Source organism: Rouxiella badensis (assembly GCF_026967515.2).
Lineage (GTDB): Bacteria > Pseudomonadota > Gammaproteobacteria > Enterobacterales > Enterobacteriaceae > Rouxiella > Rouxiella badensis.
Window position 1 is genome coordinate 1,148,491 of sequence record NZ_CP114062.1, and the last position, 108,932, is coordinate 1,257,422.

Genomic DNA, 108,932 nt, shown 5'->3' on the forward strand with positions numbered 1-108,932 from the left:
CCTCATAGCCGGCGACACCGGCAAGCTCAAGATAGGGGCTTTGCTTAACGGCGTGGGCAATCGCTACCGCCTCGACCATGCTGCGACAGCCAGTGCGGCCGCCCGGCACCGAGACCTCCACCAATACCGACAGGCAGGTGCCCACCTCGCTCAACGCCGCATCAAGCAACGCGACGCCCGCTAAAGAGTCGACATAGCAGAGAAACTCGGTGGCGGGATTTTCGCGTTGGTACTCGGCTATCCAGCGAATACCGGCAGGGTCGACCAGCTCGTTGGCTAAAAACACGTTTTTAATGCCAAAGGTGCGAAGGGCGCGGACCTGTGCGGGGGTCGCTGCGCAAATCCCCCAGGCTCCGGCGTCCACGGCGGACTGTAGAATCAGCGGAGACATCGAGGTTTTACCGTGTGCGGCATGACGGACGCCGTGCAGACGGCAGTATTGCGCCATGCTGGCCAGATTATGCTGCATCGCGCTTTGCTTCATGACCATCAGCGGTGAAAACACCTGCGAGGAGGAGAGCACGTCGGTACCGAGTGGCAGGGGAGTGGTTCCCTGACCCGCCACCGATTTGTACAACGGCGGCAATGAAAGGTGGTTCATATTAATGTTCCAGCACGCGCGACAGGAACTGCTGGGTGCGCGGATTCTGTGGGTTAACGAAAATTTGCTCCGGTGAGCCCTGTTCGGCAATCACCCCCTTGTCCATAAACACCACGCGGTCAGCGGTTTTACGCGCGAATCCCATCTCGTGCGTGACCACGACCATGGTCATGCCTTCGCGGGCGAGGCCGCGCATCACTTCGGTCACCTCACCGACCAGTTCCGGGTCGAGGGCCGACGTCGCCTCATCGAAGAACATAATTTTCGGTTCGACCGCCAGCGCACGTGCAATCGCCACGCGCTGCTGCTGGCCGCCGGAAAGCTGTGAGGGATAATGCCCGGCGCGGTCTGCGAGCCCTACGCGTTCCAGCGCCTCCATGCCACGCCTGTTGGCTTCGGAAACCGACATTTTTCTTGCCTTGATAAGCGCCAGGGTGACGTTACCGAGCGCGGTTTTATGCGGAAACAGGTTGAACTGTTGAAACACCATGCCGACGTGGCCGCGTATCTCTTTGGCGCGCTTTGCATCGTGCAGCGGGACTTCATTAACCCACACCTCGCCACCGTCGGCGATTTCTAGCCCGCTCATGATGCGTAGCACGGTACTTTTTCCTGAACCCGAGGCCCCAATCAGCACCAGAACTTCACCCGGTTTAACGTCGAGGCTGATCGCTTTCAAAACCTGCGTACTGCCGAAGGATTTGGTGATGCCATTGAGGGTTATGACAGCGTTATTGGTCATGACAGCTGACTCCTGGTGTGATTATGGTGTTGAACCCAGCGTGAAAGCGGGTAGCAAATAGCGAAATAAAGGGCGGCCACCAGACAGTAAATCACCACCGGCTGACCGATACGGTCGACGATCGCCTGACCTTGATGCATCAGTTCTGACATGCCAATCATGCTGACTATCGAGGTGTCTTTGATTAATGACAGATATTGTCCGACCAGCGGCGGCAGCACTATCCTGCGCGTCTGCGGCAAAATGACAGAGAAAAATGCCTGCCGTTTGTCCAGCCCGAGGATCTGCGAGACTTCCCACTGACCTTGAGGGACGGCTTCGATACCGGCGCGAAATACTTCGGAAATGTATGCGCCCTGATAAATGCTCAGTCCGAGGATCCCAGCGGCAAACAAATTGATTTCATAGCCGAAATAGGCCACGCCAAAATAGATAAACATTAAGGTAATCAGCACTGGCGTGCCGCGAAACAGCTCGGTATAGACTCGGGCAATCTGTGCGCCCACAGGAATATTGCTGGTGCGTAATACCGCTGCAAGCAGGCCGAGCAGCGTACTGCCGGCTATCGAGGCAATCGACAGTAGCAGGGTGACGACCAGCCCTTTTAACAACAGCGGCAGGCTGGAAAGAATTAAATCGCTCATAGCAGACCTCCGCGTTGCAGATTATTTGCGGGTAAAGACTTTCCACGTATTACGTTCAGACGCCGCTTTACTCGGGACCCAACGGGCTTTTTTACCGAGCTCACCAGCGGTGGATTAAACATCCGACGTCCCAATAGGTTGCCTATCCAGGAAAAGACGTTGCTGAACAGCAGATAAATGACCAGCGTGATGCTGAAGGTTTGGATATAAAGCAGAGTACGAGAGTTAATCACTGTCGCTACCCCGGTTAACTCCGGCAGGGCAATGGCCGAGAGCAGTGAGGTGCCGAGTAAAAGCTGAATAAGATTATTAATAATCGCCGGGTAGACCGCGCGAGCGGCCTGCGGCATGACGATATTGATAAATACCTGTAGACGGCTGATACCCAAGATTGACGCAGCCTCCAGTTGTCCCTTAGGAATGGACTGCATCCCGGCGCGAAAGACTTCGGCCAGATAGGCACCGACGTTAATGCCGAGCGCAATCACCCCTGCCGTGTAGGCATTAAGCACGATACCCAGCGACGGCAGGCCAAAAAACACGATAAAGATTTGCAGCAGAACCGGCGTATTTCTGATGACTTCGATATAGCAGCCGCTAATAAGACGAAGCACAGACCAGCGTGACTCTTTCGCCAACGCCGCCAGCAGGCCCAATGCCATCGCCAACGCAAAGGCCAGCAGGGTAACTTGCAGTGTGACCCAGGCCGCCTCGACGAAGGTGCCGAAATAGCGGGAGAGGGTTATCCATGGGTAGCTCATTCTCTATCTCCGTCTGGGGGCAATTAGTACTGTGGGTTCAACGGATAGTGCGGCAGGGTGCCAAACCATTTTTGGTACAGCTGAGCATTTTTCTTCGAGGCGTTAATTTCAAACAGGAACTCGTTCAGGTAGTTAAGCCATACCTGATCGCCGGCCTTCACGCCGAAGGCGTTATATTCCAGCGGTACCAGTGCTTCGTCGGTCACCATCAGCGTCGGGTCGAGCTTGGCCTGATAAGCCAGGAAGTTGTTATCCTCGATCATCGCATCGGCCTGACCCTGTTTCACCGCCAGAATGGCCGCCTGCGAAGAGTCATATTCCTGAATATTGACCTTGATATTCATCGCGCGAACTTCGTCGCCGTTGGTGGAGCCTTTCACCGTTGCAATGGTTTTGCCACCCATATCCTGCACGGATTTTATGCCGCTGCTTTTCTTGACCAACAGGGCTTCGCTGGCGACGACGTAAGGCTGAGTAAAGCCTATTTCCTTCGCGCGTTCGAGGTTGCGGGTAAAGTTACAGAACACCACATCAACTTTGTCGGTTTGCAGGTTTGGAATTCGGTTGGCGCTGGTGGTGTTGACCATCTCAAGCTTGACGCCCATGTCATTGGCGAGCTCCTTCGCCAGGTCGACGTCGTAACCATCCGGGTTGCCTGCTTTGTCATAGAAACCAAACGGCGCAAAGCTCAGGCAATCGCCAACCCGAAGCGTACCGCGTTGCAAAACGGTTTGCAGGGTGGAGGTTGGGGCAGCGCCTGCTTTTGAATCTTTGGATTCGGTCGGTGTGCAGCCCATTAAGGCGAATAAACTCACGGCGCTAAAAAGACAGGCGGCTTGCTTCTTATATTTTATGTGATTCATCTTGTTACCCTCGGTGTAATAAAAATCGACATGCTGTGATGTGAGTTTAAATATCAATAACGCTGATGTTATCCGCGATTAATTGCGCTGGCGTTTAGCTGGGTTATTATTTTCGGTCGGCCCGGAAACACTTCATATCAACCTCGACTTTACAGTCGACCACTAAATCCTGAACGCTACAGATGCGGGCGGGAGGATGCCCGTCAAACACTTCACTAAAAACTTTGTTAAAAGAACTGAAGTATCTGGCGTCGGTTAACACTGCGGTCACGTGGACTACGTCCTTCACCTCATACCCGGCTTCGCGCATAATTTGCAGGCAGTTATCGAACGCCAGCCGTGTCTGCTCGACGATGCCGCCCTCAACGACTTCGCCTTCTTTCATCGGGGTCTGGCCAGAGATATAAAGCCAGCCGTCGGCTTCAACCGCTCGGGCAAAGGGCAGTCGCTGCCCCCCTGTGCCTACGCCACCTTCGGTGCCATAGCGTTTAATTGACATGCATTTCTCCAAAAATTGCGATAAGCGCGCAATTTAATAATAAAAAAATTGGGTTATCAGGGTTGGGTTGCTGTCTGATATATCAGACTTTAGTCTGTGATACCGGATGTTTTTAGATTTGCATAAAGAATATAGATTTGCAATATAGCGCCACGGCTTTATAAGTTAATTAATGCGAAAAATAGATAACCCGTTGTTGTGGGGATTTTTTTAAATAACTATTTTGTGATCGCTATCGATATTTCACCCTTTGGGCTATTTTATTTTTCGCCCTAAATAAGGGCCTCCGTTTGGTGCGGTCATATTATTTGTGATTAATGGGATTCGCTTCACGGCTAGATTAAATACTGTGTATGATGTGCTTCAGCGTGATAAAGCCAGGGTAGATGAATAAGGGAGTAAATATGCCGGTAGAAAACGCACCCCGCGCAAGGGGCGTGGACCGCGTAATTGATATCTTTCGTCAATTACATCAGGCGCGTCAGCCCATGACGATGCGTGAACTGATAGACGCCACGGGCGCGCCGCGGTCGAGCATTTATGAGTTGGTCAGCATCTTGACTGAGGCCGGATGGCTTGAGTCCAACGCAGAAGGGAACATTTTTTTCGGTCGTGAAATGCACTATTACGGTGCGGACTACATGGCCCACAACGATCTCATCCGCCGCTCCCATCAGTTAATGGTGGAGCTGGTGGCTAAACACGGCGAAACCGTGCAGCTGTGTATGCTCGAGGGCAATAAGTACCAGGTGGTGCTTTCAGAAAGCAACGCACAGCCGTTCAAGATAAGCTCCGACATCGGCGTGAAGGTGCCCATTCCCTGGACTGCATCGGGCAGACTGCTGCTGGGTGACTGGTCTGCCGAGGATATTTTGGCGCTGATCCCGGACGAAGACTTCGTGCTTGCCAACGGGCGAACCATCGACAAACAGGAGTTTCTTGACGACATTCACCGGGCAGGCGCACAGGGTTACTACCTGACAGAAGGCCTGTCCGACAGCTTCACCTGCTGCATGGCGGCTCCTATCCGCACGCGCACCGGCCACGCGGTGGCGGCATTTTGTTTCATGGTGAGTCGCGATACGCCAATGGAGAGAAGGCAGATGCTGTTACAGGAGCTGATCGTCTCAGCACAGCGGCTTTCCGAGCTTTCGTAAGAGGGCTGAGGGGTCAAAAATCAAGGGCAAGAGCATGTTACAGAACCAGCAGGGCGCATTTTTGCGCCCTGCTGGCGTTGAGCATCAGTAGCTCAGCGTGAGGATCTCCTTAGCGCGCGCCAGGTCGATGTCCTGACGTTCCCCCATAGGCAACATATTGAAACGCTCGAGGTTATCGAGAATTTCGTCGATCGCGGTTTTTGGCTGACCATAGGCGCTAAGCTGCGTTTTCAGGCCCATCAACTCGAAGAACTCACGCGTTTTAGCGATGGCGGCGTCGATGCGGGCATCGTCGTCACCCGTCTGAATATTCCATACGCGTTCTGCATACTGCAACAGCTTCTGTTTTTTGCTCTCGCGCTGCACCTGCAACAACCCCGGCAAGAGAATTGCCAGCGTTTGCGCATGGTCGATACCGTAAAGTGCGGTCAGCTGGTGGCCGATACGGTGTGTCGCCCAGTCCTGAGGCACGCCGACGGCAATCAGCCCGTTCAATGCCAGCGTGGCGGACCAGGTGATCGCCGAGCGAACGTCATAATTCTGCGGATCTGTCAGCGCCTTCGGCCCTTCCTCAATCAGCGTTAGCAGCAGACCTTCGGCGAAGCGGTCCTGTACTTTGCCGTAAACCGGATACGTCAGATACTGTTCGATGACATGAATGAACGCATCCACGACGCCGTTGGCAACCTGTGTGACCGGCAGGGTGTAGGTCTTGGTCGGATCCAGTACGGCAAATTTTGGGAACAGCAGCGGGTCGCTGTAGCCGGATTTTTGGCCCAGTGCGGTATTAGTGACTACCGCCACGTGGTTAGTTTCCGAGCCCGTCGCCGGAAGCGTCATCACACAGCCGAGCGGAAGAGCCTCGCTCAAAGGCTGGCGCTGTGACCACAGCGGCCAGATATCGCCTTCATATAACGCCGCAGCAGCAATAAACTTGGTGCCATCCACCACTGAACCGCCACCGACGGCCAGCAAAAAGTCGACCTTATTTTCCCTCACAATGTCGACGGCCTTCATCAAGGTGTCGAGATGGGGGTTAACTTCGATACCGCCAAACTCAAACGTGACACGGTCACCTATTGCGGCCTTAACCTCATCCAGCGTGCCATACTTTTTGGCGCTTCCGCCGCCGTAGGTAATTAATACACGGGCATCTTCAGGGATGTGTTGACCTATATCCGCGATGCGATCTGCGCCGAAAAGCACGCGGGTCGGGTTATAAAAATCGAAGTTAAACATCGTTAGCTCCTGGGAGAAGAAATTAGAGTCGTGGTGGTAAGGATTACCATGATAACGCAGGGAAATGTATCTACGGTCGCTGATTAAGACTGAGTGCCGCACAAAGTGCTTATCTGTCGGGAAGATTGTGACGATTATGCCGGAGGGAAAATCTCTCCCTCACGGGGTGCGAGGGAGAGGTTGATTCAAATATTACTTAACCTGCATGCCAGGCTGTGCGCCACTGTCAGGGCTCAGCAGGAAGATGTCTTTCCCACCCGGACCCGCTGCCATGACCATGCCTTCTGAAATACCGAAGCGCATTTTACGCGGTGCCAGGTTGGCGACCATGATGGTCAAACGGCCTTCCAGCAGTTTTGGATCAGGATACGCTGAGCGAATGCCGGAGAAAATCTGACGCTTTTCGCCGCCCAAATCCAGCTGCAAACGCAGCAGTTTGTCAGAACCTTCCACGAAGTCTGCGCTTTCAATCAGGGCGATACGCATATCCACCTTGGCGAAGTCGTCGAAGGTAATGGTGTCCTGAATCGGTGCGTCGGCCAGTGGACCGGTTACCGGGGCTTTGGCTGCGGCGATGTCCTCTTTAGAGGCATCAACCATCGCGGTGACTTTGTCCATTTCGATACGGTTGAACAGGGCCTTGAAGGTTTTCACCTTATGACCCAGCAGCGGTTGATCGATGCTGTCCCAGCTCAGTTCGCTATTAAGGAATGCCTCGGTGCGTTCGGCCAGTGAAGGGAGAACCGGCTTGAGGTAAGTCATTAATACGCGGAACAGGTTGATTCCCATTGAGCAGATAGCCTGCAGGTCAGCGTCACGGCCTTCCTGTTTTGCCACAATCCACGGTGCCTGCTCGTCGACGTAGCGGTTAGCAATATCGGCCAGCGCCATGATTTCACGGATTGCACGGCTAGATTCGCGGCTCTGATAAGCCTCGGCGATGCTGGCTGCGGCATCGGTAAAGGTCTTGTATAGCGCTTCATCGGCCAGCTTGTCGGAAAGAACGCCTTCAAAACGCTTGCTGAGGAAACCGGCGTTACGTGAGGCAAGGTTAACGACCTTGTTCACGATGTCGGCGTTAACGCGCTGTACAAAGTCTTCGAGGTTCAGGTCGATATCGTCAATGCGTGATGACAGCTTCGCGGCGTAATAGTAACGCAGGCAGTCGGCATCAAGATGTTGCAGGTAGGTGCTGGCCTTGATGAAGGTACCGCGAGATTTGGACATCTTCGCGCCGTTCACCGTCACATAACCGTGGACGAATAGGTTGGTCGGCTTGCGGAAGTTGCTGCCTTCCAGCATGGCTGGCCAGAACAGGCTGTGGAAGTAGACAATGTCTTTACCGATGAAGTGGTACAGCTCGGTGGTGGAGTCTTTCTTCCAGAATTCGTCGAAGTCCAGGTCTGGGCGACGATCGCACAAGTTCTTGAAAGACCCCATGTAGCCAATTGGCGCGTCCAGCCAAACGTAGAAGTATTTGCCTGGGGCATCAGGGATTTCGAAGCCGAAGTAAGGCGCATCACGGCTGATGTCCCACTGTTGCAGGCCTGACTCGAACCATTCCTGCATTTTGTTGGCAACCTGCTCCTGCAACGCACCAGAACGGGTCCACGCCTGAAGCATGGCGCTGAACTCTGGTAGGTCGAAGAAGTAGTGTTCTGAATCGCGCATGACCGGCGTCGCGCCAGAAACCGCAGATTTAGGGTCGATAAGCTCGGTCGGGCTATAGGTTGCGCCACAGACTTCGCAGTTGTCGCCGTACTGGTCCGCTGATTTGCATTTCGGACAGGTGCCCTTCACGAAACGGTCCGGCAGGAACATGCCTTTCTCTGGATCGTAAAGTTGAGAAATAGTGCGGTTCTTGATAAAGCCATTTTCTTTCAGACGGCTGTAAATTAGCGTCGACAACTCACGGTTTTCTTCACTGTGCGTGGAGTGATAGTTGTCGTAGCTGATACCAAAACCGGCGAAATCTTTCTGATGCTCCTGGCTCATCTCCTCAATCATTTGCTCCGGCGCGATGCCCATCTGCTGTGCTTTAAGCATGATTGGGGTGCCGTGCGCATCATCGGCGCAGATGAAGTGAGTTTGGTTGCCGCGCATTCGCTGGTAACGGACCCAGATATCTGCCTGGATGTGCTCGAGCATGTGTCCGAGGTGAATAGAACCGTTAGCATAAGGAAGTGCACAGGTTACCAAAATTTTTTTCGCGACTTGAGCCATAGTAAGAGCTTGCTTTCTTTTTTAAGATTGTGGGGGGATCGATGTTAACTCACAGAGCCTACCCACGTAAACAAACAGGGATTCTGTTATGCTATTTTTATAACAGTGAGATAGCGGAAAGTTTACGGTAACTGCCGCCACTGAATTCCATAATAAATCTGTATTTCAAGGAGCCGGGATGAAATCACAATCCCCTGAGAACGTTACTCCCGCTGAACTTCACGCCGCTGTTAACGTGGTGTTGGCGACTTTTACCCATCCTACATTACAAAAAAGTCTGACGGCGCTTAAAGCGTTACATCAGTGCGTGGTAATGGACAACGTTCTGCACATCGAACTCATCATGCCTTTTGCCTGGAAATCAGGCTTCGAGCAGTTGAAGTTGCTAACCACCTCCGAGCTGCTGCGGGTAACCGGTGCACGCTCCGTTGACTGGCGTCTGTCGCATGACGTCGCCACGCTGCGCCGCGCCAACGATCGCCCAGGGATCAAGGGCGTGCGTAATATTCTGGCGGTCAGCTCCGGCAAGGGCGGCGTCGGCAAGTCGACAACGGCGGTAAACCTCGCGCTGGCGCTGGCGGCTGAAGGCGCGAAGGTCGGTCTTCTTGACGCCGACATCTATGGTCCGTCGATCCCCAACATGCTCGGCACCGAGGAGGAGCGTCCGACCTCGCCAGACGGCCAGCACATGGCACCTATTATGGCGCACGGCATGGCGACCAACTCCATTGGTTATCTGGTGACCGACGAAAATGCTATGGTCTGGCGCGGCCCGATGGCCAGCAAGGCGCTGCTGCAAATGCTGCAGGATACGCTGTGGCCGGACCTTGATTACCTGATTATTGATATGCCGCCGGGCACCGGTGACATTCAGCTGACGCTGGCGCAAAGTGTGCCGGTGACCGGCGCGCTGGTGGTGACGACGCCACAGGACATCGCGCTGCTTGATGCCATGAAGGGCATCGTGATGTTTGAGAAAGTCAAGGTCCCGGTGTTGGGCATCATCGAGAACATGAGCATGCACATTTGTAGTCAGTGTGGTCACCATGAGGCGATTTTTGGCACCGGTGGCGCGCAGACGCTGGCTGAAAAATACCGCTGTGAACTGCTGGCGCAAATGCCGCTGCATATTTCGCTGCGCGAAGACCTGGATCGCGGTGAGCCGACCGTGGTTTCCAACCCTGACAGCGAGTTTACGGTCCTGTATCGTCAGCTCGCCTCCAGGGTTGCCTCACAGCTTTATTGGAAGGGCGATGCCATTCCGACCGAAATTGCCTTCCGCGCCGTCTAATAATCACACATTTGCTGATTAATTTAATCAAGCCAGCCGGTTAGTGGCTTTAAGGCTGGCTTCATCAACAGGTTGTACCTATAATTGGCGCGATCAAAGCGCCATCAGGCTGCTTGCCCTTCAAACCTCCAAATCAGGTCGTTAATTTTATGTCTGACAAGTTCCATCAGTGTGTCATCGTGGGTATCGCTGGCGCATCTGCCTCTGGAAAAAGCCTTATTGCCAGCACTTTGTATCGTGAATTACGCGATCAGGTCGGTGACGAACATATCGGTGTTATACCGGAAGATTGCTATTATCGGGATCAGAGTCATCTGACCATGGAAGAGCGTGTTAAAACCAACTATGACCATCCCAACGCGATGGACCATAATCTGCTCCTCCAGCATTTGCAGGCGATGAAGTCAGGGAAGGCCATTGAATTGCCAGGCTATAGTTTCATCGAGCACACACGTCTGAACGAGACCGTGACGCTGGCACCAAAAAAAGTCATTATCCTTGAAGGGATCCTGCTGCTGACCGACGTCCGTCTGCGTCAGGAGATGAATTTCTCGATTTTCGTCGATACACCACTGGATATCTGCCTGATGCGCCGCATGAAACGCGACGTTAACGAGCGCGGCCGTTCTATGGACTCGGTAATGGCTCAATATCAGAAAACGGTTCGCCCAATGTTCCTGCAGTTCATTGAGCCTTCCAAACAATATGCCGACATCATCGTGCCTCGCGGCGGTAAAAACCGTATCGCAATCGACATTTTGAAAGCAAAAATTAGTCAGTTCTTCGAATAACAATCAGCAATAGGGGCGGAGTTTTTTCGCCCGACTACTACATCAAGAAGTGCCAAAGGAGTTGTAATGAGACTGTGCGATCGCGATATAGAGGCCTGGCTGGACAACGGTAAACTGAGTATTGAACCGCGTCCACCCGTTGAACGTATCAATGGCGCCACCGTTGACGTGCGCCTGGGCAATGGTTTTCGCGTATTCCTTGGGCACAACGCAGGGTTTATCGATTTAAGCGGTCCCAAGCATGAAGTGGGCGCAGCCCTCGACCGGGTCATGAGTGACGAGATTGTTCTGCCGGAAGGCGAAGCATTCTTTTTACACCCCGGTGAACTGGCGCTGGCGGTGACGCTCGAATCCGTGACGCTGCCGGATGACCTGGTCGGCTGGCTCGACGGACGTTCTTCTTTGGCGCGCCTCGGTCTGATGGTTCACGTGACCGCACACCGTATCGATCCGGGCTGGCAGGGCCGTATCGTGCTTGAATTCTATAATTCAGGTAAACTGCCTTTGGCGTTGCGCCCAGGGATGCTTATCGGCGCATTAAGCTTTGAACCGTTATCCGGTGCGGCAGCGCGCCCCTATAACAGTCGTCAGGACGCAAAATATCGGGACCAGCAGAGCGCGGTTGCCAGCCGTATTGATAAAGACTGACAAGTCCTGGCAGGATGCAAGGGCAGGCAACTTATAAGAGGATGGCATGAGAAGATTAGTGACAACGTTGGTTATTTTACTGGTGGTTATTATCGCCGGTATGACCTCGCTGGTTTTTTTGATTAACCCTAATGACTTCCGCAATTACATGGTTAATCGCGTTGAACAAAGAAGCGGTTATAAACTGGCAATCGATGGCGACCTTCGCTGGCATGTCTGGCCGCAGCTGAGTATTTTGGCGGGCCAAACGTCTCTTACTGCTCCGGGTGCCAAAGAGCCGGTCGTGAGCGCAGAAAACATGCGTCTCGACGTGCGCCTTTTGCCGCTGCTCTCACATCAGCTTTCTGTTAAACAGGTGATGCTCAAAAGTGCGGTGATTCGCCTGACGCCTGACAGTGAAGCCAACGAGCCGGACGCGCCCATCGCGCCGGCGCATTCTGCAAGCCAGGGCGTTGAAAGCGATGACGATGGCTGGAAATTTGACATCGGCCGTCTCAACGTTGCCGACAGCCTGCTCATCTGGCAGCGTGCCAAGAGCGACCAGATCAACGTGCGCGACATTAATCTGCAGATGGAACAGAACGATCGTCGTCAGGCGACCGTACAGCTGTCGAGCCGCATCAACCGCGATCAGCGTGACCTGACGCTGAGCCTCAATGCGACGCTGGATATGCAAAACTATCCGCGCCAGTATTCGGCCAATATTACTAGCCTGACCTATAAGCTCAGTGGCGCGGACATTCCTGCGCAGGGCGTCTCGGGGCAGGGCAGCCTGCAGGCAAAATATCAACAGTCTAATAACACCATGACGCTCAACCAGCTCGCGCTGTCGGCGAATGATAATCAGCTGACCGGCAGCGGCGTGGCGGTGCTCAATGATGTGCCGGACTATCAGCTGAATTTGCAGTCGAACAACGTGAATCTGGACGCTATCTCCGGGTGGCAGCCTAACGGCACCGGCAGCGCCCAGCAGAAAGCGCAGTCCGTGACGTCGGCACCGGTTATTGCCAGAGATATAGATGCGCAGCAGGACTCGCTGAACGTGCTGACCGGCTTTAATGCTCAGGTAGCGCTCAAGGCCGTTGACGTGACCTACCGCGGGCTAAAAATTCAGAATCTCGATTTGCAGGCAACCAATCAGGCCGGTAACGTCAAGATTGCGCGGCTTAGCGGCAATATGGGGCAGGGAACGTTCTCGCTTCCGGGCGCGCTAGACGCCACTGGCCCACGTCTGCTGGTCAACTTTACGCCGGACCTCAGCAACATTCCGTTAGGTGATTTGCTGCGTGCCTACAATTTGCCGCAGGCGTTAATCGGCAACTTCAGCCTGCACGGCGCATTGAGCGGAAAAGGCCTGTCGCTGACTGACTTCAACAGCAACTGGCAGGGCGATGCGCAAATGTCGATGGACAATGCGCGTCTGAATGGCTTGAATATTCAGCAGTTGGTGCAGCAGGCGGTGAGCCGCAGCAATAACCGCGTTCAGGGTATGCAACGCTACGAGGTCTACAGCGATATTCAGCAATTGCAGGCCCACGGCGCATTGCGCAATGGCGTACTGACGCTGAGCAATCTGTCGGCGGATTCCGCGATGATGAGCGTGAAAGGCGACGGACAGGTTAACTTCCCAGACGAACAGGCCGACATGAATCTGCGGGTGAAAATCACCGGCGGCTGGCAGGGTGACAACGATTTGATTGCCACGCTGCAAAAAACCGAGATTCCGCTGCGCGTATTTGGTCCGTGGAAACAGCTTAACTATCAGCTGCGGGTGGATCAGATCCTCCGTCAACAGCTGCAGCAGGATGCGAAAAATGCAATTCAGAACTGGATTGATAAAAACAAAGACGACAAGAACAGCGACAAAGTGAAGTCATTCATTAACAAGATGTGATTTCCCTGCCGCACGGGCCTGAATCATCAGGCCCGTCGCGTTTAATCCCCTTCGTGCTCACACTTCATAATCATCGGCAATCGGCTTTAACGGCGTTATCTTTACCTTGAGAATGCGGTGGCTGTTCACCTCGATCGGTTCAAACAGGTAGTTATCGATATACAGCTGTGCGCCCTGGTGAGGGATGACCTGCGCGTGCTCCATCAGCAGACCGGCAAGGGTATGATATTCGCGCTTCTCTTCTACCGGCAGCGGCAAATAGGTCACCAGATCGTCAAGCGGCATATAACCGTTGGCTATCCAGCTGCCGTCCTCAAGTTGAACGATATCGTGGCGCGCGTCGAGCGTGGCCGACGATTCCGGCAGACTCCCTGCAATGGTCTCCATTACGTCGGTCAGCGTCACTATCCCTTCCACCGAACCAAACTCATCAACCACGAAGGCAAAGTGCGTCTTGGCCTGCCTGAACTGCTCCAGCGCCGCCAATAGGGAAAGCTGCTCCGGGAAAATCAGCGGCTGCTTGATGATGGCCTTGAGGTCGAGTTCGTTATGCAGCAACTGCTGCTTGAGCAGGTCAACGACGTGGATAACGCCGAGCGGTGCATCGGTGGAACTGTCTTCGGTAACCAGGATACGGGTATGAGAATTATTGACTAACTGACGGGTTTGCACCTCGGGTGGGTCGTTAAGTTCGAGATTATCGACGTCGTGCCTCGAGGTCATGACGCTACTGACCGATCGCTCGGCAAGCCCAAGCACACGCTCGATCATTTTGCGTTCCTGCTGGTTAAAGATAGCGTCGTCTTCGTTAGCAATATCGGCGACCATATCAGAGGAATGCGAGTCGAGATCCGCCTCCTCATGCTTGCCGCGCAGCACCTTCAGTACTGTCTCGGCCGTGCGTTCGCGCAGCGAGCGACGAGAAGACAGGAAGCGGCGGCGGTTAAACTGCGCCAGCTGGTTCAGCACCTCTATCATGACCGAGAAGCCAATCGCCGCGTAAAGATAGCCTTTGGGGATATTGTAGCCAAAGCCGTCTGCCACCAGGCTAAAACCTATCATCAGCAGGAAGCTTAGGCAGAGGATAACGATGGTCGGGTGCTCATTGACGAAGCGCGTCAGCGGACGGCTGGCGAGCAGCATCAGGCCGATGGCGATACAGACCGCAACCATCATCACGGCAAGGTGGTCGACCATGCCGACCGCTGTAATGACCGAGTCCAGAGAAAATACCGCGTCGAGCACCACTATCTGTGCCACGACAGGCCAGAATTGGGCACGACTTCCCTGTTGAGTGTTCTCCTCATCCTTACCCTCGAGCCGTTCATTGAGTTCGGTGGTCGCTTTAAACAGCAGGAAAAGGCCGCCGGCCAGCATAATCAGGTCACGGGCGCTGAAGGATTTGCTGAATATTGTTAACAGGGGATGAGTGAGGGACGAGAGCCAGGAGATTGAGGCAAGAAGCAGGAGTCGCATGACCAACGCAAGCAGAAGACCGGTAACGCGTGCGCGGTCTCGCTGGCCTCGGGGCAGTTTATCGGCAAGTATCGCGATAAAAACCAGATTATCGATTCCTAGCACAATCTCGAGAATCACCAGGGTAGCCAGCCCGGCCCAAATCGACGGATCGGCAATCCATTCCATATCGCTTATTTACCTTCACTGTCGCGGCGAAGTCCGCAAAATGAATAATGGTCGTTGGCAACGTAAATTTCAAATTTAAATCAGACAGCTAAAGGGGAATACTTAGCGTTGCGGCGGGAGACCAAAAACGGAGTGGCGGTGGCTTTTCCAGCGATCTGGTGGTTTGGTCGGCAATGACAGACTTAGACCAGGAGGACAAGACGTTTTTTTGTCGGTTTTTATTAAAAAAAATCATTTCTTGGGTAACAATCTTATTTTTTTATGGTTGACTTAAGGTCATACTTAACTTGCTGTTATGTTGTTGTTTGTAGTTAGCGTTGTAACGACATTTGCATAGGCTACAAAGAATTTCATAGTGATAAGACAACATCTTATACAGGCAAGGGACTGTCGATGAACCTGCCAAATGCAAGGCGAGAGTCTATACTTTGCTTAAGTGATTTTTAGGGTTGTAACAATTGCTTAAGTATCTTCAGTTAGTAAAGCGGTGAACAAACCATGGCAAACCGCTGGCTGATTTTAATCTTATGGTGTTGAGGAGTATCTCTTACAATGTTAAAAGCTGTTATCCCTGTTGCCGGTCTAGGCACGCGCATGTTGCCAGCGACAAAGGCCATTCCAAAAGAAATGCTGCCAATCGTCGACATGCCTTTGATTCAATACATCGTTAACGAATGTGCTGCCGCCGGCATCAAAGAAATCATTCTGGTGACTCACTCGTCTAAAAACGCGATTGAAAACCATTTCGATACCTCTTTTGAACTTGAAAGCATGCTGGAATCACGCGTTAAGCGTCAGCTGCTGGAAGAGATCCAGTCTATCTGCCCGAAAGGCGTTACCATCATGAACGTGCGTCAGGGCCAGTCCAAGGGGCTGGGTCACGCCGTTCTGTGTGCACGCCCTCTGATCGGCGACGCACCATTTGCTGTACTTCTGCCGGACGTGCTGATGGACGAAGTGTCCTGCGATCTGCGCAAAGACAACCTGGCAGCGATGTTGAAGCGCTTCGATGAAACGGGCTACAGCCAGGTTATGGTTGAAGAAGTGCCGGAAGAAGACGTTTCTAAATATGGTGTAGTTGACTGCAACGGCGTTGAAGGCGAAGCGGGCAAAAGCATCCCGATGAAAGCTATCGTTGAGAAGCCTGAGCGTAAAGACGCGCCATCAAATCTGGCGGTAGTAGGGCGCTATGTCTTCAATAAAGACATTTGGCCTCTGTTGGAAATCACCCCTTACGGCGCGGGTAACGAAATTCAGCTGACAGACGCAATCGCGCTGCTGATGAAGAAAGAAACCGTTGAAGCCTTCACCATGACCGGTCGTTCACACGACTGTGGTGACAAGCTGGGATACATGAAAGCCTTTGTTGAGCACGGTATCCGTCACAAGAGCACCGGTGCAGCGTTCGAACAGTGGTTGAAAGAGTTCGTAAGCAAATAATCTTTTGAAGATAATGCTTAACAATGAGAAAGCACCGTGCAAAAGCGGTGCTTTTTTGTTGTCTGATTTTGCCTGGCTATGAGCTACGAGGATGTGGTCGCTGCAAGGGGTAGCATTATGCAACGCCTGATAGGCCGATCATTACCTTTCTAAAACTGGCATAAAACCAAGTAACCTCTCCATAATCGCTCGACGATGCTATATAATACCCGCGCTAAACAAATGACTTTACGCTATAAAGAAAGGTATTTTTTAATCGATCTCTACCACTTCTAGCCTGAAAAAGTCGATACGATTTATCGTGATATTGGCTAACGCGTTGCGAACGGCGAGTTCTCGGGAGATTCTTAGAGAGATATTTTGCAAGTGTAGGTAGATTAGCCGGTGTTTATGACTGGCTATCCCGACAAACTCAAGGTAGTTATAACAACTGCTCGACTTTCAAGCAGGATTAACATTAGCTCGAAAGCACTCTTTTTGCAGCGTACTCTGGTTACCGAAAGGCCAGGGGCGGTAGCGTGGTCAACTGAAAAAAATTAATCCTGATACGGGGATAAAGGAATAGCGTTTTTGGCTATGACGCACTCGGTCGGTCAGGGAAAATTTCAATCAAAGCAGAGAGTTATATGAAGTATAGTCTAGGTTACCTTCTCGATTTGGCAACGGTCATTACCGAGAAAGAATTAAAAGTCAGATATAAAAGCAGTTTTTTTGGGTATTTGTGGTCGATTGCTAACCCGTTACTCTTTGCGATGATCTATTACTTTATTTTTAAATTGATCATGCGTGTTCAGATCCCGAACTACACCGTATTTATTATTTCTGGTTTATTTCCGTGGCAGTGGTTTGCGAGCTCGACATCGAACTCTTTGTTTTCCTTTATTGCGAATGCGCAAATTATTAAAAAGACAGTTTTCCCGCGTTCCATTATTCCTTTCAGTAATGTCTTAATGGAATGTCTGCACTTCCTCTGTACCATTCCGGTTATTATTGTCTTCCTGTTGATTTATGGAATGACGCCTTCATGGGACTGGATCTGGGGCGTGCCGCTGATTGGTATTGCACAGATGGCCTTTACACTCGGCATTGCATTAACGCTGTCGACGCTGAATCTTTTCTTCCGCGATCTTGAAAGATTTATCACACTTGGCATTATGTTGTTGTTCTACTGCACTCCGATTCTTTACGCAGGCGATATGATCCCTGAGAAGTATCATTTCTTAATTGAATATAATCCTCTCGCGAATATGATTCTCAGCTGGAGAAGTCTTTTCATGGAAGGCGTGATTAATTACCACGAAGTTTTCATGCTTTATGGCTATGCGGTCATTTCACTCCTCATCGGTTCCTATGTATTTAACAAATTAAAATACAGATTTGCAGAGATACTATAATGAGTGCAGTTATTGAATTCGTAAACGTGACTAAGCGCTATCCGCTTTATCATCACATTGGTTCTGGTATTAAGGAACTGATCTTTAACCCGAAGCGCGCATTGAGCCTGCTAACTGGCAGAAGCTATCTCGCGATTGAAGACATCAATTTCAGCGTAATGAAAGGCGAGTCCGTTGCGCTGATTGGCCGTAATGGTGCGGGTAAAAGTACTTCTCTGGGCCTTGTTGCCGGTGTCATGAAGCCCTCATCGGGTCAGGTTAAAGTGACGGGCCGCGTAGCGTCAATGCTGGAATTAGGCGGTGGCTTCCATCCTGAATTAACCGGTCGTGAAAATATCAGGCTAAATGCTATTTTGCTTGGTCTGCGCAGGAAAGAGCTTAAGGAAAGAATGGACAAAATTGTTGAATTCTCCGAACTCGGGGAGTTTATCGATGAGCCAATTCGCGTTTATTCAAGCGGCATGCTGGCAAAGCTAGGCTTTTCTGTCATTAGTCAGGTAGACCCCGATATCTTAATCATCGATGAAGTCTTGGCTGTAGGTGACATTGCTTTTCAACGCAAGTGCATCAATACCATCGAAGATTTTAAAAGAAAAGGCGTTACCATCCTGTTTGTAAGTCACAATCTGTCCGACGTTGAAAAGGTTTGTGACAAAGTGATATGGATTGAGAATCACCGATTGAAGCAAATTGGCGAGGCGCATGAAGTTATCGCCAGCTATAAAGAAGCTATGGCTTAATTAAGCAATTACCACTAATTCGATATTATCGGACTGTTGAATGAAACAAATCACAATTTATACTTGTCACCACAAGCCAAGTGCTTTTTTGTCCAGCGACATCATTAAGCCAATCCACGTGGGTAAAGCTAACAGCTTTAATGAAATCTGCTGTGCCGGTGATGATACTGGCGACAATATTTCTTTCAAAAATCCGTTCTACTGCGAACTGACCGCGCACTATTGGGTTTGGAAAAATGCCGAGCTATCCGACTTTGTCGGGTTCATGCATTATCGCCGTCATCTGAATTTCTCTGCAGATCAGAATAAAGTGGAAGATAACTGGGGTGTGGTGAACTACCCAGAGATCACGGCAGAATATGAAGAAATGTTTGGCCTGAATGATGCCGCAATTGCTTCCTGCCTTGAAGGTTATGATATTTTACTGCCAAAGAAATGGGACGTTAGAGCCGCAGGCAGTAAAAATAACTACGATCACTACAAAATTTCGAACTACCTGCATATCAAAGACTATCAGGCAGCTATCGACATATTATTGAAACAACATCCAGAATACTACCAAGCGGTAAAAGAATTTAACTTCGCTACAGACGGTTATTATACTAATATGTACGTCATGAACCGTGAGCTATTTGCTGAGTATTCAGCCTGGCTGTTCGGTATCATGAGCGAACTTGAAGATGCAATATCCTTTGATAATTATAATGCACAAGAAAAAAGGGTAGTTGGCCATATTTCAGAGCGCCTGTTCAATATCTTTATTATTTATAAATCTTCGGTTTCAGCCCTGAAGATGAAGGAAGTTCAGCGTACATTTATCTCTCAGGAAACCTTTAACGGTGTACTGCAGCCGTATTATGATAGTAATGCTGTGCCCGTTGTCATCTGTTTCGATGATAACTATGCCATGAGCGGCGGCGCGCTGATTAATTCTATTGCGCGTAATAGCCATGCTGATAAAAACTATGACATCGTTATTCTTGAAAATGGGGTTTCGCAACGCAACAAGGGGCGTTTAAAAGATCTCGTTAAAGACAAGCCGAATATGAGTATTCGTTTCTTTGACGTGAATGCTTTCACTGAGCTAAAAGGCGTATACACGCGCGCCCACTTCAGTGCTGCAACCTATGCGCGCCTGTTTATTCCTCAGTTGTTTAAAAACTTTCCACGCGTCTTGTTCATCGATGCCGATACCGTGGTAGAAAGTGACGTTGCCGAATTGCTTGAGCTCGATATTGGTAACAATTTAGTCGCTGCCGTTAAAGATATCGTGATGGAAGGGTTTGTTAAATTTAACGCCATTGCGCAGTCTGAAACCGGTGTTCAGACTGCGTCACAGTATCTGAAAACGCGTCTGCAGATGGAAGATCCAGATAAGTATTTCCAGGCGGGTATTATTCTCTTCAATGTTGCTCAAATGAACAACGAGAATACCTTCGCCAAGCTGATGGAAAGTATGATCGGGCAGGTTTACTGGTTCCTGGATCAGGACATCATGAATAAAGTGTTCTATGACCGCGTGCACTATCTGCCGCTGTGCTGGAACGTCTATCATGGTAACGGTAATACCGACGACTTCTTCCCGAATCTGAAACTCTCTACCTATATGAGTTTTCTTGAAGCGCGTATGCATCCGAAGATGATTCACTATGCGGGTGAGAATAAACCTTGGAATACCGCTGATGTCGACTTCTTCGATAACTTCCTGAAGAACGTCCACAATACGCCTTGGGAAAAGGACGTTTATGAGCGCTTGCTGTCTCATGGAAAAATAAGTTCCAACCCGGCGATGCCGATGCCAAAAGTATTACTTCAGACCAAAGTTAAGCGCAAACTGATGCCGTATTTCAATCGATTTGCGCCGATCGGCTCTCAGCGCAGAAGTTCTATCAGCAAGCTGTATTATAAAATTAGACGCATCGTTTTAGGTTAAGTGAGAGAGTTATAAATGACAAATAAAAATGTATTGATAGTCGGTGCTGGTTTCTCAGGCGTGGTAATTGGTCGTAAACTGGCAGAGCAAGGTCATAAAGTCCGTATTATCGATAAACGCTCTCATATTGCCGGTAACTGTTACGATGCGCGCGATGAAGAGAGCCAGGTAATGGTTCACACTTACGGACCGCACATCTTCCATACTGATAATGAAGTGGTCTGGAATTTCGTTAACGAATTCTCCACCATGATGCCTTATGTTAATCGGGTAAAAGCGACCTACGGCGGTCGGGTTTTCTCTCTGCCGATTAACCTACATACCATTAATCAGTTCTTCAATAAAACCTGTTCGCCTAATGAAGCGAAACAGCTGATTGAAGAAAAGGGTGATTCAAGTATCACCGATCCTAAGACTTTTGAAGAGCAGGCGTTGCGCTTTGTGGGTAAAGAGCTTTATGAAGCTTTCTTCAAAGGCTATACCATCAAGCAGTGGGGCATGTCGCCGACGGAATTACCCGCGTCTATCCTGAAACGTTTGCCGGTACGTTTTAATTACGATGACAACTACTTCAATCACAAATTCCAGGGTATGCCAAAAGACGGCTACACGGATATGGTTGAGAAAATTGCAAACCATCCAAATATCACGGTTGAGCTAAACACCGATTTCGATGTAGCTGAACGCGAAAACTATGACCACGTGTTCTATAGCGGTGCGCTGGATTCATTCTACGATTACAGGTTTGGTCGTCTGGGCTATCGTACGCTCGATTTCGACAAATTTACGGTTGAAGGTGATTATCAGGGTACGGCGGTAATGAACTACTGCGAGCAGAGCGTTCCATATACCCGCATCACCGAGCACAAGTATTTTTCTCCATGGGAAAGCCATGAGAAATCTGTATGTTATAAAGAATACAGCCGCAGCTGTGAGGAAAACGATATTCCTTACTATCCAATCCGTCAGGTGGGGGAAATAGCACTGCTGGATAAGTATCTCGAATTGGCGAACAAGGAAAAAGACATCACCTTCATCGGTCGTCTGGGAACTTACCGCTATCTGGATATGGACGTGACCATTGCTGAAGCATTGAAAACGGCCGATGTTTATCTGCAATCCGCCGCGGCAAACACTGATATGCCGGTATTCACGGTTGACGTAAAATGAAATTGGTAGCGCTGATAGTCACGTTTAATCGACTAGAAAAGCTAAAAAAATGTTGGGCAGCGTCAGCTGCCCTTAATTTCACCGACATCATTATTGTCAATAACGCTTCAACCGATAATACCGCCGAGTGGTTGGCGAGTATTACCGACTCGCGCCTCAAAGTTATCACGCTGCAAGATAACACCGGAGGAGCCGGTGGCTTCAAGGTCGGTATTCAATATATTGACCAACAGGTTGAGGCTGATTTTGTCGCGCTTTATGACGACGACGCCTATCCCACTGTCGATTTGCTTGAAAACTTTTCTTCTATTAGAAGCGACGAATATCAGGCCTATTGCTGCCGCGTTGAAGACTTAGACGGCAATTTGTGCAAGATGAACGTTCCTTATGCCAAATTCCCGTCGACCTTTGCCGATACCCTCAGCTATATTCGTGCACCACAACGTTTCTTGCCGAATGAACATTGTAGCCAGACCGTGGCGAGTTTCTCTTTTGTCGGCTTGATCATCGACAAGCGGGTTCTAGTTAATAACATTAATAGTATTTACCCAGAACTATTTATCTATTATGACGATCTATATTTGTCCAAAGCACTAACGGATAAAGGCATCAAAATTCGCTATTCGCCTGAAGTGGTGTTTAAGCATGATATTCCCGTTGGCGTAAAAACTATTTCACCTACCTGGAAAGTCTATTATTTAGTTCGCAATCTCTTTTTGGCTCGCTATCTTTCCCGTTCGCTCCGGGCTTATTCGACGCCGGCCATAATGATCAGAGTGTTGAAGTATCTCGTTTTAACTATTAAGCAGGAACAGAAACTGAGTTATCTTCACTTCGTTTTTAAAGGGATCACTGACGGCATATCCAATAAAAGCGGCAAAAAACACTAGTTGGTGGTATCTGATGAAAAAAGTTTGCTACTTGATCAATTCCGATTGGTATTTTGAGCTGCATTGGTCAGAGCGTGCATTGGCTGCCAAGGCCGCGGGGTATGAGGTTCATGTTATCTGCCACTATGAGGGAGATGAAATTAAATCACGCCTCGAGAAACATGGGTTTATTTGCCATAACTCACTGATTTCTGCCCAGTCTTATAATCCTGTTGGATTCATACTGACTTTCTCAAGAATATGGAAGATGCTAAATAGACTCGATCCTGACGTTCTTCACTGCGTCACAATCAAGTCATTTTTGGCCGGTGGAATCTATGCACAGGTAAAATCTAGGCCCGTTATTCTCAGTTTTGCCGGGTTAGGGCGGGTTTTCGACAATGGAAAAATGTTGATCAACGGACTGCGGTTTTTCGTATTGAGTATTTATAAATACATTGCAAAAAATCCTCAGGCGGTGCTGGTATTTGAACATGAATCCGACCAGGAGCGACTGATTTCACTGACGGGTATTGATAAAGAGCAAACTCGGGTGATTGATGGCGCAGGCATTAACACCGATGATTATCCCTACACATCGGAACCTATTCAGACTCCTCCTGTCGTCCTCTTTGCAAGTCGTATGTTGTGGAGCAAAGGGCTACGCGACCTCATTAGCGTGAGGAAGTCTCTGGCAAAGGACGATATTCATTTCACGCTGAACGTCGCAGGAATTTTATCCACTGACGATGCCGATGCTATTCCACTCTCGATGCTTGAACAATGGCATAAAGAAGGGACAATTAACTGGCTTGGCAGAAGTAACAACGTGAGTCAGCTGATTGAGGCGGCTAATATTGTTGCTCTTCCCTCTACCTATTCAGAGGGGGTGCCTAGAATACTGCTCGAGGCGGCGTCGATGGGCAGAGCGTGTCTTGCGTATGATGTTGGTGGCTGTAAAAGCATTGTTCAGGACGGAGCAAACGGGTTTCTTGTTGCTAGGAAAGACAAGGCTGGCCTTGAGAGCCAACTTAAAAGACTGCTTCAGGACGCGCCCCTTCGCCACAAAATGGGGTTAGTCGGCAGAGAGTTAGCCTTGACTAAGTTCTCGTCTGCTCAAGTTATTGTTAAGACGCTGAGGTTATACGAGGGGGTGTAATACCTCCTTATTAAACTGCTTTAGTTTATAAAAAGCCCCGACTCTGAGGAGTTCGGGGCTTTTTTACGCCTTGGTTTTACTCTTTGCTCAAAAGAGAGTTGGCAAGGATGGTTTTTAGGTGCTTCGGTTTTTCCCATTTCCTAAGCTTATTGATATGCTCCTCACCAGCAAAGTTGAAAATTAGAGCGTAAACTGTTCAATACGTATTTGGGAAAAGTCGGTTATTTCGTTCTGCTCTAAATGTAATCTCAAAGTTAAAAAATTCGCTCTTTTTGACCTGCAATTCGTCGTTGTTACCGGTAAAGTGTCAAATGCTCGGCATGGTGGCTGAGGCTAAACTGCACCGACCACTTGAATGGTTGTGATAGTTATAGCTGTGATAGGTACACCCTCAGTCATTCTCATGTACAATGCTTGGGTTCATTTGTATGGCGCGGTGACGATAAACCTACTAAGAACAGGGGTTTGAGTTCCACCGAGCTATCAACTATTTCAGACAGGAGTTGCTAATGTCCAAACAACAGATCGGCGTCGTTGGTATGGCGGTAATGGGTCGTAACCTCGCGCTTAACATTGAAAGCCGTGGTTATTCCGTTGCTATTTTTAACCGTTCTGGCGATAAGACTGATGAAGTCGTTGCCGAGAATCCGGGTAAAAATCTGGTTCCATACTACACAGTCGAAGAGTTTGTTGAGTCACTGGAAAAACCACGCCGTATTCTGCTGATGGTGAAAGCAGGTGAAGCGACCGATAAAACTATCGCATCCCTCACACCACACCTTGATAAAGGTGACATCCTCATCGATGGCGGCAACACCTTCTATAAAGATACCATTCGTCGTAACAAAGAACTTTCCGACCAAGGCTTCAACTTTATCGGTACCGGCGTTTCCGGTGGCGAAGAGGGCGCACTGAAAGGTCCTTCCATCATGCCTGGTGGTCAGAAAGAAGCTTACGAACTGGTTGCTCCAATCCTCGAGCAGATCGCCGCCCGTGCTGACGATGGCGACGCTTGCGTAGCTTACATCGGTGCTGATGGTGCAGGCCACTACGTTAAAATGGTTCACAACGGTATCGAATACGGCGACATGCAGCTGATTGCTGAAGCCTATTCTCTGCTGAAGCAGTCTCTGAATCTGAGCAACGAAGAGCTGGCTACCACCTTCGCTGAATGGAACAAAGGCGAGCTGAGCAGCTACCTGATTGACATCACCAAAGACATCTTCACCAAGAAAGACGAAGCGGGTAACTACCTGGTAGACGTGATTCTTGATGAAGCAGCAAACAAAGGTACCGGTAAGTGGACCAGCCAGAGCTCTCTGGACCTTGGCGAGCCACTGACTTTGATTACTGAGTCTGTATTTGCCCGTTACCTGTCTTCTCTGAAAGATCAGCGCGTTGCGGCTTCTAAAGTTCTGACTGGCCCAGCGGTTAAAGCATTTGCGGGCGATAAAGCAGAATTTATCGAAAAAATCCGTCGTGCACTGTACCTGGGTAAAATCGTTTCTTACGCGCAGGGCTTCTCTCAGCTGAAAGCGGCTTCCGACGAGAACAACTGGAACCTGCACTACGGTGAAATCGCCAAAATCTTCCGCGCTGGCTGCATCATCCGTGCTCAGTTCCTGCAGAAAATCACCGATGCTTACGAAGAAAACGCGTCAATTGCAAACCTGCTGTTGGCGCCATACTTCAAAAACATCGCTGACGAATATCAGCAAGCGCTGCGTGACGTGGTGTCCTATGCCGTTCAGAACGGTATCCCGACGCCTACTTTCTCTGCTGCGATCAACTACTACGACAGCTACCGCAGCGCGGTTCTGCCAGCTAACCTGATCCAGGCACAGCGTGACTACTTCGGCGCACATACTTACAAGCGTACCGATAAAGAAGGCGTGTTCCACACCGAGTGGTTGGACTAAGTTTTCAAAGAGGGCCAGGCGACTGGCCCTTTTTTATGCCCGATTTTGAGCGATTTTCAATATTGCTACTAACCGGAGCAGTCCTATCCTATTATTATTCCAAAGGAGTATATTGTCTTACGATAACTTATAGGTATTGTCCTTTTCAGGATAATTTGAGGATAGAACGTGAGTGTTAAACCCAAAGTTTCCGTCATTTTGCCCGTCTATAATGCTTCTCGTTTTTTAGAGCAATGTCTTGAGTCCATCACGTCACAAACGTTAACCGAACTAGAAATTATCTGCATTGACGACTGTTCAACCGATAACTCTCTGCAAATTCTTCAGGCGTTTCAGGCAAAAGATAATAGAATAAAAATCATTCGCCAAAGTACCAACCTTGGGGCCGCAGTGGCCAGAAATACGGCAATGGAAATCGCTACCGGCGAATATTTTTCCGTTCTGGATGCCGACGATTATTTCACTCCTGATATGTTTAAAATCTCGGTTGAACGTGCCGATGAACTCAACCTCGACGTCTTTGTATTCGGTGCCAGGGCATTTAACGAAGCGACGGGTGAAGAGTCAGATATGTCCTGGACTATTAAAGAGCATTTACTTCCTGACTCGCTCGTATTTTGTGCTAATGATGTCAAAGAAGATTTCTTCCAGATCTTTATTTGGTGGGCTTGGGACAAACTGTTCCGTCGGTCGTTTATTGAAAAACACGGTCTGAAATTTCAGCAAATTAGAACCAGCAACGATCTGCTTTTCACCTCATCAGCGGTGCTTCTGGCCGAAAGAATAGCTTATACCAAGCAACCTCTGGTTTTTCAGCGCCAAAAATTGGAAAGCTCGCTCTCGAGCACGCGCCATCTTTCTTACGATTGCTGTCTAAAAGCCACCGTTGCGCTGAAAGAATTTATGCAGCAGCAGGGCATTTATGAAAGATACGAGAGAGATTTCAAAAACTATGTGCTTAACTTCCTGATCTGGAATATCAACTCTATTGGCCAGGAGGCCTACAGAGAACTCTATGATGGGGTGAAACAGTTCTTTGCAACGCTGAACATAACCCGTGAAGAAATCTATTATCAGCCGTTTTATGACGCCTATCTGTTTATTCTCGAACACTGTGCTGAAGAGTATTTGTTCTACTTAAGGTTGAAACTTGGCGTAGATATTGAAGAGTCACACAACAAAATTGCGTCACTCGAAGAGAGGCATGCTGAGGCACAGAAGGAAATTGACGAGTTTATTGACAGGGTAGAGTATTTAACCTCTGAGGCGCACAGCGCAAACCTGACGCTCGAGGAAATTAAGGCCGCTAAGGAACTGTTGATTGGCGAGCATGAAAGTATTCGTACAAACTATGAGGCCGAGCTGTTTGAGAAAGATCAGAAGCTTTCTCAGCAAAGCGAACTGCTCAGCTCATTGGTGAAAGAACTGCAGGCCAGAGATGCCCAGATAGAGTGCCTGGTCAGCTCCAACTCATGGAAAATTACTGCGCCACTACGCTGGATTATCAATAAGTTCAAATAGTGTTAGTCAATAAAAAGCCGCCGGAGAATACCTTCGGCGGCTTTTTTGTGCTCAGAGTCCGTTACTTGGTGTGGCGGTCGCGCAGGTTATTGATAACCGTGCTGAAGTCCAGATCCTGATCCTGTAGCAGAACCAGCAGGTGATAAACCAAGTCTGAGGCTTCGTTCTTAAGTTCGAAACGGTCATTCACCGTAGCGGCCAGCGCCGTTTCAACGCCTTCTTCGCCGACTTTCTGCGCAATACGCTTGGTACCGCTGGCGTAGAGGCTGGCGGTGTAGGAGCTGTCCGGGCTCGCGGTTTTACGCGACGCCAGCAGTTGCTCCAGCTGATACAGGAAACCCCAGTCGCTGCTGGCAGGGTGGAAGCAGCTGTTGTTGCCCTTATGGCAGGTTGGGCCAATCGGATTGACGAGAATCAGCAGGGAATCGTTATCGCAGTCCGGCGTGATGCTGACCACGTTAAGGAAGTTGCCCGAGCTTTCGCCCTTGGTCCACAGGCGCTGTTTGGTGCGCGAGAAGAAGGTCACTTTGCCGCTCGACTGCGTGACGTCCAGCGCCTCCTGATTCATGTAGCCCATCATCAGCACTTCACCCGAAACGGCGTGTTGCACGATAGCGGGCATCATGTTGTCGGTTTTTTCCCAATCAAGCTGGGCGAGTTGTTCGGCGTTCAGAATAACCGGGGCTTTCACTTCTTTATCTTGTTCTGGAATACTCACAAGCGGATCTCCACGCCTTGTTCGGCAAGGTAACGTTTTAACTCACCGATATTAATTATTTGTTTGTGGAACACGGAAGCAGCGAGTGCGCCGTCGACCCTCGCCAGTTTGAAGGCGTCGAGGAAGTGTTCACGGGTTCCCGCACCGCCCGAGGCGATAAGCGGCACGTGGCAGACTTCACGAATAGCGTTAAGCTGGCGCAGGTCGTAGCCGTTACGCACGCCGTCCTGGTTCATCATGTTCAACACGATTTCACCGGCTCCGCGCTGCTGTACTTCTTTTACCCAGTCGATAGTCTGCCAGGTCGTCACCTTGGTGCGCGCTTCGTCGCCGGTAAATTGATGCACCTGATACGTGCCGGTTTCAGCGTCGTGCCAGGTGTCGATACCGACCACGATGCACTGTACGCCGAAGCGATCGGCAAGGCGAGTGATCAGTGTCGGATCGGCCAGCGCCGGGGAGTTTATAGAGATTTTATCGGCACCGAACTGTAGGATATTACTCGCGTCTTCAATACTTTTGATTCCGCCCGCGACGCAGAAAGGAATATCAATCACTTCAGCAACGCGAGAAATCCAGCTCTTGTCGACCACGCGGCCGTCGGAGGAGGCGGTGATATCATAAAATACCAGCTCGTCCGCGCCTTCTTCGGCATAGCGTTTAGCCAGCGGAACGATATCGCCGATGATTTCATGGTTACGGAACTGTACGCCTTTCACAACCTGACCATCTTTAACATCCAGGCAGGGGATTATCCGTTTTGCCAGCATGAAATTGCCTCCGTTACGTTAAACTTGCCGTCGAGCAGGGCACGGCCAACGATCACCCCTTTTACGCCAGTGCCGCGCAGGGCCGCGATATCGTCCAGACTGCCGATACCGCCCGACGCCTGAAACGCCACCTGCGGAAAACGTTGGCAGACTTCGCGATACAGCTCGACGTTGGAACCTGCGAGAGTGCCGTCGCGGGAAATGTCGGTGCAGAGTACGTGCTTCAGGCCAAACGGCAGGAACTGTTCGACAACTTGTTCCAGCGTCGAGTCTGAGTTCTCCTGCCAGCCGCTTACCGCAACGTGTTTATTGCCTGCGTCGTCGATGCGCACGTCCAACGCCAACACCAGCGCATCGGCGCCAAAACGCGTAAACCACTGCTGAACCTGCTCCGGGTTTTTCACCGCCGTCGAGCCGACCACCACGCGGGAGACACCGGCTTCCAGCAAGGCTTCAACGTCTTGCTCGGTACGAATACCGCCGCCTACCTGCACGGGAACGCTCACGCCAGCAACCAGCTGCTTAAGCAGCGGGATCTGACGCGCTGCCGGGTCTTTTGCACCGGTCAGGTCAACGAGGTGCAGCACTTCGGCACCCTGAGCCTGATAATCCTGCAAACGCGGCAGAGGGGAATTACCGTAATCACGCTGCTGTCCATAGTCGCCTTGATGCAAACGCACCACGCTGCCTTCGATTAGATCTAAAGCGGGGATAATCATGCTGTTTACATCTCCAAAAAGTTTTTCAGCAGCTGCGCGCCTGCGGCACCCGAGCGCTCGGGGTGGAACTGCACGCCAAAGAAGTTATCTTTCTGCACGGCGGCGGTAAACGGTTCGCCGTACAGCGTCTGCGCGATGGTGTTTTCACAAACCGGCATCGCGTAGCTGTGCACGAAGTAGAAGTAGGCATTTTCATCGATGCCGCGGAACAGGTGGTGTCCGGCCTGCGCCGTCACTTTATTCCAGCCCATGTGCGGCAGCGGCAGGCCGCGTTCAGGCATCTTGATAACCGGCGTCTCGACGATATCCAGCATCGGCACACCGCCGCTCTCTTCGCTGCTTGAAGCCAGCAGCTGCATGCCGAGGCAGATACCCAGCACCGGCTGAGTACAGGCCTTGATAAGCTCTATCAGGTCACGTTGCTGAATCTGTTCCATCGCCGCCTGTGCGGTACCGACGCCCGGCAGAAACAGTTTGTCGGCCTTAAGAACGATGTCGGCGTCGCGGCTGACGACCGGCTCATAGCCCAGTCGTTTTACGGCAGCCTTGACGGAAAACAGGTTGGCACAGCCAGTATCAAGGATAACCACGTCCATTAAAGCACTCCTTTAGAGCTCGGCAGGGTATTGCCGTCGACACGAATGGCCTGACGCAGCGTGCGGCCAAAGGCTTTAAACAGGCTCTCTACCCGGTGGTGGTCGTTTTTGCCCTTGGTTTTAAGGTGCAGCGTGCAGCCCATCGTGTAAGAAAGAGAGCTAAAGAAGTGCTCGACCATCTCGGTGCTCAGGTCACCCACGCGCTGATAGTTGAATTCTGCCTTGTACTCGAGGTGTGGACGGCCGGAGATGTCCAGCGCGCAGCGCGCCAGGCATTCGTCCATCGGCAGCACGAAGCCAAAACGGCCAATCCCGCGCTTGTCGCCCAACGCCTTGTGCAGCGCCTCACCGAGCGCCAGACCGGTATCTTCCACGGTGTGGTGATCGTCGATATACAGATCGCCCTTCACGTCGATGTTCATACGAAAACCGCCGTGGGTCGCAATCTGATCCAGCATGTGGTCAAAGAAGCCAACGCCAGTCTTGATTTTGCTGCCGCCTTCGCGGTCGAGCCAGACTTCAACATCGATAGCCGTTTCACGGGTCACGCGGTTGACGCGCGCGTGGCGGTCACGTCGGGTCAGTTGCTCGGTGATAGCGGCCCATCCGAGGCCGTCGCGCTCATAGCGTAGACCGGTGATGCCCATATTACGCGCCAGCTGGATATCGGTCTCACGGTCGCCGATAACGTAGCTGTTCGCCGTGTCCAGCACGCCGTTCTCGAGGTACCGCTGCACCAGACGCGTTTTCGGCTTGCGGCAGTCGCAGTTGTCGGCGGGCAGGTGAGGGCAGATAAGCACCTCGTCGAATACCACGCCCTGCGAGGTCAGCACCTGCATCATCAGGTTGTGCGGCGGGTCGAAGGTTTCCTGCGGGAAGCTCGCGGTGCCCAGCCCGTCCTGATTGGTTATCATCACCAGCTTGAAACCGGCGGACTGCAATGCAAGCAGCGCAGGGATCACGCCCGGCTCAAATGCTAGCTTATCCAGTCGGTCGACCTGAAAATCTTCCGGTGGCTCGGAAATCAGCGTACCGTCGCGATCGATAAAGAGAACTTTTTGACTCACAGGGGTCTGGCTCACATTGGCTCCTTGCTGGCGCTGCTTGTTTCACGAACGGTTGAAGTCGCGCCCGGTAATGGACGTACGGCGTCAATGACGCGCTGGCACTCTTGACGGGTGCCGATAGTAATACGCAAGCAGCCCGAAAGTCCCGGTTGCTTATTCTGGTCGCGTAGGATAATACCTTGATCCCAAAGCGTTTTAAAGACGCTGCTGGAGGCAGTAAAGCGCGCCAGAAGATAGTTGCTCTCGCTGGTAAACACCTGCTCGACGCAGTCGCACTGCTCAAGCTGCTGACGAAGCCATTCACGGGTCTCGCTCACCTCCGCCACGCGCTTGCGCATCAACGCCAGGCCCTGCTCGCTCAACGCCTGCGCGGCGATGTCGGCGACCGGCGTAGACAGCGGATAAGGCGCGATAACCTTCATTAATACGTCAATCAGTTCAGAGTTAGCCAGCGTAAAGCCACAGCGCAGGCCTGCCAAGGCAAAGGCTTTTGACAGCGTACGCAGGATAGCGAGGTGCGGATAGTCTTTCAGCCAGCCGGCCACGGTCGCCTGCGGGCAAAACTCGATATATGCCTCATCGACGGCCACGACAGCCTTGCCGCGCGTCGTTTCCAGCAGGCTGCGAATGTCTTCTGGATTAATCAGATTGCCGGTCGGGTTATTCGGGCTGCACACGTAGACCAGCTTCACGCCGTCCAGTGCCTGCTCGATAGCCGGGAGGTCCAGCTGCCAGTCCTCTTTCGCCATCACGGTACGGCCCTCAACGCCGAACGTCTCGGCGCTGACGCTGTACATGCCGTAGGTTGGCGGGCAATAAAGGATGGCGTCTTTACCTGGCTCGCAGAAGGCGCGGATCAACAGTTCAATACTTTCGTCGGCACCGCGGCAGACCAGAACCTGCTCAGGCTGCACGCCCGCATACGCGGCGTAGCGGCGAACCACGTCCTTCGGTTGGCATTCTGGGTAGCGGTTGAACGTTTGTGCGGTCAGTTCAAAATGCGGGGCCAGCGCATATTCGTTGGCATTGAGCCAAACGTCACCGTTACCGCCCAGACGGCGAGCAGACTGATAAGGGGTCAGCTGCTGAACATTTTCACGCGCCAGTCCAACGACTGAAACGTTTTGCTTCGAAGTCTCACTCATTATTTACGCTCCATCAGGGCGGCAACGCGCAGGGTAACCGCATTCTTGTGCGCGGTCAGCTGCTCGGCCTGAGCCAGGGTTTCAATCGTCGGAGCCAGCGCCAGCAGGCCTGCCGGAGTCAGCTGTTGTACCGTCATGCGCTTCTGGAAATCGGCGAGACCCAGGCTTGAACAGGTCGCGGTATAACCATAGGTCGGCAATACGTGGTTGGTACCTGAGGCGTAGTCGCCCGCAGATTCGGGTGACCAGTCACCGAGGAATACCGAACCCGCGCTGGTGATGCTGTCAACCAGTGCTTCAGGCTCACGGGTTTGCAGAATAAGGTGCTCAGGGCCGTAGGCGTTGCTGATTTCAACGCACTGTGCCAAATCTTTTGCCACAATAAGACGGCTGCTGGCGAGCGCCTTGCGGGCAATCTCGCTGCGCGACAGCGTTTGCAGCTGGTTCTCGACGGCTACCGCAACGGCTGCTGCCATCTCGGCGTCTGGCGTCAGCAATATCACCTGCGAATCTGGGCCGTGTTCCGCCTGCGACAACAGGTCAGAGGCGACGAAATCAGGCGTTGCGCCAGAATCTGCAATCACTAACACCTCTGAAGGACCGGCAGGCATATCGATAGCTGCGCCGTTCAGGCTCTGGCTGACCTGACGCTTGGCCTCGGTCACGAAAGCGTTGCCCGGTCCAAAAATTTTAGCCACTTTCGGCACGCTCTCTGTGCCGAACGCCATCGCGGCAATCGCCTGTGCTCCACCGAGCTGATAGACCTCGGTAACGCCGCACAGCTTGGCGGCATACAAAATCTCATCGGCAATCGGCGGCGGCGAGCAAAGGATAACTTTATTGCACTGCGCGATGCGTGCCGGGGTTGCCAGCATCAGCACCGTAGAAGGCAGCGGCGCCGATCCGCCCGGAATGTACAGGCCGACGGAAGCAATAGGACGTGTAATCTGCTGGCAGCGTACGCCGGGCTGAGTTTCAATATCCACCTTCGGCAATTTCTGTGCGACGTGGAATGTCTCAATGTTGCGAACTGCGTTGGCCATTGCCTGCTTAACATCGTCGCCCAGACGCGCTGACGCCTGTTCAATTTGCTCGGCGGTGACACGAATCTGGTCCACGTCGGTTTTATCGAAGCGCGCGCAGTATTCACGCAGCGCAACGTCGCCTTCATTACGTACCCGAGTCAGGATCTCGGTGACGGTCTCGGTAATGCTGCCTGAAGCTGCGATAGCAGGGCGAGTGAGGAGTTCGCTGCGCTGCTTTTCATCACACTGTTGCCAGTCGATTGGGGTAGAAAATCCGTTGGATTGCATCGCCTTACTCCATCATTTTTTCAATTGGCAGCACCAGAATCGAACTGGCACCCAGCGCTTTCAGTTTTTCCATGGTTTCCCAGAACAGGGTCTCGCTGCTCACCATATGCATGGCAACGCGCTGTTTGTCGTTAGCCAGTGGCAGAATGGTCGGACGCTCGGCGCCCGGCAGCAGGGCGATTATTTCGTCCAGACGCTCGCTCGGCGCGTGCAGCATGATGTATTTGGATTCACGTGCCTGAATCACGCCCTGAATACGGGTCATCAGTTTGTCGATCAGCAGCTGTTTGGACTGCGGCATCTCTCCGTCACGCTGGATAAGACAGGCTTTGGAACGGTAGATGACTTCGTCTTCTTTCAGGCCATTGGCTTCAAGCGTTGCGCCGGTAGAAACCAGGTCACAGATGGCGTCGGCCAGACCGGCACGCGGTGCGACTTCAACGGAACCGTTCAGCAGGCAAGACTTGAAGTCGAGATTCTTTTTGTCGAAATACTGCTTGAGGATGTGTGGATAAGAGGTGGCGATACGTTTGTTACCCAGGCTCTGTGGCCCCTGATAATCAAAGTCCAGTGGCGTTGCCAGCGACAGACGGCAACCGCCAAAATCGAGGCGACGCAGCGTGAAGTAACGTGGGTCTTCACCCTGAGCACGGCGGCTCAGCAGCTCTTCTTCCAGCACGTTCTCACCGATAATACCGAGGTCAACCACACCGTCCATCACCAGTCCTGGGATATCGTCATCACGAACGCGCAGAATGTCGATTTCCATGTTCTCGGCGAAGGCAATCAGACGCTGCTCTTGCAGATTAATTTTAATGCCGCAGCGTGCAAGCAGCTCGCGTGAATCGTCGCTCAGGCGACCGGATTTCTGCATTGCGATACGTAAACGGTTTTTGTCCAGCATGATGACCTCTGTCTTTAAATTTATGATTTAATTCGTTTTTAAATTTCTTAGGGTAAAAAAAAACCCCCGGAAGAAATCTTCCGAGGGCTCTCTGCTACATTCTGCGCGCCACTGGAAGATCTTAAAAGTCTTCCAGCACCAAACTGCCTGAAAGACTAGTCAGGATGATGGTGGTGATGGTGGTTGATCAGAATGTTCAGCATTGTCTTGTTCTCTTCTAAGCGTTTTGTTGCCTACCGCTGTTATCAGCCATAGGTTCTAAATCTGTTGCCAATTAACCTAAACCACCGTGCTCTGACGCGCAACCTTTTTTTCTGCTGATGAATAATTTTAATATTATTGGCCATGTAATGATAAGCATGAATCGATTGTATAGAAGACCGGACAGGCGCAACACGCTCGCGTTCTGACAATCTGTTGAAAATCATTACATAATAAGCCGTTGTTTAAGAGAGGTGGCGGAGGTAGCCTGCTAAACTAAATGACGTAGCTTTATTAAAAGCGGGTAGGTATTGGAGAACAAAATGAAGAAGGTATCAATAATTGGTTTAGGCTGGCTAGGTATGCCGCTGGCCATTGCCCTAAGCGCCAGGGGATACCAGGTTGTTGGCAGCAAAACCACGCGTGACGGCGTTGAGGCCGCACGTATGAGCGGCATCGAATGCTACCAAATGACCTTCACGCCCGAGATGACGCTGGAGTGCGACGCTGACGACCTGGATGTGCTGCTCAACGTCGATGCGCTGGTGATTACCCTGCCTGCAAGGCGCACGGTGGAAGGGAGCGAGCTCTATTTTCAGGCGGTGCAGATGCTGGTTGATAGTGCACTGGCGCACGCCGTACCGCGCATTATCTTTACCAGCTCGACGTCAATTTATGGCGAGGGGACAGGCACTGTGCGCGAAAACTCGCCGCTGAATCCCGTCACGCCAGCGGGCAAGGTGCTCAAAGAGCTGGAGGAGTGGTTCCATCAGTTGCCGAACACTTCCGTTGACGTGCTGCGCCTCGCCGGACTGGTTGGGGCCGACCGTCATCCGGGCCGTTTCCTGGCGGGCAAGAAAGACGTTAAAGGTGCAAATCATGGCGTTAATCTGGTGCATCAGGACGACGTGGTCTCTGCTATTCAGCTGTTGCTGAGCCTGCCGCGCGGCGGTCACACCTTTAACCTTTGCGCGCCTGCACATCCGGCTAAACAGCAGTTTTATCCGCTGTTAGCGCGCCAGTTGGGGCTTCCCGAACCGACGTTCGCCCCCGAGCCTGAAGATTCGGCGGGTAAGCTGGTTGACGGTAGCCGCATCGTGAAAGAGCTCGGCTTCGAGTACCAGTATCCTGACCCTGAGCGCATGCCGCTCAACTAACGCTCTCGCCGCCCTCGACGTGATTTACCCAAGGTCGAGGGGATTGGCGCTGTTCTTGCATAATCTTGTCCTGAAACCCCACGGAAAGATTTTCACAGGAGTCTGCGCCAATAATGCAACCTATCACGCTATCGATGATCGATATCCGCAAATCCTTCGGCGAGCATGAGGTGCTGAAAGGTATCTCACTTGACGCACGGCAGGGCGAGGTTATCTCCATTTTGGGGGCCAGTGGTTCAGGCAAAAGCACCTTCCTGCGCTGCATCAACCTGCTTGAAACGCCGGACTCCGGCACCGTGGCGGTCGGCGGTGAAACACTCCTGATGAAGCCTGACGCCAGGGGCAATCCGCAGCCTGCCAGCCGCAAACAGGTGGAACGGATACGTACGCGACTCGGCATGGTGTTTCAGGACTTCAATCTCTGGTCACACATGAACGTGCTGGAAAACGTGATGGAAGGGCCACGCTACGTGCAGAAGAAAAGCCGCAAAGCCTGCATCGAGAAAGCCGAATCACTGCTGGCCCGCGTCGGGTTGTATGAGCGTAAGGACTTCTATCCGTCACAGCTTTCGGGTGGACAGAAGCAGCGGGTGGCGATCGCCCGCGCGTTGGCCATGGACCCTGAGGTGATGCTGTTTGATGAACCCACCTCGGCACTGGATCCAGAGCTGGTGGGGGAGGTCTTGAAGGTGATGCAGAGTCTGGCAGAGGAGGGGAGGACCATGCTGGTGGTCACCCATGAGATGGTCTTTGCCCGCCGCGTCTCCAATCGGGTGGTGTTCTTGCATCAGGGTGAAATCGACTGTCAGGGAACCCCGCACGACCTGTTTGGCGAGCAGGGATCCCCGCGTTTTCAGCAATTTATATCAAGTCATCACCAGCCTGCCTAGCGAGAAATCACTCAGGCAGTGAAACGCTCGGGGCGGAATGTGGCCAGCATCGGATGTTTTTCGCCGCTGGCAATTTCGCTGGCCAACAGTTCGCCGACGATAAGCGCCAGCGTGGCGCCGGAATGGGTAAACGCCACGTAGCAGCCTGGCACGCTTTGCAGCTCGCCCAGCACCGGCTCGCCGTCACCGGGAACAGGTTTCAGCCCGATTTTCCAGCTCGCTGCCTTCAGTGATTCTGCGCCTTCGAGCACTTTCGCCGCCTCGGCCACCAATTCATCAACCACGGTTTCGGGAATGCTGTACTCGCCCGCCGCGCTGCGGGTAATGGCCGACTCATACCAGTCATGGTCCAGCGCCAGGGTTTTCCCCGGATTCGGACGAACCGCAACTCGTGGCGTGTTTAGCACCACTTTCACGCTGTTTTCGACCGGCTGAGTGATGACCAGCATCGATAAGGGGGAGCCGTTGGGGATAGTGACACCCAGCGGCGCAACCACTTCGGGCGTTTGCGGGCCACAGGCCACCAGCACTCTGTCTGCGCTGAAGGTTTCGCCGTTACCAGTTTTCACGCCGACGGCCTTACCGCTGGCATCGGTGATGACCGAGGTTTTGCCCGCATATTCATAAAGCTGTCCCCCGAGGCGGTGAAACTCGGCCATCAGATAATTGGCGAGGTGTGGCAGGCTGACCCAGCCTTCACCCGGATTAAACAGTGCGCTTTCAGCGACGGCTTCGGCCCTGACTTGAGGGTCAATTTGACTGACCGACGCCAGACCCGTGAGGTGCGAATCATACCCGTGAGCGAATTCATAGGCGTGGCGCGTCAGCGTTTCGGCAGCTTTGTCTTCCCCCCAGTACAGGCCACCGTCGAAACGCAGCCAGTCACGAGAGGAGTCCTGTGCAAACAGCGTGCGGTAGCGGTCGATGCCCGCCATACGCAGTGCATGATATTCCCGCGTGCGGTCGGCGGCAGAGTTCAGCCATGAGAGCGACCGGCCCGATGCACCGGACACCAGCTCCGCCTCGGTAAACAGCGTGACCTGTTGGCCGCGACGCAGCAAATGCACGGCGCTGGAGATACCGATGATACCCGCGCCTATCACGGCGACGGTTTTCGTTGCGTGTTCAGTGGATGAAGACATTTTGTTTTCCTTCTCTTGAGTCATCATAAAAGGTATTCGGTGGTGCGGCGAGTCGTTGGGCCTCACAGCACTTCAGACAAAAAGCGCCGCAGTCGCGCGGACTGCGGGTTATCGAAAATCTGTTCTGGGGTGCCCGCCTCGACAATTTCCCCCTCATCCATAAAAATCACCTGATCCGCCACTTTGCGAGCAAATCCCATCTCATGGGTGACGACTATCATGGTCATGCCACGGCGACAGAGGTCGGCCATCAGGTTCAGCACGCCTTTGACCAGTTCGGGGTCAAGCGCCGAGGTTGCTTCGTCAAACAGCATGACTTCAGGGTCCATAGCCAAGGCCCGCGCGATGGCGACGCGCTGTTGTTGACCGCCGGACAGATAGCGCGGACGGTGCTCCGCTCGCTGCTCTAGGCCGACCTCTTTCAGCCGCTCGGCGGCCAGGCGGTAGGCCTCAGACTTGGACAGTTTCTTGATTTTCCACGGTGCCATCGCCACGTTTTCCAGCGCCGTATGGTCGGGGAACAGGTTGAAATGCTGAAACACCATGCCGATGCGCAGACGCAGGGCGTCAGGTTTATCTTTCAGCACCGAGCGACCCGACACCAGCACGTCACCGGACTGCGGTTCATGCAGGCGATTAATACCGCGCAGCAGGGTCGACTTCCCTGAGCCTGACGGCCCGATGATACAAGTGGTGGTGCCCGGCGCGACGTTGAGCGAGACCTTGCGCAGCACCTGAATGTCGCCGAACGCCAGCGTTAAATCGCGAATTTCCACGCTAGCGCCGTGAAACGACGGTGTGGCGGCGCGGTCAATATTAGGGGCAGCAAGCGTCATGGATTATTGTCCCCGTTCGGTGGTTAAGGGGGCACTGCCGCCGGTGGCAACGGTGCGAGGATTAAGTTTTTGCAGCTCATCGACCTCTTTCAGACTGCTGACCGGGCGCGTCATTTTGCGACGGCCGGTGCGGAAGCGTTGGTCAACATAGTTGACCAGATGGGTCATTGGCACGGTGATTATCAGATAAAAAAGCCCTGCGAGCATCAGAGGAGAAAGGTTGCCGGTGAGCACCGCGGCATCTTGCCCGACGCGAAAAAGTTCGCGCTCGTTGACCATCAGCCCGAGCAGATAGACCAGCGAAGAGTCTTTGATGATGGCAATGAACTGATTAACCAACGCAGGAAGCACGCGGCGGATCCCCTGTGGCACAATCACTAAGCGCATTGCGCGACCGTAGCTCATTCCCAGCGCACGGCAGGCCTCGAGCTGACCCTTTTCAACGCTCTGGATACCCGCACGAAAGATCTCCCCCATATAGGCACTGGCTATCAGGCTCAGGGCAAAAATACCGAGCGGATAGGGCGACGGACCGAAAAGTTCATAGCTGTAGCGCGCTAGCCCCTGACCTATCAGCAGAATGGTCAGTATAGACGGCAGGCCGCGAAACAGGTCGGTATAGACGCGCGATGGCACACGCAGCCAGCGCGTGGGCGAGATGCCCATCAGCGCCAGAATCAGCCCGAGCGTGGTGCCAAGCAGCGTCGCCGCAATCGAGATGATCAACGTATTCATCAGCCCGACTTTCAGCAGCTGCGGCAGGACTTCGGCCATCGAATTAAAATCGAAGAATGTCCGGTGAAGCATTTCGAACAGGCTCATACAATACCTCGCACTTTTAACGGGGTGAGGCTGCCCTCACCGCGGGGTAAACAGACAGACGACGAGCAGGGAACATCAGCTTGAATGCGGCAGATACTGCTTTGGCATTGGCGAGCCTGGGAACCATTTCTGGTAGAGCTTCTTCCAGGTGCCATCCTGCATCGAGGCCTGAATCGCCTTATCCAGGGCGGCTTTAAACGCGGGTTTTCCCTTGGCGATAGCAACGCCAGCTGGCGCGTCAAAGGACGGGATATCGGCAGCGTGAACCAGATTGAAGCGGGCGGCGTAGTCTTTGGCCGCCTCATAATCGAGGAAGTCGGCGTCAACCGTGCCGTTGTTCAGCGCAGAGATGGCCGCATTGTTATCGGGGAAGCGCACCAGGTCAGTTTGGGTGAAATGCTGCATCGCGTAGTTTTCCTGCAACGTCCCCTGCACCACCGCGAGACGGTGTTTTGCCAGCGAATTGACGTCGGTGACGCCGGTGTCTTTACGCGTCAGTACCGTCAGATAACCGGCGAGATAGCCGCTTGAGAAATCGACGGTTTTTTCACGAGCCGGGGTGATACCTATCGCCGCGACGCCTGCGTCATAGCGTCCGTTTGCGACCGAAGGCAGGATGCCGGCGAAGTCTTGGCCGATAAACACCACCTTATTGATGCCGAGTCGGTGCGCAACGTCGGTGAAGAACTCGACGTCAAAACCGGTGAAATTGCCGGAGGCGTCAGTAAAGGTATAAGGCTTGGCGTCGCCGAGGCTGGCAACGCGCAGCTCGCCCGGTTCGATTAACCCATAAGGGTTTTCCTGCTGGCCCGCGGCGTTGGCCAGCGGGGACGAAAGAGAAAAGAGTGAGAGCGAAGCAAAAAGCACGGTGGCCAGTTTAATCAGGGTCTTTTGCGATTTCATAGTGCGTCCGTTTTTGTTGTATTTAACATCAACGACTATTGAGCCAGGATCTTTTGTATTTTTTAGAGACCGGTCTCAATGCAGGGGCTGATTAGGGAGTTCAATCATTGTGAGACCGGTCTCAAATCAGTTACAATGATACTAGCAACGTGATTATCTAAACGTCAATCGCCCTTAACGAAAGCTGTGATACGAATAACTTATGACTATTGGCAACGCACGAATCAAGGCCCCAACGGTGGCCGACGTCGCCCGCGAGGCGCAGGTTTCAAAGGCCCAGGCGGCGCGCGCACTGGGCGGTTATGGCTCTGTGAGTGAAGAGGTATTAACGCGGGTTAGGGCGGCGGCGCAGAGGTTGAGCTATCGGCCCAACGAACTGGCACGCAGCATGAACACCGGCCGTTCAAATACGCTAGGCGTGATTGTGGGTGATATCGAGAACCCGCACTTTGGTCTGGCGCTGCGCGGTATCTCAGACGTCGCTCGGCAGGCGGGGTATCACCTGTTGCTGAGCAACAGTGACGAGACGCTAGCGGTGGAGCAGGACGCGGTCAGGGTGATGCTCGAAAAGCAGGTCGACGGTATCATCATCGCGCCGTGCTCGTCGTTGCCTGAAGATAACGCCCATCTGGCGCAAATCCTCGCCGACGGCAGAGCACTCAAGCTGTTCGACCGCGCCGTGCCCGAGTTAAACGTCGAGGTGATTGGCCTCGACTTTACGTCGACCGCGCAGCAGGCGACGCTGTCGTTGCTCGACGCCGGACATCGACGCATCAGCTATCTGACCAGCATGACCTTCGAACCGCCATATTCGCCGACCAAAGGGTTGGGCGTCACGCCGGTGGCGCAGCGTGTTGCCGGTATCGAACGGGCATTCTCCCAACGCGGCCTCAGTGTAGACCCGGCGTCGATTGTCGGTAACGCCAGCAGCGACCAGGCGATAGCCGCTATCGTCGAGCGGCTGTTTAATGCTCCGCAGCCGCCAACGGCGATAATTGCCTCAGACAGCGTCATTGCCATGAGCCTGCTGCGTGAGCTGGGCGGCAGAGGGCTGCGCGTGCCGCAGGATCTGTCGTTTGTGATGTTTGATAATTTCCCGTGGACGGAAATTGTCTCGCCGCCGCTCTCGGTAATTGCTCAGCCGGTCTATGAGATGGGCCGCGAGGCCGCGCGAAGAATTATTTGCGATCTGCGAGGAGAAGAGGCGGGCATCATGCCCGATTTTGAAGCGACGTTTATGCCAAGATTTTCAATCGCACCGGTTTAATTGTTCGGATTTCGGCCGGATTTGTGTAACTATTGCCGGGTTGAGCACTGACTTAAGTAAATTACTGTAAATTTGAGTAAAGTAAGGTAATAATGCCGTTTGCTACATTTTGTGCTTTTGAGATGTAGGTTATAAAACTCAATTACTTATTTCAATTGTTCGGTTTACATCAAATGACATCATCAAAATTATTCAAGAAAATAGCTTGTATATCATTTGTACTATTAGCCGGATGTTCTTCGAAGAATCACGGTCAGGACGGTCAATCCGCTGCCAATACCACCATGACGCAGCAGGAAGCCGAGCGGGAATCCGATATGATTTCCGTTATCGCGGCGCTGCATGACCAGATGCACTCCTGGCAGGGAACGCCCTATGAGTGGGGTGGCACCAAGCTGTCAGGCGTCGATTGTTCCGGTTTCGTCTGGAGAACACTCAAAGACAGATTCAATATTCCAATGGACCGTGTGACCACCACCGAGCTGGTGCGCATGGGAACCCGCGTTTCTCCGGGGCATCTCGAACCGGGCGATCTGGTGTTCTTCCGCATTCGCAACCAGATGCACGTTGGCTTCTACGATACCAATCAGCAATTCCTGCACGCTTCGGTTAGCAAAGGCGTTATTCGCTCCTCGCTCGACAACCCTTACTGGAAATCGGTATTTTTAGAGGCCAGAAGACTGCCGCGAGAATATAACGCCACCATCACCCTGAATCAGAATAAGCCAGGAAATCAGCTCGCCAAGAACTGAGTTTTTCCTGCGACCCACGTCCGCCTTGCTGTCAGCAAAAAGCGGACGTGGGTTTTTTAGTGAAAGACGCTCAAAGCATCATGCCGCTATCAGTGCAAAACTGTTGTTGGCGCGAAGAGGTCGTTGAGACGAACACCCCAACGTTTTTATCCGGTTATTGAGGCACGGTGTCGGTACCGAACCACTTCATGGCCAGCGTTTTCAGCGTGCCGTCCTGTTTGGTTTGCAGGATGGCGTCATCAAACATTTTCTTCAGTTCCGGGTCGCTCTTGCGAATCCCCACCGCTGAACCTGCGCCGAGCAAGCCACCGATAAACTGCGGGCCTGCCAGCTCGATGTCTTGATTCCCCGGCTTGGCCTTCGCGCCAGTGAGATAGGTTGCCGAAGCAAATATCATATCCACGCGACCCGACTTAAGGTCGAGATCGTGCTCTTCAGTAGTCTTGTATTGACGAATAGTCACGATGCCTTTCAGGTATTTTTGCAGGAACTGTTCACCGATAGAAGAGCCCTGTACGCCAACAATTTTCCCCTTCAGCAATGGCGCAATCTTTGCCACTTCGGCCTCGGCACCGGCTTCATCGCGGGTGAGAGAGAATCGTTTACCCAGGTCAGGCATGACCGCCAGTGGACTGCCTTTCATAACGGCGAAAGTCTGACCGGTGTTACTGTAGGGAACTGAAAAATCGATAATCTTCTTGCGCGCGTCGGTGGCGGAAAGCCCATCCATGATGGCATCGAATTTCCCGGCGTTTAGCGCGGGGATAATCCCGGCAAACGGCTGAACCACGATTTCACATTTTACGTCCATTTTCTGACACAGGACTTTGTAGAGGTCGATTTCAAAACCGTCGAGCGTGCCGTCAGGTTTGGTGAAGTTGAAGGGGCGAAAGGCACCTTCGGTGGCAATTTTCACCACAGTCCATTTTTTACCGGCCTCTGCGTGGCTGGTAAAAGGGATGAGTAACGTTGCCGTTAAGCATAAAGCACTAACCAAGCTTGCCAATTTCATGTTCTACAACCCCTTTAGTTTTAAAATGAAAACCCCGTAAATGCGGCGTCAGGCGATATTCGACCAGCATCACAACTCGGCTAATGACCAGATTGATCAATAGGTAGAGCGCGCCCGTTACCAAAAAAACCTCCAGCGCACGATAGGTATCGGACACTATCTGTGCGGCGATACCGGTGATGTCCATCAGTGTGATGATTGAACATAACGACGTGGACTGAACCATAGAAATGAGCTCGTTGCCGTAGGCAGGAAGCGCCTGACGCAGGGCTACAGGCATGATAATGCGCCTCACCATCAGCAGCCGTGACATACCGCAGGCCCGCGCTGCCTCTATCGCGCCGTGCGGCACTGATTGCAAACCCCCGCGCAGAATTTCACTGCCATAGGCGGCAGTGCAAAGCGACAGCGAAAGCAGCGCACAGCCGTAGGGCTCGCGCAGTACCGGCCACAGTATGCTGCTGCGCACGCTCTCAAATTGACCCAGTCCGTAGTAAATCAAAAATAGTTGGACCAGCAGCGGGGTACCGCGAAAACAGAACACGAATGCCCGCGCCGGGAGATTCAGCGCGCGATAAGGCGACAGACGGGCGAAAGCGATGAGCAGCGCAAGGCAGAAACCCATCACCACCGAATAGAAGGTCAACTGTAGGGTAAGGGGGACGCCGGGCAGCAGCTGGAGCAGGGTTTCCCATAGAAATTTAACGTCCATCAGCGTTTTACCCCGCGTGAGTAGTGCACCTCTGCCCGACGCAGCGACCAGCCCGAAAAGGCCGAGATAATGAGATACAACAGCGCCGCCGCACAGTAAAAATCGAACGGTTTACCGGTCGAGCCTGCACCGGTCTGCGCCTTGTTCATCAGCTCAGCCAGTCCGGTGACCGACACCAGCGCCGCTGCCTTCAACACCAGCTGCCAGACGTTGCCCATGCCCGGCAGGGCGTGGCGCAGCAGCAGGGGAACAACGATGCGGCGAATGCGCACCGGTGTGCTCATACCATACGCCTTGGCGGCCTCTAGCTCACCGGGCGCGATGGCGTAGAAAGCGCCCCGGAACACCTCGGTTTGCTGCGCGCCTGCCGCAATGCCGACCGCCAGCATTCCGGCTAAAAATCCCGGAAAGCTGATGAACTGTCCGTCGCCAAACAGTTTGCCGAGCAGGGTCAGCGCCTGACTGCCGCCAAAATAAAGCAGATAGATAATGAGCAGGTCGGGAATACCGCGAATCACCGTGGTATAAACATCGGCAACATAACGTACTGGGCGATTACCGCAGATTTTTGCCCAGGAAAAGAGACCACCTATCACCCCGGCAAGCAGAAAGCCAGAAAGTGACAGTGCCACGGTCATCAACGCACCGGAGAGCAGCATCGGCCCCCATCCTCCGGGGCCAAAGCTCAGCGTGGTTAAGAATCCCAAATTGCCCATCAGTCGCTCCTCGTGAGTCTGTCAGACGCAATCAGTGGCTGCCCGGAAACGGCGGCTGTACATCGTCAGGAATCGGGTTCACAAAGGGGGTGCCTTCCAGCACGCGGGCGTGTTCGGCCTTGGCTTCGGCGATGTGCGCGGGCTGGGTAAACAGGCCGACTGCCGTGCTCGCCATCAGCTTGGCGGCCTGCGTTAGTCCCTTGTGCGCCAGCGAGGATTTACCCTGGGCGACCAGCTGCCACGAGTGCCCCGGCGTGCCGATAGTGTAAGTCGCACTGCGGCACTGCACGGTAGGCACCACCCAGCTGACCGAGCCGACGTCGGTAGAACCAATCATTGAACTTTCCGGGCGGTCGAGCGGCAGCACATAGTCGCAGAGCAGTTCGCCCGGTGTGTAGGCGCAGCCGACGCGCTGATAGGCACTGCGGATCTCTTCCTGACTCATGGTCTCTTGAAAACGCGCCGCGTAGGCATAGTCGGCGTCGTCGAAGCCCGGGCCGCCGAGTTGTTCGAGGTGCGACTGCATCAGCTCTTCAAGCACGCGGTTACCAATCAGGTTGGCGTCGCCGCTGAGGATATTGCATTTCATGGTGGTTTCCGTCATCAGTGCCGCACCTTGTGCCACCTTATCTACGCGCTTGAGCAGTTCGGTAAGCTCGGGCAGCGTGCGGGTCCGCACCAGATAGCGCACAGTCGCCTTAGCCTGCACCACGTTTGGTGAGAAGCCGCCGCTGTCCGTAATGGCATAGTGAATGCGTGCGCTGGTCGGCATGTGTTCGCGCAGGTAGTTAATACCGACGTTCATTAGCTCAACGGCGTCAAGCGCGCTGCGGCCAAGGTGTGGCGTCGCGGCGGCGTGAGCGGCACGGCCCGAGAAATGGTAGTTAAGTTCATTGCAGGCGAGCGAGTTGGCGTCGGTCACGCAGTTAAAAGCCCCTGGATGCCAGCAGATGGCGACGTCAACGTCGTCGAACAGGCCCGCACGCACCATAAAACCCTTGCCTGAACCGCCTTCTTCCGCCGGACAGCCGTAATAACGTACACGACCCGCCAGCCCGTTGGCCTGCAAATAGTCTTTGACCGCCGTCGCGGCCAGCAAGGCGGCGGAACCGAGCATATTGTGGCCGCAGCCGTGTCCGTTGGCCCCGTCTTCAAGCGCTAAAGGTTGTGCAACATCGGCCTGCTGGCTAAGGCCGGGCAGAGCGTCGTATTCACCGAGAATTGCAATCACCGGACCGCCTTCACCTGCTTCGCCCATCATCGCCGTTGGCAGGTCTGCCACGCCTTCTGCCACGCGAAAGCCCTGCTTTTTCAGCAGGTCGAGATGTCCTTGCGACGATTTGAATTCGGTGTAATTGACCTCTGGTGTTTCCCAGATGCGGTCACTGAGATCCCAAAATATGCCTTTCTTTTCATCGATTAACGACCAGACTTGTTGCAGTAAATCGCTGTCGGTCGCCGATTGAGACTCAGAGGCTGGCGTTGGTTGCATGGCAATAGTCCTTATTGGCTGGAGGGGCTTGTCTATACATGAGCGCGAGTTAGGACGTAGAGCAAAGCAATAAAGGGGCCAAAGATTGTTTGCGATTAAATTTTGATACAAAGCCGGGATACGGGACTCAGGAAAGGGGGCGAGACAGGGAAAGCGATAGGGCGTTGAACCAAAATGATCCATTATCACGGCGCGAGTGAAAGCGAGTGGTGCGGCAATTCCTGCCGCACCCGTTTTAAAATATGATTAACCGAAAAGCCTCAACAGGATAGGGAATAAAAACGGGGCCAGCAGAGAGGTGATAATGCCGCAAATCACCAGCGCCAGCGAGCTGAAGGCCCCCTCCTGATAGTCCACTTCGGCGCAGCGCGCGGTACCCAATGCGTGAGAAGCGTTGCCGATGGCTAATCCTCGAGAGGCCTTGTTGGTGATTTTCAGCAGATTCAAAATCGTGTGACCAAACACCGCACCGAGAATGCCGACGAAAATCACGCATACTGCGCTAATAGCGGGGATGCCGTTGATTGACTGAGCCGCGGCCATGGCGATGGGCGTTGTCACAGACTTGGGCAGCACTGAGGCAGCAATCTGCGGTGTGGCTCCCATCCATAGGGCAATCGCGGTTCCCGTCGTCATCGCCACGACGCTGCCAATGAAGCAGATGCTGATAATCGATTTCCAGCGGGCGCGAATCTGATGCAGCTGCTCGTATAAAGGAAAGGCCAGCGCCACCACGGCAGGCTGCAACAGGTCGTTGAGAATTTTACTGCCGGCAAAATAGCGCGCGTAGGGAATATGCGTCACCAGCAGCAGAGGGATGATAATGACCATCGACATCAGCAGCGGATTAAGCAGCGGCATTCTCAATTTTACAGCCAGCCTGCGGGTGGCGAAATACACCAGCACCGTCAGCGGTAATGACCACCAGATTTGGCTCATTGTTCATCCTCCGGTTTGCCGATGACGTTGCGTTCTCGGTGTACAAAGTGAGACGAATAAGCCACCACCAGCAGCACAATCAGCGTGCTGACGGCACAGGACACCACCAGCGGTCCAAACTGGGTGCGCAGCTGATCGTAGTAGTTCATCACCCCAACTCCGATAGGCACAAACAGCAGCGCCATATAGCGAATTAGCACGCTGCATCCCGGTTTAACCCATTTATAAGGCAGAATTTGCGTCGACAGCAGCGTGAAAAGGATGAGCATGCCGAGAATACTGCCTGGAATGGCCAGTGGAAGCAGGGCGGAAACTCCGTTTCCCGCATAAAGGCAGGCATAAATTAGAATAAATGCCCGTAAATATTGAAATGGCAGTGATAGAGTAGATCTCATAACCTTTGTCCCAGTCGAAAACTACATTCATCATACAATTAAATTAATTTAACCGCCAGTGTGATCTGCTTCACAAGTTTTTTCGATGCAGCGCGTTTATTCGCCACCTATGGCTACAGGTTATGACATAACGCGCGGGGACTCACAATAGAAAAGCCCGCCAGACTTGCGCCGGGCGGGCTTTTAGCCGCAGTGGGGAGCGATTATTTCTTGTACCTGGCTTCCAGCGTCGCAAACCACGGGGCGTTGAAGTCTTCAGACTTGCCCCAGCCTGGGATGATTTTGCCCAGAGCCGCGATATTAACCGCACCCGGTTGGCTCAGCAGCAGCGACTGCGGAATAACCTGTGCCGAGAATTCATAGGTGGCAGGCGTTTTCTCACCGGCAATTTTTAGGGCCACCAGACGCATGTTAACGGCACCAATCAGCGGAGTATCCACTGCGGCGGTGAATTTCCATGGGCTGTCTTTTTCACGCATTAATTGCAGGTCCTGGTTGGAGGCATCAATGCTGTAAAGTTTAATCTCGGTGCGGCCGTTCTCCTTAAGTGCCTTATACGCCCCCTGACTGAAGGCGTCCCACGCACCCCAGATAGCGTCAATTTTACCTTTCGGGTATTTGGCCAAAATTGCGCCGACCTGATTCGCCGTATCGCCCTGAACGTCTGAAGACACCGCACCGATGGATTCAAGCTGATGAATGCCCGGGTTGTCTTTTAGGATCTGCTGATAGGTGACGTTGCGACGTTCCATCGGTGGGAAACCGGCAACCCACAGGCGCACGATGTTGGCTTTGCCGTGGAAGTCTTTGACCAGTTCACCGACTGAAGCCTGGGTCAGTGACGCATCGTCCTGACGGGTGACGGTGACACCCGGCGTGCCGTCAGTGACTTCGGTATCAAACACCGAAACCGCGATACCGGCGGCGGTAATGCGTTTTACCAGATTATTGGAATACGGACCCCGTCCCTGAGACAGGATGATACCGTCATATTTTTGGCTGATGGCCTGATTGACGAAGTCCTGGAATTTAGCGTCATCGCCGTTGCTTAGGAAAGTATCGACCTTGAAACCTAGCGCACGCCCCTGCTTGATGGCACCTGCAAGAAACTGCGTGGTGTTGTCGTCTGAACCCAGATTGCGAATCACAGCAACGCGAATGGGGCCACTGTGCTGAGCGATTGCCGCAGGAACGGCGGCCAGCGCAGGCTGTTCGGCCGCGAAGGCTGGCAGGGCAGCAAGCAGGCTCAAAGCAAGCAGTGAGGCGGAAATTTTCTTCATTTTATAGACTCCGTCGGGCGTTGGCTGAAACCAAAAAAAAGCAGCGCTTAAGTTAAGAGCTTGCGGGAATGAAAATCTTATTTAGACATCTACAAGGCTAGGCGTCTAATTATTCAAGCAGTGTATCTGCTTGTTTTCCCCTTGGGAATGGGCGTTATTTATTATTTTTAAGGCAATACTTATTCTTTTTGGGTATATCTGTTTTCGCCTGGAAACCGGTTGTCTCACCAGGAGTGGTCGTTTTTTCAGAGATATAGACGTCAGGCAATTTACATCGCCTATACAAATAGCCGACAGTAGTGGTCTAAAATTAAAGTTTGTTTTTCTGGAAGGGATCCGCAAGCTATGCCATTTACATTGAATAATACACCGACCCGTTGGCACCCTATGCTGCTGGTGGGGGCACTGGCGATGCCGGGACTGGCGTTGGCGCAGGCCGCCCCAAAACCGGTGCCAAAGGCGCCCGTCAAAGTAGAAACCCTGTTAAAAGGCCTCGATCACCCTTGGTCGCTGGCATTTCTGCCCGACAATCAGGGTGCGTTAATCACTGAACGCAGCGGTAATCTGCGCCTGTGGCAGGCAGGCAAACCGCTTTCGGCCCCGGTAACCGGCGTGCCTGCGGTGTGGGTTCAGGATCAAGCGGGCCTGTGGGACGTGCGTCCTGCGCCTGATTTTGCCAAAAGCCGCCGCGTTTATCTAAGCTTTGCGCAAAAAGATGACAAGGGGCGGCCGCATGCAGAGCTTGGCTATGGCACGCTTTCGCAGGACGGCCTGCACCTTGAGAACTTTAAAACCATCTTTATCGAAACACCGCCGCTCGACGGTGGAATCAATCTCGGCGGCAGGCTGATATTTGATCCGCAGGGCAATATTCTGATGTCGCTGGGCGACAACAACCAGCGCATCGCCGCACAACAGCTTGATTCTCTGCGCGGTAAGATAATTCGCCTGACGCCCGAGGGCGGTATTCCGCAGGACAATCCCTTCGTGAAGTTGCCTAACGCGCGTCCTGAAATCTGGACCTACGGCAACCGTAATCCCCAGGCGTTGGCTTACAACCCCTGGAGCGGCGAGCTGTGGGAAACCGAGCATGGGCCACGCGGCGGTGACGAGGTGAACATTCTCAAAGCGGGCAAAAACTACGGCTGGCCGTTCGCCACCTACGGCATTAACTACAACGGACTGCCGATCCCAGAAGCCAAAGGCTCGCATCTCGATGGAATGGAAGACCCGCTCTATTACTGGCGCGTATCTCCTGCTGTCAGCGGTATGGCCTTCTATAACGACAGCAAATTCCCACAGTGGAAGAATTCACTGTTTGTTGGGGCATTGAAGGAAACGACGCTGATTCAGCTGAAGGTGAACGATAAAAAAGTGCTCGGAGAGAAACGCATGCTGACCGATTTAGGCCAGCGCATTCGTGAAGTTCAGGTTGGGCCAGACGGCTATGTCTATGTGTTGACGGACGAGAAAAACGGCAAGCTGTTCAAGCTGTCGCCGAAGTAAGCCGCGACGAAATGTTTCTCGCCGACGTGGCGTCGGCGAGAAACTCCCGTTTACCTGCGGCTGCGCTGAGAGTTAATCAACGCCCACAGGCTGAGCAGCGCCACAATCATCAGATAATAGCTCGGCGCGAGCTTTGTGCCGGTAGCGGTGATGAGCAGGGTACAGATGAACGGCGCGAAACCGCCAAATACGGTGACCGCAATGTTATAACCGATAGCCATACCGCTGGCGCGTGTGGTAACGGGGAACAGGTCGGCCATCATCGACGGCACCGCTGAGAAGTACACCGATTTCAATAACGCCATCCAACATACCAGGGCAATCAGCGCCGAGGCCGTGTTGTAGTGCGTCATCAGCCAAAAGCCTGGATAAATAGTGATCAACAGCAGGACAAGTGAACCCCACATCAGCGGCAAACGGCCCACTTTTTCGGCCCACAGGCCCATCAGCGGGGTCGCAACGGTCAAAATGACGCCGGCCAGCAGCGTGGCGGTGAAGGCAATCTGCCCCGAAAAATGCAGCGTTTTAGTCGCATAGGTCGGTACATAGTTCAGCATATAATTGATTGCCGTCGAGACTACCATCAGACCTACCGCCATGCACAGCAGCGACTTCTGCTGACCGAATAGCGTTTTCAGCGGCGAAGCCTGGCGGTCGGCTTTAACAAAGCTGTCGGCTTCCTCGATATTGCGGCGAATGTACAGACCGACCGGCCCTATCAACAGCCCAAAGGCGAAAGGAATGCGCCATCCCCAGTCCTGGATCTGCGATTCCGAGAGCCACTGTGACAGGCCCAAGCCAAAGGCCGAGGCGAGGAGGGTGCTGGCACCCTGCGTCGCGAACTGCCAGCTGGCAATGTAGGCTTTACGCTCGGGAAAGTGTTCAACCAGAAACGCGGTCGAGCTGCCGAATTCGCCGCCCGCCGAAAAGCCCTGAATCAAACGGGCCAGCAGAATTAACAGCGGAGCCGCCAGACCGAGCGTGGCATAAGACGGCGTGACGACAATCATTAGGCTACCGAGCATCATCAGGCTGATTGACGCCAGCAGTGACGACTTGCGACCGGCACGGTCGGCAAAGGCACCCAGCACAATGGCACCCAACGGGCGAATCAAAAATGAAACGCCGAAGCTGCCGAAGGCAAGCAGCAGGGAAACGGTCTGGTCGGTCGTCGGGAAATAGGCACGCGCGATGTAAGCAGCGAAGAAGCCATAGACCGCAATGTCGAACCACTCCAGCGCATTGCCGATACAGGTGACAAAAAGCGTTTTGGTCAGGCTCGGTTTTACCGCCGTAGCGGTTGATAAGGCTGAAGATGCGTGGCTCATTTTCCACCGTCCTGCGCCAGACTTTTTGCCGCGTGCTGATGGTGTGCCGCCAGCAACGCGTCGCCGCGCTCGCCCAGACTCCAGAACAGACGCGTCATGATCTCCAGGCCTTCACGGGCGATGGAAATCAGCATGTGTTCGTCTACCGCGTGCTGGCCGCAGGCTGGATAAGAGTGCGGCACCCACAGCGTCGGCAGGCCGAGGATATCGGCGAACACCTCATTGGGCAGAGAACCGCCGAGGTTAGGCAGCAGGGCGGGCTTTTTATCGCTGCTCTGCTGCATGACTTCGAGCACCCAATCGACCAGCGGGTCGGTGGGATCAAAACGGGTTGCCGGTGAACCGCGCAGGAACTCGACCTCAACGGAGTGGAATCCGTGGGCATCGAGATGCTCACGCACGTGTTGTTGCAAATTTTGCCAGTCGGTGCCGACCACAAAACGCATCTGACACACCGCCGTTGCCTTGGCGGGAATGGCATTCATTGGGCGTGCCGGGTTGCCGGTCAAAAACGACAGCACTTCCATCTGATTCCAGGCAAACAGGCGTTCGGCCGGCGTCAGACCCGCTTCACCCCAGTTAACGTCAATTTCAGGATCGCCCGGCGTAGTCGCGACCTCGATATCGCGGAGGATCTCGCGAATCGCAGTGCTGACCGCGGGCGGTTTCAACGCTGCGACTTGCATCTGTCCCTGCTGATTGATAAGGCATGAAATAGCGTTCGCCAGCAGCGTACCCGGGTTTGGCAGTAAGCCGCCCCAGTTACCGGAGTGGTAGTCTTTGTCGCGCGCGTTGACGGAAAGGCGGAAGTTAACCGCACCGCGGGAACCGAGGAACAGCGTTGGGCGTTCGGCGCTCAGGCGTGGACCGTCGGAGGCGAGAAATAGATCCGCGCTGAGGGTCTGGTGGTGTGTGCGGCAGACCTCGGCAAGCCCTGGAGAACTGATCTCTTCACCCATTTCAAACAGCAGCTTGCAGTTGAAGCCAAGCTTGCCGCCGCGAGCGGCGAATACCTGCTCCAGTGCGGCCAGGTTGACGCTGTGTTGGCCCTTGTTATCGGCGCTGCCTCGGCCATACCAGCGGTTACCGTCCTCAAACAGCACCCAGGGGTCCAGGCCTTCACTCCAGTTCTCGTCGTCACCGAACACCACGTCGCCGTGACCATAGCTCAATACCGTCGGTAACGTCGGGTCTTCAATGCGCGATGCAATGAGAAAGGGACGATTGGCTGCCTGAGGATTATCGATAAGCTGCAGCTCAAAGCCCATTGCCCGCAGCGCGGGATTAATTTCTTCTTCGAAGTAACGTTTCAATATCTCGTCACGCTCGGTTGACTGACTCTCGGTCGCCAATGCTACGCGTCGCGCGAGCACCGCCTTGAATTCGCCGCCGTCAAACCATCCCAGAGCCTGCTTTACTGCTTTTTCCACTGTCATAGAAAGTCCTGATGTTGTCTTAATTATTTTTTATTGGTTTATGCTCTCCTTATGTAATAGAAAATGCAGCTTTGCCACAATAATAATAATTGCAATGAAGCATTGCTTTAATTATAACGCTCCCATGCACAAAATAGAGGCATGCACTCTCGCGGAGCAAAATATGCACAGCACTGAAATTCGCTATTTTTTGGCGGTCGCCAATACGGGTTCGTTAAGCGCTGCCAGCAAGCAGCTGTTTGTGGCGGTATCAGCCATCAGCCGACAGATTCAGCAACTGGAAACGCGAATCGGTGCGACGCTGTTTGAGCGACACGCTCGAGGGATGGTGCTCAATGATGCCGGGCAAATCCTCGAAAATCACGTGCGTAAGAGCATGATGGATATGGAGTTTGCGATTGCCGAGATTCAGGGGCTCAAGGCGGTGCGCCGCACGGTGATTCGCATGGCCTGCACTGACGGGCCCGCTTATGACCTGCTGCCGCAAATGTTTGCCCGCTTTCGCGCCATTAATCCCGGCGTGATGTTTTACCTTAACGTGGGCACGGCGCAGCAGGTATCCGAGACTATTCGCAGCGGCGATTGTGATCTGGCCTTGCAGTTCAGCCTGACGCCAGAGCGAGGCGTTGATGTGCTGGCGTCCTATCCTGCGTCGGTTCTTCTGGCGATGCGTCACGATCACCCGCTGGCTCACCAGCAAGTGCAGCTTGGCGACCTGCATGCTTATCCGCTGGCCTTTAATGAGCCAACGAGCACCATTCGCCAGCTGTTTGATTTGTCATGTCGCATGAATGGAATATTTCTCGAACCGGCCTTGAGCTGCAATCGCTTCAGCACGCTGTATGACTTTATGCTTTGCACGCCGGGCGCGCTGGTGGCCTGTAGCCATTTTTCGGTGATGTTCAAGGCTCGCCGGGACCGGTTGGTTTTGAAGTCTATCAACATTGAACAACTCAGCCAGCGAACGTTACAACTGCAAACGCAGGCGGGCAGGCACCGCTCGGCGGCGCTAAGCCAGTTTATTGATTTCAGCTGTGAGTTATTAAACCGTGAAGGCGCGGCCTTCGAGCGCGACTTTGGTTTATAGCGGGGCGTTAGCGCAGAGCGGTCAGGACGCGACTCTTTCGCGCGCCGGATGCCGTTGCCAACTGACGCTAGGCCAGCCTTTCTTTTCGGCAATCTGTTGTAGCGCGCGGCAGCCGTTGACGATCGTCGGATAGTCTACAAACTCCAGCAGCGGCAGGTCGAAGATAGAATCGCTGTAGGCGTAAGTCTTTTTAAACTGCGGCGTCGTCGGCTGTTGCAGCCATGACTCAAGGCGATGCACCGTGCCCTGATGAAACGTCAGTTCGCCAGTGGTCTCACCGGTAAAACACTGCCGATGGTCGTTGAATTCCGGCACGATGCCGAACGCGTGATCGATCCCCAGACGGCGCGCGATGGGCGTCACCAGATGCTCGCCCGAGGCAGAAATCAGGGCAATAGTGTCGCCACGTTCCTTATGCCAGGCAATCTGCTGCCGGGCCTGTGGATACAGCCTGGGTAAAATATCGCGATGCACGAAACGCTCAACCCAACCGGATACCGTACGGCGGTGATAACCGCTCATTGGCGCAAGGGTGAGTTTTAAATAACAGGCGATATTGTTGGGGTCTGGCGGGGAGTCTGCATAGTGAGTAACGGGGTGCATTTGTCGTTGGTGATGGTCTAAGCGTGCCGTCGTCGTATAGCCCTGAGAAACTAACCAATGTAGCCACAGGCTGGCACTGTCATCGCTAATCAGCGTTTTATCGAGATCGAACAGCGCTAAATCCATCACCCAGTTCCCCGTAAAATACGATGTCAATTCAGGTTAGCGGAAAAAATTGTGAAGCGTAAGGCGAAAAAGAAAAATTTTTGATGAAACTAAAATGAAGCTGTGCAGTGGAGCGGCAATGGTTAAAGGTTAAACAAGCCTTTGTGCGTCAGTGCGATTTTTGTCGTTGAATCGCATATGTTGATAAAACATTTAGATTTTTGGTGAGCTCTGCCGCTAAGCTGACTGTACAATCACCGCAGGGCGGAATTTTTCGGTAAAATTCGCTCAATTACGCGATCTGAGGCAGACAAAAGCGCAATTAAGTCTACTATTCAAAGAAACTTTACATTCGAGGAGTTTCTTCTCAAGCCATAAAACGGTATTTTTTATACCGATAAGTTCAAACCTGATTGAAAGATAACATAAATTTCAGTTACCCGGACAGAAGCGCTAATAACCTATGACAATTTCTTTCTTATCTAAACGGAACCTTCTTTGTACGTTCAGCGGCACCGTTTTGTTGCTAACGTTTCCCGCTGCACACGCCGACACTGCTCCAGCAAAACCGGTGGACATCGCAGCCTCTTCAACCCCCACTCCGGGTGCCCCGGCTTCTCCGCAAATTGACGCAAAATCATGGGTGCTGATGGACTACGGCAGTGGCAAAATTATTGCCGAGTCGCAGCCTGATGCGCGACTTGACCCTGCCAGCCTGACGAAAATCATGGTCAGTTATGTTGTCGGCCAGGCGCTGAAATCAGGCAAGATTCACTCCACTGACGTGGTGACCATCGGCAAAGACGCGTGGGCGACCGGTAACCCGGTGCTGCGCGGCTCGTCGTTGATGTTCCTCAAACCGGGCGATCAGGTGCCTGTTTCCGAGCTGAATAAAGGCGTCGTTATCCAGTCCGGCAACGACGCCAGCATTGCGTTGGCTGATTACGTCGCGGGCAGTCAGGACGCCTTCGTGGGGCTGATGAACCGTTATTCGCAGCAGTTGAATCTGACCAATACCCAGTTCAAAACCGTGCACGGTCTGGACTCTGACGGCCAGTACACCTCGGCGAAGGACATGGCGTTGCTCTCCCGTGCGCTTATCCACGATACGCCAGACGAATATGCGATGAACAAGGAAAAAGAGTTCACCTTTAACCGCATTCGTCAGGTTAACCGTAACCGCCTGCTGTGGAGCACTAACCTGAACGTCGACGGGATCAAAACCGGCTACACCTCAGGCGCAGGTTACAACCTGGTGTCATCGGCGGTTGACTCCAACGGGATGCGACTCATCGCCGTGGTGATGGGCGCCCCGAGCGATCGCGTGCGTTTCAGTGAGAGCGAATCTCTGCTTACCTGGGGCTTCCGTTTTTATGAAACTATCACCCCAATCAAGGCCGCCGATGCTTTCACCACGCAGCGCGTATGGTTTGGGGCACAGAAAACCGTGCCGTTGGGCGTAGCAGAAGATGCGTCGTTGACCTTCCCGAAAGGTCAGCTTAAGAACCTCAAGGCCAGTTTCACGCTGAACAACCCGCAGCTAGAGGCGCCGATTACCAAGAATCAGGTTGTTGGTACTATCGACTTCTCGCTTGACGGTAAGGTCATTGAGCAGCGTCCATTGGTGGCAAAAGAAGATGTGCCGCAGGGTGGCTTCTTTAGTCGCATCTGGGACTTCGTGATGATGAAGGTGAGCGGTCTTTTCAGTAAAGTATTCGGTAAATAACCGACTTTTCAGAAATACAAAAAAGGCGAGGAATCCATCCTCGCCTTTTTATTTGCCTGGATAAATGCGGCTTTTATTCGCGCACCCAGCCTTTACGAATGGGGAGAGCAAAGCTAAAGCGGTAAAGTTTCTCCATCAGCGCGCGGATTTGCATGCCAAACAGGTTCCATACCAGCTGTGAGAAAAGGCAAGCGAGCATGCCAACCAGCAGGCCGCCCAGCATATCCATCGGCCAATGCACGCCAAGATAAACGCGAGACCAGGCGATACCGGCACCGATAACCAGGAACAGCACGCCGGACCAGACGCGGTGCCAGAAAACGAAAGCCAGGGCGAAGGTAAAGATAGCGGTGCCGTGATCGCTCGGGAATGAACTGTCAGGAGCGTGTTGCAGGAAGGTATAACCAAAGCCTTCAACAAATGGACGGGCATGGGGAAACAGCTCGGAAAGCGTTTTTGCACAGGTCATGGCGAATATCAGCGCAATGCCAATTTTAGTGGCGAGTTCACGCTGCAAACTTATTGTTTGATTATTACCCCATAGCCATAGGCCAACGATGATAACCGGCACGATAAAAATCATGTCGTTCGCCAGGAAGAAGGCAATATCCAGCAGCCATTTCGGCGAAGCAGGTGTTGCATTAATCCAGGCGAACAGCAAGTGGTTAAGCTGTTCCATAAATACCCTCATCTTTTGGTCGGCAAAATAGGCGCCGAAAATTTTGTTACTGCAAGTTTACTGACATGCTGACCGTGAAAAACTTATTCAGTTCAACGTTAAGTCTTACCGAACCACGCGTAAAGAGTGTGACAATCAATAAAGCCGACTTATTTAACTTTCGTATAGGTAACTAACGCCCTTGATATTACAGGGAATAAATTAAGGAATACTTAAGGAGGGAGTTTACCGGTGATTTTCAATCGGGCTTGCAGGAATAGTCTTAATTTAACAAGAGTTTATCCATGGATTAAAAAGTGAGCAGAATAAGTCCTGCTCACTTTTATCATTTCATTACGCGAATACAAATTTAGAAGGCTATTGTTCAGCGGCAATGAAAGCCGCAGTGTCCATTACCCTGGCAATCGGCCCATTAAGGCAGGCATTGTGGTGAGCAATAATATCGGCCGCAGAAAGTTGTGCAGTATTAATACAGCTATGCCCATCAGAGATAAGAATCGGCTTAATACCCAAGGCGAGAGAAGAGCGACAGGCAGTATCAACACAGTACTGAGTTTTAAGGCCCACAATCACCACCTCGCCAATATGTTGCTGTTGCAGTATTTCGGCTAAATCGGTGCCATCGAAACAGCTGGCGCGAGACTTATCGACAAATTTATCGCGTGCGGCATCAAATTTTAATTCAGGCACAACGTTCCAGATCTTTTCTCCGGCGGCATAGGGCGAACCCGGCGGTCCCGCGTGGCGAATGAAGAATACTGGTAAAGCATGCTGATGAAAGTGTTCAATGAGCTGATTAATATTGTCGAGCAGAGCTTCACGCTGGAAGGGAAGCGGCGCGACGGAGCACTGGCCAATCTGCATGTCGATAACGAGCAGGGCCTGTTTGGGGGCGAGATTTTGCTGCATGGCGTTTCTCCTTGTTCTTTTCGTTAAAGCCGGAAAGGTCAGGGGAAAAAAAGCCCCGCCTTCTCCGGCGGGGCTCAGTTGCTTATACAGTCTGTAAACTTGTCGTTAACAGCGTAAGACAACCTGCGACCCACCCGATAGGGTAGTCGTTGTGGTGGTTGTCTGTGTTAGTGCGCTGTATATATTCATAAATCTAATATGTCATTGACTTATAACTTCGTCAATCAATATTACTCACGACAATCTGAAACATTTTTTTAACATTATTGTGACGTCGTCGGTCATTTCATTGACTTCGAGTGGAGTATTTATGGATTAAATTCGAGAAAATAAGTGAAGTAATGGAGAGGAGAAAGTTAATGGATATGAAAACGCTTGCAACCTACGACCGTGATGCGGCCGACTATGCGCAGGAATGGGAATCGCAGCCTGCAGGAGAGGACCTTCGTGACACGGTAAGAAAGTTTTTCACTCAGGGTCCAACTATCGACGTCGGCTGCGGCAGCGGAAGAGATGCCGCCTGGCTTAACGCTAATGGCTATCCAACGGTAGGCGTCGATGCGTCAAAAGGACTGCTGTTACAGGCTCATGAAATGCACCCTGAGCTCAGCCTGTTTCAGTCAGCGTTGCCAGAACTGGTCGGCGTGAAGGAGCAAAGTTTTGAAAATGTGCTCTGTGAAACGGTCATCATGCATTTGCCCATCGACTTGATAGAACCCTCAGTGCAAAAACTGCTGAGGCTGCTAAAGAGTCAGGGGATCTTATATCTCAGCTGGCGGGTAACCGAAGAGGAGGACAAACGCGACGAGCGCGGTCGTCTCTATGCGGCCTTTGACGAACGCATCGTTATAAACGGTCTTGCAGGTGCCCAGCTGTTGATGGATGAGAAAATTGTTAGCCAGTCCTCGGGCAAAATTATTCGCCGTATCGTTGTCAGAAAGAACTGAAAAAGGGAGGCCATCGCTGAGTGTTTAACTCATCTGACTATGCATGCCAGTATCACCGCCCGGCCTTTTTCGAAAATTGCGGCTTTAAGGTCAATAAAGAGCAACGGCTCGAGGTGCGCGGTGCGCTAATGACGAACGTCGAGATAAATAAAAGGCTGACTGAAAGCGGATAAATTTCTGCATAAGATCTGAGGATCGGAGGGGGATTTGGGCTTATGCTTAAAATCCCCAGTCAACAAGGAGGTTAAGCGATGTATCAACTTTACTACTGCCGAGGCAAGGCCAGCCTGACGCCGCATATGCTGCTCGAAGAACTCGGAATACCCTTCGAGTTGGTTAACGTCGATGTCAAAAACAATCAGCACAAAAGCGCTGAATATCTGGCGCTTAACCCGGTAGGTAAAATTCCTTTATTGACCGACGGTGAGACGGTTATCTCTGAAACTGCGGCTATCTGCTTGTATTTGTCTGATAAAAACCCAGACTGCAATTTTGGTCCCCTCGTGGGTTCACCCCAGCGCGGTGAGTTTTATCAGTGGCTATTTTACCTGACTAGTACCTTGCAAACTGAGCTGATGACCTACTTTATGCCGCAAAAATATAGCGAATGTGGGAAAGCTGAAATCAGAGAGCAGGCCTGCAAAAATATTGCCGACACGCTGGACCTGATCGACAACAGGCTGCGCCGCAACAGGCAAGAGGGTAAAGGACCTTATTTTCTGGGGCAGGATTGCACGGTAGTGGATTTGTTTATTCTGATGCTTGCCCGCTGGACCCGTGATATGCCGTACCCGGCAAGAGCCAGACCGGACTTCGGAGAATACTTGCCGCGGATTGCCTACCGTCCTGCGGTCCAGCGTGCCTTTGCGACAGAGAAAATTGATGCCCCATTCTATTAACACCGGCAGGTCACCGGGCGAAGTCTGGGTTACTCGTCTTCGTCTGCCAGTCTTTCCTGATACTCGCTAAACGCCTGCATCACCGTTTCACGTTGTTCGACGTCTTCAAAGCAGGCTTCCGGAAGCATTTTGACCAGTTCGACCATGCGTCTTGCATAGCCGTGTTGGCTATGACCTTCCGGTAAGATACTGCTGGCGCGTTGGTACAACCAGTCGCTGTAAACCCAGGACTGCTGAACAATTTCGAGCAGTTCTTCGGTAATACGGTCACCCGTCACCTCAGGGATCTTCAGGTCTTTGGCCATTTTTTGGCTGTGATCTTCGATGGTCATGAATTGCAAAATGCGTTTAAGGTCGGTGACGACGGCGGCAAGGCGAATGTCACTGACGTCATTTTCGGCCGAAAGCTCGAAGGCGAGGGCGCGGATCAGCGTCTTCATTTTGCGCTTACGGTCCTTAAGCTGACGGAACTGCGAGAACCAGTAATTCAGACCTGACTGCCTGCTGGCGGCCTTCTGATACAGACGGCGAAGCTCACCGAGCGCACTGCGGTGGAGGCTGCCGAATTCCAGACTGCCAAATAATTGCAGTAGCCAGTCTTCATCATCCATCACCTTATTCAACGCCTGCTGCAGTTTTTTACGCCGTGATGGAGAAATATTCTCTTCGTTGAGCATGCTGCCCAGCATCAGCGCCATCTCACCGGCATCCATTTCATTGCGCTTCATCGAGTTGAGCAGGTCATCGACTTCTTCCGCTTCTTCAATGCCGCCAATCCGACTACGCAGTTCTTTAATCTCGTCTTCGCTGGCGGTGCCTGCTTTAACAAGTTTTTGCACCATGCTGCGCGGTCGAGAACGGTCTGTGCCTCCGGTGCCTCCCGATTGGCCGCGTCCACGTCCCGGCGATGAACCTATTGTAAAACCGATATTTTCCTGCGTCTCGTACATGGCTTCATCGGTAGGAAATGCGCCTTCCATCTCCATAAATTCCGGCTCAAGCTGGTTTTTCGCCATCTCCATAGCTGAGTTGGCCGGCGTTACCTGCGTCGCCTTGATGTTCGCCGTTCTTAGAGGGGAATGATTAATCGTATGGGCGGCGATGTTCTGCGGCGCGTGAACCTGCGCACGAACGGTCGAGTGTTCAACCTTAATCTGCATAATAACCGTCCTCACGCATTTTCAGCAGCCGTGTAAGAATCGCGTCGAGCTGCTCTTCAAGATTGATCGACAGCGTCACCAGCGGTGTGACCAGCCGCGCCTCGCCCAGTCCTAGCTGCGGGTTCATTTTCACCGCCAGAGAGGGATAGGAGGCAAACGACTGGCGCAGTTCTTCCCACTGGTCTGGGCAGACAAACAGCGTACCGGCTTCCTGCTGCAGCATTTTATCGAGCACTTCACGCAGCCGATCGAGCAGTAGACGACAGCCGTCCTGCTGCAGGTAAAACTCTTTAAACACCTGAGCCAGGATATTGCGCATCTGAGGCTCCAGGCGTTGGATAATATCGCCCTCAAGCTCATGTTCACAAATAAGCCATTCCACCGCGTCTGCGACGGCGCTCTGGCGATGGGCCGGCGCGTCTTCCTCTGCCCACGCTTGCCCTTCCTGTCTTGCGGCCTCGCGTTCTTCGGCACACTGTTGCTGGATGTTGTCGAGATATTCCTCGGCACGGCTGCGCAGTTCTGCCGCCTCCTGATGAGCACGCTCAATGATATCGGCCGCCTGAATATATTCTTCCAGATTGCTGGCCGTTATGACCGGCCCGTGGTGGAAACATCCGGCGAGCTGTTTAACGACAACGTTTAGTCGGCTCATATAAAACGTCCTATACGCAGTAACCAGGGTATCGGCGAGCCCAGCGTTGGCACGACTTCACTTACCCCAGGCGGGAGAATAATTTGCATGGCGTTACAGACCTCGCAGTGTTCCGATGCGCTGCGCCACCAGGCCGTGCCGGTTTCCTGCGCCTGTTCAACCAAGGTTTCGGGGCTAAGGCTGGCAGGCCGTGGCGAGCTGAATTCGCCCAGCGCCAGTAGCTGATCGCAGCCGCGAGAGCCAAGAATGTCTGACAGCACGCGACGATAGTGGCCGATCATCAGGTAATCGGGGCAGGAGATAGCCAGCAACCCTAGCGCGGTGCAAAGCCCCGGCAGGCGGTCTTCCAGCTTGAGAAGCTTTAGCTGCTCCGGCGTCAGGGTAGAAGGCAGCGCTGACTGCGGAAACCCACGGCGTGTGGCAATTAGCCGGTCAAGCTGCGGGCGAGTGCGCGGATACTGCTGATAACTCTTTTGCCAGTCGGCCAGCGACAGCGACTGCCACCAGCCCTCGTCCATCCACGCACCGGCCTGCCACGCAAGCTGATGCAGGCGTTTTAACGGCTCGGAGAGGGCATCGTTCATGGGGTTTTCTTCCGACGCTGGAACGCCATCCATACCAGTCCCATCGCGGCGACCAGCAGGGCAGAGGCACCGCCAATCCACGGTGCCCATTTCTGCAGCGCTGACCGCTCAACCACCGGCAGCGGACGCGCATAGCGATAATCAGTGGACTGTAGCACCACCGAGATATTCTCGGCGCGCAGGTTCGGTACCCCTTTATAGATAAGGTTTCTGATATCGCCTTCACGACTGTGCATATTGATGCCCGGCGTAAATTTGATAAACACCGAGGCGGAAGGGATCGGCAGGTCGCGGCGATTGCTGGAAATACTCTCGGCTATCGACACCTGCGCGCTCACCACGCCGTCCATCGCGCGCAGCATTTTTTCCAGCAGCTGTTCTTTAAGGTAGTTTATCTTTGCCTGTTCCTGAACCGGTGAAGTGACCAGCTGACCGGCCGGGAATATCTCATTCATGCTGTCGGTAGGTTTGGCGGGTAGCCCGTTTTGGCGAAGAACTTCTACGGCGTCTACGAACTGCGATTGTTCCACCTTGACCGTCACGCTGTCTTCTTTGACCACTTTCTTTTCGCTGTCAATGTTACGCAGCATCAGCAGGGCCAGCATCTGATTGGCGTCCGCCTCCGACAACCCGCTATAAAGTTCGATTTTACAGCCGGTCAGGCACAGCGCCAGAACTGCAAGCAGGGCATAGCGCCCGTAAGAACGTTTCATTGCATACTCGTCAACTTGTTAATGCCCTGAGAAAGTGAACCCGTGACTTTGGCTATCAGATCGACCTCAAGAATTTCTCTCGACATCGTCGACTGCACTTTCATCATCACTTCAGGGTTATTGATAACCTCAGCGGTTGAACGGGAGTTTTTGCTTGCCTGAACAAAGGAGGCACTTTTTTCCTGCAATCCCGTTGCGGCCATTTCTTCCGGGGTTTTATTTTCTTTGCCGAACAGGGCGCGGGAAAATGCCTCGATATCGGCGGCTTCTGGCACGGCAGAAACCGCTTCAGTAGCATCAAGGCTGGAGGTCATGGCGTTCATTGTGGCTGCGGTGATTTCCATTGATAAACTCTCTTTTGTTGGCAAACGAAATGGGGATTAGTGGGACAGTGCGCCGCGGGTTAACAGGCGACGTAATATTTCAGCATCTGGCGACGTATTACCCTTGAGGGACAACGCGGCGGCCTTGTTCTCGCCGAGGCCGATAAGCAGCGTGGCTTCGATAATTTTCTGCGCCTCATGGTTCTCGGTGAGCAGTGGCAGTGCGGCCAGAAGGGTACGTGCCTGGGTGTGAAAGCCGTGGTTCACGGCCATCAGGCTAGTTTCGACCATCAGTCGGCGGAGTGAAGCATCGAGCGGTATCATATTTTTTGAATAATCCCTGACAACATATCTTTGACGGCGCGCATGATGGCGCTCTCATAGCTGACAAAAACCGAGTACTGCTGGATTGCAAACTGGGCTTTCAACATTTGCGCAGGGTCATTCATATCGCCGGCGGTAACCTTCGCCTGAACTTCATTACCTGCGCTCTCTACCAGCTGTGAAAGCTGATTGGTGACGGCTTCAATATCCATAGGTTTTCCTCAGATTCTGATTTCTTGGTGACTTTCTTGGCGTTTGTATTCCCGCACCTGTTTCGGATTGCAGCTGTAATGGCGGCGAAAGGTATCGGTGAAATGGGCATGATTGGAAAAACCACACTCCAGCGCGATATCAATGACCCGCAGCGGGGTAGTAATCAGCAGCTTTTTGGCATGTTCAAGCCTGCGCTCAAGCAGCCAGCGTTTGGCGGGTTTTCCATAGGTATCTTGAAAAAGTTGGTTAAATTTCCTTAAAGGTATGTCCAGCTCTTCGGCTAATTTGGCAATCGGCCACTGCTGAAGAAAGTTTTCTTCAATAAAATGACAAAACTCTTTGTTGCCGGAGACTCGTTGGCGAAGCAGCGCTGAAAAATAGGTTCTTTCGCGGCTGAGGCAATAGGTGTAACAAAATTGAAGAAAACTGTCTGCGGATAAAGTTGCGAGGGAATACAACACCTCTATAACAGCGTGTTCTGCACCTACGGTTTTTATTAATTCATGGTTCAGGGTTTGTTGAACGTTAGTATCAAGCAATTCCGTGACCGTTGAATAAAGCTGCTGCAAATCCGAACAAAAAAAATCCATAATAATGGTATTGGCGCTTTCAATCTTGCCAACCATTTGGGCATGATTATCGGTAATTATCAGGCTATTAGCCGGAAATGCATGCAGTCCTCCTTTATGAGAAAAGGATATCTCGCATTTGGTTACGATAAATCTTATTGCTGGCATCGTATTTTCCGTTAGTGAATTTCTAATACGATTTTATTTTCTTCTATATGCCATTTTGAAGACATCAGGTGTTGACCTGACATTGATTGAGCGCAAGCCGGCCAATATTAATTTGCAATTAAAAAGTGCTGTGAGAAAAAACAGAAGTTTTTGCAGAAATCAGAAAGTTTGCTTTTTTTGAATCGCTAATATGGCTCCACTAGCAGCGCAGCAGGGAGCGAAATTATTTAGGAAAGCGTTGTGAGCAACATCTATCAATTAACAGGAAATAAGTAATGAGCCACATTGATACAGTAAGAGTAAACACAGCACAATCGACCGCCGTTGCGGATAAAAATGACGTTCAGAAGAACGACTATCTGATGGCGATGAAGAACCACTCCATCATGGGAGACGCAATGGTCACCATGGAAGAGATGATGCTGATGTTTACCGAGCTGGCTGCTAAGAAGTTTGAGCAGATGAGAGAGAAAACCAACGTTGGTCGTGACGCTTCCGATATGGCAACAAGAGTCGAGTCCGCTCTGGCAAATATTGCTACAGCAGACGGTACGGCTACCCTGGATCAAGACATTCTTGATTATATTAAAGACAACAACATTCTGGTTAACAACAAGCCGATTGGTGATTTCATCAACGGTGCTTCTAAACCAAAAGAGGCAGGCAAATTCGGCACCATGGACCAGACCAAGCCGGTAAACGGTGCTGCGGGTGACAATGCAGATAATGTTGCTGGCACACTCCCTACGGTGCCAAATGAAGGCACTGGCGCGATTAATTTAGACAAAAAAGCCCTGAAATCCATTCAGAGCACCCTGGAATCAGCCTCTACCCGTGCAACCGATTTTGTACAGCAAGATCAGTTGAAACTGCAGCAGCTTATGCAGAGCTTTAACACCGCGGTAGCCATGGCTAACGCCGTACAGAGCATGAACGCAGAATCGACTAAAGCAATCGCTCAGTCAATTCGTTAATAGCGTTTTGAATTAAAAGACGAGAAGTAAAAAGTAAATGTCCGCCGGTGTGGAATTCCCTGCCGGCGAAAAAAAACGGAAAGTAAATAAAAGGAATTACCATTATGACCACCATCACCAACGAAAATATCAGTGCATTCAGCGCTGGCGAAGTACCCGATTCAAATAATGAAAAGAATGACCTCGACTATCTCAAGGCGATGAAAAATCACTCGATGATGGGCGGCGCGATGGTCACCATGGAAGAGATGATGCTGATGTTTACCGAACTTGCGCAGGGTAAATTTAAGCAAATGCAGGACAAAACCGCAGTAGGCCGTGACGCCACCGATATGGCTAACCGCGTTGAAGGGATTATTGCCAAAGTGGAAGGTGATAAAAACGGAAAGATACCGGCGGACGTTCTGGAATATATGGATAAAAACAATATTCTTATCGCTGGAAAATCGGTCAAAGACTATGTGCTTGCCGCGACGAGCATCCCGGCCAAGAAGACTGAAATTAATAATGCTCAGGGTAAAGTGAATACCGCAGAGAAGGCTCTCGCGAACGCCAAGACCCCCGCTGAGGTAGAGAAAGCAACCTCAGAGCTGAAAAGTGCTAAAAAAGGCCTTTATGAAGCTTTGACTAAAGTGGAATTTACCAAAGCCGAGATGGAAGAAATTAAAGGCGCGCTCGAATCCACCGCCACCCGCGCCACCGATTTTGTACAAAGCAGCCAGCTAAAATTACAACAGCTAATGCAGAGTTTTAACACTGCGGTAGCGATGGCCAACGCCGTGCAGAGCATGAACGGTGAATCAACTAAATCAATTGCTCAGTCGATTCGTTAATTAATCAAATAATAAATATTGGTTGGCGGAAGGGAAATTCCACCAGCGATTAAAACACTTAAAAGGAATTACCATTATGACCACCATCACCAACGAAAATATCAGCGCATTCAGCGCTGGCGAAGTTCCACAATCCAATGATGAAAAGAACGATCTCGACTATCTCAAAGCGATGAAAAACCACTCGATGATGGGTGGCGCGATGGTGACCATGGAAGAGATGATGCTGATGTTTACCGAGCTTGCGCAGGGTAAATTTAAGCAAATGCAGGACAAAACCGCGGTAGGCCGTGACGCCACCGATTTAGCCAACCGCGTTGAAGGGATTATTGCCAAGCTGGGAGATGACAAAAGTACGGCAGTACTTCCGAAGGACGTTATCGACTATATGGAGAAAAATAATATTCAGATTGCGGGTAAATCTGTTAAGGAATATCTCGCTTCTGCAGGTGGCAGTGGAGCTAAACTTGATAAAGCCCAGCTCGAAGAATTTAAAGGCGCACTCGAATCCACCGCCACTCGCGCCACCGACTTTGTGCAAAGCAGCCAGTTAAAATTACAACAGCTGATGCAGAGTTTTAACACTGCGGTAGCAATGGCCAACGCCGTACAGAGCATGAACGGTGAATCAACTAAATCAATTGCTCAGTCGATTCGTTAATAATGTCTCGTAATTGAAAGTTATAAGTAAAAATTAATCAAAAGCCGGTGCGGTATTACCCGCCGGTAAAATAAATGGAAAGTAAATAAAAGGAATTACCATTATGACCACCATCACCAACGAAAATATCAGCGCATTCAGCGCTGGCGAAGTACCACAATCCAATGATGAAAAGAACGATCTCGACTATCTCAAAGCGATGAAAAACCACTCGATGATGGGCGGCGCGATGGTGACTATGGAAGAGATGATGCTGATGTTTACCGAGCTTGCGCAGGGTAAGTTTAAGCAAATGCAGGACAAAACCGCAGTAGGCCGTGACGCTACCGATTTAGCCAACCGCGTTGAAGGGATTGTTGCCAAGCTGGCAAGCGGTGATGATCTTGGCGAGTTGCCCCAAGACGTGATCGATTATATGAAAAAGAATAACATTCTGATCGGCGGGAAGAGTGTTGATGATTTCTTAGAAGGCGTGGGATATACGCAAGCGGAATGGCATTACCAGTATTGGAAAGATGAGAAAAATTTGGCGCCTGAACATAAGGGGGATACTGCTCGTATTGAAAAAGAAAAAAAATCCTATGCCGCACAAGTAAAAAAAGAAGGGGGTGATCCAGAGAACATCGTCAAAAAGATGTCAAAATCCCAGCTTGAAGAAGTTAAAAACGCGCTCGAATCCACCGCCACCCGCGCAACAGATTTTGTGCAAAGCAGCCAATTAAAATTACAACAGCTGATGCAGAGTTTTAACACTGCGGTAGCGATGGCCAACGCCGTGCAGAGCATGAACGGTGAATCAACTAAGTCGATTGCTCAGTCGATTCGTTAATTAATCGAATAATAAATAATGGGTTGGCGGAAGGGAAACTCCGTCACCGGTCTAAAACACTTAAAAGGAATTACCATTATGACCACTATTACTAACGAAAATATCAGCGCATTCAGCGCTGGCGAAGTACCCGATTCAAATAATGAAAAGAACGATCTCGACTATCTCAAAGCGATGAAAAACCACTCGATGATGGGCGGCGCGATGGTGACCATGGAAGAGATGATGCTGATGTTTACCGAGCTTGCGCAGGGTAAATTTAAGCAAATGCAGGATAAAACCGCAGTAGGCCGTGACGCCACCGATATGGCAAACCGCGTTGAAGGGATTATTGCCAAACTGAAAGACGGTGATTCTATGGATCATCTTCCTAAGGATGTTATTGAATATATGCAAAAAAATAACATCCTCGTTGGAGGGAAATCTATTGACGAATATATGAAAAGTATTTCCTGGCATGCGAATCTTCAAGGCAACGTTACTGAACGTCAGAATGAAGTGGGCGTTTGCAAAGCTAACGTTGCTAAAGCCTCGACACCCAAAGAGCTTGAGGCCGCAGAGAAACAGTTGGAAGCGGCTCAAAAGAGGCTTAATGCAGCTGCCGGGACGATACAATTACTCAAATCTGAGTTGGAAGAAGTTAAGGGTGCACTCGAATCAACCGCCACTCGCGCCACCGACTTTGTGCAAAGTAGCCAATTAAAATTACAACAGCTGATGCAGAGTTTTAACACTGCAGTAGCGATGGCCAACGCCGTGCAGAGCATGAACGGTGAATCAACTAAATCAATTGCTCAGTCGATTCGTTAATTAATCGAATAATAAATAATGGGTTGGCGGACGGGAAATCCCGCCAGCGGTTAAAACACTTAAAAGGAATTACCTATTATGACCACTATCACTAACGAAAATATCAGCGCATTCAGCGCTGGCGAAGTACCCGATTCAAATAATGAAAAGAACGACCTCGACTATCTCAAAGCGATGAAAAACCATTCGATGATGGGTGGCGCGATGGTGACCATGGAAGAGATGATGCTGATGTTTACCGAGCTTGCGCAGGGTAAATTTAAGCAAATGCAGGACAAAACCGCGGTAGGCCGTGACGCCACCGATTTAGCCAACCGCGTTGAAGGCATTGTTGCCAAGCTGGCAAGCGGTGAAGACGTCGGCAAGTTGCCTCAGGACGTCATCGACTATATGAAAAAAAACAATATTCTTGTTGCGGGTAAGAATATTGACGAGTATTTAAAAGCAAATGAAATATCCCCTGAGTTGACAGAAGAATCAAAGAAAATTCAGGAGCAAATTGATTTTTTAAATAAACTCTTGGCTAGAAATAAGGGTGGGGCAATATCGGGTAAAGATCTCATGGGGATTCATACTGCCTTGTCTTATTTGGAAAGTAAAGGCGTTAAATTTGAGGGTAAAGATGCAAACACCTATGCTCTGTCAATCTTAAAATATGACAAGACGACTCAGTCTTATAGTGTAAATAGCGCAAACATTCAGAAAATCAAGGCTGCGCTCACTGATACTTTTCCACCAAAATATGAGGATCCTAAATTAGACAAAGCTGCGCTTGAAGAAATTAAAGGTGCACTCGAATCAACCGCCACTCGCGCCACCGACTTTGTGCAAAGCAGCCAATTAAAATTACAACAGCTGATGCAGAGTTTTAACACTGCGGTAGCGATGGCCAACGCCGTGCAGAGCATGAACGGTGAATCAACTAAATCGATCGCACAGTCAATTCGATAACGAATAGCCTGTGACGGGAAACCGTGCCTTCGGTTCGAACATTCCCGTGAATTAATATATTGAGGAAATAAGAAATGAATGAATCGAAGCAAATGGAAGAACTGAAAGGCATGATCGATGCGCTGCAAAGACGTCGTCTCGGTTTTAAAAAGCAAATTGAAGAGTTTAAGTCTCTTCAGGGTGAAATTGGCCAGATCTATCAAAATGCCGACAGCTGCCCGATTGCGATGAGTAAGTTGAAAAAATTGAGCGACGTGATGACCAAGGGTGATAAACCGCTTCATCAGCCGATGGTTGAAAAGGTGGCGGTGGTCAAAAAGACCTTTGACGAATTGGGTCGCCAATTGAAGCAGCTTATTCCTGAAGAGAAAGTGGGGGTGAGTGTGGCTAAAAAATCAGCGGCCAGCTCCTTAAACGCAGAGGTTAAAGCCGAAACGGCCGCCGAGAAACCAGCGCGTGCACCTATCGCCAAGAAGCACCGCCGTTCATTTGCCTGACAATTAAAATTTTTGGACTAATCGCCTCACGGCAGGCATGAAGCCTGCCTGATTAGAGTTCCATCTCAAGGAGTGACCGATGTTAGAAAATAGTTTTGATTATCAGAACGCCAGCGACAGTGAACTGTTCGAGTACTTTTTGGCGCGCGGGGGTTCGCTGCGCATGATGTCCAACGTTGACGACAAAGACCTGCAGTCTATCGAAAGCTATGCGAGTCAGCTGTTCGCATCCGGGGATTTCAGCGCCGCGAGAAATTTGTATCTCATGCTGTGCACCCTGGACCACTGGAATATTGAGTATCTGCTGGCACAAGGGCTTTGCCATCAGCGCCTTAAAGACCACGGCCAGGCGATAGGGTGTTTCACGCGAGCAGCCTCGCTTAAAATTGATGACCCGCGTAGCGCATTCTTTACCGCGATCAGCTTGCGATACATGGGATGTGAAGAGCAGGCAGTCAAAGCATTAAACGCCGTCACTATGTGGTGCGGAGCACAACCGCAGTATCAGGAAATAAAGGGCAGCGCACAAAGGATGCTGGCCTCATACAAGGAAGAAATATCATGACCATGATCCTCAACGGCGCGATGAGTGCCAATACCCTTACCGACGATAGCGCCATTTCCAAAGACGTTGTCAGTAAAAAGAACAGTGCCGTTACTCAAACGCAGACTAACGCTGAAACCTTGTTTGCCGCGACAGACTGTCCGAAAACCTCGTCGTTGGCCACGCCGCGCGCCGCCGCCACGCCGGTCTCACGCAGGGAGGCAGATGCTGCATTTGAAAGAGTAAAGCAGAATATTCCACCGGCAAGTAATGACGATAGAGGTAATTCAGGCATAAATCTTACCCTGGAGACTCTCGTTGCGCTGCCCATGGATTCCATGCTCATGGCCTCAACGCTGTTGTCGAATGAAATTCTGGGCAATACCGTGACCTCTAAATGCGAGGTGATGAAAATCCTCTCCGATAAACAGGAGCAAGTGCGTGCCGATCAGCTCAAAGCGCGTTTAGAGGAAATAGCCAACAATGTTGAACTGCAGGACAAAACCAAGAAAGCCGCCGTTATCAGCGTATGTTTCGACTGGGTCGTTGCAGCCGTAGAAGTGGTGACCGGCGTCATGAAGATTGCCGGCGGCATAATGAGCGGCAACCCGATGATGGTGGCGGGCGGGGCAATGGATCTGTTGGCAGGCTGTGCCGGTGTGGTTAAGGCCGTCGCGAATACCCTGGCAATTGTCGACCCCGAAAATGCCGATAAATATCATGATATGGCCGAAAAAGCGGGCTACGTGCAGATGGGGTTTGAAATCGCCGGCGCAGTAGTTGACGTGACCAGTTCGGTGAGAAATGCGCTGGTGGCTAAAATTGTTCCTAACATCACTAAAAAAGTCATGAAAGAGGGCGGTGAGGCAATTATGAACACCGCGATTTCAGAGGGAGTCAAGGCCGGTACTAAGGAAGCCAGCAAACAGATTATTTCCGTTGCAGCGACACAAATTGCCAAAAAAATTGCCGCAGAAAGTGCCGAGCTGATTACTGCCCAACTGTCTAAGCAGGCCATTACCTTTACCAGCAAGACGGGGGGGAAATTCCTCAAGAAAGTGGCAAGCAGCAAGATGGCCAAAAACTTTAGTCAGGACGCGGTCGAAAAAATGGCTAAGCAAACCCTTGAAAAGGCGGGCAACCAAGCCGTCAAAAGCGGCCAGAAAATCACTACCCATTCTGTGACGGCCAGCATGCGTACCACGGCGCAATTGAAGGCTATGAGTAGTGTTCCGCTCGTTACTACACTCGGAAAAGGTCTTATTGCCGGCTGTAAGGGCACACAGCAAGCGAGTATGGCGGTGATAGATAAGCAGCGAGCCTCAATCCAAAAGGATATTTCCTTGCTGATTGTTGACCAGCAGTGGAATCAGATGATTTTCGACCTCTACAGCGACAGCAAGAAAAAGGCGCTGGATAGAATCAGAGAGCTACAGCAGGGCCAGGGCACCATTATTGAGGAAGGCTTGCAGACCATGAGCCAAATGGGAACTACCCAGGTCAACATCGCCTCATCCATGGTGTAAAGCCGGAGACTCTATGACTAGCATAACGGCAATGAGTCCGCGATTAAGCGATACGACGCCATCTGGCGTGGCATCTTTAAATGACAAAATAACAACAGGTAAATCTCGATTGTCCGGCGCCTTTGCCGACTCCTTGCCCGTGCTGGATAAAGCACAGTTAGGCGCAGTCATGCTGGAATTAGGCAGGGGTAAGAATATCGAGAAATTAGCTGAGGCCTTTGACCGCAGCTTTTCACCGCCGCTCAGCGGACATGAGAAAGAGCTTGCCAGCAAGGCTCTCCGTCACGTTTCGGCCGAGTTGGCCAATTGCAACCGCCTTTCTGCCGCGCCGATGAGCCGCGGTGAGGTGATGGACCTACTCGGTAAATTGTTTATTGAGCAGCGTGAACGTGAGCATAATTTTCGTGCAGAAATGCTGCCGCTGGTTGCTGTGATTACCCTGCTCAGTTATGAATTGCGCAGTCAAAACATTAATACTCATTATGAAATAAAGATTCAAGAGCAGGTTGGTGAAATAGCAGAAGCCGTAACGCAGTGGGCTCTGAATCGCAATAAAAATACCGTGCTCATGGCCCAGGATGCCGCCAGCCAACTGAACAATGCTATTACTCTGCATGCGTATGATGACTCAGCGGTGTTCAGGCTTGATGAAATAATAGGCGGGTTGGGTAAGGGCGCCGCGAGTAGAATGGAGCAAATGAGGCAGGCCGACTCCTCATCGACCAGTCGTGACGACGGTTCGATGGAGCAAATAGCACACAGCATTGCCAGCATGAAAGGCCCATTGTCTTAGCGGCGACAGGTTTTACCCACGATCGATATTTAAAAATAACTTACGCCTGCGGGAATGCAGGCACCACCAAACTTAAATGGAATTTATAAAATGACAACGATTAATCAAACTAATTCAGCACCGGTAACCTCTTCCGCAGAAACCTCTTCCACGGCAAGCGTTGTCGACGGCCAAGGTGTGATTGGCACACTTAACGAAGTAATGATGATGTTGAAAAAAATGAACAACGAGATTCGAGATCTCCAGCGCGATTTCGTCGGTTCGTCGTTCAAAAACGCTTTCAATAAAGAAATGTCCTCTCTGGAATTGAAAAAAGAGGCGATTGACACTGACTATAAGGCCGCCATGACGAACGCAACGGTGAAAATGGTGACCGGGTCGATTTCCGCTGCGTTTGGTGTAGCAGGGGGCTTTGCCGCCGGTAGCAAGCTTGCAGATGCAGTAAAGACAGGTTCCGAAACCTTCAATGGGGTGGGGAAAGCCTTTGAAAGTGGCATGAGTATGAAGGCCGCGGGCATAACCCGTGACGCCCGGAAAATTGAACTGCGAGCCGATATGCAGCAGGCTCAAGCGGCCCAAATTCGTCAGACTATCAGCGCGGCGGCTGATAAAGCCACCGAAGCCTCACGCCGCATGCTGGAAATGACCGGCGAACTGACCCGCCTGCAGAGCGCCATTCTCGATAAAGTTCGCATGTAAGACAGGTTCTCCTCCCACCACCGCGCAAAGAATACGGCTTCGGCCGTATTCTCTTGAAGGAAAGAAAAATGCAGACCGCAACCCCCAATACCGCAGTAAAATCCGATGTCGTCACCCGCTATCTGGCGGCCAACGGCTTTACGCCACAGGTTGAACGCTTCGGTAACAGTGATTTTATTATCGGTATGCGCATTCAGCATACCGACTTTGAGCTGGTGTACCGTTTTGAAAACGAAGAGCTTATCGTCTGTGATTTTGTTAATCGCAGCAAAGAGAATCAGAACAACCGCGCGGTGGCAGGTTTTATCAAGCTTATCCATCAGCTGGAACGCGCCGTGCCGCAGATTCGTCAGGTGAGAGGCATGCTGTTGCACAGCGTTTATGCCGAGGTCACCGCGCTGCGAGAGCGTTTGGCGACGGTGCTCATCGCTCAGGGAGCCAACTGGCAACAAGTTGAAGGGGATTCTTGGCTAGTTTATCCGAATAAAAACTGTAGCAAAAAACTGCCACAGTCTCAGTGATAACGCTTATATTCAATCCAGGTGGCATGACGATTGAATCAAAGCGGCACGATGGGTTGTTTGACTAGAGCACGGCATGTTCATTAACTGAAGTGCCGTGTTTTTTATTGGCCGTAGTGGTTGCCTTTGGCTGTGAAAGCAGCAGGCCCAACAGTTTGTCGCCGAGAGCGATGTCGCTTTTATCCGCTTTATTCTCACTCTGGGTGTTCCTGGTCTTTTTATTAGCCGCGATTTCGCTTACCGGTGTCGCCTCGCTTGACAGCACTTCTTCCTGCTCAGACTTGCTGTTTTGCAACCGGTTGTAATGGCCCAATACCTTCTTGACGTAGTGCTGGGTTTCTTTATAAGGCGGGACAGCGCGGCCATACTTTTTCACTGCACCTTCACCCGCGTTGTAGCCTGCCAGCGCCAGCGTCAGATCGTTGTCAAAGTGCTCAATCAGCCATTTCATGTAGGTTGCACCGGCGCGCAGGTTGTGCTCCGGGTCCATCAGGTTGGTCACGCCGAAACGTTTGCCGGTCGCGGGCATCACCTGCAGGAGTCCGCGTGCGCCCTTGTGGGACACCGCCTGAGGTTGATAGTTAGACTCCACTTTTATCATGGCGTGAAGCAGGTCGGCATCGATACCCACTTCGTTAGACACCCGTTTAATCATTGGATGATACCGCGTGTTGTGCGTCAGGCGAGAGACGCCTGGGGACGCAGACTGAGACGCCTCTAGCGGCGCGATAGGCACAATGTTAGCCACCATCTGCGCTTCTGCGTCGTCATCCTGCTCTCCCTCTATCCGCCAGTTTAGCGGTACAACGGGGAAGTTATTCATATCGCTGACGCTGTGGGGCACGGTGGGGAACTTATTCAGCGCCGCCATCGAGGCGGTGCTCGCATCGGTGGCTTTAAACAGCACTGCCGCCGATTTTTTCGCCGCAGGCTGGTCGTCAAACCAGCCCAGGGGATGGGTGCATCCTGCGACCAGTGCACAGCAGGTCAGGGAAATCAAAACAGCGGTTGTTTTTTTAATCATCGTCATCGTCGTCGTCATAATCCAGTTTCATTGCAAGGCGCAAAATGTGCGCTACGGGTTCAAAGAGTTCGGCAGGGATATAGCCGCCTACCGGCGTGCCTGCGGCCAGGCTACGGGCAACCTGAATGTTTTCTACGACGGGAATGCCTGCCTTTTCAGCCAGATGGATGATGTGTAGCGCACGTTTATCGCGCCCCATTTCAATCACCTTCGGCAGCGGCGAGGTTTCCGGATGGTAAAAAAGACAGACGGCAACGTGGGTCGGGTTTTTGACTACCGCGGTAGACTTGGCCACGTTCGAGGCCAGGCTACCGCTTTGAATTTCTCGGTGTACTTCTTTACGTTTCTGCTTAATCTCCTGATTACCTTCGGAGTTTTTATGCTCTTGTTTTATGTCTTCAAGAGACATCATCATTTTTTTATTGTTGTCATACTTTTGAAACGCGATATCAGCGATGCCAATCACCACATAAAAACAGATAAGCGACAGCAGCATCCAAAACAGCAGGCGCACGCAGACCTCAAGTCCGGTGGTGACCGGATGCAGCGGCAGAAACTGAATCGACGGCGCGTTTTGGCGCAGCAAATAAAAGAAAATCAGCGACAGCAGCATGACCTTCAGCAGAGATTTGCAGAACTCGAACAGATTTTTTGCCGAAAACATGTTTTTTAAATTGGCGAGTACGTTGAGTTTCTTAAAGGAGGGCTTGAGTGCCTCCGTCGCCAGCAGCGGCCCAACCTGCGCCAGGATGGTAAAAATAGTGATAAACAGCAGCAACATACCCAGCCCGCCAACGAACCTTATCGCCAATGAGGTAAAGGCGGCGGTAAGCTGGCCTAACCCAAAGGTCAAAGGCTGATTGACGGCGCCAATGGCTAATTCGTGCAACTCCTGCAATGCCCGCCACAGCTCCTTTCCTTCGGTACCGAAATAGCCCAGCACCGCCACCAGCTGCATACCGCTGGTAATTTCCGCGCTCTTGGCAACCTGGCCTTTCTTACGCGAGTCGCGGATCTTTTTGTGCGTCGGCTTCTCTGTTTTTTCACTCATCGGAAGATACTCAGCATGGTTTCGCTGACCTCTGAAAAATGCATGCTGTAGGTGCGCAGGTCACCAAAGGCAAAGTTACAGCTAATAACCAGCATCAACAGCGCAAAGGCGCTCTTGATAGGCATCGCCAGGAAGAAGACGTTAAGCTGCTGGGCAGAGCGATTAATCAGCCCCATCGCCATATCCACCAGCATGATTACTACGATGGCGGGCATCGAGAAGCGCAGGCAAAGTTCATACATCAGGCGCCACTGGCGGCCAATAAAGGCCAGTCCGTCCGGGCCGAAACTGAGCGTGCCGCCGGGCGGCAGTGTGACGTAGGACTGATAAATAGCGTCGATAAGCTCATTAAAACTGCCGCTCATCAAAAACAGCACGCTGAATAATTGGGTAAAGAAGATGCCGAATAATGAGGACTGCTGGCCGAGCATCGGGTTGAGCACGCTGGCCATGGAAGAGCCACGCATGGTGTCTATCAGGAAACCCGCCATGTCCAGCGCCCAAAACGGGATAGCGGCGCAGAAGCCGATAATCAGGCCGATGCACAGTTCGCCGACGGCCAACATCACATAGCCCATTGCGCTGGTGGGCGACTGCCAGTCGCTGTAAACCGGCAGCATCGGCAGAGCGATGACCAGCAGCAGGGCGCTGCGGTTGAGTGCGCCGCCAAGGTTAGCGCTGCTGAACAGCGGCATGAGCAGAAACACCCCGAGCGGGCGCAGCATGCACATGCCTACGATAGGCATCCAGTGGGTCCACATGTTGGCCATATTATTCCCGCATCTGGGTTATCTGGTCGAAAGCCAGACCGGCATAATTGAGCAACACATCGCCCATCCAGTGATAGGTCACCGCCAGCGTTATCGATACCGCCACCAGCTTCACCAGAAACTGTATGGTCTGTTCCTGTACCTGAGTCAGCGCCTGTATCAGGCTGACCATCACGCCTACCGTCGAGGCGACCACCACCACGGGCAGAGACAGCAGCAGGATAAGCCACATCATCTGCGCCGCCAGTTGGGTAATCATGGCTTCACTCATCTCGGTCTCCGTTTATGAAAATGACAGAACCAGTTGGCCAAGCAATTTCTCCCAGCCTCCCATCAGGACAAAGATCAGCAGCTTAAGCGGCATCGAAATTGTCATCGGCGACACCATCATCATGCCCATCGCCAGCAGCACGTTGGAGACCACCAGATCGATGGCGATAAACGGCAGGAACAGCAGCAGGCCGATTTTGAAGGCCTCAATCAGCTGACTCACGGTAAACGCTGGGATCATCACCAGCAGGAAGCTGTCGGGAATGCGTTTCTGATATTTCTCGGGCCAGATTTTGTGGCCGATATCAGAGAAGAAATGCACCTGCTGCGGAGCGGTATTGCGTTCGAGGAACTCTTTGTAGGGCGCAAATACCTCGGATTCCATCTGGTCGATAAACGCCGGTGATTCAATCTTCACCGGATTGGCGGCGATGTTGTCCTGTATCGCGAGTCCGACCGGCGCCATGATGAACATACTCAGGATCAAGGCTAAGCCATAGAGCGCGATGTTCGGCGGGATCTGCTGAATACCCAGCGCGTTTCGCAACAGGGAAAAGACAATCGAAATTTTCAGAAAGGAAGTGCCGAGCACTATCAGCAGCGGCATGATCGACAGCGCGAAGAGTAGAATAATCAGCTGTAGGGGTTGGTCTAATATAGACATTTTTAGATCCTGATGAGGGGATATTGCGGTTATTATCCCGCGCTATCCCACCTTGGCCCATCAGGTGCAGACCCTAACTTGTCTTAACAAATGCTCTCGATTCTGACCGCCAGCCGAGAGTCAATCTCCAGCAACGTGCCTTTTGCAAACGGCAGTCCGCCGACCTTGAGCGTAACCAGACCGTCGTACTGCGTGGTGCCGGAGAGTTGACCGCCGACGTCCAGCTGGCTGAGCTCTTGCAACGACACCTCGAATTTGGCCACCTCAACCGTGACGGCAAAGGTGGTATTGAGCAGCGTATCTCTCTGCGAAGAGATAAACGAAGGGGAGGGCGTCACGTCCATCCAGTCATCAAAGTCGTTCATTATTTCCTCAAGGGTAAAAGTGTTGGGCTCGTGCTCCTGACGCAATGTCGCGATAGGTCGGTCAATAAAGAGTCCGTACTGGTCGTCGGCCACCTGCCAGCTGTGCTGGAGGATTAACGCATCGCCGGGGCCTAAAATATTCAGAATGCTGCTTTCTACCTTGCTCCAGCCCGCCAGCAGAGAGACACAGAGTTTGATATCAGTGGCGGTGTCATGATTTGAAACCGGGAAGGCTTCGTCAGACAGCGCCGAGACCCATTTTTCTGCGCCGGACAGCAGATAACAGCCCAGCTCCCGCTCTTCGCGGCGGATATAAACGTGCCATCCCATCTGCGGTTCTGCACTGCCCGCCTCGAGCCGTTCACTCTGCGGCCACGCCATGCTGTTGTTTTCACAGCATTCGCCAGCGTCGGCAAGCGTCCAGATACTCAATAAATCTCGAAACTCAGGCGGGGTCATAGCGAGAGAAGGCACCGTCAGCATTGGCTGCACCCACTGACACCACTGTTCTTCGTCGACCAGCAGCGTGAGCGGCTCGCCGTCGAAGGTGGCGTGGAGGACAAGACCGCTGACCGCCGGGCGCTGGCGGTAAGACACCATGAGTTCGCCGTTATCGTTAAGCCACTGTAGGCCGTTACCCACCCTGGCGACCAGGCTGCCGGTTTCTTTACTTAATTGCGGGATCTTCATCGCTAACCTCAACCTGTATGTCTTTTTCAAACTGGCGGATTAGCCGCTGTTGCAGTCGTTTGGCGGAGCCCAAAATTCTGATCAGCTTCTGGTGATCGACGGCTTTAAGGCGAATAAACAGTCCGTTTTCGCTGCTGCGTGCCTCAATTTCCAGCCCTGCCAAAGCACCATTGGTCAGACGCCAGCTAAGCCAGGCGTCGCGCGAGGCATATTTCGGCAGGGTCAGCTGCTTGAGCATTAAGGTATCCGCGCCTCTGGCGAGCGTGAATCCCCCGGCCGACCCGCTTGAACAGCCGAGCCTGCTGGTTACGCTGGCGGGAACCACGCGTGGAGAAATTGACGCCAGCAGTGAGGCAAAGCGGCGCTTATCCTCTTCGTCGGAGGAGTGACTGTCGCCGTCATTTTCCTGTACCGAGACGGTTCTGCGTTGTACCTGGGATGATATATACACAATTACTCCATCAATATTTTCAGTTTTTCCTGCTGCAACAAAATCTGACGCAACAGCTGTTGTTGTTTGTCCTGTTCGACCCGCCGCTGGCTAACTTCGTTGTCGGTATCTTCCACCTGCGCCAGCAGGTGGTGGTCCTGCTGATAATATTTGCCCAACTGGGCGCGATAGGCGCGTATTTCGAGCGGCCCGAGCGTTTGCTCGCTGCTGCTGCAATGCCGCCATTCGCTCCACAGCGTGCTGCGGTTTTGCAGCAGCGTGGTTTTGTGCGTTTCAAGCTGCTGGACCTGTTTGTCGAGACGGGCGATAGCGCTTCTAATCCCGCGCTCGCGGCGTACCTTCAGGGACAGCAGGGATTTGAGGGTCAGTTGAGTGTTTGGCATAGAAGTTCAAGCGTCTCCTCATAGCCATTCTTTTCAGTGGTCGACTGGCATAGAAACTCGCGAATCGCCTCTTTGCGTTGCATTGCCTCATCCGCCTCTTCATCTTGTCCTTCCTGATATTCGCCGACCCGGACCAGCAGCTCAATCTCCTGCCAGGCTGACATCAGACGGCGCAGTTTACCGGCGTTGTCGCGGTGATCTCGTTCTGTCACTTGACCCATGATTCGACTGACGCTGGCGGCGATATCGATGGCCGGATAGTGGTTGGCCTGTGCCAGCTTGCGGGACAGGACGATGTGGCCGTCGAGGATGGATCGCACCTCATCGGAAACCGGCTCATTGAGGTTGTCCCCTTCTACCAGCACGGTATAAATGGCGGTAATACTGCCAAACTCCGCCGGTCCGGCGCGTTCAAGCAGCCGCGGAAGACGGGCAAAGAAGCTTGGCGGATAGCCGCCCGCTGCCGGAGGCTCGCCCGCCGCCAGGCCAATCTCGCGCGAGGCGCGGGCGAAACGGGTGAGGGAGTCCATCATTAGCAGCACGTTGCTGCCGCGGTCGCGGAAGTATTCGGAAATCGCGGTGGCGGTATAGGCCGCCTTCAGACGTTCCAGCGCCGGGCGGTCGGAGGTCGACACCACCATGATGCAGCGCGCTCGCGCCTCTTCGGTCAGGGTATGTTCGAGGAATTCACGGACCTCACGGCCACGTTCGCCGATAAGCGCCAGCACGATAACGTCCGCCAGACTGCCGTCGCAGATCATGCCCAGAAGAGTACTCTTGCCGCCGCCCGCGGCGGCGAAAATGCCGATACGCTGGCCCATGCCGCAGGTCAGAATGCCGTCGATGGCGCGCACGCCGAGCGGCAGCGGGGTATCAATAAGTTGCCGGGTCAAGGGGTTCGGTGCCGCGCCTTCGAGGGAGCGTAATTCACCGCCTTCTGGCAGCGGAAACCCGTCGAGCGGCTGACCCATGCCGTCAAGAATACGGCCCAACAAAAAATCGCCGAGCGCTATCTGGTGTACGCTGCCGGTAGGGACCACACGACTGCCGGTGGTCACGCCCAGTGGTTCGGCAAAAGGCGAAAGCATGGCGTAATCGCCGTTGATCGCCACGACTTCGGCGTTGATGCCCGAAGGTTCAAGGCGACAAATTTCTGCCAGACTGACGCCCGGCAGCGAGGCTTTGAGCAGCGTCGGACCGATTTCAACCACCTTACCGGCCAGTTGTCGCCCGGCGTTTGGGTCGGCGGCGGGCAGTTGCAGGCGTTCGATCAGTTGTTCGAGGATATCCTCGCGGTCGGGAAGGCGCATTTTACTCTTCTCCTATCAGGTCAATATTGCCGACGACGTGCAGTTCCGTCTCTTCGCCTATCTCCTGGAAGGAGAGAACCTGAAGGTTATAAAACTCGCGTTCGATGACTTTGCGCAGGAAGCGACGTATGTCGATGGCGGTCATCAACACGTGAGTGCGGCGTTCTTCTTCTCCGGTCTGCTCGCGAATACGGTCGATAATGGCCTGATTTAACTCGGAATCGAGGGCTGAATAGGAGCCAGATGACGTTTGGCGAATCGCCTCGCGGATCATGCTTTCTATGACGTCGCCAATCATCCAGCAGCTAATCCACGGATTACCGGCTTTAAAGCGGGTCACCAGATGGCGTCTCAGACCGATACGCACATATTCCACCAGCATGATCGGGTCTTTTTCACGCGGCGCCCATTCGATCAACGCTTCGAAAATGCTGCGCAGGTCGCGAATCGAAACGCCTTCGGTGACCAGCCGTTGCAGCACGTCGGCGATGCGGCCAATCGGCAACTGGCGTTGAACCTCTTTGATCAGGTCAGAATATTTGCCTTCCATCGCGTCCATCAGGAAGCGGGTTTCCTGCACGCCAATAAACTCACCGGCATAGCGGTCAACCAGAATCGACAGGCAGTGAACCAGCCGGTCCTCGCTCTCATGTAGCGTAACGCCGAGCATCGAAAGGGCTTCTTTATGCGTTGGAGAGACCCACTGCAAACTTTGCAGGCTGAACGGCAGGCGCACGCTTTTTTCTGCCTGCGGCAGGGTCTGCGTCGAGACGTCGGCGAGCAGCAGGCCATCCGGTATATCGACTACCATCACCGCCTCCTGATACAGCATGATCTGCATGCTGCCAGCGCTTAGCGAGGCGTCCTGGAACAGCTGAACGTCCGGCAAGGGAATGCCCAGCTTTTCGAATTTGTTGTGGCGGAAAGCCTCGACCTTAGGCGCAAACTTGCCGGAGCGCATCAGGTCGGGGGACAGGCGAATCATCAGCGGTGTTGCGCCCGGGGTCATGGCAGCGCCACCCGCTGTGCCATTTTCGCCACTCGCGTCGGCACCAGGGCCGCTCGCGCCGTTGGCCTTGTTCTTGCTGCGTCTTTTAACCAGAATGGTGCAGCCGAATAGCCCAAGCGCCAGCATAATAAAGTAGATAGCCGGGAAGCCAGGGATCATCGCAAACACCAGCAGAACCACACAGGACACGGTCAGCGCCTGCGACTGCGAGCCTATCTGGTGGGCGAGGTCGCCGGCCAGATTGAGTTTCTCTTCGCCGGAGACGCGGGTAACGATTATCCCGGCGGTGATGGAGATAAGCAGGGCGGGGATCTGGCTGACCAGACCGTCACCAATCGACAGAATGGCGTAGGTTGACATCGCCTCGCTGGCGCTCATGCCGTGTGACATGATGCCGATGGCGGTCCCGCCGAAGATATTCACCAGAATAATGATGATACCGGCGATGGAGTCACCTTTTACGAACTTCATCGCGCCGTCCATTGCACCGTACAGCTGGCTCTCCTTCTGCACCAAGCCGCGCAGGCGACGGGCTTCTTCGGCGTCAATGGTCCCGGCGCGCATGTCACCGTCGATACTCATCTGCTTACCGGGCATGGCATCGAGCGAGAAACGTGCGCCAACTTCGGCCACACGCTCCGACCCTTTGGTGATGACGATAAACTGCACGATGGTAATTATTACAAATACGATAAGCCCGACGCCGAGATTACCGCCGACCGCGAACTGGCCGAAGGTGTAAACTATCTGTCCGGCGTCCGCCTGAAGCAGAATCAGACGCGTAGTACTGATGGTCAATGCCAGTCGGTACAGCGTCGTAATCAGCAAAACTGAGGGGAAGGTTGCAAATTCCAGCGGATTTCTGATGTACAGTGCCATCATCAGCAGGATAACGGAGATAGTCAGGTTCAGCGCAATCATGAAATCCACCAGCCAGGTTGGCAGGGGAATAATCATCATGAATACGGCAAGCAGCAGCATGGCCGCTAGCATAATATCCTGACGTGCGGCGATGATAAGCAGCCATTTTTGCAGGAGCTTCATCGGTGACCTCCGGCGATAATTTCAAGCATGCGGCGCATTGTTTGCAGGCAGGCCAGCCAATGACTCACGTCACTGTATTTTCCCGGTGAGCAGCTAAGCATTTGTTTTCCTTTTAGTTGCCATGTGCGTATGGGCGTGCCTTGGGTGCGGGCGGGATGACAGGCGCTCAGTGATTTAACGAATGCAGTACCCTGATAGGCATCCTCAATCTCTCGGCTCAGGGTCAATAAAATGTGCTCTTCCAGGCATTCGACGTAGAGCTGAAAGGGCGGCATGGAAAATTCCATTCGCGACGAAACCTGCGTTGAGGGCAGGTCAGCAAGCTGTAAAAACTGTTCCAGTCGCCGTTCGGTTTGTAATCCCATCCGGTCTCTCTGATAATTTATTGATAAAGGTACCGGGGAGGCTTCCCAGGCTGCGGCTATCATCGGCAAAGAGCCTGTTCAACACTATCGGGTAAACACCTGAATCAACGCCTGAACCGCCATCCTCAGCGTCGTGATGCCGCTGTTTCGCCTTTTGAAATACGTCGGGGGCCTCAAAATTATGAAAAAAGTGAGCGAAAAGAATCTGCTGTGGCAGCGCGTACTGGGTTTTTACCAAGGGCTGGGGCGTCGGGCAAAACAGACCGTGGATGTGTCACCGGGCGGCGTCGAGCAGACCCATTTCAGAAAGAGCGAGCACATTGCTAATATTGGCCACGAGATACGAACACCGATGAACAGCATCGTGGGGGCGTTGGTGCTGTTGCAGCGTTCAGAACTCACGGCCGAGCAGCAGGGGCTTGTTGAGACCGCGACTATGTCCTCCGACTATCTCCTCTCTCTGATCAACAATATTCTCGACTACAACCAGATAGAGCTCGGCAAGCTTGAGCTGACCTACGAGCTGGTTCCCCTTTTGCCGCTGCTGGACAAGGTCATGATGGCGGTGCGCCTGCGGGCCGAGGAAAAAGGCCTGACGCTTAGCGCGTGGGTGGCCAATGATATTCCAGCCGAAATAATGATGAGCCGCATTCGGGTTAAACAAGTTCTGATAAACCTGCTCGGCAATGCGATTAAATTCACCCAACGGGGCTACGTTAAGCTGCACGTCGAGGTGCAGGACGAGCGTTTGGTGTTCGCTATCGAGGACAGCGGTGAGGGAATTGATGAGAGCCAGCATCAGCAGATTTTCCGTCCTTTCGTGCAAGTTAGCGCACACAGCGGAGGTAACGGTCTGGGGCTGACTATCTCCTCGATGTTGGCGCAGTCGATGGGCGGAGATATTCTGCTGTCTAGCCAGCCGGGTCAGGGGGCCAGATTTACCTTTTGGTTACCGGACGGGCCGCAGCGCGGAGAGAAAATGCGCCTGAGCGGTGAAATCGTCGCGCCCGCGGAGCTGCATCCACAGCTGCTTGAGTGGGGGCTGACCCCGGTTGAGGGAATGAACCATGCGCTGGCGTCTCATGCACTGTCCTATCTTCCGGGGCGTTTGTGGCGAACGGTCGCTACCCTGCTGCAGGGCAATGATTATGAAGAGCAAAGCACAGCACCACTGATTCTGAGCCCGTGGTCGCTGAAGGTGTTAATCGTTGACGACGTAGCGGCTAATCTCGAGGTATTGAGCAAAATTCTGCGTGACCTCGGGCATCAGGTTGATGCCGCACACTCCGGGCAGGAGGCGCTGTACTGCGGGCGAGAAGGCATTTATGACATGATATTGATGGATCTGCGCATGCCGGAAATGGACGGTTTCACTACCGCACAGCGTTGGCGCGCTCCCGAGTCTGGCATGCTGGACGAAGACACGCCCATCGTGGCGTTGACCGCCGACGCGCTTTCCAGCGAGCGTGAGCGGGTCATGGAAAGTGGGATGCACGGTTATCTCACTAAGCCATTGCAGATGCCTAAACTCATGGAGGTCATCGAGAACGTGGTCATGCTGCAGCTTACGCGGGGCATTGAGCTGATGCGCAATCCTTCGTTGGGGAAACCGCTGATTGACGTGCAGTTGGACGAAAAGTTACGGGACGAAATCTGGCAGACCTTCAAGACCTTCGCCAATCGCATCGAGCAGAGTTGGCTGGGGTATCAGCAGACGCAGCTGCTGGAGTCGTTGCATGCGATTAAAGGCTGCGCCGGGCTGTGCGGTTATCTGACGCTTCATGACCACTGCGCCAAGATTGAGGAGGAAGTGATAGCAGGGGATTGGCCTGATTCTTCACGTATTCAGCCGCTGATTGACTTGCTGCGGCGCGAAAGTTTTAGCTGAGAAAGCTCAATTGTGGATCCCCAGGCGGATTGCCCAGTTGGTGAGCTCGACCGCGCTGTGGGCATCGAGCTTGCGCATCAGATTCAGGCGATGGGTCTCTACCGTCTTGATGGTAATCTTCAGGCTCTCGGCGATGTCGCGGTTGCGGCTGCCTTCGGCAATAAGCTTCAGAATCTGGCGTTCTCTTACCGTCAGGCGTACCTGACCGTCCAGCAATTTATCTGTTTTGATTATCTGCTGCTCGTCGAGCGAAGGGTCGATGTAGGAACGCCCTGCGGCGGCCATTTGCAGTGCCGAAAGTAGGGTCTGCTGCGGACTTCTTTTCAGGATATAGGAAATCGCGCCCGCGCTGAGTGCGGCCTTAGCGCGGTGCTCGTTGTTGTCGGCGGTGAGCACGATGATAGTTAACTCCACCCAGCGCTGCTTGAGCTGATGAATCACATCATTGCCGTCCATGCCAGGCAGCCCCAAATCAAGTATCACCAGGTCAGGATGCAGCTGCTGACAGGCAGCGTAGACCTTCAATCCGTCTACTACCACGCCCACCACCTCGTAATCAGGCAGGGAAGAGATAAGCTGGGTAATGCCGTCGCTGAGCAAAGAGTGATCCTCGACCAATAGAACCCTTTTTAACGCAGGATTATTCTCCGTTCGAACTGTCATTATTTACCGTCTTTTAGGGAAGGTTGATTGAGAATTATATAACAAATAGCTTGAAGCTTCGCTGTTCAATTCACCGGCTTAATAAATCAGGTCAACACCTGATACCGAAATTACGTCTACATCCGCAAAATAGCCGCTCTTTTTCAATGCAATCGAGATGATATGAAACTCCCTGACTCCCTTGCCGCCCTGGAGTCGGTCCACGTGGTAAAAATGCGTAGCGATCGGCTGATACTTGACGTGGCGGAGCAGCGGGCCTGGTGTAGCTGTTTTCCACAGGGCGTTTGCATCGCGATGGATACCGGTCTGACCGTCAGTGATGTCGACTGGCTCCAGCGCGTTTGTCTGTGGTTCGCCTCGGTTCCCACCTGCGTTAACGATTCCCTGTTGGTTGAAAGCGAAAGGTTGTTTCTACTGCGCCTTAATCGCACCACGTTCTCGACTCAGGAATGGGAAGCTTCATTGAGTAAACAGCAGGATATTGCTGACTGGCTGATCAGATTTGGTGAAAAATCAGGCATCCTCCTTCACCCACATTCTGGAGCATAGAGATGAGAAAAAACCTGTTACTGGCCGTGGGCCTCGCCTCGATGCTGTGTCATTTTAGCGCCCTTGCCAGCCTCCCCTGGCAAGGGGATGACCCCTTTTTTCTCTCCAGTCGAGGAAGCAAACTCACCGACGTATTACACGATTTGGGGGCCAACTATGGGGTTCCCGTGGTGGTTAGCACGCAGGTTGATGAGCCTTTTATTGGCGTTATCAAAGATGTCTCGCCTTCAAAGGCGCTGGACGAACTCGCGCGGATGCACAAGCTGGCCTGGTATTACGACGGGCAGGCTATCCACATCTATAAGGCCAGCGAAGTCGGCAGCCAACTGATTACGCCTACCTATCTGCCGGTTAGCGAGCTGATTAGTCAACTTGAAGGCAGCAATATCCTCGACAACAAACATTGCCAGGTACGCGCGCTGCCGTCTTCGAACGCTATGCAGGTCGAAGGCGTGCCCATTTGCCTGTCTCGCGTGGAGACGCTGGCGAAACGTATTGACCAGCAGAAGCTGAATCACGACCAGAATCAGGAAAAGATCGAGCTGTTCCCGCTGAAGTACGCCAGCGCGGGTGACACCACCCACAGTTATCGCGGCCAGCAGATAGTGATACCCGGTATCGTTAGCATGCTCAAAGAGATGGCGCAGGGGCGCACCCTGCCGCTGAAAGAGAATCAGGGCGAGCAACAGCCTGCCGACCGTTCACTGCCGATGTTCTCGGCGGATATTCAGCAAAATGCGGTAATTGTGCGTGACCGCAAAATCAATATTCCGATGTATGCCTCGCTGATTAAGAAATTCGATATCAAACCGAAGCTGATCGAAATTTCGGTGATGATCATGGACGTCGATTCAACCGAGCTCAAATCGCTGGGCATCGACTGGTCGCTGTCGACGCAAATCGGCGGCGGAGGTATCAGCCTCAACAGCAGCGGCGCGCCGTCGTCGAGCAGCTTTTCTTCGATTATTACCAATACCGGCGGCTTTATGGTCAAGCTCAGCGCGCTGGAGAAAAACGCCAAGGCGCAGCTGCTCTCGCGACCTTCGGTCGTCACGCTCGACAATACCGAGGCGGTGCTGGACCGCAGCGTAACGTTTCACACCAAACTTGTTTCTGAAAAAGTGGCCAAGATCGAGTCGATCACTACTGGGTCGCTGCTCAGAGTCACGCCGCGTCTGATAAACCAGGGCGGTCACCCAGAAATGATGCTGAAGTTGATTATCCAAGATGGCAAACATACGGACGCCCTTAGTGAACATGAACCTCTACCGCAAACGAGCAACTCTGAGGTCTCGACGCAGACCTTGCTCCGCGCCGGTCAAAGCTTACTGCTTGGCGGCTTTATTCAGGACGAAGTGAAAGAGAGCGAGAGAAAAATTCCGCTGCTCGGAGATTTACCGTTGGTGGGAAGTTTGTTCCGCTCTACCGATAAAACCAGTCGCAGCACAGTGCGTCTGTTTTTGATTAAACCGTAGTGAGGGTGTTTAATGCATGATTAGAAAGGAAAAAATAGCTATGCTATTTTGGCTTGGGGCATATTCGGGGCATTCTGGTTAAAACCGGCATTCATAATCGACATTTGGTCACTGTTGTTTTCCGTCATCCACTTCCCATAAACGTTGTAAACCATCTGGGCTGAATTGTGCCCCATCTGGTTGGCAATGAAGTTAGGATTGACACCCGCACTCAAAGCCCAGCATGCAAACGTATGTCGCGTTTCATAAGCCCTTCGATGCCTCAACCCTGCCTTTTTCAGTCCATAGTTCCATGTAGACGCAATCGACCCTGGTGAATACCAGTCACCGGCCGCCTTGTTCTTGGCGGAAACCTTAGGGGAGAATACAAAGGTGCATTCATCTGTTCGCGTTTTCCCATACTCTCTAAGATGTACCTTGACCGATATGGGGCTTCTCATTTTCGTCAAAGCCATTTGGCTTCGGAGCGCTTCAATAGCTGAATCATTTAATTTGATAACGCGAATACTGCTTTCAGTTTTGGGGGGCGTAAAATGCCCAGATACCGCAATGTTCCTGGTAATTTTTGCCGTCCACTCCTTCGTGTCGATGTCTTCCCAAGCGAGGGCACCAAGTTCGCCATGTCTCAATCCTGTACTGATCGCGAGTTGCCAAATATTCTTGATCTGCAGGGAAGGGGAAGCATGGACCAGCCTCAGGTATTCATCTTTTGTAAGTGGATCGGGTTCAGCTCGTGATTTCTTCAATGGGGAAATGCCAGAGAACGGTGATTTTTCGATATAACAGTTCTTTTCTGCAAAGTTGAACAATGCCGCCAGGCAAGATAGATAACCGTTCACTGTCCTCACAGCTCTTCCTTTTTTGACCCGCTTTGGGTTCTGCCCCCTGATGACTATTTGATACCCGGTCAGTAACTCTTTTCTGAGGTCTAAGGCCATCTCGTGGTTTACGGAAGCCACAAGCCTATTAGCCCCCATTATTCCTACGCAAACCGCGATATAAGAACGATAAAGGGTTATGGTATTTTTCGCGATTTCCATTTCCTTCAGGTCTAGCCACTTATCCGCCAGCTCCTGCAGGGTGATAGATTTCTGAACAATGCCTAACTTCGCCAGGTTTTTTGACTGGGGGAACTGTGCGGCATAGTTAAAGTTCCCTGTCTTGATCCCGTAAACTATCGAGCTCCTAAGTTCAGCGGCCATTCTTCGATTTTTAGGCGTATCGGGTACGCCTAAAACCTCTCTAAACCTCTTTCCTTTGTACATAAACCAAATGCGTAGTAATCCTCCGTGATTCTCTACACCTGTCGTCTGGATCGCCATTGCAATGCTCCTCATTTAGTGAAAGGCGAAACTATTTAAGCAGAAATCCTCCGTCTTATCGCTGGCCTTTGTCGCTCAACCCAATTATCAACCTCATGCCGGTTATACATGATAGGGCTGTTTTGCTTCGGATTCAGGTCCGGCGCCACGTGCCGGTACTCTCGCCCCTCCATCCAAGAGGTGCGGCGGGCGTGCTGAATCATGTGTTTAGTCATGCCAGTGAGAGACATAAGTAAGTCTTCGGATACCCACTTGCTCGGGTTCATTTGAATGATGTTGTCCATAAATCCTCTTCTATTTACCCTCAACCACTTTATGAACAATGACGCACAGCCATAACCAAGCCTCATGCCTTGGTGGGCATAGTGGCTTAGCCTGACTGGCGTATTTGTCGAGCAGTTCGCGGAAGGTGTGATTGTTTGATTTACTGCGGAGTTCGGTGATGAGTTTCTTTGCAATGGCGCGGGCGGCGTTGTCTGACTCTTCGGGTGTCATGGATTACTCCTTTAAGAAGAGTATCCAGTGAGTCTTATCCCTTTTGCCAGTTCGCTGCCAAATTGTTGGTTTATGGTCGGTTAGTGCGATTACCTGGCTAACTGGGATCTGCGTTTCGTTCCACTTGAAGATCAGCGTGCCGTGTGGCCGCAAGACTCTAAAGGCTTCACGGAAACCGGCAGCGATATCCTCACGCCAGTTTTCTTTGTCCAGTGCACCGTACTTCTTCCGCATCCACCCATTTTCGCCAGCACGCTCAAGATGGGGAGGATCGAATACAACTTGGGCGAAACTGTTATCAGAGAATGGTAACTGGCGGAAGTCTGCAATTAGGTCCGGACTGATTACCAGGTGTCGCCCATCACATAAAGTATGTTCTTCTTTGCGCATGTCACTGAATATGGCGCGATCATCTTGCTTATCGAGCCAGAACATCCGAGAGCCACAGCACATGTCTAAAATTGGCTTTCCTATAGCTTTGCTCATGCCAATTTCCTTTGGCTGGCCGCCCACATTTCTTTCTGATGGTCAGCACAACACTCACTACAGCAATAGCTAGTTTTTCCGACCGATGGCTCACCACAATCGCCGTTCCTGCAAATGGGTGAGAGTGGTAAAGGTTTGGCGCGGTTGGCAATCGCCGCAGTGAGGTGTTGGTCATATTCTTGGTTTGCTTCGTCGATGATGTCAGCCATTATGCTGCCCTCGCTGTTTCAAAAAGTGTCGCGGGTGTCATGCTCAACAGCACGCAACCCTCTGCAAAATCACCTACGTCGGCAACGTGTGTTATCCGCCGCCATACATAGCTTCCGGTGTAATCCCCATTCAAAAACTCACGCAACTTGAGAAGGTCACCTGCTTTGTAATTGCGGTTATTTTTCCTTAGCTCTGCGGTTTTCTTTCCGCTAAATACGGGGTCGAAGTGCTCAGGCTTTATCTTTAATTCGTGAGTTTGCATTGGGGACTACCTCAAATTTCAGGCATAAAAAAACCGCTCTAGGCGGCTCGTTTTGATTTCGGCTTAGCTTGCTGGGTATTTGCATCCACTTGACTACCCATTTGCATTGCACTTGGTCATATCCAACAAAAAATCGCAGACACAACCCTGCTAAATTGCCTGGCAGCTCCTCGCTGTGAGTCCATCAGTTGAACTCACAGCGAAGAGCGGACCGAGTAACAATCCAACTGCTCTCAATGACATCACTGAAAAGCACCTCAGGGTAAGATTATTTTTAAGACAATCAATTAACCTGTAGGTCCTTAGTTTTGATTAATGAGATTGATACGTTATGACAATTAAAACTCCACAAGCAGTAACGGAAGCATTTTTTCATCGTATTGCAACAGCAGAAGATGTTCATGAAATAGCGGAACTGGTTAGTGAAAATGTTGACTGGCTCGTGGCTGGAAATACTCACGTCGTTCCCTGGATTGGTCGAAAATATGGAAGAAAAGGTGCAGCGGAATTCTATGCGCAAATCCGGACACAGATTTCATCAGAAAATTTTGAAATTAAAGATATACTAATCAAAGATAACCGAGTGGTGGCTATCGGTGAGCTTGCATCACGTGTTAAAAAAACAGGCAAATTGATTGAAACCGAATTTGTTCTCGATATGTGCATTGAGAACGGGCTCATTACCCGTTTTCGTATGTTTGAGGACAGTCACGCAGTTTCCGAAGCATGTCTCTAATTTATATATGCATATTTAATCTGGCATTACATTCAAACGTACCTATAGCGAACCATTAACTTATTGAGAGTTCGCTGACTCAATACCGCCTTTAATATTGACCTGCTGCTTTTTCAGGGATATTTACCAACATTTGCATATAGCACAAATCGGCCTGAGAAGGTCAACCCATATCGTCGCGTTCCACCGCGACTGGCTGCATTATTTTCATGGTTTATTCCTTACTTGAGGGTTAGGCGGCAAGCTTCTGGCGAACTCGACTTCTCTTATGCCAGGCGTTCTCGTAGGTTCTGCCGGTAATAGCAGCAACCTCTGCGATTGTGTGAGTGTCGAAAAGGGCGACTTGGTCGTCTGTCCAGCGTTGAGGCTTGCGAAATGAAGTGGTTTTGAGACCAAGTGTTTTGGCTTTTTTGCGAATGCTATCTATTGGTCTTTCGAGCTTTTCAGATATCAGTGCGAGGGGCATCGTTTCGGATACTTCAGTAAGGAACTCTATCTCGTAGGGTTCCCAGAGTGTATAGGCCATACCTATCTCCATTGTTCGCCATATTCAAAGCCAATGGCTGCCAGAGATTCGTCCATCTTCTCAATGAAATCGGGTACCATTTCGTCAAAGTCGTCCATGAATTTCTGGTCACGCTCAACAACGACATGGTGCAAGCCCTCACGCTTCATGCGCGGGTCATAATTTGCGAAATACCAGGCATCCTTGCCGGTCACCCACATGCTGAATTGAACCTGCGCCATGTAATCGGCCTTGATGGCGTCAAAACCACCCAACAGGAACTTCATAAAAACTGCGCTTGTGTAAGGGCTTTTCAGTTCAAGGCCGCGTCCATCACTGCACATGCCATCAGGTGAGCAGGCGCACCGAAGCGAGTCGTCCTTGTAAATTATCGGCACATCCGAAACTTTAACGTCCGTTGTGAATTCAAACAGCGTTCGTGCTGATGCTTCATGCTCTTTCCCCCATGCCAGGGGCTTGGCGTTAACCTCGACTACATTTCCAGTGCAAACCTCCCCAAGCAGACCATAGAAGTAGGTCAGCTTGGTGTCAGTCCATTTAGTGCCGCTCCGTGGCTTTGAAATGACCTTTGAAGCATCCGATGCTGTAATAACGCCAAGCCTCAATTTCAGCCAGTCAATGCTTCCCTGTTGGGTAGTTCGCACGTCAATCCCTGTGCGTTGCAGAATGATTTCTGGTGTTGTCATGCGGCAGCCTTAATGCGTTTGGTGAGAAAGTCACGTGCCTTTATGGCCTCAAGCTCAGTGAGCTGTTCGGCTGAGGTGATAGGGCGCTTGAAAATTTGTGAACAGAGCGGGTAAAGGTCTTCCCAGGTCTTATCGCCTTGGGTTAGAAGGTCTGTGATGTTCTGAAGCGTCTCAGCGCTGGCTGGGGAAATGTCTTTTTCATCTCCACGCTCTTGGGCGAAATTAATCCCCTCACCAGCCTCGTTATTGACGTAATCGATCGCTTCGTCCAGGCGGTCACGCCGCGGCCAATATTTGTATGCCTGTTTGACCACTGTCTTCAAAATCATCTGCTCTTCGTCAGTTGACCAAGGGCATGATTTTATTTTTTTGGAGACAAAAGACTTCCATGCTTCAGATCGGTCGCGGATGGCATAGATATCCTCGGCACGCATGGTATGAGTCAGGTAATCACCGTCTGGTGTTTTAGCCACGACATACGCACCGACCACCTGGCCGCGACTCTCGATAGTGTCGAATTCGTTGAACTCGTGAATAGGGGGCTTGTCGATCGACGTGCGCATAAACTTGTCGTTCTTGCGGACAATCGCTGATTGGCACCAGAGGATTGCCCCTGACTGCTGGGCAATGTGCATCAGACCGAAATAGGAGATATCGAGACAGACTTGAAACTTATCTTTAAACTTTCGCGGCACCAGGTAGGCAAGTTTCTTGGCCGGATTCAGGGTTATCCCTATCGAAGAAAGATTTAGAATGGAGCTTCTTGTCGCTGGCCAAGTTTCTGTGGCTACTTTCGACAAGAAATCATTCGAGCTGAATATCTGCATCGCATACTCAACTTCGCGTTTAAATCCGATTGAGGGCTCAGAACACACAGCCACAAAATCTTGCTCAAGAGGCATCAGTTGCTGATGAATTACTTCAAGGGTTGTAGGCATTAGGCAACCTCCCCGAGCATCCATCGCTCTGCCCATTCTGCTTCGGCATGGGTCAGGCAGATTTCCCAAATAAGGTTTTCGTAGGCATCGCTAACCTTTTGCGTTGCCGCTGCCTGGGCGAAAGCGCTCAGGGGTAAGAAAGGATTTTTCAGCTCGTTGAACGTCGCTGGCCATTGCAGGCTTAACTCGTCAGCACGCTTGCTGATCCAGTCATCCTTATCCATATCGGCCTGATGTTTATCCCATCGGCGTTGCTCAAGCGTGTCTTGCGTTTGGTGCGGGTTCATAGTGCCCCCTTGCTTTGTGAAAATAGAGACCAGGTGACTTCAAGCAGGTTTTCGTTATTAAGCTCGATTGCCTGCCTTGCCAGAAGCTGAAGGACGCGCCTGATGTTCATGGTTCGCCCTTTTGCTGAAGGGTTTGCCAAACACGCTTAGCGGCGTCTTTAGCATTGCGAAAAATAATGTCGAGCAGTGATTCAGAGCAGCCCACGCAAGGCCACCCTGCAAGTTGCGTTGTTTGCATGGGATACTCCGGTTTCAGTATTGAATTGAGGTGTGAGGGATTTTGTTGTCCATCAGAGCTTTTAGTGTTTCGATAGCCTGTTCGCGGGTGAGTCCTGCGTGCTCGGTTAATGCGTTAACGACTGCTGTACCTATGGTCTTGCGGTGGGCTACGTCGGCAGCACGTTTATCAGCTTCATCCTTAAGGCGCTTCTCTTCTGCCACTCGGTGCTGTTCAGCTTCCTGCTGTTTGCGTTGTTCTTCTGCGATAGCCTCCTGTTTCTCGCGCTCAGCGCGTTCCTGCGCTTCTTTCTTGTCGCGCTCGACCTTTTCAGCGGCTTCTTTCTTTTCACGCTCTGCCGCCTGTTGAACTTCAATTTTGGCTTGTTCCTCCTGCTCGGCCTTGAGCTTTAAAGCAGCTTCGCGTTGGGCTGATTCCTCGCGTTCACGCTTTATATTTTCTTCAGCATCGATACGGGCTTGCTCAGCAGCCTGGCGTTTAATCTCTTCTTCATGAGCAATGCGCTGGCGTTCTGCTTCGGCTTGAGCGTCGGCAGCGTCGCGGTCGAACTGAATATTCATGAGCAGGGCCAGCTCGTGTCCATCTTCGATTTGCTTTTTCAGTGCCTCGGCGGCGGCCGCCTGCTCAGCCTCGATACGTAGCCGCTCTTCCTCAGCAGCTTTCTCAGCCGCGATACGTTCTTGCTCAGCTTCCCACTCGGTCAGCGGGCGGCGCGTTTCATCACGCAGCGCATCACAGGCATCAACAAAACGCTTAATTTCCTGCTCAGCAGGGCGGACAGCTTCCTTAAGCCGCTTAAGGTATTCACGACCAGGCTTTTCGACGGCGGTTTTGCTGCGGCTTACCTGAGCGGCCAGAGAGGCAACGCGGTCACGACCTTTCTTTGTACTTAGGTCTGGCGCTTCACTGACACTGGCCTTGATGTGCTCAAAATAGCTTTCCAGTCCGTTGGGGATGTACAGCGCCGGAGCCTGTTCCGGCTTAATCTCGATAACTGATAATTCCGTTGTCTCGCTCACGGCGATCTCCTTGGTTGAGGTGTACATAAGTCGAAGCACTCGAAATAAGCGCTTTGAGCTAGATACAGGCGAAAAAAAGCCCCGCGTGTGCGAGGCCAAGATGAACAATGAGAGGATTGATAAGTTGGGCGCTTATCATGCTGAGCACTCAGTGAATGCGCAGCAGGAAGGGGCTAGTCGTCAAGCCATTCAACGTATTCGAGACGTTCAATTGCATCCTCATCGGAAGGTTCGCGTTTTTCTTCATTGCATTCAGGGCAGTATTTAGCTGCTACTGGCTGACCCATGCAGCCACATTCAAAACCAGAGCAGCAAGGGATGAACTCAATTCCATCTATGCAATACCTATTCTTGCACTCACTCATGGCTTACCCCTTTCTGCCAGCATGGCGTCAGCCACTCCATATGCATACTCAGCATGTTGTTCCGTACTCCAGTGATTCCACTCAGGGTTTGATTGAGTGGCCTGCATAGACTTTGCAGCAAAGTAGTCGCGCAATGTCATGCCTTCATAACCCGCGCACGTTTCACTTTCATTTGGCAGAGGGAAAGCCGTGCCGCCTGTTTCTTTGCTCATAATCAGCTCCTCACATCAGAAAAATAAAAGTTAGAAATCCCATCAACACCCAAAATAGGAGGCAACCAAACGTCAATGCAGGCCAAAACTTTTCGTTGTAAGTCATATAGGCTCCGATATTGATTTGGGTGGGCGGGGTTAGTGCGCCGATTCCTTTTCTTTAGCTGCACCCTCAAACTTGGTGCCGCAAAATGGACAATAATTAATGGCGACTTTCGTGTCGCCGTTCGTTAGCCGCTGCTCAAGGTCTCCGTTTTTCTTGCGCTTATAAAATCGGAACAGGTATGGAAGCATGACGTTACAGAAATCACCCTCCTCGAAGAGGTAAACCTGATTGGCGAAGCTGGACTCATCAATCTCAGCTGCATTTTCGCCGTAATGCTTCCGCATACGAGCATCCATTTTTTCTTCGATTTCTTTGAAACATTTACAGGCCATACTTACCTCTCAATATTCAGTCGTAAAAAAAGCCGCCTATTGGCAGCTCGTTGTTGATGCTCTTTGGTGGTGTGGTGGCCGGTACTGAACTCCGGCATTGATGATTTCTCGCTAAGTAATCCTGCCGCTCACCATTTTGCGAACCGTGCCCAGGCAGCTTGAGCATCATCACCTTGACGTCTCAGCGCATCAGCCTGCACATTCACCACACCCCAAAGAGCACTCTCTCCGTTTTGCGCCGGGCTTCCACCGGCTCCCATCTGTTTTTTAAGCCACTCAGATATCGTCAGGGCTTGGAGAAACTTTATTCATGCGCCCTTGTTGAGTAGGCGCAGGGTAAAGTCACTGTGATTTCAGGCGTAAACCTCTGTGTAGTCTTCATCAAGAAAATCATCAGCCTAAGAATCGTGCGCGAAATAATCCATCTTCACCACTCCTCTTATCTAACGTTGGGGTAGGGGTTAGGCAGCTAAATCAGGCTCAAAAACGGCGTCTAACATTTCTTGTTTGTCGCCGCACAGCACAACCGCATAACCACCTTCCTCATAAAGGCTTTGCAGCCATTCAATGCTGATGCTTCCGTAATTTGACATGTTCACTCCTTATCGAGCTGTTACTGTGAGTGCCGAAAAAGCTACCGGGGCCAGTTTTGGTCGGCTATCGCGAATGGACATCAGCACTTCTCTGAATTCACCTACTTTCATGCCGCGTTTCTTTGCTTCGGCCTTTATCAGGCTGTCATCCATCAGTGCATAAAGCCGCTTGGCCTCTTCCTTGGCTTTGTTGAACTCCGCTTTCCGCAGGTATAGCGCATCCTCTTTGCGGCGGCTTTCGGCTTCTAGGTGGTCGTCTAACTCTTTGTGGAAGTTGCCGCGCTTCGCCAGCGGAAGATTCAGGACACCGTGGTCAATTGGCATGAATCACCTCGCTGTTACTGTTTCTGCTGATTTACGGTGGCCAGCTGCGAATCGTGCAACATCTGGTATGCATATCGAGCCGTAATCAGGCTCAGGCTTGCTGCGTGGCTTAGCTTTGTACTCAATCAGCGTTATTGCTTTATAGACCCGCGTAGAGCAGCCTGAGAGGCTCACAGCGACACGCTTCTCTAACTCAACATCTTTCATGCGCTCAGCTCTGTGCACAGCAGCACGTGCCAGCTTCTTGCGTTCTTTTGCGTTCATTTGGATTACTCCGTTGGTTAGCTTTGGTGTCGTCATCTTCACGACGTGGACGACGTAAGCCATCTGCTGCCTGGTATCCATTTCCGATCTAACGCCTATCGAAAATAACGACCCAAAACTAACCGCGCTTTGGTGCGACCGAATCAGTCGCATATCTGATTGTTAAAAAGCAGTCGGACTCCTGTCCAACACGGCTGATAGTTCCTTCTGCCGTATCGATGTTTCGTTTCGATGAAGTTAGTATCACCAATAGTAATTTTATAGTCAACACTATTGGTGATAATAAATTACTGTTAGTGATTATGAATATGAATTTTAAGAGTATTTATTTTTAATTTTCTTCAGGCGTGACTCATCGCACCTGCGTTTAGGTGTGGTGATTTGGTGGGGAATAGGGATTTAGCGGATTAGGAGCACAAAAAACCCGGCTGGGTGGCGGGTAATAATAATTTTTAAGTTCGTTTTTAGATTAGAATGGGAAATCGATTTGCCTCTGAGGATTTATAATCTTCTTAACATTAACGACTTCATAAGTAGTCTTAATTCCCTTTTCGGCCATATATTGCGTTACTTTTAAATCAACTAACAAGAGATCTCCTTTAGCAAAGGCAACAGTCTGCTCATCAATGGCTTCAATGAAGTGCTGATCACTTACTTCAGCTTCAAATAAAGACCCGCCATCAGAAAACTGCCATCTTTTACCTTCTCGGAAAGAGATATCGATTGGTTGAAGAGCCTTTTCGGTCGTTGATTCGGAAATCATAATTTCAGCAATGCCGTCAACCTTGAAAAACTCTGCTTCCTCCTTACTAACTTCCACAAACGTTTTTCCGTTATCGATGGTTACAGCGAAACTTTCAATCCCTTCTTTTTCTAATGGTTTAGCAATCACTTTCTCTAAAGATCTTCTAAGTTTTTTATTTTTATAAAGTTCAATAACTTGGTCTTCAAAACTTTCACTTTCATCATCAACAGTGATCATTGTGCAACCATCAAATGTTGGTTCAATTCTTTGTATTTTTCGAGGACCAAGCCACTTTATTAGTTGAATAAGACCTTTATAGGATTTCTTTGAAGCATAATACCCAAATCCAACAAGAGCTATGATATTGCACGCGGCAGAAGCATTATTCCCAGAAAACACGCCTATAAGTTGACTCGTTATAGATGATGACTGCGCAATGAGGTCGATACCAAAGGAGCCGGCTTTGAAAGATGCGTTGACTTTTACTGATATACGCTTTTCTTTTCCATAAATAGTTTTACCAGCTTCTTCTAACGCATCTGATAGAGACAGTAGCGCAGGCGCAAGATCACGCACATCCATTTCATGCGTATCTAGTGCTGGGCCATCGTAAACTATTCTGAACTTCATATCGTCACTATCCATCAATGCTTGTCCTGTGCATTAGTCTAAACCTGATCGTTTATACAGTAAATACGTAACTATCACCCAAACGCCCCCTCAGCCCACTATCACCCGCCGTGAGCAGCCCCACCAATTGCAAAGAACCAAATCATGAAGCCAGCCGCACCAAGAAGCACGATGACTGGAGGGAGGAATCTAAATTTCATGCTACGCAAATCCTTCTGTTAACCAAACGTCTCTTCAGGCCATTGAGCCTTGACTACCTTTCCGATTATTCGGCAGTTCTCGTTACACTCTAAGCTCTGATAGCGCGGGTTGGGGTTCAGTGGTTCAAGCCAAGGCTTGCCATCCTCTCGGACAAACTTCTTAAATGTGACCTCTGAGTCGCCATAAATGCCTGCAACGCAGAAATCACCATTTCCAACGTCTGCTGCTGGGTCAACTAGTATCAGCATTCCCTCAGGAAAACTCGGCTTGCTACCTGGCGGGGCAGTCATTGAGTGACCCGACACCTCAAGCCAGAATGCGTATCTACTGGCCTTGCGGGTAGTATCCACCCAGACCTTAGCATCGGCCTCACGGAATGAACCGACCGAAGCAAATGCTCCCGCCTGCACATTAGTAAGGAGCGGGTATGAATATTTCGGTATCGCCGTTCCATTTTGAGCGACCGCTTCATACATCTCCGAAATCTCTGTTGCCAGCGAAGGGCTGAATTCATCAACCTTTATGCCAAGAATCTTAGCGAACTGCGCTGCGTGCGTGGTATTGATGGCATTAGATCCATTCAATAACTGTGCAACCCCGCTTTGCCCCATACCCATCAACTCAGCAAGAGTCTCTTGAGACAATCCGAGTTCTTTTTTCTTCATTTCAAATATGGACTTAAGCCGTATGGCATCAGCCAGTTGCTCAGTCGTTAGGGGTTTCTTTTTCATACGATCAATTTATCACCCAAAGAGATAAAGCCCAATCACCTTTAGTGTTGACTTGTTCATTACTATTGGTGATAATTAAGACTTAATACACAAGGAGACCTTTATGGAAAGAATCTCACTTCAAGAGTTCGTGTCCAGCAAAGGCCAAGAGAAAACAGCTGAGCTTTTTGGCATCCGCCAAAGTGCAATTAGCAAGGCTCTGGCCCTAGGACGAAAAATCACTGTCATCATTCATGACGATGGTCGAGTGGAAGCACAAGAGCTTAAGCCGTTCCCAAATTCCAAGACGTTAGCAGCATAGAACCACCGCTCTTTAAACAATTTAACCGCGACTGATTCGGTCGCACTAACAATAGTGGTCATCCCCACGGGTTGATTACGTCTATCAACTAACAGGAAGTATTACGCATGGAACACGCAAGCCCACGCAAATCTAGCAGTGTTGCGTTTATTGGCCGTCATTTACTGGCGTCCGCACATCAAGCTTTAATCACCACCCGGCAGTCAGTAGTAGCCAAGCTACTTGCGGTTGCCGACTCAACCGTTCTCCGCCGAACCGAAAAATACCCAGAGCTTATGGAAACTCTCGCCGCTTGCGGTGTTGAGGACTTTGTCATGCGTGGGGAAAAGAAGATGCCATTGGAGCACTACAGGCACCTGATATGGATACAGCTCGAATATTCACGGCTACAACTGGAAATGACAAAAGAAAAGCCGCAAGAGAGCTCGAACTCTTTTGCGGCCTAGTGCGAAAAGACTGGATCAATTCACAGGAGTAATTATGTCATCACTTTCCCAAATGTACAAATCGAAAGAGAAGAACGGCACAGAAACCACTGTTAAGAAGACCTTTCTTGTGCCGCTGAACGAGCTTTACGTTGAACCGGGCTTTAACGTTCGTGAGATTGACCATGAGCACGTTGAAGAATTTCGCGATGCGTTTATTGCCGGGGAATATCTGCCGCCGCTGGCCGTTGAAGTAACGGAGAAGGGCGTCAAGATCATAGACGGTCATCACCGCTATTACGGTGCCAAGTTGGCGACTGAGGCCGGTCATGAAATTCCGCGCCTTGAGTGTAAGGACTTCGTTGGTTCGGACGCCGACCGCATTGCATTCATGGTCAGCAGCTCACAGGGCAAGCCTTTAACGCCTTTGGAGCGCGCGGCGGCCTATCAGCGTTTGATTAATCAGGGTTGGACCCCGGGAGAGATTGCCAAAAAGGTTAAGCGCTCTCTGGCAGACGTTGATCACCACCTTCAGCTTCTTGAGGTGGGCGATGGACTGATTGAGATGGTTAAATCCGGCGAAGTTGCAGCTTCTACCGCTGTGGCGCTGTCTCGTGAGCATGGCCCTCATGCTTCAACCGTGGCCGCTGACCAACTGGTGAAAGCTAAGGCAGCTGGCAAGAAGAAAATCACCCGTTCAGATGCAATCCCACTTTTCAGCGCGTCAAAGGCTCGCCGTCTGGTTGAGCTGCTTTGTGATGCGAGTGAGGGAACAGCTGGGCCTGAATTCATTCACATCCCTCTGGGTGTGAAAGATGAGGTGATGAGCATCATTGCTGATTACCGCAGTGGAATTAATCCCGGCACGGAGGCCAAATGAATACAGCAGAAATACTTCAATTCCCCTCTGATACAGGGGGGCAGGAGCGTCGCGTGGTTGATACCGACAACGGTTATACCCGTATCGCTAATGAGCTGCTTGAGGCGGTTATAGGCTCTGGACTTACACAAAACCAACTCCTGATCACCTTGGCTATCATTCGAAAGACATACGGCTATAACAAAACGGCGGACTGGGTGGGTAATGCCCAGCTGTCAGAGTTAACCGGCCTGCCGGAAACCAGGTGCAGCACCGAGCGAAACAAGCTGGTTAAAATGAATATTCTCACTCTGTCTGGCAGGGTGGTAGGCATCAATAAGGAGATATCATCCTGGCAAACGAAGTTTAACGGGATCAGTAAACCCTTTACAGAATCAGTAAATAAAACATTTACCGAATCTGTAAACCTTACTGAATCTGTAAATTTTACAGAACCTGTAAAGAAAACCTTTACGGAATCAGTAAAAGGTAATTTACAGAATCTGTTAAACACAAAAGACAATATTACAAAAGACAATAAAGACATTATTAAAACCCCTATATCCCCTTTTATGCCGAAAGCCAAATCGTTCGACCCGTTAAGCATCCCAATCCCCGAATGGCTAAACGCGGATGCCTGGAAGGACTGGGTAAACAATCGAGCTGAAACCAAGAAGCCAATAAAAACTGAGCGGGCGGTATCTATGGCCTTCAAGCTGCTGAAGGAATGCCTTGATGAGGGGTATAACCCAACCGACGTGATAAACGCCAGTATCGCCAATGGCTGGCAGGGCTTGTTTAAGCCGAAATTCCCTGCACGTAAAAACGTGACTATCACACAGGTTAACAAACCCATGAACCATATACCGGAGGGCTTCACTGGATGAGCAGATTTAGCGTTCAAGAAAGGCTCCAGCTTCTGCAAAGAGCCGTACCGGCTGGCACCCAGCCAAAATTCACGACCCCTGAAGAATGGCGGGCATGGCAGGACGAGCAGGGCCGCTTATCATCGCAGCGTGTTGCTGAGCAGAACCGGCAGGCACGTTTCCAAGCTGTGCTTGGTCGATCTGGTATCCAGGAGCTTCACCGGGGATGCACGTTTGAGAACTACGTAGCCAAGCATGAAGGGCAACAGAACGCGCTGGACAAGGCCTCACGCTATGCCAGTGACTTCGGCAATGGATTTGGCGGGTTTATCTTCAGCGGCGGCTGCGGCACCGGTAAAAACCATCTGGCTGCGGCAATCGGCAATGCGCTGCTTGCCCGCAATAAATCCGTGCTCGTGGTAACTGTGCCTGACCTGATGATGCGTTTCCGTGAAACCTATCAAGACGGTGCAAGACAAACTGAGGCCTCCCTGATGAATGACCTCTGCAATGTTGACCTACTGGTGCTAGATGATATCGGCGTGCAGCGGGGCAACACCAACGAGGGAGTCATCCTGTTCCAGATTGTCGATCGCCGCCTTGCGAACAAAAAGCCAGTGGGCATGCTGACAAATCTCGATGCTAACGCGCTGAATGAGCTTCTGGGTGCTCGCATCATGGACCGCATGACAATGGATGGTGGCATGTGGGTAAACTTCAACTGGTCGAGCTATCGCACTCAGGTGAAATCATGACAGGTCAATTTTTCGAAACCGGGTATGGCATGCCAAAGCGTCAGCCTGAGCAGGTGGTAAGCGTCAAGGGTGCACTGAGCAAGAGCAGCCAGCTTAAGAAAATCGCCGAATTGCGGGCTAAGCACGGGCTAGGCCAGAGAGGTGGGAATGGATAAACAAACCTTCTACCTCCGAAACGAGCAGTACAGAAGCAACCTGATAGAGAAAATCAAGCAACTCCCGCTAGACCCCTCCAAGCCATTTGAAGTCGAAGTATCCCCACCAAAACGAACCCTGTCCCAGAACCGGAAAATGTGGCCACTGCTGCATGACCTGTCTTTGCAAGTCGTTTGGTACGGCGAGAAGTATGACGAGGACGAGTGGAAAGATTTAATCACTGCCCTGGTCGCCAAGATGAAAAAGCAGGAGCAAAAGACGGCCCCTGGAATCGGCGGTGGTGTGGTCATGTTCGGCAGTCGTACCAGCAAAATGCGCGTCAGTGAGATGGTCGAGGTGATTGAGGCTATCTACTGGTTCGGCACGGAGCAGGGCGTGACGTTTAGCGAAGAGTCTCGGCTTCACATCGAGTGGGCTAATCGATGGGGTGAGCAAAACAAGAGAAAAGCAGCATGATAACTGAAGTGAAAACCATACCTGAACTACTGGTCACTACACGGGGAAATCAATCAGAGGTTGCCCGTATACTGGATGTGAATCGCTCGACCATTATGAAGTATGCCCGAGACCACGCAGCAACATCACACGCCATAATTAACGGTAGACTCATGGTGAAAACCTCAAAAAAAGGGAGTGAGAGGCATGGCTAAATCTCCCTGGCAACGAATCGAAAACAACGCAATATTCCGAGTACCCCACCGCAAGAAACCCATCAAACCACCTGAACCAAGCCAGATAAAAACATTCGACTATCTCCACGGACTCCTTCAGGCCCGCTGGAACCGTATGAGGCTTACCAGATGAACGACGATCCAGTTTGCCAAGGCTGTGGCACGCCACTTAGCGACGATGAGACTTATGCATGCGCTGACTGCGCCGATTGGTGGGCCATGATGGGGCATGATATTGAGAGGAGAGAAGGGGATGAAGCTCCCGAAGAGCCGTAACTGCAAGATATGTAAAACCAGATTTAAGCCAGGCACGCTGTATGAGTGGTGGTGCTGCGAAGACCACAAAGTTGAATACGCGGTCCAGATAGCAGACAGAGCCCGGCAGAAGCGCATACAGGAGCAGGAGCGACGGCGAAAGAAAGAAGCCCAGCAAGAAAGGCAATCCCTCAAAGTAAGAAAGCTCGCAGTAAAACCACTCAGTTACTTCGCCAAACAAGCCCAGACCGAATTTAATGCATATATCCGTGAGCGTGATATGTCACAGCCGTGTATTAGCTGCGGCCGTTTCCATGATGGACAGTACCATGCCGGGCATTATCGAACGGTAGGAGCAAACCCTGAGTTGAGGTTTATAGAAGCCAACTGCCATAAACAGTGCGCCCCCTGTAATAACCACCTTTCCGGCAACATCGAGAACTACACCCCCGCAATCATCGCCAAAATTGGCAAAGAAGCCTATCAGCAACTGATGGGGCCGCATGAGGCTGTACGTTACCGCAGAGAAGACTACGAACGCATCAGGGATGAGTACAAGGCCAAAAGGAAAGCATTAAAACAACCTAGAGAAACTGCATGAAAATAACCCACTTCGTCAATGGTGAGACGTCCCGCATTCACATCTCCGGCCCATTCTGGCAACTCAATAAGGCGAGAAGGATTGCAGCAGCAGGCCTGCACATCGCATCGGTCAACAAATGGGAGGCAGTCGGGCTGACCTTCAAGATCACGCTGTACGGCCAGAACAGGCACGTTCTCCGCGCCTATAAGGCAGTTGCAGCTGAACAGGGGAGCGATAAATGCCCATTCTGGTTTTAATCCTGCACCTCTTTAGGCCTATCAAACCAGAACCTCAGCCAGCCCACTGGCAATCATGGGACACCCATCCAAAGCGGAGAAAGAAATGAGCCTTGAATCTAGCGTTAAATTTCACTTCCCAAAAACGCAGAATTTCACCAGCATGCCGCCTGCAACAGCATCTGACGCTTTATCTGGAACGGATATGATGGGAGCTATGGGGTTGACTCAAAGCTTAGCGCCACTGGGATATAGCGCTTTCATGGGTAAGATTGGGATTAGCAAAAACGACGCAACTCGCGCCGTTTCATTACTTCAAGATATTGCACTAAAAACCTGCGATAAGGTTGCCGCCTTACGCAAACTCGAAACTGATATTAAACCAATCGTTATGCAAATCCTCGCAACTTATGCGTATCTGGATCACTGCCAAAGCGCGGCCAGTAAAAAGCCATGCCCAAGTTGTCAGGCATCAGGGTTTATTGATGCAGAGGTATTCACCATGAAAGCACCGCTCTCAGGTGGAATAAGACGCAATGTGCGCGAGGTGGTAAGGCTTAAATGCCATCAATGTGATGGGAAGGGAGTAATTTCGTCCTCCTGCAATGACTGTAAGGGCAGAGGACGGGCTGTAAGCCGAAAATTAAGTGAAGAGCAGGGTGTTCCGGTGTTATGCGACTGTAAGCGATGTGGCGGCAGAGGTTATGAGCGCATGCCTTCTACTGATGCCTATAACGCTGTCTGTCTGGTTACTGATGTGCTCTCGCTGGATACTTGGAAAAAGACGGTAAAGCCTTTTTACGATCAGCTTATTACCAGATTAGAAATTGAAGAGGGGTATGCGAATAGTGTTTTAGCGAAGGTGGCTAGATAACTCGGTACAGCCCACTTAGGTGGGCTTTTTGTTGTGCAAAAATACTTATCTCTTGCTAACGATTGATAGCGACATAATCGAATCCATCACATTTACAGCGATAAGTTAGCATGGTTTACCGCATCAGCGAAAAATGGGGGGGAGCGGCCTGTAAGACGGGCTTTTAGTTGTTGCTATTCTGATTGCTGAGGAATTTCTACCAAAAAACCATCAGCGTCCCATGAGGTTTCTAGCACGATATACCCAAGCTCTTTTAAGCGGCTAAAGGTCGGTTGGAATACTGCTGCAAAGTCATCATCACTTAACCCATATAGCTCGAGATCACTCAGCTCTACACTGAAACTAGTATGTCCAATTCTTATCTTCTTATTTATCTCAGCAAATGTTCTTTTAAATACGATGCTCGACAACTCATCTTTAGCTTTGTTAACGATGGCAATTGCCTCTTTGGCCGAAATTAATTCATCGGCAGGGATTTCATTCAGAAAGCTCAAGCCTAGTCTTTGAACTATTTCAGAGTTCAAAGTGCGGTTGCTGCCTTTTGCTGAGATTTCAATTTTTTCTTTTAATTCAACGGGGAGTCTGATTCGAAATTGAGGGTCTTCTCTGCTCATAGCGATTCCAAATTTGATTATACATATCCCTCCGAATTATGCCCCACGGTGGGGTTGACTTCAATGACGCACGGTGTGACAATAAATTTGCCTCACGGTGAGGCAAAAAGGAGGGGTGAGATGCAAAAAGCAAAAGACATGTACCAGCGAAAGATTCGTTTCCCAGAAGAGTTGTGCTTGGCAATTCAAAGGAATGGTGAGGCGGAGAGTCGCCAGTTTACTACTGAAGTGATCTATCAGTTGAAGAAGGTATACGGATTGATAGGGCAGAGAAAAGATGAAGCTTGAAAACGACGAAGCCCCAACTGCTCGAACAGTCAGGGCTTCTGATTTGTCAGTAACCTTAAGCGAGTAACCAACATGAACAGTATAGCAATTATTGAAGCAGTGAACACTACCTCTTTACCGTTCCACGGTCAGAGTATTATCACGGCTATGGCAGCGGGTGTGGCTTATGTGGCGATGCGGCCAATTGTCGAGAACATTGGTATTGATTGGACGGGACAGTCGGTTAAATTACGAAATCAAAAGGATAAATTCAACTGTAGAGATATCTCTATGGTTGCTGCCGATGGGAAGGTTCGAAAGCTTCTTTGTCTCCCATTACAGAAACTCAACGGCTGGCTGTTCAGCATCAACCCGGCAAAAGTCCGAGATGATATCCGCGACCGCCTGATCCGTTATCAGGAAGAATGTTTCACAGCCCTCCATGATTATTGGACTAAAGGCGCAGCGGTCCGTAAGCCTGAAACCACTGTTGACGATCGCACGCCATTGCGCGGCATCGTAAATCGCATCATGGGTAAATATGGGCTGACCTATCAGGCGGTTTATAAATTGGTGCATAAAGAGTTCGGCGTAAACCATATCGACGAACTTTCACCGAAGCAGACCGCTGAAGCGGTCGAGTATTTGGCAGGCAAGGTGATTGAAGGTGAATGGATGCCGAAGCAGGAATTACCCGCACCGATCGTTAAGCAGTTCTCAGATGAGGAGTTGCTTCAAATGACAAACGTATGGCTGTGGGCAGAACGCGCTCGCAAGATGAGCAAGCTTATTTACCCGGCACTCACCAGCATTGAATCGCGCTGGGCTGGAAACTTCTACGACCTTTCTCATGAGACGGTTTATCCGCTGGAAGAATCACGCAAGGTACTGGCACGTGAAACGGCGCATATCAAAGGTTCTGGGCGTCAGGGTGAGCGTCAGGAAAAGATGCTGGGAATGATTCGTAAGGAGTTGCACTGAAAGGCGCACTGGACGACGCAAAAAGAAAAACCGCCAATGTGGAGTTGGCGGTTCAGATTACTACTGATTGGAGATTCTAATGCAACAATCAACATCAACTGGCTTAAATGTAGCAAAATCTATTCATCTTGTCGATCCTGACCTGCTACCAGTGATTGAGCTGCGAGGTGTACGCGTTTTGACTACTGTGACCCTAGCTAAGGGTTACGGGACCGATGAGGCGAATATCAGAAAAAATCTGTCACGTAATAATGAACGTTTCGTTGAAGGAGTGCATATTTTTACTATCGAAGGTGATGAGCTTCAAGATTTGCGAGTGACTAATAGTCACGCACAAATTTCGAACAAAGCTCGCAGCCTTACCCTCTGGACTGAAAAGGGCGCAGCACGAATGTCTAAGGTTGTTGATACTGACGAAGCTTGGTCATTTTTCGAAAAACTTGAGGACTCCTACTTCCGTCCACAGACATCATCAGTCTTGCCGCTCAGTTATGAGCAAGCTCTGGAGGATTTGCTCGTTAAGGTGAAAGAAAACCGGATGCTGGCAGAACAGCGTGATCATGCCGTCCAGACTAAAGCTTGGATTGGTGAAAAGCGTGAAGCGACGGCAATGGCAACTGCCTCAGCAGCGGTCCGCAAAAAGAACGAACTTGCCGCTAAACTTGGTGAATGCTCAAAATTTGCGACCATTAAAGCGGTTGAGCGTGAAACGGGAACAAAATATAGCCCGTATCCAATGCGTAAGTGGTGCAAGCAGAACGGACTTAGCGGCAAAGACGTTCCAGATGAAACTTATGGTTCTGTCAAGGCTTGGCCCGCTGAAGCGTGGAAAGCTGTTAACAACATAGACCTTAAAAAGGTATATAAATGACAGTAATTAAATTTCCGGATAAAAAGCCTAATATCGTAGAGTTTAAAGCAAATCAAGGCTTAGAGTTTATCTCTGCG

At 51.6% G+C, this 108,932-nt stretch carries 128 protein-coding genes and 1 other annotated feature (2 of these 129 only partly in view); of the genes, 55 read left to right on the forward strand and 73 right to left on the reverse strand.

Annotated features, from left to right (window positions below):
• The 6 genes from O1V65_RS05445 to O1V65_RS05470 form a co-directional block, all read right to left on the reverse strand.
• On the reverse strand, positions 1-601 hold the 5' portion of the coding sequence (locus O1V65_RS05445; protein WP_017490028.1) for an amino acid deaminase. The gene continues 638 nt to the left of window position 1, outside the view; 601 of the gene's 1,239 nt are visible here — the first part of the coding sequence; it begins with the start codon at positions 599-601; its stop codon lies off the left edge, out of view.
• A gap of 1 nt (position 602) precedes the next feature.
• Positions 603-1,343: an amino acid ABC transporter ATP-binding protein gene (locus O1V65_RS05450; RefSeq protein ID WP_017490027.1), complete on the reverse strand. Its 741-nt coding sequence runs from the start codon at positions 1,341-1,343 to the stop codon at positions 603-605.
• Positions 1,340-1,987 carry an amino acid ABC transporter permease gene (locus O1V65_RS05455; protein ID WP_084912169.1) on the reverse strand — a complete coding sequence of 216 codons (648 nt, stop codon included), beginning with the start codon at positions 1,985-1,987 and terminating at the stop codon, positions 1,340-1,342. Before O1V65_RS05455 ends, O1V65_RS05450 begins: the two co-directional genes overlap by 4 nt.
• Complete coding sequence (locus O1V65_RS05460; protein ID WP_017490025.1) at positions 1,984-2,748, reverse strand: amino acid ABC transporter permease; 765 nt, start codon at positions 2,746-2,748, stop codon at positions 1,984-1,986. Before O1V65_RS05460 ends, O1V65_RS05455 begins: the two co-directional genes overlap by 4 nt.
• 23 nt (positions 2,749-2,771) lie before the next feature.
• Positions 2,772-3,611: an ABC transporter substrate-binding protein gene (locus tag O1V65_RS05465; protein ID WP_017490024.1), complete on the reverse strand. Its 840-nt coding sequence runs from the start codon at positions 3,609-3,611 to the stop codon at positions 2,772-2,774.
• 106 nt (positions 3,612-3,717) lie between these two features.
• Positions 3,718-4,110: a RidA family protein gene (locus O1V65_RS05470; protein ID WP_017490023.1), complete on the reverse strand. Its 393-nt coding sequence runs from the start codon at positions 4,108-4,110 to the stop codon at positions 3,718-3,720.
• A 404-nt stretch (positions 4,111-4,514) separates the two neighbouring features.
• Between O1V65_RS05470 and O1V65_RS05475 the strand changes: the two genes are divergently transcribed.
• Positions 4,515-5,267, forward strand: coding sequence for an IclR family transcriptional regulator (locus O1V65_RS05475; protein WP_017490022.1), 753 nt, complete (start codon positions 4,515-4,517; stop codon positions 5,265-5,267).
• A gap of 84 nt (positions 5,268-5,351) precedes the next feature.
• Here O1V65_RS05475 and O1V65_RS05480 read toward each other — a convergent pair whose 3' ends face one another.
• Positions 5,352-6,506: an iron-containing alcohol dehydrogenase gene (locus O1V65_RS05480; protein WP_084912170.1), complete on the reverse strand. Its 1,155-nt coding sequence runs from the start codon at positions 6,504-6,506 to the stop codon at positions 5,352-5,354.
• A gap of 192 nt (positions 6,507-6,698) precedes the next feature.
• Positions 6,699-8,729 carry a methionine--tRNA ligase gene (metG, locus tag O1V65_RS05485; RefSeq protein ID WP_017490020.1) on the reverse strand — a complete coding sequence of 677 codons (2,031 nt, stop codon included), beginning with the start codon at positions 8,727-8,729 and terminating at the stop codon, positions 6,699-6,701.
• A gap of 178 nt (positions 8,730-8,907) precedes the next feature.
• On the opposite strand from metG, the gene apbC reads away from it, so the two are divergent.
• The 4 genes from apbC to asmA all read left to right on the forward strand — a co-directional run bounded on the left by apbC (position 8,908) and on the right by asmA (position 13,353).
• Complete coding sequence (gene apbC / locus O1V65_RS05490; RefSeq protein WP_084912171.1) at positions 8,908-10,020, forward strand: iron-sulfur cluster carrier protein ApbC; 1,113 nt, start codon at positions 8,908-8,910, stop codon at positions 10,018-10,020.
• Between the two features lie 149 nt (positions 10,021-10,169).
• Positions 10,170-10,811, forward strand: coding sequence for a uridine kinase (gene udk / locus O1V65_RS05495; RefSeq protein ID WP_017490018.1), 642 nt, complete (start codon positions 10,170-10,172; stop codon positions 10,809-10,811).
• 66 nt (positions 10,812-10,877) lie between these two features.
• Entirely contained in the window at positions 10,878-11,459 is a 582-nt protein-coding gene (gene dcd / locus O1V65_RS05500; protein ID WP_017490017.1) for a dCTP deaminase, read from the forward strand.
• Between the two features lie 46 nt (positions 11,460-11,505).
• Positions 11,506-13,353 (forward strand): outer membrane assembly protein AsmA, encoded by a 1,848-nt coding sequence (gene asmA, locus O1V65_RS05505; protein ID WP_026110275.1) that lies wholly within the window; start codon positions 11,506-11,508, stop codon positions 13,351-13,353.
• A 57-nt stretch (positions 13,354-13,410) separates the two neighbouring features.
• On the opposite strand, the gene O1V65_RS05510 is transcribed toward asmA, so the two are convergent.
• Positions 13,411-14,997 carry a TerC family protein gene (locus O1V65_RS05510; protein WP_017490015.1) on the reverse strand — a complete coding sequence of 529 codons (1,587 nt, stop codon included), beginning with the start codon at positions 14,995-14,997 and terminating at the stop codon, positions 13,411-13,413.
• A gap of 552 nt (positions 14,998-15,549) precedes the next feature.
• On the opposite strand from O1V65_RS05510, the gene galU reads away from it, so the two are divergent.
• The 9 genes from galU to O1V65_RS05555 all read left to right on the forward strand — a co-directional run bounded on the left by galU (position 15,550) and on the right by O1V65_RS05555 (position 27,142).
• Positions 15,550-16,437: a UTP--glucose-1-phosphate uridylyltransferase GalU gene (galU, locus tag O1V65_RS05515; RefSeq protein WP_227955126.1), complete on the forward strand. Its 888-nt coding sequence runs from the start codon at positions 15,550-15,552 to the stop codon at positions 16,435-16,437.
• Between the two features lie 626 nt (positions 16,438-17,063).
• The gene (locus O1V65_RS05520) at positions 17,064-17,831 is read left to right on the forward strand and encodes an ABC transporter permease (RefSeq protein WP_017490013.1); all 768 of its coding nucleotides are present in this window, start codon (positions 17,064-17,066) and stop codon (positions 17,829-17,831) included.
• Positions 17,831-18,571 carry an ABC transporter ATP-binding protein gene (locus O1V65_RS05525; RefSeq protein WP_017490012.1) on the forward strand — a complete coding sequence of 247 codons (741 nt, stop codon included), beginning with the start codon at positions 17,831-17,833 and terminating at the stop codon, positions 18,569-18,571. Before O1V65_RS05520 ends, O1V65_RS05525 begins: the two co-directional genes overlap by 1 nt.
• Positions 18,572-18,611: 40 nt before the next feature.
• A complete protein-coding gene (locus tag O1V65_RS05530) occupies positions 18,612-20,504 on the forward strand; it encodes a DUF4422 domain-containing protein (protein ID WP_026110274.1) in 1,893 nt (630 codons plus the stop codon).
• Positions 20,505-20,519: 15 nt separating this feature from the next.
• Positions 20,520-21,674: a UDP-galactopyranose mutase gene (gene glf, locus O1V65_RS05535; protein WP_017490010.1), complete on the forward strand. Its 1,155-nt coding sequence runs from the start codon at positions 20,520-20,522 to the stop codon at positions 21,672-21,674.
• Positions 21,671-22,564 carry a glycosyltransferase gene (locus tag O1V65_RS05540; protein WP_017490009.1) on the forward strand — a complete coding sequence of 298 codons (894 nt, stop codon included), beginning with the start codon at positions 21,671-21,673 and terminating at the stop codon, positions 22,562-22,564. Before glf ends, O1V65_RS05540 begins: the two co-directional genes overlap by 4 nt.
• 13 nt (positions 22,565-22,577) lie before the next feature.
• Positions 22,578-23,702 (forward strand): glycosyltransferase family 4 protein, encoded by a 1,125-nt coding sequence (locus tag O1V65_RS05545; protein ID WP_017490008.1) that lies wholly within the window; start codon positions 22,578-22,580, stop codon positions 23,700-23,702.
• 509 nt (positions 23,703-24,211) lie between these two features.
• The gene (gndA, locus tag O1V65_RS05550; protein ID WP_017490007.1) at positions 24,212-25,621 is read left to right on the forward strand and encodes an NADP-dependent phosphogluconate dehydrogenase; all 1,410 of its coding nucleotides are present in this window, start codon (positions 24,212-24,214) and stop codon (positions 25,619-25,621) included.
• A 168-nt stretch (positions 25,622-25,789) separates the two neighbouring features.
• The gene (locus O1V65_RS05555; protein ID WP_017490006.1) at positions 25,790-27,142 is read left to right on the forward strand and encodes a glycosyltransferase; all 1,353 of its coding nucleotides are present in this window, start codon (positions 25,790-25,792) and stop codon (positions 27,140-27,142) included.
• 61 nt (positions 27,143-27,203) lie between these two features.
• Here the strand turns inward: O1V65_RS05555 and hisIE are convergent, their stop codons facing one another.
• The 8 genes from hisIE to hisG are packed head-to-tail and all read right to left on the reverse strand — an operon-like array spanning position 27,204 to position 34,374.
• Positions 27,204-27,818 carry a bifunctional phosphoribosyl-AMP cyclohydrolase/phosphoribosyl-ATP diphosphatase HisIE gene (gene hisIE, locus O1V65_RS05560; protein WP_084912207.1) on the reverse strand — a complete coding sequence of 205 codons (615 nt, stop codon included), beginning with the start codon at positions 27,816-27,818 and terminating at the stop codon, positions 27,204-27,206.
• Positions 27,819-27,856: 38 nt separating this feature from the next.
• Positions 27,857-28,630 carry an imidazole glycerol phosphate synthase subunit HisF gene (hisF, locus tag O1V65_RS05565; RefSeq protein WP_269130255.1) on the reverse strand — a complete coding sequence of 258 codons (774 nt, stop codon included), beginning with the start codon at positions 28,628-28,630 and terminating at the stop codon, positions 27,857-27,859.
• Positions 28,612-29,349 (reverse strand): 1-(5-phosphoribosyl)-5-[(5-phosphoribosylamino)methylideneamino]imidazole-4-carboxamide isomerase, encoded by a 738-nt coding sequence (gene hisA / locus O1V65_RS05570; RefSeq protein ID WP_084912181.1) that lies wholly within the window; start codon positions 29,347-29,349, stop codon positions 28,612-28,614. Before hisA ends, hisF begins: the two co-directional genes overlap by 19 nt.
• A 5-nt stretch (positions 29,350-29,354) precedes the next feature.
• Positions 29,355-29,945 (reverse strand): imidazole glycerol phosphate synthase subunit HisH, encoded by a 591-nt coding sequence (gene hisH / locus O1V65_RS05575; protein WP_017490002.1) that lies wholly within the window; start codon positions 29,943-29,945, stop codon positions 29,355-29,357.
• Positions 29,945-31,012, reverse strand: coding sequence for a bifunctional histidinol-phosphatase/imidazoleglycerol-phosphate dehydratase HisB (hisB, locus tag O1V65_RS05580; protein ID WP_165429986.1), 1,068 nt, complete (start codon positions 31,010-31,012; stop codon positions 29,945-29,947). The genes hisH and hisB overlap by 1 nt, the downstream gene beginning before the upstream one ends.
• Before the next feature lie 11 nt (positions 31,013-31,023).
• Positions 31,024-32,157: a histidinol-phosphate transaminase gene (hisC, locus tag O1V65_RS05585; protein WP_269130256.1), complete on the reverse strand. Its 1,134-nt coding sequence runs from the start codon at positions 32,155-32,157 to the stop codon at positions 31,024-31,026.
• Positions 32,157-33,470 carry a histidinol dehydrogenase gene (hisD, locus tag O1V65_RS05590; RefSeq protein WP_017490957.1) on the reverse strand — a complete coding sequence of 438 codons (1,314 nt, stop codon included), beginning with the start codon at positions 33,468-33,470 and terminating at the stop codon, positions 32,157-32,159. The genes hisC and hisD overlap by 1 nt, the downstream gene beginning before the upstream one ends.
• Before the next feature lie 4 nt (positions 33,471-33,474).
• The gene (hisG, locus tag O1V65_RS05595) at positions 33,475-34,374 is read right to left on the reverse strand and encodes an ATP phosphoribosyltransferase (RefSeq protein ID WP_017490956.1); all 900 of its coding nucleotides are present in this window, start codon (positions 34,372-34,374) and stop codon (positions 33,475-33,477) included.
• Positions 34,375-34,428: 54 nt separating this feature from the next.
• Positions 34,429-34,554, reverse strand: a sequence feature (His leader region).
• Positions 34,555-34,898: 344 nt separating this feature from the next.
• On the opposite strand from hisG, the gene O1V65_RS05600 reads away from it, so the two are divergent.
• Positions 34,899-35,732, forward strand: coding sequence for an SDR family oxidoreductase (locus O1V65_RS05600; protein WP_017490955.1), 834 nt, complete (start codon positions 34,899-34,901; stop codon positions 35,730-35,732).
• 113 nt (positions 35,733-35,845) lie between these two features.
• Positions 35,846-36,622 carry an ABC transporter ATP-binding protein gene (locus O1V65_RS05605; RefSeq protein ID WP_026110404.1) on the forward strand — a complete coding sequence of 259 codons (777 nt, stop codon included), beginning with the start codon at positions 35,846-35,848 and terminating at the stop codon, positions 36,620-36,622.
• Between the two features lie 11 nt (positions 36,623-36,633).
• Here O1V65_RS05605 and O1V65_RS05610 read toward each other — a convergent pair whose 3' ends face one another.
• The 4 genes from O1V65_RS05610 to O1V65_RS05625 all read right to left on the reverse strand — a co-directional run bounded on the left by O1V65_RS05610 (position 36,634) and on the right by O1V65_RS05625 (position 40,325).
• A complete protein-coding gene (locus O1V65_RS05610; protein ID WP_084912183.1) occupies positions 36,634-37,764 on the reverse strand; it encodes an NAD(P)/FAD-dependent oxidoreductase in 1,131 nt (376 codons plus the stop codon).
• A gap of 62 nt (positions 37,765-37,826) precedes the next feature.
• Complete coding sequence (locus O1V65_RS05615; protein WP_017490952.1) at positions 37,827-38,600, reverse strand: amino acid ABC transporter ATP-binding protein; 774 nt, start codon at positions 38,598-38,600, stop codon at positions 37,827-37,829.
• 3 nt (positions 38,601-38,603) lie between these two features.
• A complete protein-coding gene (locus O1V65_RS05620) occupies positions 38,604-39,422 on the reverse strand; it encodes an amino acid ABC transporter permease (protein ID WP_192503796.1) in 819 nt (272 codons plus the stop codon).
• A 75-nt stretch (positions 39,423-39,497) separates the two neighbouring features.
• Positions 39,498-40,325 carry an ABC transporter substrate-binding protein gene (locus O1V65_RS05625; protein ID WP_017490950.1) on the reverse strand — a complete coding sequence of 276 codons (828 nt, stop codon included), beginning with the start codon at positions 40,323-40,325 and terminating at the stop codon, positions 39,498-39,500.
• A gap of 202 nt (positions 40,326-40,527) precedes the next feature.
• On the opposite strand from O1V65_RS05625, the gene O1V65_RS05630 reads away from it, so the two are divergent.
• Both O1V65_RS05630 and O1V65_RS05635 read left to right on the forward strand, forming a co-directional pair.
• Positions 40,528-41,592, forward strand: a complete 1,065-nt coding sequence (locus O1V65_RS05630) for a LacI family DNA-binding transcriptional regulator (RefSeq protein ID WP_017490949.1) — start codon at positions 40,528-40,530, stop codon at positions 41,590-41,592.
• A 173-nt stretch (positions 41,593-41,765) separates the two neighbouring features.
• Entirely contained in the window at positions 41,766-42,344 is a 579-nt protein-coding gene (locus O1V65_RS05635; protein WP_038327812.1) for a C40 family peptidase, read from the forward strand.
• A 154-nt stretch (positions 42,345-42,498) separates the two neighbouring features.
• Here the strand turns inward: O1V65_RS05635 and O1V65_RS05640 are convergent, their stop codons facing one another.
• The 7 genes from O1V65_RS05640 to O1V65_RS05670 all read right to left on the reverse strand — a co-directional run bounded on the left by O1V65_RS05640 (position 42,499) and on the right by O1V65_RS05670 (position 48,890).
• Positions 42,499-43,356, reverse strand: a complete 858-nt coding sequence (locus O1V65_RS05640; RefSeq protein WP_269130257.1) for a transporter substrate-binding domain-containing protein — start codon at positions 43,354-43,356, stop codon at positions 42,499-42,501.
• Positions 43,334-44,068: an ABC transporter permease gene (locus O1V65_RS05645; RefSeq protein ID WP_017490946.1), complete on the reverse strand. Its 735-nt coding sequence runs from the start codon at positions 44,066-44,068 to the stop codon at positions 43,334-43,336. The genes O1V65_RS05640 and O1V65_RS05645 overlap by 23 nt, the downstream gene beginning before the upstream one ends.
• Positions 44,068-44,784 carry an ABC transporter permease gene (locus O1V65_RS05650; protein ID WP_165429210.1) on the reverse strand — a complete coding sequence of 239 codons (717 nt, stop codon included), beginning with the start codon at positions 44,782-44,784 and terminating at the stop codon, positions 44,068-44,070. Before O1V65_RS05650 ends, O1V65_RS05645 begins: the two co-directional genes overlap by 1 nt.
• A 31-nt stretch (positions 44,785-44,815) precedes the next feature.
• On the reverse strand, positions 44,816-46,276 hold the full coding sequence (locus tag O1V65_RS05655) for a M20 family metallopeptidase (protein ID WP_269130258.1): 1,461 nt from the start codon (positions 46,274-46,276) through the stop codon (positions 44,816-44,818).
• Between the two features lie 246 nt (positions 46,277-46,522).
• Positions 46,523-47,215 carry a CidB/LrgB family autolysis modulator gene (locus O1V65_RS05660; RefSeq protein ID WP_017490943.1) on the reverse strand — a complete coding sequence of 231 codons (693 nt, stop codon included), beginning with the start codon at positions 47,213-47,215 and terminating at the stop codon, positions 46,523-46,525.
• The gene (locus O1V65_RS05665; RefSeq protein ID WP_026110402.1) at positions 47,212-47,610 is read right to left on the reverse strand and encodes a CidA/LrgA family protein; all 399 of its coding nucleotides are present in this window, start codon (positions 47,608-47,610) and stop codon (positions 47,212-47,214) included. Before O1V65_RS05665 ends, O1V65_RS05660 begins: the two co-directional genes overlap by 4 nt.
• Positions 47,611-47,813: 203 nt before the next feature.
• Positions 47,814-48,890 carry a sugar ABC transporter substrate-binding protein gene (locus O1V65_RS05670; RefSeq protein ID WP_269130259.1) on the reverse strand — a complete coding sequence of 359 codons (1,077 nt, stop codon included), beginning with the start codon at positions 48,888-48,890 and terminating at the stop codon, positions 47,814-47,816.
• A 345-nt stretch (positions 48,891-49,235) separates the two neighbouring features.
• Here O1V65_RS05670 and O1V65_RS05675 point away from each other — a divergent pair, with 345 nt between their 5' ends.
• A complete protein-coding gene (locus O1V65_RS05675) occupies positions 49,236-50,396 on the forward strand; it encodes a PQQ-dependent sugar dehydrogenase (RefSeq protein WP_026110401.1) in 1,161 nt (386 codons plus the stop codon).
• A 50-nt stretch (positions 50,397-50,446) separates the two neighbouring features.
• Here O1V65_RS05675 and O1V65_RS05680 read toward each other — a convergent pair whose 3' ends face one another.
• Both O1V65_RS05680 and O1V65_RS05685 read right to left on the reverse strand, forming a co-directional pair.
• Positions 50,447-51,724 (reverse strand): MFS transporter, encoded by a 1,278-nt coding sequence (locus tag O1V65_RS05680; protein WP_017490939.1) that lies wholly within the window; start codon positions 51,722-51,724, stop codon positions 50,447-50,449.
• A complete protein-coding gene (locus O1V65_RS05685; protein WP_084912187.1) occupies positions 51,721-53,160 on the reverse strand; it encodes a M20 family metallopeptidase in 1,440 nt (479 codons plus the stop codon). Before O1V65_RS05685 ends, O1V65_RS05680 begins: the two co-directional genes overlap by 4 nt.
• A 163-nt stretch (positions 53,161-53,323) precedes the next feature.
• Here O1V65_RS05685 and O1V65_RS05690 point away from each other — a divergent pair, with 163 nt between their 5' ends.
• Positions 53,324-54,247, forward strand: a complete 924-nt coding sequence (locus O1V65_RS05690; RefSeq protein ID WP_017490937.1) for a LysR family transcriptional regulator — start codon at positions 53,324-53,326, stop codon at positions 54,245-54,247.
• A gap of 21 nt (positions 54,248-54,268) precedes the next feature.
• Here the strand turns inward: O1V65_RS05690 and O1V65_RS05695 are convergent, their stop codons facing one another.
• A complete protein-coding gene (locus O1V65_RS05695) occupies positions 54,269-54,976 on the reverse strand; it encodes an HAD family hydrolase (RefSeq protein WP_017490936.1) in 708 nt (235 codons plus the stop codon).
• 442 nt (positions 54,977-55,418) lie between these two features.
• Between O1V65_RS05695 and O1V65_RS05700 the strand changes: the two genes are divergently transcribed.
• Entirely contained in the window at positions 55,419-56,681 is a 1,263-nt protein-coding gene (locus tag O1V65_RS05700) for a serine hydrolase (RefSeq protein ID WP_026110400.1), read from the forward strand.
• Positions 56,682-56,754: 73 nt separating this feature from the next.
• On the opposite strand, the gene ybjG is transcribed toward O1V65_RS05700, so the two are convergent.
• Both ybjG and O1V65_RS05710 read right to left on the reverse strand, forming a co-directional pair.
• On the reverse strand, positions 56,755-57,360 hold the full coding sequence (gene ybjG / locus O1V65_RS05705) for an undecaprenyl-diphosphate phosphatase (protein ID WP_017490934.1): 606 nt from the start codon (positions 57,358-57,360) through the stop codon (positions 56,755-56,757).
• A 357-nt stretch (positions 57,361-57,717) separates the two neighbouring features.
• Entirely contained in the window at positions 57,718-58,269 is a 552-nt protein-coding gene (locus tag O1V65_RS05710) for an isochorismatase family protein (protein ID WP_017490933.1), read from the reverse strand.
• 359 nt (positions 58,270-58,628) lie between these two features.
• Between O1V65_RS05710 and O1V65_RS05715 the strand changes: the two genes are divergently transcribed.
• Both O1V65_RS05715 and O1V65_RS05720 read left to right on the forward strand, forming a co-directional pair.
• Positions 58,629-59,216 (forward strand): class I SAM-dependent methyltransferase, encoded by a 588-nt coding sequence (locus O1V65_RS05715; RefSeq protein ID WP_017490932.1) that lies wholly within the window; start codon positions 58,629-58,631, stop codon positions 59,214-59,216.
• Positions 59,217-59,467: 251 nt separating this feature from the next.
• A complete protein-coding gene (locus O1V65_RS05720) occupies positions 59,468-60,115 on the forward strand; it encodes a glutathione S-transferase family protein (RefSeq protein ID WP_017490930.1) in 648 nt (215 codons plus the stop codon).
• Between the two features lie 29 nt (positions 60,116-60,144).
• On the opposite strand, the gene sctW is transcribed toward O1V65_RS05720, so the two are convergent.
• From sctW to O1V65_RS05760, 8 genes are read right to left on the reverse strand one after another with little or no spacing between them, the layout of a single operon-like run.
• Positions 60,145-61,275, reverse strand: coding sequence for a type III secretion system gatekeeper subunit SctW (gene sctW / locus O1V65_RS05725; RefSeq protein WP_017490929.1), 1,131 nt, complete (start codon positions 61,273-61,275; stop codon positions 60,145-60,147).
• A complete protein-coding gene (locus tag O1V65_RS05730) occupies positions 61,265-61,930 on the reverse strand; it encodes a hypothetical protein (protein ID WP_017490928.1) in 666 nt (221 codons plus the stop codon). Before O1V65_RS05730 ends, sctW begins: the two co-directional genes overlap by 11 nt.
• On the reverse strand, positions 61,927-62,514 hold the full coding sequence (locus tag O1V65_RS05735) for a type III secretion system domain-containing protein (RefSeq protein ID WP_017490927.1): 588 nt from the start codon (positions 62,512-62,514) through the stop codon (positions 61,927-61,929). The genes O1V65_RS05730 and O1V65_RS05735 overlap by 4 nt, the downstream gene beginning before the upstream one ends.
• Positions 62,511-63,227: a type III secretion system inner membrane ring lipoprotein SctJ gene (gene sctJ, locus O1V65_RS05740; protein WP_017490926.1), complete on the reverse strand. Its 717-nt coding sequence runs from the start codon at positions 63,225-63,227 to the stop codon at positions 62,511-62,513. Before sctJ ends, O1V65_RS05735 begins: the two co-directional genes overlap by 4 nt.
• Positions 63,224-63,571 (reverse strand): type III secretion system inner rod subunit SctI, encoded by a 348-nt coding sequence (gene sctI / locus O1V65_RS05745; RefSeq protein WP_017490925.1) that lies wholly within the window; start codon positions 63,569-63,571, stop codon positions 63,224-63,226. The genes sctJ and sctI overlap by 4 nt, the downstream gene beginning before the upstream one ends.
• Before the next feature lie 36 nt (positions 63,572-63,607).
• Positions 63,608-63,874, reverse strand: a complete 267-nt coding sequence (locus O1V65_RS05750; RefSeq protein WP_017490924.1) for an EscG/YscG/SsaH family type III secretion system needle protein co-chaperone — start codon at positions 63,872-63,874, stop codon at positions 63,608-63,610.
• Entirely contained in the window at positions 63,871-64,086 is a 216-nt protein-coding gene (gene sctF / locus O1V65_RS05755) for a type III secretion system needle filament subunit SctF (RefSeq protein ID WP_017490923.1), read from the reverse strand. Before sctF ends, O1V65_RS05750 begins: the two co-directional genes overlap by 4 nt.
• 9 nt (positions 64,087-64,095) lie before the next feature.
• Entirely contained in the window at positions 64,096-64,824 is a 729-nt protein-coding gene (locus O1V65_RS05760) for a helix-turn-helix domain-containing protein (protein WP_084912191.1), read from the reverse strand.
• 275 nt (positions 64,825-65,099) lie between these two features.
• On the opposite strand from O1V65_RS05760, the gene O1V65_RS05765 reads away from it, so the two are divergent.
• From O1V65_RS05765 to sseE, 12 genes are all read left to right on the forward strand, one after another.
• Positions 65,100-65,798 carry a hypothetical protein gene (locus O1V65_RS05765; protein ID WP_017490921.1) on the forward strand — a complete coding sequence of 233 codons (699 nt, stop codon included), beginning with the start codon at positions 65,100-65,102 and terminating at the stop codon, positions 65,796-65,798.
• Positions 65,799-65,902: 104 nt separating this feature from the next.
• A complete protein-coding gene (locus O1V65_RS05770; protein ID WP_084912192.1) occupies positions 65,903-66,631 on the forward strand; it encodes a hypothetical protein in 729 nt (242 codons plus the stop codon).
• A gap of 76 nt (positions 66,632-66,707) precedes the next feature.
• Positions 66,708-67,292: a hypothetical protein gene (locus O1V65_RS05775; protein WP_017490919.1), complete on the forward strand. Its 585-nt coding sequence runs from the start codon at positions 66,708-66,710 to the stop codon at positions 67,290-67,292.
• A 103-nt stretch (positions 67,293-67,395) separates the two neighbouring features.
• Positions 67,396-68,121 carry a hypothetical protein gene (locus tag O1V65_RS05780; RefSeq protein ID WP_017490918.1) on the forward strand — a complete coding sequence of 242 codons (726 nt, stop codon included), beginning with the start codon at positions 67,396-67,398 and terminating at the stop codon, positions 68,119-68,121.
• 78 nt (positions 68,122-68,199) lie between these two features.
• Positions 68,200-68,931 (forward strand): hypothetical protein, encoded by a 732-nt coding sequence (locus O1V65_RS05785; RefSeq protein WP_017490917.1) that lies wholly within the window; start codon positions 68,200-68,202, stop codon positions 68,929-68,931.
• A 78-nt stretch (positions 68,932-69,009) separates the two neighbouring features.
• Positions 69,010-69,882 carry a hypothetical protein gene (locus O1V65_RS05790; protein WP_269130260.1) on the forward strand — a complete coding sequence of 291 codons (873 nt, stop codon included), beginning with the start codon at positions 69,010-69,012 and terminating at the stop codon, positions 69,880-69,882.
• A gap of 74 nt (positions 69,883-69,956) precedes the next feature.
• Entirely contained in the window at positions 69,957-70,379 is a 423-nt protein-coding gene (locus O1V65_RS05795; protein WP_017490915.1) for a hypothetical protein, read from the forward strand.
• A gap of 79 nt (positions 70,380-70,458) precedes the next feature.
• Positions 70,459-70,944, forward strand: a complete 486-nt coding sequence (locus tag O1V65_RS05800) for a SycD/LcrH family type III secretion system chaperone (protein WP_017490914.1) — start codon at positions 70,459-70,461, stop codon at positions 70,942-70,944.
• Positions 70,941-72,449, forward strand: a complete 1,509-nt coding sequence (sctE, locus tag O1V65_RS05805; RefSeq protein WP_017490913.1) for a type III secretion system translocon subunit SseC family protein — start codon at positions 70,941-70,943, stop codon at positions 72,447-72,449. The genes O1V65_RS05800 and sctE overlap by 4 nt, the downstream gene beginning before the upstream one ends.
• A 13-nt stretch (positions 72,450-72,462) precedes the next feature.
• Complete coding sequence (locus O1V65_RS05810; protein WP_139802781.1) at positions 72,463-73,242, forward strand: hypothetical protein; 780 nt, start codon at positions 72,463-72,465, stop codon at positions 73,240-73,242.
• Positions 73,243-73,332: 90 nt separating this feature from the next.
• Complete coding sequence (locus O1V65_RS05815) at positions 73,333-73,941, forward strand: hypothetical protein (RefSeq protein ID WP_084912194.1); 609 nt, start codon at positions 73,333-73,335, stop codon at positions 73,939-73,941.
• A gap of 68 nt (positions 73,942-74,009) precedes the next feature.
• Positions 74,010-74,462: a type III secretion system effector protein SseE gene (gene sseE / locus O1V65_RS05820; RefSeq protein ID WP_139802782.1), complete on the forward strand. Its 453-nt coding sequence runs from the start codon at positions 74,010-74,012 to the stop codon at positions 74,460-74,462.
• A gap of 64 nt (positions 74,463-74,526) precedes the next feature.
• On the opposite strand, the gene O1V65_RS05825 is transcribed toward sseE, so the two are convergent.
• The 11 genes from O1V65_RS05825 to O1V65_RS05875 form a co-directional block, all read right to left on the reverse strand.
• Entirely contained in the window at positions 74,527-75,504 is a 978-nt protein-coding gene (locus O1V65_RS05825) for a lytic transglycosylase domain-containing protein (protein WP_206023984.1), read from the reverse strand.
• On the reverse strand, positions 75,479-76,537 hold the full coding sequence (locus O1V65_RS05830) for an EscU/YscU/HrcU family type III secretion system export apparatus switch protein (protein WP_017490908.1): 1,059 nt from the start codon (positions 76,535-76,537) through the stop codon (positions 75,479-75,481). The genes O1V65_RS05825 and O1V65_RS05830 overlap by 26 nt, the downstream gene beginning before the upstream one ends.
• Positions 76,534-77,307 carry a type III secretion system export apparatus subunit SctT gene (gene sctT, locus O1V65_RS05835; protein ID WP_017490907.1) on the reverse strand — a complete coding sequence of 258 codons (774 nt, stop codon included), beginning with the start codon at positions 77,305-77,307 and terminating at the stop codon, positions 76,534-76,536. Before sctT ends, O1V65_RS05830 begins: the two co-directional genes overlap by 4 nt.
• A 1-nt stretch (position 77,308) precedes the next feature.
• The gene (gene sctS, locus O1V65_RS05840) at positions 77,309-77,578 is read right to left on the reverse strand and encodes a type III secretion system export apparatus subunit SctS (RefSeq protein ID WP_017490906.1); all 270 of its coding nucleotides are present in this window, start codon (positions 77,576-77,578) and stop codon (positions 77,309-77,311) included.
• 12 nt (positions 77,579-77,590) lie between these two features.
• Positions 77,591-78,241, reverse strand: coding sequence for a type III secretion system export apparatus subunit SctR (sctR, locus tag O1V65_RS05845; RefSeq protein ID WP_269130261.1), 651 nt, complete (start codon positions 78,239-78,241; stop codon positions 77,591-77,593).
• A gap of 83 nt (positions 78,242-78,324) precedes the next feature.
• Positions 78,325-79,296, reverse strand: coding sequence for a type III secretion system cytoplasmic ring protein SctQ (gene sctQ / locus O1V65_RS05850; protein ID WP_165429213.1), 972 nt, complete (start codon positions 79,294-79,296; stop codon positions 78,325-78,327).
• On the reverse strand, positions 79,274-79,747 hold the full coding sequence (locus O1V65_RS05855) for a hypothetical protein (RefSeq protein ID WP_017490903.1): 474 nt from the start codon (positions 79,745-79,747) through the stop codon (positions 79,274-79,276). Before O1V65_RS05855 ends, sctQ begins: the two co-directional genes overlap by 23 nt.
• A 2-nt stretch (positions 79,748-79,749) precedes the next feature.
• The gene (locus O1V65_RS05860) at positions 79,750-80,130 is read right to left on the reverse strand and encodes a hypothetical protein (RefSeq protein WP_269130262.1); all 381 of its coding nucleotides are present in this window, start codon (positions 80,128-80,130) and stop codon (positions 79,750-79,752) included.
• Positions 80,112-81,440 carry an EscN/YscN/HrcN family type III secretion system ATPase gene (locus O1V65_RS05865; RefSeq protein WP_084912197.1) on the reverse strand — a complete coding sequence of 443 codons (1,329 nt, stop codon included), beginning with the start codon at positions 81,438-81,440 and terminating at the stop codon, positions 80,112-80,114. The genes O1V65_RS05860 and O1V65_RS05865 overlap by 19 nt, the downstream gene beginning before the upstream one ends.
• Position 81,441: 1 nt before the next feature.
• Positions 81,442-83,493, reverse strand: coding sequence for an EscV/YscV/HrcV family type III secretion system export apparatus protein (locus O1V65_RS05870; protein WP_017490900.1), 2,052 nt, complete (start codon positions 83,491-83,493; stop codon positions 81,442-81,444).
• The gene (locus tag O1V65_RS05875; protein ID WP_017490899.1) at positions 83,490-83,858 is read right to left on the reverse strand and encodes a hypothetical protein; all 369 of its coding nucleotides are present in this window, start codon (positions 83,856-83,858) and stop codon (positions 83,490-83,492) included. Before O1V65_RS05875 ends, O1V65_RS05870 begins: the two co-directional genes overlap by 4 nt.
• Before the next feature lie 181 nt (positions 83,859-84,039).
• Between O1V65_RS05875 and O1V65_RS05880 the strand changes: the two genes are divergently transcribed.
• Positions 84,040-85,746, forward strand: a complete 1,707-nt coding sequence (locus O1V65_RS05880; protein ID WP_269130263.1) for an ATP-binding protein — start codon at positions 84,040-84,042, stop codon at positions 85,744-85,746.
• Between the two features lie 6 nt (positions 85,747-85,752).
• On the opposite strand, the gene O1V65_RS05885 is transcribed toward O1V65_RS05880, so the two are convergent.
• Positions 85,753-86,409, reverse strand: a complete 657-nt coding sequence (locus O1V65_RS05885; protein WP_026110398.1) for a two component system response regulator — start codon at positions 86,407-86,409, stop codon at positions 85,753-85,755.
• Positions 86,410-86,571: 162 nt separating this feature from the next.
• On the opposite strand from O1V65_RS05885, the gene O1V65_RS05890 reads away from it, so the two are divergent.
• Both O1V65_RS05890 and O1V65_RS05895 read left to right on the forward strand, forming a co-directional pair.
• Positions 86,572-86,958, forward strand: a complete 387-nt coding sequence (locus O1V65_RS05890; protein ID WP_269130264.1) for a hypothetical protein — start codon at positions 86,572-86,574, stop codon at positions 86,956-86,958.
• Between the two features lie 2 nt (positions 86,959-86,960).
• Positions 86,961-88,433 carry an EscC/YscC/HrcC family type III secretion system outer membrane ring protein gene (locus O1V65_RS05895; RefSeq protein WP_084912200.1) on the forward strand — a complete coding sequence of 491 codons (1,473 nt, stop codon included), beginning with the start codon at positions 86,961-86,963 and terminating at the stop codon, positions 88,431-88,433.
• Positions 88,434-88,471: 38 nt separating this feature from the next.
• Here the strand turns inward: O1V65_RS05895 and O1V65_RS05900 are convergent, their stop codons facing one another.
• Genes O1V65_RS05900 through O1V65_RS05925 form a run of 6 tightly spaced genes read right to left on the reverse strand, consistent with a single transcriptional unit; the run spans position 88,472 to position 91,208 of the window.
• Positions 88,472-89,755: a site-specific integrase gene (locus O1V65_RS05900; RefSeq protein ID WP_269130265.1), complete on the reverse strand. Its 1,284-nt coding sequence runs from the start codon at positions 89,753-89,755 to the stop codon at positions 88,472-88,474.
• Between the two features lie 35 nt (positions 89,756-89,790).
• Positions 89,791-90,039 carry an excisionase family protein gene (locus tag O1V65_RS05905; protein ID WP_269130266.1) on the reverse strand — a complete coding sequence of 83 codons (249 nt, stop codon included), beginning with the start codon at positions 90,037-90,039 and terminating at the stop codon, positions 89,791-89,793.
• Positions 90,040-90,049: 10 nt separating this feature from the next.
• Positions 90,050-90,250, reverse strand: a complete 201-nt coding sequence (locus O1V65_RS05910; RefSeq protein WP_227953152.1) for a hypothetical protein — start codon at positions 90,248-90,250, stop codon at positions 90,050-90,052.
• Between the two features lie 3 nt (positions 90,251-90,253).
• A complete protein-coding gene (locus O1V65_RS05915; protein WP_269130267.1) occupies positions 90,254-90,736 on the reverse strand; it encodes a class I SAM-dependent methyltransferase in 483 nt (160 codons plus the stop codon).
• On the reverse strand, positions 90,733-90,945 hold the full coding sequence (locus O1V65_RS05920) for a hypothetical protein (RefSeq protein WP_269130268.1): 213 nt from the start codon (positions 90,943-90,945) through the stop codon (positions 90,733-90,735). Before O1V65_RS05920 ends, O1V65_RS05915 begins: the two co-directional genes overlap by 4 nt.
• A complete protein-coding gene (locus O1V65_RS05925) occupies positions 90,945-91,208 on the reverse strand; it encodes a DUF3850 domain-containing protein (RefSeq protein WP_269130269.1) in 264 nt (87 codons plus the stop codon). The genes O1V65_RS05920 and O1V65_RS05925 overlap by 1 nt, the downstream gene beginning before the upstream one ends.
• Positions 91,209-91,539: 331 nt before the next feature.
• Here O1V65_RS05925 and O1V65_RS05930 point away from each other — a divergent pair, with 331 nt between their 5' ends.
• Positions 91,540-91,944, forward strand: coding sequence for a nuclear transport factor 2 family protein (locus tag O1V65_RS05930; RefSeq protein WP_227953160.1), 405 nt, complete (start codon positions 91,540-91,542; stop codon positions 91,942-91,944).
• 232 nt (positions 91,945-92,176) lie between these two features.
• Here the strand turns inward: O1V65_RS05930 and O1V65_RS05935 are convergent, their stop codons facing one another.
• The 13 genes from O1V65_RS05935 to O1V65_RS05990 form a co-directional block, all read right to left on the reverse strand.
• Positions 92,177-92,470, reverse strand: a complete 294-nt coding sequence (locus O1V65_RS05935) for a hypothetical protein (protein WP_227953162.1) — start codon at positions 92,468-92,470, stop codon at positions 92,177-92,179.
• Positions 92,471-92,472: 2 nt separating this feature from the next.
• Complete coding sequence (locus O1V65_RS05940; RefSeq protein ID WP_269130270.1) at positions 92,473-93,156, reverse strand: lambda exonuclease family protein; 684 nt, start codon at positions 93,154-93,156, stop codon at positions 92,473-92,475.
• Positions 93,153-94,094, reverse strand: coding sequence for a RecT family recombinase (locus O1V65_RS05945; RefSeq protein ID WP_269130271.1), 942 nt, complete (start codon positions 94,092-94,094; stop codon positions 93,153-93,155). The genes O1V65_RS05940 and O1V65_RS05945 overlap by 4 nt, the downstream gene beginning before the upstream one ends.
• A complete protein-coding gene (gene gamL, locus O1V65_RS05950; protein WP_227953970.1) occupies positions 94,094-94,381 on the reverse strand; it encodes a host nuclease inhibitor GamL in 288 nt (95 codons plus the stop codon). Before gamL ends, O1V65_RS05945 begins: the two co-directional genes overlap by 1 nt.
• Before the next feature lie 106 nt (positions 94,382-94,487).
• Positions 94,488-94,619, reverse strand: coding sequence for a protease FtsH-inhibitory lysogeny factor CIII (locus O1V65_RS23135; protein ID WP_227953969.1), 132 nt, complete (start codon positions 94,617-94,619; stop codon positions 94,488-94,490).
• A 14-nt stretch (positions 94,620-94,633) separates the two neighbouring features.
• Positions 94,634-95,638, reverse strand: coding sequence for a coiled-coil domain-containing protein (locus O1V65_RS05955; protein WP_269130272.1), 1,005 nt, complete (start codon positions 95,636-95,638; stop codon positions 94,634-94,636).
• Between the two features lie 361 nt (positions 95,639-95,999).
• Positions 96,000-96,215: a hypothetical protein gene (locus tag O1V65_RS05960; RefSeq protein WP_269130273.1), complete on the reverse strand. Its 216-nt coding sequence runs from the start codon at positions 96,213-96,215 to the stop codon at positions 96,000-96,002.
• A gap of 138 nt (positions 96,216-96,353) precedes the next feature.
• Entirely contained in the window at positions 96,354-96,653 is a 300-nt protein-coding gene (locus O1V65_RS05965; RefSeq protein ID WP_269130274.1) for a hypothetical protein, read from the reverse strand.
• 461 nt (positions 96,654-97,114) lie between these two features.
• Entirely contained in the window at positions 97,115-97,246 is a 132-nt protein-coding gene (locus tag O1V65_RS05970; RefSeq protein ID WP_269130275.1) for a hypothetical protein, read from the reverse strand.
• 9 nt (positions 97,247-97,255) lie between these two features.
• On the reverse strand, positions 97,256-97,570 hold the full coding sequence (locus O1V65_RS05975; protein WP_269130276.1) for a hypothetical protein: 315 nt from the start codon (positions 97,568-97,570) through the stop codon (positions 97,256-97,258).
• A 3-nt stretch (positions 97,571-97,573) separates the two neighbouring features.
• The gene (locus tag O1V65_RS05980) at positions 97,574-97,834 is read right to left on the reverse strand and encodes a transcriptional antitermination N peptide (protein WP_269130277.1); all 261 of its coding nucleotides are present in this window, start codon (positions 97,832-97,834) and stop codon (positions 97,574-97,576) included.
• 469 nt (positions 97,835-98,303) lie between these two features.
• Positions 98,304-99,224, reverse strand: coding sequence for an LAPAL motif-containing putative phage structural protein (locus O1V65_RS05985; RefSeq protein ID WP_269130278.1), 921 nt, complete (start codon positions 99,222-99,224; stop codon positions 98,304-98,306).
• 203 nt (positions 99,225-99,427) lie between these two features.
• Positions 99,428-100,141, reverse strand: coding sequence for a LexA family protein (locus O1V65_RS05990; protein ID WP_269130279.1), 714 nt, complete (start codon positions 100,139-100,141; stop codon positions 99,428-99,430).
• Between the two features lie 103 nt (positions 100,142-100,244).
• On the opposite strand from O1V65_RS05990, the gene O1V65_RS05995 reads away from it, so the two are divergent.
• The 12 genes from O1V65_RS05995 to O1V65_RS06045 all read left to right on the forward strand — a co-directional run bounded on the left by O1V65_RS05995 (position 100,245) and on the right by O1V65_RS06045 (position 106,122).
• Complete coding sequence (locus tag O1V65_RS05995) at positions 100,245-100,442, forward strand: Cro/CI family transcriptional regulator (RefSeq protein ID WP_269130280.1); 198 nt, start codon at positions 100,245-100,247, stop codon at positions 100,440-100,442.
• Between the two features lie 107 nt (positions 100,443-100,549).
• Positions 100,550-100,888, forward strand: a complete 339-nt coding sequence (locus O1V65_RS06000) for a hypothetical protein (protein ID WP_269130281.1) — start codon at positions 100,550-100,552, stop codon at positions 100,886-100,888.
• Positions 100,889-100,922: 34 nt separating this feature from the next.
• Entirely contained in the window at positions 100,923-101,747 is an 825-nt protein-coding gene (locus tag O1V65_RS06005; protein ID WP_269130282.1) for a ParB/RepB/Spo0J family partition protein, read from the forward strand.
• Positions 101,744-102,613 (forward strand): replication protein, encoded by an 870-nt coding sequence (locus tag O1V65_RS06010; protein ID WP_269130283.1) that lies wholly within the window; start codon positions 101,744-101,746, stop codon positions 102,611-102,613. The genes O1V65_RS06005 and O1V65_RS06010 overlap by 4 nt, the downstream gene beginning before the upstream one ends.
• Complete coding sequence (locus tag O1V65_RS06015; RefSeq protein ID WP_269130284.1) at positions 102,610-103,347, forward strand: ATP-binding protein; 738 nt, start codon at positions 102,610-102,612, stop codon at positions 103,345-103,347. Before O1V65_RS06010 ends, O1V65_RS06015 begins: the two co-directional genes overlap by 4 nt.
• Positions 103,344-103,502 (forward strand): hypothetical protein, encoded by a 159-nt coding sequence (locus tag O1V65_RS06020; RefSeq protein ID WP_269130285.1) that lies wholly within the window; start codon positions 103,344-103,346, stop codon positions 103,500-103,502. Before O1V65_RS06015 ends, O1V65_RS06020 begins: the two co-directional genes overlap by 4 nt.
• On the forward strand, positions 103,495-103,959 hold the full coding sequence (locus tag O1V65_RS06025) for a recombination protein NinB (protein WP_017491651.1): 465 nt from the start codon (positions 103,495-103,497) through the stop codon (positions 103,957-103,959). Before O1V65_RS06020 ends, O1V65_RS06025 begins: the two co-directional genes overlap by 8 nt.
• Positions 103,956-104,153: a helix-turn-helix domain-containing protein gene (locus O1V65_RS06030; protein ID WP_017491650.1), complete on the forward strand. Its 198-nt coding sequence runs from the start codon at positions 103,956-103,958 to the stop codon at positions 104,151-104,153. Before O1V65_RS06025 ends, O1V65_RS06030 begins: the two co-directional genes overlap by 4 nt.
• Positions 104,154-104,303: 150 nt before the next feature.
• Entirely contained in the window at positions 104,304-104,450 is a 147-nt protein-coding gene (locus O1V65_RS23200) for a protein NinF (RefSeq protein WP_474200151.1), read from the forward strand.
• A complete protein-coding gene (locus O1V65_RS06035; protein WP_269130286.1) occupies positions 104,428-105,030 on the forward strand; it encodes a recombination protein NinG in 603 nt (200 codons plus the stop codon). The genes O1V65_RS23200 and O1V65_RS06035 overlap by 23 nt, the downstream gene beginning before the upstream one ends.
• The gene (locus O1V65_RS06040; protein ID WP_017491647.1) at positions 105,027-105,269 is read left to right on the forward strand and encodes a hypothetical protein; all 243 of its coding nucleotides are present in this window, start codon (positions 105,027-105,029) and stop codon (positions 105,267-105,269) included. The genes O1V65_RS06035 and O1V65_RS06040 overlap by 4 nt, the downstream gene beginning before the upstream one ends.
• A gap of 85 nt (positions 105,270-105,354) precedes the next feature.
• Positions 105,355-106,122, forward strand: a complete 768-nt coding sequence (locus O1V65_RS06045; protein WP_269130287.1) for an antitermination protein Q — start codon at positions 105,355-105,357, stop codon at positions 106,120-106,122.
• 173 nt (positions 106,123-106,295) lie between these two features.
• On the opposite strand, the gene O1V65_RS06050 is transcribed toward O1V65_RS06045, so the two are convergent.
• Positions 106,296-106,736 carry an Arc family DNA-binding protein gene (locus tag O1V65_RS06050; protein ID WP_269130288.1) on the reverse strand — a complete coding sequence of 147 codons (441 nt, stop codon included), beginning with the start codon at positions 106,734-106,736 and terminating at the stop codon, positions 106,296-106,298.
• A gap of 120 nt (positions 106,737-106,856) precedes the next feature.
• Here O1V65_RS06050 and O1V65_RS06055 point away from each other — a divergent pair, with 120 nt between their 5' ends.
• The 4 genes from O1V65_RS06055 to O1V65_RS06070 all read left to right on the forward strand — a co-directional run.
• A complete protein-coding gene (locus O1V65_RS06055) occupies positions 106,857-107,024 on the forward strand; it encodes an Arc family DNA binding domain-containing protein (RefSeq protein ID WP_269130289.1) in 168 nt (55 codons plus the stop codon).
• 72 nt (positions 107,025-107,096) lie between these two features.
• Entirely contained in the window at positions 107,097-107,984 is an 888-nt protein-coding gene (locus O1V65_RS06060; RefSeq protein ID WP_269130290.1) for a phage antirepressor N-terminal domain-containing protein, read from the forward strand.
• 79 nt (positions 107,985-108,063) lie between these two features.
• Entirely contained in the window at positions 108,064-108,855 is a 792-nt protein-coding gene (locus tag O1V65_RS06065; RefSeq protein WP_269130291.1) for an ORF6N domain-containing protein, read from the forward strand.
• Positions 108,852-108,932, forward strand: partial view of a hypothetical protein gene (locus O1V65_RS06070; protein WP_269130292.1) — the start only. The gene runs 156 nt beyond the window's last position; 81 of the gene's 237 nt are visible here — the first part of the coding sequence; it begins with the start codon at positions 108,852-108,854; its stop codon lies beyond the right edge, outside the window. Before O1V65_RS06065 ends, O1V65_RS06070 begins: the two co-directional genes overlap by 4 nt.

Coding starts and splice junctions, on each gene's coding strand:
- O1V65_RS05450 (WP_017490027.1), bottom strand. CDS start 1,343: ATGACCAATAACGCTGTCATAACCCTCAATGGCATCACCAAATCCTTC.
- O1V65_RS05455 (WP_084912169.1), bottom strand. CDS start 1,987: ATGAGCGATTTAATTCTTTCCAGCCTGCCGCTGTTGTTAAAAGGGCTG.
- O1V65_RS05460 (WP_017490025.1), bottom strand. CDS start 2,748: ATGAGCTACCCATGGATAACCCTCTCCCGCTATTTCGGCACCTTCGTC.
- O1V65_RS05465 (WP_017490024.1), bottom strand. CDS start 3,611: ATGAATCACATAAAATATAAGAAGCAAGCCGCCTGTCTTTTTAGCGCC.
- O1V65_RS05470 (WP_017490023.1), bottom strand. CDS start 4,110: ATGTCAATTAAACGCTATGGCACCGAAGGTGGCGTAGGCACAGGGGGG.
- O1V65_RS05475 (WP_017490022.1), top strand. CDS start 4,515: ATGCCGGTAGAAAACGCACCCCGCGCAAGGGGCGTGGACCGCGTAATT.
- O1V65_RS05480 (WP_084912170.1), bottom strand. CDS start 6,506: ATGTTTAACTTCGATTTTTATAACCCGACCCGCGTGCTTTTCGGCGCA.
- metG (WP_017490020.1), bottom strand. CDS start 8,729: ATGGCTCAAGTCGCGAAAAAAATTTTGGTAACCTGTGCACTTCCTTAT.
- apbC (WP_084912171.1), top strand. CDS start 8,908: ATGAAATCACAATCCCCTGAGAACGTTACTCCCGCTGAACTTCACGCC.
- udk (WP_017490018.1), top strand. CDS start 10,170: ATGTCTGACAAGTTCCATCAGTGTGTCATCGTGGGTATCGCTGGCGCA.
- dcd (WP_017490017.1), top strand. CDS start 10,878: ATGAGACTGTGCGATCGCGATATAGAGGCCTGGCTGGACAACGGTAAA.
- asmA (WP_026110275.1), top strand. CDS start 11,506: ATGAGAAGATTAGTGACAACGTTGGTTATTTTACTGGTGGTTATTATC.
- O1V65_RS05510 (WP_017490015.1), bottom strand. CDS start 14,997: ATGGAATGGATTGCCGATCCGTCGATTTGGGCCGGGCTGGCTACCCTG.
- galU (WP_227955126.1), top strand. CDS start 15,550: ATGTTAAAAGCTGTTATCCCTGTTGCCGGTCTAGGCACGCGCATGTTG.
- O1V65_RS05520 (WP_017490013.1), top strand. CDS start 17,064: ATGAAGTATAGTCTAGGTTACCTTCTCGATTTGGCAACGGTCATTACC.
- O1V65_RS05525 (WP_017490012.1), top strand. CDS start 17,831: ATGAGTGCAGTTATTGAATTCGTAAACGTGACTAAGCGCTATCCGCTT.
- O1V65_RS05530 (WP_026110274.1), top strand. CDS start 18,612: ATGAAACAAATCACAATTTATACTTGTCACCACAAGCCAAGTGCTTTT.
- glf (WP_017490010.1), top strand. CDS start 20,520: ATGACAAATAAAAATGTATTGATAGTCGGTGCTGGTTTCTCAGGCGTG.
- O1V65_RS05540 (WP_017490009.1), top strand. CDS start 21,671: ATGAAATTGGTAGCGCTGATAGTCACGTTTAATCGACTAGAAAAGCTA.
- O1V65_RS05545 (WP_017490008.1), top strand. CDS start 22,578: ATGAAAAAAGTTTGCTACTTGATCAATTCCGATTGGTATTTTGAGCTG.
- gndA (WP_017490007.1), top strand. CDS start 24,212: ATGTCCAAACAACAGATCGGCGTCGTTGGTATGGCGGTAATGGGTCGT.
- hisF (WP_269130255.1), bottom strand. CDS start 28,630: ATGCTGGCAAAACGGATAATCCCCTGCCTGGATGTTAAAGATGGTCAG.
- hisA (WP_084912181.1), bottom strand. CDS start 29,349: ATGATTATCCCCGCTTTAGATCTAATCGAAGGCAGCGTGGTGCGTTTG.
- hisH (WP_017490002.1), bottom strand. CDS start 29,945: ATGGACGTGGTTATCCTTGATACTGGCTGTGCCAACCTGTTTTCCGTC.
- hisC (WP_269130256.1), bottom strand. CDS start 32,157: ATGAGTGAGACTTCGAAGCAAAACGTTTCAGTCGTTGGACTGGCGCGT.
- hisD (WP_017490957.1), bottom strand. CDS start 33,470: ATGCAATCCAACGGATTTTCTACCCCAATCGACTGGCAACAGTGTGAT.
- hisG (WP_017490956.1), bottom strand. CDS start 34,374: ATGCTGGACAAAAACCGTTTACGTATCGCAATGCAGAAATCCGGTCGC.
- O1V65_RS05600 (WP_017490955.1), top strand. CDS start 34,899: ATGAAGAAGGTATCAATAATTGGTTTAGGCTGGCTAGGTATGCCGCTG.
- O1V65_RS05605 (WP_026110404.1), top strand. CDS start 35,846: ATGCAACCTATCACGCTATCGATGATCGATATCCGCAAATCCTTCGGC.
- O1V65_RS05610 (WP_084912183.1), bottom strand. CDS start 37,764: ATGTCTTCATCCACTGAACACGCAACGAAAACCGTCGCCGTGATAGGC.
- O1V65_RS05615 (WP_017490952.1), bottom strand. CDS start 38,600: ATGACGCTTGCTGCCCCTAATATTGACCGCGCCGCCACACCGTCGTTT.
- O1V65_RS05620 (WP_192503796.1), bottom strand. CDS start 39,422: ATGAGCCTGTTCGAAATGCTTCACCGGACATTCTTCGATTTTAATTCG.
- O1V65_RS05625 (WP_017490950.1), bottom strand. CDS start 40,325: ATGAAATCGCAAAAGACCCTGATTAAACTGGCCACCGTGCTTTTTGCT.
- O1V65_RS05630 (WP_017490949.1), top strand. CDS start 40,528: ATGACTATTGGCAACGCACGAATCAAGGCCCCAACGGTGGCCGACGTC.
- O1V65_RS05635 (WP_038327812.1), top strand. CDS start 41,766: ATGACATCATCAAAATTATTCAAGAAAATAGCTTGTATATCATTTGTA.
- O1V65_RS05640 (WP_269130257.1), bottom strand. CDS start 43,356: ATGAAATTGGCAAGCTTGGTTAGTGCTTTATGCTTAACGGCAACGTTA.
- O1V65_RS05645 (WP_017490946.1), bottom strand. CDS start 44,068: ATGGACGTTAAATTTCTATGGGAAACCCTGCTCCAGCTGCTGCCCGGC.
- O1V65_RS05650 (WP_165429210.1), bottom strand. CDS start 44,784: ATGGGCAATTTGGGATTCTTAACCACGCTGAGCTTTGGCCCCGGAGGA.
- O1V65_RS05655 (WP_269130258.1), bottom strand. CDS start 46,276: ATGCAACCAACGCCAGCCTCTGAGTCTCAATCGGCGACCGACAGCGAT.
- O1V65_RS05660 (WP_017490943.1), bottom strand. CDS start 47,215: ATGAGCCAAATCTGGTGGTCATTACCGCTGACGGTGCTGGTGTATTTC.
- O1V65_RS05665 (WP_026110402.1), bottom strand. CDS start 47,610: ATGAGATCTACTCTATCACTGCCATTTCAATATTTACGGGCATTTATT.
- O1V65_RS05670 (WP_269130259.1), bottom strand. CDS start 48,890: ATGAAGAAAATTTCCGCCTCACTGCTTGCTTTGAGCCTGCTTGCTGCC.
- O1V65_RS05675 (WP_026110401.1), top strand. CDS start 49,236: ATGCCATTTACATTGAATAATACACCGACCCGTTGGCACCCTATGCTG.
- O1V65_RS05680 (WP_017490939.1), bottom strand. CDS start 51,724: ATGAGCCACGCATCTTCAGCCTTATCAACCGCTACGGCGGTAAAACCG.
- O1V65_RS05685 (WP_084912187.1), bottom strand. CDS start 53,160: ATGACAGTGGAAAAAGCAGTAAAGCAGGCTCTGGGATGGTTTGACGGC.
- O1V65_RS05690 (WP_017490937.1), top strand. CDS start 53,324: ATGCACAGCACTGAAATTCGCTATTTTTTGGCGGTCGCCAATACGGGT.
- O1V65_RS05695 (WP_017490936.1), bottom strand. CDS start 54,976: ATGGATTTAGCGCTGTTCGATCTCGATAAAACGCTGATTAGCGATGAC.
- O1V65_RS05700 (WP_026110400.1), top strand. CDS start 55,419: ATGACAATTTCTTTCTTATCTAAACGGAACCTTCTTTGTACGTTCAGC.
- ybjG (WP_017490934.1), bottom strand. CDS start 57,360: ATGGAACAGCTTAACCACTTGCTGTTCGCCTGGATTAATGCAACACCT.
- O1V65_RS05710 (WP_017490933.1), bottom strand. CDS start 58,269: ATGCAGCAAAATCTCGCCCCCAAACAGGCCCTGCTCGTTATCGACATG.
- O1V65_RS05715 (WP_017490932.1), top strand. CDS start 58,629: ATGGATATGAAAACGCTTGCAACCTACGACCGTGATGCGGCCGACTAT.
- O1V65_RS05720 (WP_017490930.1), top strand. CDS start 59,468: ATGTATCAACTTTACTACTGCCGAGGCAAGGCCAGCCTGACGCCGCAT.
- sctW (WP_017490929.1), bottom strand. CDS start 61,275: ATGCAGATTAAGGTTGAACACTCGACCGTTCGTGCGCAGGTTCACGCG.
- O1V65_RS05730 (WP_017490928.1), bottom strand. CDS start 61,930: ATGAGCCGACTAAACGTTGTCGTTAAACAGCTCGCCGGATGTTTCCAC.
- O1V65_RS05735 (WP_017490927.1), bottom strand. CDS start 62,514: ATGAACGATGCCCTCTCCGAGCCGTTAAAACGCCTGCATCAGCTTGCG.
- sctJ (WP_017490926.1), bottom strand. CDS start 63,227: ATGAAACGTTCTTACGGGCGCTATGCCCTGCTTGCAGTTCTGGCGCTG.
- sctI (WP_017490925.1), bottom strand. CDS start 63,571: ATGGAAATCACCGCAGCCACAATGAACGCCATGACCTCCAGCCTTGAT.
- O1V65_RS05750 (WP_017490924.1), bottom strand. CDS start 63,874: ATGATACCGCTCGATGCTTCACTCCGCCGACTGATGGTCGAAACTAGC.
- sctF (WP_017490923.1), bottom strand. CDS start 64,086: ATGGATATTGAAGCCGTCACCAATCAGCTTTCACAGCTGGTAGAGAGC.
- O1V65_RS05760 (WP_084912191.1), bottom strand. CDS start 64,824: ATGCCAGCAATAAGATTTATCGTAACCAAATGCGAGATATCCTTTTCT.
- O1V65_RS05765 (WP_017490921.1), top strand. CDS start 65,100: ATGAGCCACATTGATACAGTAAGAGTAAACACAGCACAATCGACCGCC.
- O1V65_RS05770 (WP_084912192.1), top strand. CDS start 65,903: ATGACCACCATCACCAACGAAAATATCAGTGCATTCAGCGCTGGCGAA.
- O1V65_RS05775 (WP_017490919.1), top strand. CDS start 66,708: ATGACCACCATCACCAACGAAAATATCAGCGCATTCAGCGCTGGCGAA.
- O1V65_RS05780 (WP_017490918.1), top strand. CDS start 67,396: ATGACCACCATCACCAACGAAAATATCAGCGCATTCAGCGCTGGCGAA.
- O1V65_RS05785 (WP_017490917.1), top strand. CDS start 68,200: ATGACCACTATTACTAACGAAAATATCAGCGCATTCAGCGCTGGCGAA.
- O1V65_RS05790 (WP_269130260.1), top strand. CDS start 69,010: ATGACCACTATCACTAACGAAAATATCAGCGCATTCAGCGCTGGCGAA.
- O1V65_RS05795 (WP_017490915.1), top strand. CDS start 69,957: ATGAATGAATCGAAGCAAATGGAAGAACTGAAAGGCATGATCGATGCG.
- O1V65_RS05800 (WP_017490914.1), top strand. CDS start 70,459: ATGTTAGAAAATAGTTTTGATTATCAGAACGCCAGCGACAGTGAACTG.
- sctE (WP_017490913.1), top strand. CDS start 70,941: ATGACCATGATCCTCAACGGCGCGATGAGTGCCAATACCCTTACCGAC.
- O1V65_RS05810 (WP_139802781.1), top strand. CDS start 72,463: ATGACTAGCATAACGGCAATGAGTCCGCGATTAAGCGATACGACGCCA.
- O1V65_RS05815 (WP_084912194.1), top strand. CDS start 73,333: ATGACAACGATTAATCAAACTAATTCAGCACCGGTAACCTCTTCCGCA.
- sseE (WP_139802782.1), top strand. CDS start 74,010: ATGCAGACCGCAACCCCCAATACCGCAGTAAAATCCGATGTCGTCACC.
- O1V65_RS05825 (WP_206023984.1), bottom strand. CDS start 75,504: ATGACGACGACGATGACGATGATTAAAAAAACAACCGCTGTTTTGATT.
- O1V65_RS05830 (WP_017490908.1), bottom strand. CDS start 76,537: ATGAGTGAAAAAACAGAGAAGCCGACGCACAAAAAGATCCGCGACTCG.
- sctT (WP_017490907.1), bottom strand. CDS start 77,307: ATGGCCAACATGTGGACCCACTGGATGCCTATCGTAGGCATGTGCATG.
- sctS (WP_017490906.1), bottom strand. CDS start 77,578: ATGAGTGAAGCCATGATTACCCAACTGGCGGCGCAGATGATGTGGCTT.
- sctR (WP_269130261.1), bottom strand. CDS start 78,241: ATGTCTATATTAGACCAACCCCTACAGCTGATTATTCTACTCTTCGCG.
- sctQ (WP_165429213.1), bottom strand. CDS start 79,296: ATGAAGATCCCGCAATTAAGTAAAGAAACCGGCAGCCTGGTCGCCAGG.
- O1V65_RS05860 (WP_269130262.1), bottom strand. CDS start 80,130: ATGCCAAACACTCAACTGACCCTCAAATCCCTGCTGTCCCTGAAGGTA.
- O1V65_RS05865 (WP_084912197.1), bottom strand. CDS start 81,440: ATGCGCCTTCCCGACCGCGAGGATATCCTCGAACAACTGATCGAACGC.
- O1V65_RS05870 (WP_017490900.1), bottom strand. CDS start 83,493: ATGAAGCTCCTGCAAAAATGGCTGCTTATCATCGCCGCACGTCAGGAT.
- O1V65_RS05875 (WP_017490899.1), bottom strand. CDS start 83,858: ATGGGATTACAAACCGAACGGCGACTGGAACAGTTTTTACAGCTTGCT.
- O1V65_RS05880 (WP_269130263.1), top strand. CDS start 84,040: ATGAAAAAAGTGAGCGAAAAGAATCTGCTGTGGCAGCGCGTACTGGGT.
- O1V65_RS05885 (WP_026110398.1), bottom strand. CDS start 86,409: ATGACAGTTCGAACGGAGAATAATCCTGCGTTAAAAAGGGTTCTATTG.
- O1V65_RS05890 (WP_269130264.1), top strand. CDS start 86,572: ATGAAACTCCCTGACTCCCTTGCCGCCCTGGAGTCGGTCCACGTGGTA.
- O1V65_RS05895 (WP_084912200.1), top strand. CDS start 86,961: ATGAGAAAAAACCTGTTACTGGCCGTGGGCCTCGCCTCGATGCTGTGT.
- O1V65_RS05900 (WP_269130265.1), bottom strand. CDS start 89,755: ATGGCGATCCAGACGACAGGTGTAGAGAATCACGGAGGATTACTACGC.
- O1V65_RS05905 (WP_269130266.1), bottom strand. CDS start 90,039: ATGGACAACATCATTCAAATGAACCCGAGCAAGTGGGTATCCGAAGAC.
- O1V65_RS05910 (WP_227953152.1), bottom strand. CDS start 90,250: ATGACACCCGAAGAGTCAGACAACGCCGCCCGCGCCATTGCAAAGAAA.
- O1V65_RS05915 (WP_269130267.1), bottom strand. CDS start 90,736: ATGAGCAAAGCTATAGGAAAGCCAATTTTAGACATGTGCTGTGGCTCT.
- O1V65_RS05920 (WP_269130268.1), bottom strand. CDS start 90,945: ATGGCTGACATCATCGACGAAGCAAACCAAGAATATGACCAACACCTC.
- O1V65_RS05925 (WP_269130269.1), bottom strand. CDS start 91,208: ATGCAAACTCACGAATTAAAGATAAAGCCTGAGCACTTCGACCCCGTA.
- O1V65_RS05930 (WP_227953160.1), top strand. CDS start 91,540: ATGACAATTAAAACTCCACAAGCAGTAACGGAAGCATTTTTTCATCGT.
- O1V65_RS05935 (WP_227953162.1), bottom strand. CDS start 92,470: ATGGCCTATACACTCTGGGAACCCTACGAGATAGAGTTCCTTACTGAA.
- O1V65_RS05940 (WP_269130270.1), bottom strand. CDS start 93,156: ATGACAACACCAGAAATCATTCTGCAACGCACAGGGATTGACGTGCGA.
- O1V65_RS05945 (WP_269130271.1), bottom strand. CDS start 94,094: ATGCCTACAACCCTTGAAGTAATTCATCAGCAACTGATGCCTCTTGAG.
- gamL (WP_227953970.1), bottom strand. CDS start 94,381: ATGAACCCGCACCAAACGCAAGACACGCTTGAGCAACGCCGATGGGAT.
- O1V65_RS23135 (WP_227953969.1), bottom strand. CDS start 94,619: ATGCAAACAACGCAACTTGCAGGGTGGCCTTGCGTGGGCTGCTCTGAA.
- O1V65_RS05960 (WP_269130273.1), bottom strand. CDS start 96,215: ATGAGCAAAGAAACAGGCGGCACGGCTTTCCCTCTGCCAAATGAAAGT.
- O1V65_RS05965 (WP_269130274.1), bottom strand. CDS start 96,653: ATGGCCTGTAAATGTTTCAAAGAAATCGAAGAAAAAATGGATGCTCGT.
- O1V65_RS05970 (WP_269130275.1), bottom strand. CDS start 97,246: ATGTCAAATTACGGAAGCATCAGCATTGAATGGCTGCAAAGCCTTTAT.
- O1V65_RS05975 (WP_269130276.1), bottom strand. CDS start 97,570: ATGCCAATTGACCACGGTGTCCTGAATCTTCCGCTGGCGAAGCGCGGC.
- O1V65_RS05980 (WP_269130277.1), bottom strand. CDS start 97,834: ATGAACGCAAAAGAACGCAAGAAGCTGGCACGTGCTGCTGTGCACAGA.
- O1V65_RS05985 (WP_269130278.1), bottom strand. CDS start 99,224: ATGGATAGTGACGATATGAAGTTCAGAATAGTTTACGATGGCCCAGCA.
- O1V65_RS05990 (WP_269130279.1), bottom strand. CDS start 100,141: ATGAAAAAGAAACCCCTAACGACTGAGCAACTGGCTGATGCCATACGG.
- O1V65_RS05995 (WP_269130280.1), top strand. CDS start 100,245: ATGGAAAGAATCTCACTTCAAGAGTTCGTGTCCAGCAAAGGCCAAGAG.
- O1V65_RS06000 (WP_269130281.1), top strand. CDS start 100,550: ATGGAACACGCAAGCCCACGCAAATCTAGCAGTGTTGCGTTTATTGGC.
- O1V65_RS06005 (WP_269130282.1), top strand. CDS start 100,923: ATGTCATCACTTTCCCAAATGTACAAATCGAAAGAGAAGAACGGCACA.
- O1V65_RS06010 (WP_269130283.1), top strand. CDS start 101,744: ATGAATACAGCAGAAATACTTCAATTCCCCTCTGATACAGGGGGGCAG.
- O1V65_RS06015 (WP_269130284.1), top strand. CDS start 102,610: ATGAGCAGATTTAGCGTTCAAGAAAGGCTCCAGCTTCTGCAAAGAGCC.
- O1V65_RS06020 (WP_269130285.1), top strand. CDS start 103,344: ATGACAGGTCAATTTTTCGAAACCGGGTATGGCATGCCAAAGCGTCAG.
- O1V65_RS06025 (WP_017491651.1), top strand. CDS start 103,495: ATGGATAAACAAACCTTCTACCTCCGAAACGAGCAGTACAGAAGCAAC.
- O1V65_RS06030 (WP_017491650.1), top strand. CDS start 103,956: ATGATAACTGAAGTGAAAACCATACCTGAACTACTGGTCACTACACGG.
- O1V65_RS23200 (WP_474200151.1), top strand. CDS start 104,304: ATGAACGACGATCCAGTTTGCCAAGGCTGTGGCACGCCACTTAGCGAC.
- O1V65_RS06035 (WP_269130286.1), top strand. CDS start 104,428: ATGAAGCTCCCGAAGAGCCGTAACTGCAAGATATGTAAAACCAGATTT.
- O1V65_RS06040 (WP_017491647.1), top strand. CDS start 105,027: ATGAAAATAACCCACTTCGTCAATGGTGAGACGTCCCGCATTCACATC.
- O1V65_RS06045 (WP_269130287.1), top strand. CDS start 105,355: ATGAGCCTTGAATCTAGCGTTAAATTTCACTTCCCAAAAACGCAGAAT.
- O1V65_RS06050 (WP_269130288.1), bottom strand. CDS start 106,736: ATGAGCAGAGAAGACCCTCAATTTCGAATCAGACTCCCCGTTGAATTA.
- O1V65_RS06055 (WP_269130289.1), top strand. CDS start 106,857: ATGCAAAAAGCAAAAGACATGTACCAGCGAAAGATTCGTTTCCCAGAA.
- O1V65_RS06060 (WP_269130290.1), top strand. CDS start 107,097: ATGAACAGTATAGCAATTATTGAAGCAGTGAACACTACCTCTTTACCG.
- O1V65_RS06065 (WP_269130291.1), top strand. CDS start 108,064: ATGCAACAATCAACATCAACTGGCTTAAATGTAGCAAAATCTATTCAT.